Source organism: Pseudomonas sp. CFII64, from assembly GCF_000416235.1.
Classification (GTDB): domain Bacteria; phylum Pseudomonadota; class Gammaproteobacteria; order Pseudomonadales; family Pseudomonadaceae; genus Aquipseudomonas.
In genome coordinates, this window is record NZ_ATLO01000010.1 from 1 (window position 1) to 113,809 (window position 113,809).

The 113,809-nt window shown below is 60.1% G+C and carries 105 protein-coding genes and 1 pseudogene (1 of these 106 cut by a window edge); 67 read left to right on the forward strand and 39 right to left on the reverse strand.

What is annotated here, in order from left to right:
* The first annotated feature begins 385 nt into the window (after positions 1-385).
* The 11 genes from CFII64_RS04915 to CFII64_RS04965 all read left to right on the forward strand — a co-directional run bounded on the left by CFII64_RS04915 (position 386) and on the right by CFII64_RS04965 (position 12,994).
* Positions 386-1,399, forward strand: a complete 1,014-nt coding sequence (locus tag CFII64_RS04915) for an isopenicillin N synthase family oxygenase (RefSeq protein ID WP_020289663.1) — start codon at positions 386-388, stop codon at positions 1,397-1,399.
* On the forward strand, positions 1,399-1,785 hold the full coding sequence (locus CFII64_RS04920) for a glyoxalase/bleomycin resistance/dioxygenase family protein (RefSeq protein ID WP_020289664.1): 387 nt from the start codon (positions 1,399-1,401) through the stop codon (positions 1,783-1,785). Before CFII64_RS04915 ends, CFII64_RS04920 begins: the two co-directional genes overlap by 1 nt.
* Before the next feature lie 44 nt (positions 1,786-1,829).
* Positions 1,830-2,921, forward strand: coding sequence for a BMP family ABC transporter substrate-binding protein (locus tag CFII64_RS04925; protein WP_020289665.1), 1,092 nt, complete (start codon positions 1,830-1,832; stop codon positions 2,919-2,921).
* Positions 2,918-4,432 (forward strand): ABC transporter ATP-binding protein, encoded by a 1,515-nt coding sequence (locus tag CFII64_RS04930; RefSeq protein ID WP_020289666.1) that lies wholly within the window; start codon positions 2,918-2,920, stop codon positions 4,430-4,432. The genes CFII64_RS04925 and CFII64_RS04930 overlap by 4 nt, the downstream gene beginning before the upstream one ends.
* A 16-nt stretch (positions 4,433-4,448) precedes the next feature.
* Positions 4,449-5,567: an ABC transporter permease gene (locus CFII64_RS04935; protein ID WP_020289667.1), complete on the forward strand. Its 1,119-nt coding sequence runs from the start codon at positions 4,449-4,451 to the stop codon at positions 5,565-5,567.
* The gene (locus CFII64_RS04940) at positions 5,567-6,505 is read left to right on the forward strand and encodes an ABC transporter permease (RefSeq protein ID WP_020289668.1); all 939 of its coding nucleotides are present in this window, start codon (positions 5,567-5,569) and stop codon (positions 6,503-6,505) included. Before CFII64_RS04935 ends, CFII64_RS04940 begins: the two co-directional genes overlap by 1 nt.
* A 230-nt stretch (positions 6,506-6,735) precedes the next feature.
* Positions 6,736-7,869 (forward strand): C45 family peptidase, encoded by a 1,134-nt coding sequence (locus tag CFII64_RS04945; RefSeq protein ID WP_020289669.1) that lies wholly within the window; start codon positions 6,736-6,738, stop codon positions 7,867-7,869.
* Between the two features lie 40 nt (positions 7,870-7,909).
* Positions 7,910-8,851 (forward strand): ABC transporter permease, encoded by a 942-nt coding sequence (locus CFII64_RS04950; protein WP_020289670.1) that lies wholly within the window; start codon positions 7,910-7,912, stop codon positions 8,849-8,851.
* Entirely contained in the window at positions 8,848-9,720 is an 873-nt protein-coding gene (locus CFII64_RS04955; protein WP_020289671.1) for an ABC transporter permease, read from the forward strand. The genes CFII64_RS04950 and CFII64_RS04955 overlap by 4 nt, the downstream gene beginning before the upstream one ends.
* The gene (locus tag CFII64_RS04960) at positions 9,720-11,351 is read left to right on the forward strand and encodes an ABC transporter ATP-binding protein (RefSeq protein WP_020289672.1); all 1,632 of its coding nucleotides are present in this window, start codon (positions 9,720-9,722) and stop codon (positions 11,349-11,351) included. The genes CFII64_RS04955 and CFII64_RS04960 overlap by 1 nt, the downstream gene beginning before the upstream one ends.
* Positions 11,352-11,440: 89 nt before the next feature.
* Positions 11,441-12,994: an ABC transporter substrate-binding protein gene (locus CFII64_RS04965; RefSeq protein ID WP_020289673.1), complete on the forward strand. Its 1,554-nt coding sequence runs from the start codon at positions 11,441-11,443 to the stop codon at positions 12,992-12,994.
* 3 nt (positions 12,995-12,997) lie between these two features.
* Here CFII64_RS04965 and CFII64_RS04970 read toward each other — a convergent pair whose 3' ends face one another.
* A complete protein-coding gene (locus tag CFII64_RS04970) occupies positions 12,998-13,663 on the reverse strand; it encodes a GntR family transcriptional regulator (protein ID WP_020289674.1) in 666 nt (221 codons plus the stop codon).
* 77 nt (positions 13,664-13,740) lie between these two features.
* On the opposite strand from CFII64_RS04970, the gene CFII64_RS04975 reads away from it, so the two are divergent.
* Entirely contained in the window at positions 13,741-14,580 is an 840-nt protein-coding gene (locus CFII64_RS04975) for an alpha/beta fold hydrolase (protein WP_154232493.1), read from the forward strand.
* Positions 14,581-14,845: 265 nt separating this feature from the next.
* On the opposite strand, the gene CFII64_RS04980 is transcribed toward CFII64_RS04975, so the two are convergent.
* The gene (locus CFII64_RS04980) at positions 14,846-15,748 is read right to left on the reverse strand and encodes a LysR substrate-binding domain-containing protein (protein ID WP_020289676.1); all 903 of its coding nucleotides are present in this window, start codon (positions 15,746-15,748) and stop codon (positions 14,846-14,848) included.
* 206 nt (positions 15,749-15,954) lie between these two features.
* On the opposite strand from CFII64_RS04980, the gene CFII64_RS04985 reads away from it, so the two are divergent.
* Genes CFII64_RS04985 through CFII64_RS05005 form a run of 5 tightly spaced genes read left to right on the forward strand, consistent with a single transcriptional unit; the run spans position 15,955 to position 20,411 of the window.
* Complete coding sequence (locus tag CFII64_RS04985) at positions 15,955-16,800, forward strand: transporter substrate-binding domain-containing protein (protein WP_020289677.1); 846 nt, start codon at positions 15,955-15,957, stop codon at positions 16,798-16,800.
* 12 nt (positions 16,801-16,812) lie between these two features.
* Positions 16,813-17,475 (forward strand): amino acid ABC transporter permease, encoded by a 663-nt coding sequence (locus tag CFII64_RS04990; RefSeq protein ID WP_020289678.1) that lies wholly within the window; start codon positions 16,813-16,815, stop codon positions 17,473-17,475.
* Positions 17,476-17,482: 7 nt separating this feature from the next.
* Positions 17,483-18,169, forward strand: coding sequence for an amino acid ABC transporter permease (locus CFII64_RS04995; protein WP_020289679.1), 687 nt, complete (start codon positions 17,483-17,485; stop codon positions 18,167-18,169).
* 2 nt (positions 18,170-18,171) lie between these two features.
* Positions 18,172-19,674 carry an argininosuccinate lyase gene (gene argH / locus CFII64_RS05000; RefSeq protein WP_020289680.1) on the forward strand — a complete coding sequence of 501 codons (1,503 nt, stop codon included), beginning with the start codon at positions 18,172-18,174 and terminating at the stop codon, positions 19,672-19,674.
* Entirely contained in the window at positions 19,671-20,411 is a 741-nt protein-coding gene (locus tag CFII64_RS05005) for an amino acid ABC transporter ATP-binding protein (protein ID WP_020289681.1), read from the forward strand. The genes argH and CFII64_RS05005 overlap by 4 nt, the downstream gene beginning before the upstream one ends.
* 16 nt (positions 20,412-20,427) lie before the next feature.
* On the opposite strand, the gene CFII64_RS05010 is transcribed toward CFII64_RS05005, so the two are convergent.
* Positions 20,428-21,357 (reverse strand): LysR substrate-binding domain-containing protein, encoded by a 930-nt coding sequence (locus CFII64_RS05010; protein ID WP_020289682.1) that lies wholly within the window; start codon positions 21,355-21,357, stop codon positions 20,428-20,430.
* A 141-nt stretch (positions 21,358-21,498) separates the two neighbouring features.
* On the opposite strand from CFII64_RS05010, the gene CFII64_RS05015 reads away from it, so the two are divergent.
* Positions 21,499-22,758 (forward strand): cation:dicarboxylate symporter family transporter, encoded by a 1,260-nt coding sequence (locus CFII64_RS05015; RefSeq protein WP_020289683.1) that lies wholly within the window; start codon positions 21,499-21,501, stop codon positions 22,756-22,758.
* A gap of 274 nt (positions 22,759-23,032) precedes the next feature.
* Here CFII64_RS05015 and CFII64_RS05020 read toward each other — a convergent pair whose 3' ends face one another.
* From CFII64_RS05020 to CFII64_RS05035, 4 genes are all read right to left on the reverse strand, one after another.
* Positions 23,033-24,631: an argininosuccinate lyase gene (locus CFII64_RS05020; protein ID WP_020289684.1), complete on the reverse strand. Its 1,599-nt coding sequence runs from the start codon at positions 24,629-24,631 to the stop codon at positions 23,033-23,035.
* A gap of 60 nt (positions 24,632-24,691) precedes the next feature.
* Positions 24,692-25,939, reverse strand: a complete 1,248-nt coding sequence (locus CFII64_RS05025) for an OprD family porin (RefSeq protein WP_020289685.1) — start codon at positions 25,937-25,939, stop codon at positions 24,692-24,694.
* Between the two features lie 158 nt (positions 25,940-26,097).
* Entirely contained in the window at positions 26,098-27,024 is a 927-nt protein-coding gene (locus tag CFII64_RS05030) for a glyoxylate/hydroxypyruvate reductase A (protein ID WP_020289686.1), read from the reverse strand.
* Between the two features lie 98 nt (positions 27,025-27,122).
* Complete coding sequence (locus CFII64_RS05035) at positions 27,123-28,208, reverse strand: tartrate dehydrogenase (RefSeq protein WP_020289687.1); 1,086 nt, start codon at positions 28,206-28,208, stop codon at positions 27,123-27,125.
* 111 nt (positions 28,209-28,319) lie between these two features.
* Between CFII64_RS05035 and CFII64_RS05040 the strand changes: the two genes are divergently transcribed.
* The 3 genes from CFII64_RS05040 (at position 28,320) to CFII64_RS05050 (ending at position 32,369) form a co-directional block, all read left to right on the forward strand.
* Positions 28,320-29,234, forward strand: coding sequence for a LysR substrate-binding domain-containing protein (locus CFII64_RS05040; protein WP_020289688.1), 915 nt, complete (start codon positions 28,320-28,322; stop codon positions 29,232-29,234).
* A 372-nt stretch (positions 29,235-29,606) separates the two neighbouring features.
* Positions 29,607-30,644, forward strand: coding sequence for an ABC transporter substrate-binding protein (locus CFII64_RS05045; protein WP_020289689.1), 1,038 nt, complete (start codon positions 29,607-29,609; stop codon positions 30,642-30,644).
* 15 nt (positions 30,645-30,659) lie between these two features.
* Positions 30,660-32,369 (forward strand): GMC family oxidoreductase, encoded by a 1,710-nt coding sequence (locus CFII64_RS05050; RefSeq protein ID WP_020289690.1) that lies wholly within the window; start codon positions 30,660-30,662, stop codon positions 32,367-32,369.
* 33 nt (positions 32,370-32,402) lie between these two features.
* Here the strand turns inward: CFII64_RS05050 and CFII64_RS05055 are convergent, their stop codons facing one another.
* Positions 32,403-33,830, reverse strand: coding sequence for an aldehyde dehydrogenase family protein (locus CFII64_RS05055; RefSeq protein ID WP_020289691.1), 1,428 nt, complete (start codon positions 33,828-33,830; stop codon positions 32,403-32,405).
* 147 nt (positions 33,831-33,977) lie between these two features.
* Between CFII64_RS05055 and CFII64_RS05060 the strand changes: the two genes are divergently transcribed.
* From CFII64_RS05060 to CFII64_RS05075, 4 genes are all read left to right on the forward strand, one after another.
* A complete protein-coding gene (locus tag CFII64_RS05060) occupies positions 33,978-34,925 on the forward strand; it encodes a LysR family transcriptional regulator (RefSeq protein WP_020289692.1) in 948 nt (315 codons plus the stop codon).
* A gap of 140 nt (positions 34,926-35,065) precedes the next feature.
* The gene (locus tag CFII64_RS05065; RefSeq protein ID WP_020289693.1) at positions 35,066-35,770 is read left to right on the forward strand and encodes an HAD-IA family hydrolase; all 705 of its coding nucleotides are present in this window, start codon (positions 35,066-35,068) and stop codon (positions 35,768-35,770) included.
* A gap of 185 nt (positions 35,771-35,955) precedes the next feature.
* A complete protein-coding gene (locus CFII64_RS05070; protein ID WP_084488236.1) occupies positions 35,956-37,239 on the forward strand; it encodes an FAD-binding oxidoreductase in 1,284 nt (427 codons plus the stop codon).
* 20 nt (positions 37,240-37,259) lie between these two features.
* Positions 37,260-37,970 carry a cupin domain-containing protein gene (locus CFII64_RS05075; protein WP_044901195.1) on the forward strand — a complete coding sequence of 237 codons (711 nt, stop codon included), beginning with the start codon at positions 37,260-37,262 and terminating at the stop codon, positions 37,968-37,970.
* 96 nt (positions 37,971-38,066) lie between these two features.
* Here CFII64_RS05075 and CFII64_RS05080 read toward each other — a convergent pair whose 3' ends face one another.
* From CFII64_RS05080 to CFII64_RS05115, 8 genes are all read right to left on the reverse strand, one after another.
* Positions 38,067-38,558 (reverse strand): Lrp/AsnC family transcriptional regulator, encoded by a 492-nt coding sequence (locus tag CFII64_RS05080; RefSeq protein ID WP_020289696.1) that lies wholly within the window; start codon positions 38,556-38,558, stop codon positions 38,067-38,069.
* Between the two features lie 38 nt (positions 38,559-38,596).
* A complete protein-coding gene (locus CFII64_RS05085; RefSeq protein ID WP_020289697.1) occupies positions 38,597-39,283 on the reverse strand; it encodes a 2-haloalkanoic acid dehalogenase in 687 nt (228 codons plus the stop codon).
* 73 nt (positions 39,284-39,356) lie between these two features.
* Positions 39,357-40,649, reverse strand: a complete 1,293-nt coding sequence (gabT, locus tag CFII64_RS05090; RefSeq protein ID WP_020289698.1) for a 4-aminobutyrate--2-oxoglutarate transaminase — start codon at positions 40,647-40,649, stop codon at positions 39,357-39,359.
* A gap of 234 nt (positions 40,650-40,883) precedes the next feature.
* Positions 40,884-41,972: an ABC transporter ATP-binding protein gene (locus CFII64_RS05095; protein WP_020289699.1), complete on the reverse strand. Its 1,089-nt coding sequence runs from the start codon at positions 41,970-41,972 to the stop codon at positions 40,884-40,886.
* 93 nt (positions 41,973-42,065) lie between these two features.
* Entirely contained in the window at positions 42,066-43,526 is a 1,461-nt protein-coding gene (locus tag CFII64_RS05100; RefSeq protein WP_020289700.1) for an NAD-dependent succinate-semialdehyde dehydrogenase, read from the reverse strand.
* A 137-nt stretch (positions 43,527-43,663) separates the two neighbouring features.
* On the reverse strand, positions 43,664-44,458 hold the full coding sequence (locus tag CFII64_RS05105; protein ID WP_020289701.1) for an ABC transporter permease: 795 nt from the start codon (positions 44,456-44,458) through the stop codon (positions 43,664-43,666).
* The gene (locus CFII64_RS05110; RefSeq protein ID WP_020289702.1) at positions 44,459-45,385 is read right to left on the reverse strand and encodes an ABC transporter permease; all 927 of its coding nucleotides are present in this window, start codon (positions 45,383-45,385) and stop codon (positions 44,459-44,461) included. It lies immediately after the preceding gene.
* A gap of 393 nt (positions 45,386-45,778) precedes the next feature.
* Entirely contained in the window at positions 45,779-46,831 is a 1,053-nt protein-coding gene (locus CFII64_RS05115; protein ID WP_020289703.1) for an ABC transporter substrate-binding protein, read from the reverse strand.
* 304 nt (positions 46,832-47,135) lie between these two features.
* Between CFII64_RS05115 and CFII64_RS05120 the strand changes: the two genes are divergently transcribed.
* A complete protein-coding gene (locus CFII64_RS05120; protein ID WP_020289704.1) occupies positions 47,136-47,825 on the forward strand; it encodes a dihydrofolate reductase family protein in 690 nt (229 codons plus the stop codon).
* A gap of 276 nt (positions 47,826-48,101) precedes the next feature.
* Here CFII64_RS05120 and pobA read toward each other — a convergent pair whose 3' ends face one another.
* On the reverse strand, positions 48,102-49,286 hold the full coding sequence (pobA, locus tag CFII64_RS05125; protein WP_020289705.1) for a 4-hydroxybenzoate 3-monooxygenase: 1,185 nt from the start codon (positions 49,284-49,286) through the stop codon (positions 48,102-48,104).
* Between the two features lie 125 nt (positions 49,287-49,411).
* Between pobA and CFII64_RS05130 the strand changes: the two genes are divergently transcribed.
* The 9 genes from CFII64_RS05130 to CFII64_RS05170 all read left to right on the forward strand — a co-directional run bounded on the left by CFII64_RS05130 (position 49,412) and on the right by CFII64_RS05170 (position 59,437).
* Positions 49,412-50,284 (forward strand): helix-turn-helix domain-containing protein, encoded by an 873-nt coding sequence (locus CFII64_RS05130; protein ID WP_020289706.1) that lies wholly within the window; start codon positions 49,412-49,414, stop codon positions 50,282-50,284.
* 32 nt (positions 50,285-50,316) lie between these two features.
* Entirely contained in the window at positions 50,317-51,246 is a 930-nt protein-coding gene (gene pcaQ / locus CFII64_RS05135; RefSeq protein ID WP_020289707.1) for a pca operon transcription factor PcaQ, read from the forward strand.
* A gap of 138 nt (positions 51,247-51,384) precedes the next feature.
* Positions 51,385-52,104, forward strand: a complete 720-nt coding sequence (gene pcaH / locus CFII64_RS05140; RefSeq protein ID WP_020289708.1) for a protocatechuate 3,4-dioxygenase subunit beta — start codon at positions 51,385-51,387, stop codon at positions 52,102-52,104.
* Between the two features lie 12 nt (positions 52,105-52,116).
* Complete coding sequence (gene pcaG, locus CFII64_RS05145; protein ID WP_020289709.1) at positions 52,117-52,719, forward strand: protocatechuate 3,4-dioxygenase subunit alpha; 603 nt, start codon at positions 52,117-52,119, stop codon at positions 52,717-52,719.
* An 81-nt stretch (positions 52,720-52,800) separates the two neighbouring features.
* A complete protein-coding gene (locus CFII64_RS05150; RefSeq protein ID WP_020289710.1) occupies positions 52,801-54,150 on the forward strand; it encodes an MFS transporter in 1,350 nt (449 codons plus the stop codon).
* Positions 54,140-55,519, forward strand: a complete 1,380-nt coding sequence (locus CFII64_RS05155) for a 3-carboxy-cis,cis-muconate cycloisomerase (protein ID WP_044901174.1) — start codon at positions 54,140-54,142, stop codon at positions 55,517-55,519. The genes CFII64_RS05150 and CFII64_RS05155 overlap by 11 nt, the downstream gene beginning before the upstream one ends.
* Positions 55,520-55,610: 91 nt before the next feature.
* Positions 55,611-56,399 carry a 3-oxoadipate enol-lactonase gene (gene pcaD / locus CFII64_RS05160; protein WP_020289712.1) on the forward strand — a complete coding sequence of 263 codons (789 nt, stop codon included), beginning with the start codon at positions 55,611-55,613 and terminating at the stop codon, positions 56,397-56,399.
* A gap of 14 nt (positions 56,400-56,413) precedes the next feature.
* Positions 56,414-56,815 carry a 4-carboxymuconolactone decarboxylase gene (gene pcaC, locus CFII64_RS05165; RefSeq protein WP_020289713.1) on the forward strand — a complete coding sequence of 134 codons (402 nt, stop codon included), beginning with the start codon at positions 56,414-56,416 and terminating at the stop codon, positions 56,813-56,815.
* Positions 56,816-57,157: 342 nt separating this feature from the next.
* Positions 57,158-59,437, forward strand: a complete 2,280-nt coding sequence (locus CFII64_RS05170; protein WP_020289714.1) for an EAL domain-containing protein — start codon at positions 57,158-57,160, stop codon at positions 59,435-59,437.
* Positions 59,438-59,446: 9 nt separating this feature from the next.
* Here CFII64_RS05170 and CFII64_RS05175 read toward each other — a convergent pair whose 3' ends face one another.
* Together CFII64_RS05175 and CFII64_RS05180 are read right to left on the reverse strand one after the other, a co-directional pair.
* Positions 59,447-60,712, reverse strand: a complete 1,266-nt coding sequence (locus CFII64_RS05175; RefSeq protein ID WP_020289715.1) for an arsenic transporter — start codon at positions 60,710-60,712, stop codon at positions 59,447-59,449.
* A 48-nt stretch (positions 60,713-60,760) separates the two neighbouring features.
* Positions 60,761-62,014 (reverse strand): MFS transporter, encoded by a 1,254-nt coding sequence (locus CFII64_RS05180; protein ID WP_052026587.1) that lies wholly within the window; start codon positions 62,012-62,014, stop codon positions 60,761-60,763.
* A 217-nt stretch (positions 62,015-62,231) separates the two neighbouring features.
* Between CFII64_RS05180 and CFII64_RS05185 the strand changes: the two genes are divergently transcribed.
* The gene (locus CFII64_RS05185) at positions 62,232-63,716 is read left to right on the forward strand and encodes a PAS domain S-box protein (RefSeq protein ID WP_020289717.1); all 1,485 of its coding nucleotides are present in this window, start codon (positions 62,232-62,234) and stop codon (positions 63,714-63,716) included.
* A gap of 153 nt (positions 63,717-63,869) precedes the next feature.
* The gene (locus CFII64_RS05190; RefSeq protein WP_020289718.1) at positions 63,870-64,130 is read left to right on the forward strand and encodes a DUF1652 domain-containing protein; all 261 of its coding nucleotides are present in this window, start codon (positions 63,870-63,872) and stop codon (positions 64,128-64,130) included.
* On the opposite strand, the gene CFII64_RS05195 is transcribed toward CFII64_RS05190, so the two are convergent.
* Entirely contained in the window at positions 64,119-64,424 is a 306-nt protein-coding gene (locus tag CFII64_RS05195) for a DUF6482 family protein (RefSeq protein WP_020289719.1), read from the reverse strand. The two genes, CFII64_RS05190 and CFII64_RS05195, sit on opposite strands and share 12 nt — an antisense overlap.
* 207 nt (positions 64,425-64,631) lie before the next feature.
* Between CFII64_RS05195 and CFII64_RS05200 the strand changes: the two genes are divergently transcribed.
* Positions 64,632-65,369: an SDR family oxidoreductase gene (locus CFII64_RS05200; protein ID WP_020289720.1), complete on the forward strand. Its 738-nt coding sequence runs from the start codon at positions 64,632-64,634 to the stop codon at positions 65,367-65,369.
* Between the two features lie 72 nt (positions 65,370-65,441).
* Here CFII64_RS05200 and CFII64_RS05205 read toward each other — a convergent pair whose 3' ends face one another.
* Complete coding sequence (locus CFII64_RS05205) at positions 65,442-67,025, reverse strand: aldehyde dehydrogenase (NADP(+)) (protein WP_020289721.1); 1,584 nt, start codon at positions 67,023-67,025, stop codon at positions 65,442-65,444.
* Between the two features lie 211 nt (positions 67,026-67,236).
* The gene (pseH, locus tag CFII64_RS05210) at positions 67,237-67,785 is read right to left on the reverse strand and encodes a UDP-4-amino-4,6-dideoxy-N-acetyl-beta-L-altrosamine N-acetyltransferase (RefSeq protein ID WP_020289722.1); all 549 of its coding nucleotides are present in this window, start codon (positions 67,783-67,785) and stop codon (positions 67,237-67,239) included.
* 379 nt (positions 67,786-68,164) lie between these two features.
* Here pseH and CFII64_RS05215 point away from each other — a divergent pair, with 379 nt between their 5' ends.
* The 4 genes from CFII64_RS05215 (at position 68,165) to CFII64_RS05230 (ending at position 71,843) form a co-directional block, all read left to right on the forward strand.
* The gene (locus tag CFII64_RS05215; RefSeq protein ID WP_020289723.1) at positions 68,165-68,701 is read left to right on the forward strand and encodes a GNAT family N-acetyltransferase; all 537 of its coding nucleotides are present in this window, start codon (positions 68,165-68,167) and stop codon (positions 68,699-68,701) included.
* Positions 68,702-68,996: 295 nt separating this feature from the next.
* Positions 68,997-70,070 (forward strand): ABC transporter substrate-binding protein, encoded by a 1,074-nt coding sequence (locus CFII64_RS05220; protein WP_020289724.1) that lies wholly within the window; start codon positions 68,997-68,999, stop codon positions 70,068-70,070.
* Entirely contained in the window at positions 70,057-71,055 is a 999-nt protein-coding gene (locus CFII64_RS05225) for an ABC transporter permease (protein ID WP_020289725.1), read from the forward strand. The genes CFII64_RS05220 and CFII64_RS05225 overlap by 14 nt, the downstream gene beginning before the upstream one ends.
* Entirely contained in the window at positions 71,049-71,843 is a 795-nt protein-coding gene (locus CFII64_RS05230) for an ABC transporter ATP-binding protein (protein ID WP_020289726.1), read from the forward strand. The genes CFII64_RS05225 and CFII64_RS05230 overlap by 7 nt, the downstream gene beginning before the upstream one ends.
* 12 nt (positions 71,844-71,855) lie before the next feature.
* On the opposite strand, the gene CFII64_RS05235 is transcribed toward CFII64_RS05230, so the two are convergent.
* Entirely contained in the window at positions 71,856-72,101 is a 246-nt protein-coding gene (locus tag CFII64_RS05235; protein ID WP_020289727.1) for a hypothetical protein, read from the reverse strand.
* A 272-nt stretch (positions 72,102-72,373) separates the two neighbouring features.
* Between CFII64_RS05235 and CFII64_RS05240 the strand changes: the two genes are divergently transcribed.
* Positions 72,374-73,027, forward strand: coding sequence for a TetR/AcrR family transcriptional regulator (locus tag CFII64_RS05240; RefSeq protein WP_020289728.1), 654 nt, complete (start codon positions 72,374-72,376; stop codon positions 73,025-73,027).
* A 27-nt stretch (positions 73,028-73,054) separates the two neighbouring features.
* On the opposite strand, the gene CFII64_RS05245 is transcribed toward CFII64_RS05240, so the two are convergent.
* Positions 73,055-75,829 (reverse strand): glycoside hydrolase family 3 protein, encoded by a 2,775-nt coding sequence (locus CFII64_RS05245; RefSeq protein WP_044901175.1) that lies wholly within the window; start codon positions 75,827-75,829, stop codon positions 73,055-73,057.
* Positions 75,830-76,318: 489 nt separating this feature from the next.
* Here CFII64_RS05245 and CFII64_RS05250 point away from each other — a divergent pair, with 489 nt between their 5' ends.
* The 13 genes from CFII64_RS05250 to CFII64_RS05310 all read left to right on the forward strand — a co-directional run bounded on the left by CFII64_RS05250 (position 76,319) and on the right by CFII64_RS05310 (position 87,479).
* Positions 76,319-76,552, forward strand: coding sequence for a hypothetical protein (locus CFII64_RS05250; RefSeq protein WP_020289730.1), 234 nt, complete (start codon positions 76,319-76,321; stop codon positions 76,550-76,552).
* A gap of 105 nt (positions 76,553-76,657) precedes the next feature.
* The gene (gene gspE, locus CFII64_RS05255; RefSeq protein WP_044901176.1) at positions 76,658-78,382 is read left to right on the forward strand and encodes a type II secretion system ATPase GspE; all 1,725 of its coding nucleotides are present in this window, start codon (positions 76,658-76,660) and stop codon (positions 78,380-78,382) included.
* Positions 78,379-79,581 carry a type II secretion system inner membrane protein GspF gene (gene gspF, locus CFII64_RS05260; RefSeq protein WP_020289732.1) on the forward strand — a complete coding sequence of 401 codons (1,203 nt, stop codon included), beginning with the start codon at positions 78,379-78,381 and terminating at the stop codon, positions 79,579-79,581. The genes gspE and gspF overlap by 4 nt, the downstream gene beginning before the upstream one ends.
* Positions 79,582-79,607: 26 nt before the next feature.
* Positions 79,608-80,039, forward strand: coding sequence for a type II secretion system major pseudopilin GspG (gene gspG, locus CFII64_RS05265; protein ID WP_020289733.1), 432 nt, complete (start codon positions 79,608-79,610; stop codon positions 80,037-80,039).
* 8 nt (positions 80,040-80,047) lie between these two features.
* Positions 80,048-80,485, forward strand: coding sequence for a GspH/FimT family pseudopilin (locus tag CFII64_RS05270; RefSeq protein ID WP_080290677.1), 438 nt, complete (start codon positions 80,048-80,050; stop codon positions 80,483-80,485).
* On the forward strand, positions 80,482-80,859 hold the full coding sequence (locus tag CFII64_RS05275) for a type II secretion system protein J (protein WP_020289735.1): 378 nt from the start codon (positions 80,482-80,484) through the stop codon (positions 80,857-80,859). Before CFII64_RS05270 ends, CFII64_RS05275 begins: the two co-directional genes overlap by 4 nt.
* On the forward strand, positions 80,856-81,476 hold the full coding sequence (locus CFII64_RS05280) for a prepilin-type N-terminal cleavage/methylation domain-containing protein (protein WP_020289736.1): 621 nt from the start codon (positions 80,856-80,858) through the stop codon (positions 81,474-81,476). Before CFII64_RS05275 ends, CFII64_RS05280 begins: the two co-directional genes overlap by 4 nt.
* Positions 81,473-82,195 (forward strand): type II secretion system protein GspK, encoded by a 723-nt coding sequence (locus tag CFII64_RS05285; protein WP_020289737.1) that lies wholly within the window; start codon positions 81,473-81,475, stop codon positions 82,193-82,195. The genes CFII64_RS05280 and CFII64_RS05285 overlap by 4 nt, the downstream gene beginning before the upstream one ends.
* Positions 82,192-83,265, forward strand: coding sequence for a PilN domain-containing protein (locus CFII64_RS05290; RefSeq protein WP_020289738.1), 1,074 nt, complete (start codon positions 82,192-82,194; stop codon positions 83,263-83,265). The genes CFII64_RS05285 and CFII64_RS05290 overlap by 4 nt, the downstream gene beginning before the upstream one ends.
* Complete coding sequence (gene gspM, locus CFII64_RS05295) at positions 83,240-83,851, forward strand: type II secretion system protein GspM (RefSeq protein WP_044901177.1); 612 nt, start codon at positions 83,240-83,242, stop codon at positions 83,849-83,851. The genes CFII64_RS05290 and gspM overlap by 26 nt, the downstream gene beginning before the upstream one ends.
* Positions 83,848-84,372, forward strand: a complete 525-nt coding sequence (locus tag CFII64_RS05300) for a general secretion pathway protein GspN (RefSeq protein WP_020289740.1) — start codon at positions 83,848-83,850, stop codon at positions 84,370-84,372. Before gspM ends, CFII64_RS05300 begins: the two co-directional genes overlap by 4 nt.
* Entirely contained in the window at positions 84,372-86,675 is a 2,304-nt protein-coding gene (gspD, locus tag CFII64_RS05305; RefSeq protein WP_044901200.1) for a type II secretion system secretin GspD, read from the forward strand. Before CFII64_RS05300 ends, gspD begins: the two co-directional genes overlap by 1 nt.
* Positions 86,676-86,747: 72 nt before the next feature.
* A complete protein-coding gene (locus CFII64_RS05310; protein WP_020289742.1) occupies positions 86,748-87,479 on the forward strand; it encodes an alpha/beta hydrolase in 732 nt (243 codons plus the stop codon).
* A 215-nt stretch (positions 87,480-87,694) separates the two neighbouring features.
* On the opposite strand, the gene CFII64_RS05315 is transcribed toward CFII64_RS05310, so the two are convergent.
* Positions 87,695-88,699 (reverse strand): DUF4917 family protein, encoded by a 1,005-nt coding sequence (locus tag CFII64_RS05315; protein WP_044901178.1) that lies wholly within the window; start codon positions 88,697-88,699, stop codon positions 87,695-87,697.
* 169 nt (positions 88,700-88,868) lie between these two features.
* Here CFII64_RS05315 and CFII64_RS05320 point away from each other — a divergent pair, with 169 nt between their 5' ends.
* The 3 genes from CFII64_RS05320 to CFII64_RS05330 are packed head-to-tail and all read left to right on the forward strand — an operon-like array spanning position 88,869 to position 91,841.
* Entirely contained in the window at positions 88,869-89,600 is a 732-nt protein-coding gene (locus CFII64_RS05320; RefSeq protein WP_020289744.1) for a GntR family transcriptional regulator, read from the forward strand.
* Between the two features lie 27 nt (positions 89,601-89,627).
* Positions 89,628-90,914 carry an MFS transporter gene (locus CFII64_RS05325; protein ID WP_020289745.1) on the forward strand — a complete coding sequence of 429 codons (1,287 nt, stop codon included), beginning with the start codon at positions 89,628-89,630 and terminating at the stop codon, positions 90,912-90,914.
* Between the two features lie 57 nt (positions 90,915-90,971).
* Complete coding sequence (locus CFII64_RS05330; protein ID WP_020289746.1) at positions 90,972-91,841, forward strand: amidohydrolase; 870 nt, start codon at positions 90,972-90,974, stop codon at positions 91,839-91,841.
* Here the strand turns inward: CFII64_RS05330 and CFII64_RS05335 are convergent.
* The 3 genes from CFII64_RS05335 to CFII64_RS05345 form a co-directional block, all read right to left on the reverse strand.
* Entirely contained in the window at positions 91,825-93,216 is a 1,392-nt protein-coding gene (locus tag CFII64_RS05335) for a HAMP domain-containing sensor histidine kinase (protein WP_020289747.1), read from the reverse strand. The two genes, CFII64_RS05330 and CFII64_RS05335, sit on opposite strands and share 17 nt — an antisense overlap.
* On the reverse strand, positions 93,194-93,877 hold the full coding sequence (locus CFII64_RS05340; protein ID WP_020289748.1) for a response regulator transcription factor: 684 nt from the start codon (positions 93,875-93,877) through the stop codon (positions 93,194-93,196). Before CFII64_RS05340 ends, CFII64_RS05335 begins: the two co-directional genes overlap by 23 nt.
* Positions 93,878-93,981: 104 nt before the next feature.
* Complete coding sequence (locus tag CFII64_RS05345) at positions 93,982-94,893, reverse strand: formate/nitrite transporter family protein (protein WP_020289749.1); 912 nt, start codon at positions 94,891-94,893, stop codon at positions 93,982-93,984.
* Between the two features lie 142 nt (positions 94,894-95,035).
* Between CFII64_RS05345 and CFII64_RS05350 the strand changes: the two genes are divergently transcribed.
* A complete protein-coding gene (locus CFII64_RS05350; protein ID WP_020289750.1) occupies positions 95,036-95,515 on the forward strand; it encodes a GNAT family N-acetyltransferase in 480 nt (159 codons plus the stop codon).
* A 69-nt stretch (positions 95,516-95,584) separates the two neighbouring features.
* Here the strand turns inward: CFII64_RS05350 and pncA are convergent, their stop codons facing one another.
* The 5 genes from pncA to CFII64_RS05375 all read right to left on the reverse strand — a co-directional run bounded on the left by pncA (position 95,585) and on the right by CFII64_RS05375 (position 100,999).
* Complete coding sequence (gene pncA, locus CFII64_RS05355) at positions 95,585-96,223, reverse strand: bifunctional nicotinamidase/pyrazinamidase (protein ID WP_020289751.1); 639 nt, start codon at positions 96,221-96,223, stop codon at positions 95,585-95,587.
* Positions 96,224-96,362: 139 nt separating this feature from the next.
* Positions 96,363-97,328 carry a D-2-hydroxyacid dehydrogenase family protein gene (locus tag CFII64_RS05360; protein WP_020289752.1) on the reverse strand — a complete coding sequence of 322 codons (966 nt, stop codon included), beginning with the start codon at positions 97,326-97,328 and terminating at the stop codon, positions 96,363-96,365.
* A gap of 105 nt (positions 97,329-97,433) precedes the next feature.
* Positions 97,434-98,087: a DUF1345 domain-containing protein gene (locus tag CFII64_RS05365; protein ID WP_020289753.1), complete on the reverse strand. Its 654-nt coding sequence runs from the start codon at positions 98,085-98,087 to the stop codon at positions 97,434-97,436.
* Between the two features lie 179 nt (positions 98,088-98,266).
* Positions 98,267-99,619, reverse strand: a complete 1,353-nt coding sequence (gudD, locus tag CFII64_RS05370) for a glucarate dehydratase (RefSeq protein ID WP_020289754.1) — start codon at positions 99,617-99,619, stop codon at positions 98,267-98,269.
* Positions 99,620-99,649: 30 nt separating this feature from the next.
* On the reverse strand, positions 99,650-100,999 hold the full coding sequence (locus tag CFII64_RS05375; RefSeq protein ID WP_020289755.1) for an MFS transporter: 1,350 nt from the start codon (positions 100,997-100,999) through the stop codon (positions 99,650-99,652).
* Between the two features lie 398 nt (positions 101,000-101,397).
* Here CFII64_RS05375 and CFII64_RS05380 point away from each other — a divergent pair, with 398 nt between their 5' ends.
* A complete protein-coding gene (locus CFII64_RS05380; RefSeq protein WP_020289756.1) occupies positions 101,398-102,111 on the forward strand; it encodes a FadR/GntR family transcriptional regulator in 714 nt (237 codons plus the stop codon).
* Positions 102,112-102,230: 119 nt separating this feature from the next.
* Here the strand turns inward: CFII64_RS05380 and CFII64_RS05385 are convergent, their stop codons facing one another.
* Positions 102,231-103,334 carry an alpha/beta fold hydrolase gene (locus CFII64_RS05385; protein WP_020289757.1) on the reverse strand — a complete coding sequence of 368 codons (1,104 nt, stop codon included), beginning with the start codon at positions 103,332-103,334 and terminating at the stop codon, positions 102,231-102,233.
* 256 nt (positions 103,335-103,590) lie between these two features.
* Between CFII64_RS05385 and CFII64_RS05390 the strand changes: the two genes are divergently transcribed.
* Positions 103,591-104,700 (forward strand): sugar diacid recognition domain-containing protein, encoded by a 1,110-nt coding sequence (locus tag CFII64_RS05390; protein ID WP_020289758.1) that lies wholly within the window; start codon positions 103,591-103,593, stop codon positions 104,698-104,700.
* 87 nt (positions 104,701-104,787) lie between these two features.
* Complete coding sequence (locus tag CFII64_RS05395) at positions 104,788-105,924, forward strand: glycerate kinase (protein WP_020289759.1); 1,137 nt, start codon at positions 104,788-104,790, stop codon at positions 105,922-105,924.
* A gap of 10 nt (positions 105,925-105,934) precedes the next feature.
* Here CFII64_RS05395 and CFII64_RS05400 read toward each other — a convergent pair whose 3' ends face one another.
* The 3 genes from CFII64_RS05400 to CFII64_RS05410 form a co-directional block, all read right to left on the reverse strand.
* A complete protein-coding gene (locus CFII64_RS05400; protein ID WP_020289760.1) occupies positions 105,935-106,192 on the reverse strand; it encodes a DUF2790 domain-containing protein in 258 nt (85 codons plus the stop codon).
* A gap of 93 nt (positions 106,193-106,285) precedes the next feature.
* The gene (locus CFII64_RS05405; RefSeq protein WP_084488242.1) at positions 106,286-107,815 is read right to left on the reverse strand and encodes an MFS transporter; all 1,530 of its coding nucleotides are present in this window, start codon (positions 107,813-107,815) and stop codon (positions 106,286-106,288) included.
* Between the two features lie 19 nt (positions 107,816-107,834).
* Positions 107,835-108,335, reverse strand: a complete 501-nt coding sequence (locus tag CFII64_RS05410; protein WP_044901180.1) for a heme-binding protein — start codon at positions 108,333-108,335, stop codon at positions 107,835-107,837.
* Positions 108,336-108,437: 102 nt separating this feature from the next.
* Here CFII64_RS05410 and CFII64_RS05415 point away from each other — a divergent pair, with 102 nt between their 5' ends.
* The gene (locus CFII64_RS05415) at positions 108,438-109,313 is read left to right on the forward strand and encodes a LysR family transcriptional regulator (protein WP_020289763.1); all 876 of its coding nucleotides are present in this window, start codon (positions 108,438-108,440) and stop codon (positions 109,311-109,313) included.
* 166 nt (positions 109,314-109,479) lie between these two features.
* Positions 109,480-109,857 carry a VOC family protein gene (locus CFII64_RS05420; protein WP_020289764.1) on the forward strand — a complete coding sequence of 126 codons (378 nt, stop codon included), beginning with the start codon at positions 109,480-109,482 and terminating at the stop codon, positions 109,855-109,857.
* 126 nt (positions 109,858-109,983) lie between these two features.
* Here CFII64_RS05420 and CFII64_RS05425 read toward each other — a convergent pair whose 3' ends face one another.
* The gene (locus CFII64_RS05425) at positions 109,984-111,513 is read right to left on the reverse strand and encodes an FAD-dependent oxidoreductase (protein ID WP_020289765.1); all 1,530 of its coding nucleotides are present in this window, start codon (positions 111,511-111,513) and stop codon (positions 109,984-109,986) included.
* A gap of 76 nt (positions 111,514-111,589) precedes the next feature.
* Positions 111,590-112,072, reverse strand: coding sequence for a GFA family protein (locus tag CFII64_RS05430; protein WP_020289766.1), 483 nt, complete (start codon positions 112,070-112,072; stop codon positions 111,590-111,592).
* Between the two features lie 249 nt (positions 112,073-112,321).
* On the opposite strand from CFII64_RS05430, the pseudogene CFII64_RS30455 reads away from it, so the two are divergent.
* Both CFII64_RS30455 and CFII64_RS30460 read left to right on the forward strand, forming a co-directional pair.
* Positions 112,322-113,089 (forward strand): annotated as a pseudogene (locus CFII64_RS30455) (MCP four helix bundle domain-containing protein); the annotation flags it as partial.
* Positions 113,090-113,107: 18 nt separating this feature from the next.
* Positions 113,108-113,809 carry the 5' portion of a methyl-accepting chemotaxis protein gene (locus CFII64_RS30460; protein ID WP_371106422.1) on the forward strand. 138 nt of this gene lie beyond the right edge of the window, so only the first 702 of its 840 coding nucleotides appear in the window; its start codon is at positions 113,108-113,110; its stop codon lies beyond the right edge, outside the window.

The following is a 113,809-nucleotide window of genomic DNA, read 5'->3' on the forward strand; positions in this document are numbered from 1 at the left end:
TTATTTCGCTGATGGCACCGACGTCCTCCCGAATAAATCCGGTCCTACACGATCTTCCGGGATGATCCTGTCCCACCAGATCGCGCCGATTTCGAAAACGTAGGAGCGAATTCATTCGCGAAGGCGTCAGTCCTGCCGACGCAATCCTGTGGGGCCGAATTTACCAATGACCCAAATCAACACCCATGCCCGCTTTTCGTGCCATCGCGCACAAACCAAGTGCTCTGCTTCGGACCATTTGATCTGAATTATTCGTCATTAATAACTAACTATCTGAAAAGCAAAGCTATTTAAAGACTGGCACAGTTACTGCTTTTCTCCCTCGCACATTCAGGCCGGGCAACCGGTGCATCTTCAATGTTGTGTCGCGAGAGGCGTTAGTCGCATGACCTTGCAATCCGTCCCCATTATCGATCTTGCACCGTATTTTTCCGGCAGCGCAGAAGGCAAGGCCGCCGTCGCCAGGGCCGTCAATCAGGCCTGTCGAGACATCGGTTTCCTGGTGATCACTCATCACCAGATCCCCGTCGAGTTGGTGCAACGCGTGTCCGCGCTGACTCGCCAGTTCTTCGATTTACCCCTGGCCGAGAAGCGCAAAGTGGATCGGCCCAGCCCGGAGATGGTGCGCGGTTACAGCGCAGTGGCTGAGGAAAGCCTGTCCTATTCGCTGGAAGAAAGTGCGCCGGGAGATTTGAAAGAGTCGTTCTCCATCGGCCCCAGCAACGTGCCGGACGAGGACTATTATCACAACGCCGTTGCCGGCTCGCACTTCGCGCCCAATGTCTGGCCGCCGGAAAACCTGCTGCCGGGTTTTCAGGATGCCTATCGCGAATATTTTGCCGCCATGAGCGAGCTGGCTTGCTCAATGATGCGCTTGTTCGCGCTGGCGCTGGAGCTGGACGAGCACTTCTTCGACGACCGCATCGACCGCCACATCAGCATGTTCCGTACCTTGAGTTATCCGGACATCAAGGCCGAGGTGGAAGCGGGGCAGATGCGTGCCAGCGCGCATACCGATTACGGCAGCATGACCATCGTGCGTCCGGACAGCGCGCTGGGCGGATTGCAGGTGCGCAATCAGCTGGGCGAGTGGGTCGACGTGCCGTATGTCGAGGACGGCTTCGTGGTCAATATCGGCGACCTGATGATGCTCTGGACCAACGACCGCTGGATCTCCACCTTGCACCGCGTGGTCAATCCGCCGGCGGACAGTGAATCCGATAATCGCCGCCAGTCCCTCGTGTTTTTCCATCAGCCCAACTACGACGCCTTGATCGAATGCCTGCCCGGCTGCCTCGCCGAAGGTCAGCAAGCACGCCACGCGCCGGTTACTTCCGGCGACCATCTGCTGTCGAAATTCGTCAAGCAGACCACGTTCGGCGGCAGCAAGGTGGCCTGATGAATAACCTTTCCTACGTCAACGTATTTGCCCGGGACATCGTGGCCCTGAGCGGATTCTATTCGGCGCTGTTCGGCTTCAGTGAAATCGACGCGATCCGCTCGCCGATTTTTCGTGGCCTGGACACTGGCAAATCCTGCATTGGTTTCAACGCGCCAGAAGCTTACGAACTGCTCGGCCTCGGCGAGTACGCCGGGAGCAGCGGCGTGAAGTTTCTGCTCAATATCGACGTGTCCGAACAAGCTGAAGTCGACCGCCTGGTGCCACTGGCGCTGGTCAGCGGCGCGACGCTGATCAAGGCACCGTACCTGACTTACTACAACTGGTATCAGGCAGTGCTGCTCGACCCCGAACAGAATGTGTTTCGCATCAATTTCATGCTGTGAAGTCGCTCACTGCCTTTCGCTTGCCCATCATCAGGAAGATCAAAATGCTCAACAGATTTCTCAAGCACACCTTGGGTGCGGCGGTACTGCTCGGCTTGGCCAATGGCGCCATGGCTGAAGGCTTGACCCTGGAAAAGCCAGCGAAGATCGCCATGGTGTATATCAGCCCGCGCAACGACGGCGGCTGGACGCAGGCGTTCGATGAGTCGCGGGTCAAGCTGGAGAAAGAACTGGGCAGCAAAATCCAGTACGTCGAAAGCGTTCCGGAAAACGCCGCCGCGATCACTCCGGTAGTGGACCGGCTGATTTCCCGGGGTGCCAACGTGATCATTGGCACCGCGTTCGGCTATTCCGACACCTTCCTGGAACTGGCGAAGAAGTACCCGAAAGTCGCCTTCCTCAACGGCTCCGGCACCACCAATGCGCCGAACCTGGAATCGTTCTACGGTCGCACCTACGAAAGCCAATACCTGTGCGGCATGGCCGCGGGCGCTGCATCGAAGACCGGCAAGCTCGGTTTCGTCGCCGCCAACCCCTTTGGCCAGGTGAACTGGACCGTCAATGCGTTTGAGTTGGGCGCGCAACAGATCAATCCCAATGCCACGGTCAACGTGATCTATACCGGCGCCTGGAACGATCCGGTCAAGGAACGCGCTGCCGCCATGGCGCTGATCGATAACGGCGCTGATGTCATCGGTCAGCACGTCGACAGCCCGACGCCGCAGATTGTCGCCCAGGAACGCGGCGTGCTCGGCACCGGCCACCATCGCGACTTGAGCGAGTTCGCGCCCAAAGCCACGGTGTGTTCCTCGGCCTGGGTCTGGGATCGTTTCCTGGCGCCTGAGCTGAAAAAAGTCATGGCCGGCAACTGGGTGCCCAATCCCAATGGCGCGCTGTTGTCCATGGAACAGGGCGGCACGGACATCACGCTGACTGCGGGCGAGCACATCTCGGCAGAGAACAAGAAGAAAATCGAGCTGGCCCGCGAAGCCCTGATGAACGGCGAGAAGATTATCTACAGCGGCCCGATGAGCGACCGCGACGGCAAGGAACGTATTGCTGCCGGCACCGCCATGTCCGATGCCGATCTGTGGAAAATGGACTGGTTCGTCAAAGGTGTGGCTTCCCAGCAATGAGCCAGGCGAACGCGCTCCAACTCACCGGTATCAGCAAGACCTTTGATGGCTTCAAGGCCCTCAGCGATGCGCACTTCATCGCCAGATGGGGTGAAGTGCACGGGCTGCTTGGGGAGAACGGGGCGGGCAAATCGTCGCTGATGAATATCGCTGCGGGTTTGTACGCGCCGGAGAGTGGATCGCTGTTCATCGATGACAACCCGGTGCGGCTCAATGGTCCCAAGGACGCCAGCCGTCATCGGATTGGCATGGTGCATCAACATTTCAAGCTGGTGCGGCCGTTCACGGTCGCCCAGAACATTTTGCTCGGCCTGCCGCCTGAACCGGGGCAGGGCAGCTATACCAGACGCTTGCAAACTCTTGAACAGCAAATCAGCGCCAAGGCTCAGGAGCTGGGCTTTGCCATTGATCCACGGCAGACCATCGAGACCTTGTCGATTGCCGAGCAGCAGCGGGTGGAAATCCTCAAGGTGCTGCTGGCCGGGGCGCGCATTCTGATTCTCGATGAGCCGACAGCGGTGCTCACTGACAAGGAAGCAGAAGGGTTGCTGAGCACGGTGCAGTCGTTTGCCCGGCAAGGCGCGGCGGTGATTCTGGTGACGCACAAGATGTCCGACGTCAAACGCTACGCCGACCGGGTCACGGTGATGCGCGGCGGACGCACCGTGGAAACCCTTGATCCGCACAGCGTCAGTGTCGAACAGTTGGTGCGCCTCACGGTGGGTGAATCGGAGCCGACCCGGGAACACCCGATGGCGGTTGCGGGTGAGGCACGCCTGATTGTGAACAACCTCCGCTCGGTAGCCGGTCAAGGCCCGTTGGCTGGCGTCAACATGACCCTGCACGCCGGGCAGATTTACGGCATTGCTGGCGTGGGCGGCAATGGCCAGAGCGAACTGGCCAATGCCTTGATGGGGCTGCCGCAGCCGACCCAGGGCGAAATGCTCCTGCAAGGGTTTGGCGACTTGCGCCTGGCCTCACCCGAGCGCCGTCGCGACTTGCGCATCGCGTCGATTCCCGCCGACCGCTACGGCGCGGCGTTGGCCGGCTCGCTGTCGGTGGCGGAAAACTTCGGCATCGGCCAGATTCACAGCGGACGCTACGGCTCGTTCCTGCGCCTGCGCGGCAAGCAACTGGAACAGGACGCCGCTGAGGCGATCAGCGCCTTCGATGTACAAGGCGTGCGTTCGTTGCAACAGAAAGCCGCATTGCTCTCCGGCGGCAACGCGCAAAAACTGGTGATCGCCCGGGAATTCAGCCGCGACCCGCAATTGGTATTGGTGCATAGCCCGAGTCGCGGTCTGGATGCGCGGGCCAGGGCGGCCGTGCACACTCGCTTGCGCGCGGCTCGCGACGCTGGCGCAGCGGTGTTGGTGATCAGCGAAGACCTTGATGAAGTGTTGGCGCTGGCCGACCGCATCGGCGTCATGAACAGCGGCCGTATCGTCGCGCAATTCGAGCGTCCTGCCGATCGCCAGGCGATAGGCAAGGCCATGGTGAGTCATGACTGAAGTTATTCCTGAATCTATGTTGCATGCCACGCCGTCGCCAAAGCCACGCGGTCAGCCGTTATTGGCGCGGCGTTATGCCCTGGAAATTCGCCAGCAACTGGCCTGGTATTGGCAGGCGCTGATCATCGCGCTGGCGCTGGTGGCTGGCCTGGGGATTTCCGCTGCGATTCTGGTCGGTGCCGGGGTGCCCGCCGAGGAACTGCTCAACGAGTTCGTGGTGCTGACGGTGCTCGATCCGCAAAACTTCAAGTCGGTATTGTTTCAAGCCGCGCCGATGATTCTGGTGGGGCTGGCGGGCTGCATGGCGTTTCGCGCGCGGTTCTGGAATCTCGGCCTGGAAGGTCAGATGATCTGGGGCGGCATCGGCGCAACCGCCATTTCATTGTTTGAAGTGGGCCCGCCGGCCATTCGTTTGCCGCTGATGCTGGCGGCTGCGATGATCTGCGGGGTGTTGTGGACGCTGGCACCGGTGCTGCTCAAGCTGCGCCTCAAGGTCAATGAGATCATCTCGACGCTGATGCTCAATTACATCGCCGCCAATTTTCTTCTGCATCTGCTGTACGGCAGCTGGAAAGATCCCCGAGACAATTTTCCGTATTCACCGGCGTTTCGCAGTTTCGAGCGTCTGCCGGATCTGTTCGACGGCTACAACGCGGCCATCCTGCTCGCCGGGTTGGTCACCTTGTTTACCCTGTGGTTCATTGGCATTTCCCGCGCCGGCCTGTACCTGCGCTTCGTCGATGCCAACCCGCGCGTGGCCAGCGCGGTCGGCGTGCCGGTGCGCAAGATGATCATCGGCACGGTGCTGTTATCCGGCGCGCTGGCAGGCATTGCCGGTTTTATCGTCACGGCGGGGCAGGAAGGGCGCCTGACTCAGGCGTTCTATCAAGGCTACGGTTTTTCCGGAATTCTCATCGCGTTTCTGGCGCGCACTAACCCGCTGGCGGCGACCATTGTGGCCTTGCTGGTGGCGATGCTGTTTGTGGCCGGACGCAGCTTGCAGGTGTTCTACCAGATACCGTTTTCCATGGTCCAGCTGATCCAGGCCATTCTGGTGATCTGCGTGGCTTCATCAGACTTTTTCATCCGCCATCGCATGCGGCGTATCCAGGTTGTTCAAGGCGGAGAATCCTGATGGACATGATCGCCAACTGGTTGGGCAACTCACCCGACTTCGCGGTACCGTTCGCCCTCGCAGCGCTGGGCCTGATTCTTACCGAACGGGCAGGGGTGCTGGCGCTGGGTGCCGAGGGCTTGATGCTGGTGGGCGCGCTGGCGGCCATCGGTGCGCAGCTGAGCTTCAGTACGCCACTGATTTCGTTACTCGCGGCAATGCTGGCGGGCAGCGTGGTTTCGCTGCTGTTCGCGCTGATGGTGCTGGTGATGCGCATCAACCAGGTCATCGCCGGTCTCGCGCTGGTGTTCTTCTGCCAGGGCTTGACCGGGTTACTCGGCACCTTGCTGGAATGGACCAACCACCCGGTTACCGGGTTGTCCGCCATAGCGCTTTGGCCGTTCTCCGAGCTGCCTCTGATCGGCAAGGTGTTCGTGCAAAATCCTCTGGTCTATCTCACGCCGATCATCTTCATTGCCGTGGTCTGGTTTCTCAATCGCAGCAATCACGGCCTGCGCCTGCGTGCCGTCGGGGAGAACCCTCAGGCTGCGGATGCCGCCGGTATTTCGGTGTTGGGTTACCGGCTGGCGGCGATCATGGCCGGTGCGGCGTTGATCGGTCTGGCGGGCGGTTACATCTCCGTGCTCAGTACCAAGATGTGGATTGCCGACATGACCGGCGGGCGGGGCTGGATTGCTGTTTCCCTGGTGATCTTCGCGCGCTGGTCGCCATGGCGGGCGCTAGCGGGAGCCGTGTTGTTCGGCTGCATCGAAGCCTTGATCCCCCAACTGGCGACCACAGGCGTACGCCTGCCGCAATATTTCGTGCTGATGACGCCCTACGCGGTCACGCTGCTGGTGATGATCTGGGTCGCCATGGCCCAGCGCGACTCGACGGCCAGCTCGGGCAGCCAACCGGGTGCCTTGGGTGAACCATTCATTCGAGAGGAACGACGCTGATTGCAGCGGTCGATCAGGTGCTACGGCCTGATCGGCCGGCAATTGGATCTGTCACTAATCTGCACGTTTGTGGAACATCTACCCAGCCTATCCCCATATTTGCGCACCAAAAACCGACGAAACAGGCCGGTATTTTTTTAAAAACCTAAATTGGCGCCAATATTTTCTGGGTTTTATGATTTTTGGCGCGGGTCTTGCTCAGGTAACCACCAAACAACTGAGGTGGTGACATGAGTCGTCTGTTCCCTTGCATCGAAATCAGCGGCACGCCATTTGAGCGCGGCGTCCAATACGGCAAAGCCTGCCCGCTGATCATTGCCCGCAGCATCGAAGTCTACAGTCAGCAATTGTTGGACATGGGTTACGACTGGGCGGGCATTCGGCGTCTGGTCAATCAGTTCGTGCCCAACATAGAAGCCTTCGAACCGCAGTACCTGGAAGAAATGCGCGGCATCGCTCAGGGTTGCGGTCAGGATTTCGAGGCCATCGTGTTGATCAACGCACGGACCGAGATTATCCATCTGGGCCGGCGCAACATGCTCGACAGGCCCGAGCTGGATGGCTGCACCGGGGCGATCATCCTGCCCGGCGCCACCTTGCACAACGAATTGCTGCACGGCCAGAACTGGGACTGGCGCGCCGAGTGCGCTGAAACCGGCGTGGTTCTGCATATCCGCCGGGAAGACGGCCCGGATCTGCTGACCTTTACCGAAGCCGGAGGCTTGGGCCGGGCAGGGCTGAACTCCATCGGCACCGCCATCACCGGCAATAACCTTGAATCGGACCGCGACTATCAAACCCTGGGCGTGCCTTTGCCGCTGATTCGGCGCAAGGCGCTGGAAGCCAATCATTTCGCGTTGGCGATGAAGGTCGTGGCGGTGACGCCCAAGTCCGGCTCCAACAACATGATGCTCAGCCATGCCGGTGGTTTTGGCATCAATTACGAGTGCGCGCCCGATGAAGTCTTCCCGTTGTTTGAAGACAACGGTTTGCTGGTGCATGCCAACCATTGGCGCAGCCCGGTGGCACAGGTCAAGTTGAAAAATACCGGCATCGGCGGCGCGCCGGAGAGTTTCTACCGCGACATCCGCGTCGAGAAAATTCTTCGTCAGCGCCAGGGTGACCTGACCCTGGAACATATGAAAACTGCGTTCTTCGATGACTTCGGCACGCCCTTCGCCGTGTGCCGTCCGCCGCGACCAAGCTCCAGCGGTGAAGACAATCTGTCGGCAACCGTCGCGATGATCGTCATGCGCCCGGCCAGCGGTTACATGGAAATCGCACCGCTGCCGGCGATCAGCCGGCTGTTCGGCAAGTACCAGCTGGAGATGGAGTCCGATTACGCACGTTACGCAGTATGGTAGCGGATTGCCCAACGGCCAGTTACAGCACCGAGGAAGATAGATGCTTCGTTTGATCATTGCGCGTCTGGCCATGGCGGTTCCGACGCTGCTGCTGATTTCCATCGCGGTGTTCGCGATGATTCGCCTGATTCCCGGCGATCCGGCATTGCTGATGCTGGGCGACATGGCCGACCCGGCCAATCTGAGCGCGCTGCGTCAGTCTCTGGGCCTGGATCAGCCGATGTGGATTCAGTACCTGATCTGGATCAAAGCGGTGCTGAGCGGTGATCTAGGGCATTCCATCACCAGCCAGCAAGCGGTATTGCCGCTGGTCCTGGAGCGCTTCAGTGTCAGCCTGACCATTGTGCTGAGCGCAGTGTTTCTCGCCGCGCTGATTGCCGTGCCGTTGGGCATGTTGGCGGCCTGGAAGCAGAACAGCCTGGTGGATCTCGGCCTTGTCACAGCAGCGACCTTGCTGTTGTCGATCCCCGGTTTCTGGATGGGCCTGTTGCTGCTTTATGCCTTTGGCCTGGCGCTGGGCTGGCTGCCGGTGGTGGGTTATGTGCCGTTTGGCGAAGACTTCGGCAAAGCGCTGACTTACGTGATTCTGCCGATTGCCACACTGGTGCTGCATGAAAGCGGGGTGATCATTCGCATGGCCAGGGCCAGCACCATCGAAGTGCTGCGTCTGGATTACATCGCCCATGCCAGAGCGAAAGGCTTATCGGAGCGCGCGGTGCTCTGGCGGCACACGCTGCGCAACGCCTTCGCGCCAACCTGGACCCTGATCGGCCTGATTCTCGGCAACCTGCTCGGCGGCATCGCGGTGATCGAAACGGTATTCACTATTCCGGGTATCGGCCGGCTGATGGTCGACTCCATTTATGCCCGGGACTATCCGGTGCTGCAGGGCAGCCTGCTGCTGATCACCTTTGTTTATGTGCTGGTCAATCTGGTCGTCGACCTGATGTATCCGCTGTTCGATCCTCGGGTGAAAGTATGAAGACGCTGAATGAGTCGCTGCCGCTGGCCGTGCCCGCTGCGGCACCCGCACGCAAAATGCGCATGCCTTCCTTCAATGCCCTGATCGGCGGTCTGCTGGTGGCGGTGCTGCTGGCGATGGCCCTGATCGGCGTGTTCTGGACCCCTTACGATCCCCTGAAACTGGACCTGATTCATCGCTTTCAGCCGCCGTCCTGGGCGCATGTGCTGGGCACCGACGAATTTGGCCGCGACGTGCTCAGCCGGATCATCATCGGTGCGCGCACCAGCCTGTGGATCAGCCTGCTGACGGTTTCCCTGGCGATTACCGTCGGCACGTTGTTCGGCCTGTTGGCCGGTTACCTGCGTGGCTGGACGGACCGCTTGCTGATGATGGTCAACGACGCGTTGCTGGCGTTCCCCGGCATGTTGCTGGCGCTGGGCTTGCTGGCGATTGTCGGCGCCAGTCAGTACGGCATCGTGTTGGCATTGGGCATCGCTTACATCCCGACAGTGGTGCGCGTGGTGCGCAGCACGGTGCTGTCTCTGCGTGAGCGCGAGTTCATCGAGGCGTCGCGGGTGATCGGCAATTCCGAGCTGTACACCATGTGGAAGCACATCGCGCCCAACTGCGTGGCGCCGTTGATTGTCCTGGCCACCAGCATGTTCGGCTGGGCAATCCTGTCGGAAAGCGCCCTGAGTTTTCTTGGCCTCGGCGTTCCGCCGCCAGCGGCGACCTGGGGCAACATGCTTGCCGCCAGCCGTCCGCACCTGGCCACTGCGCCATGGCTGGGCTTCTTCCCGGGCTTGATGATCGCCATCGCCTTGATCGGCATTAATCTCTTCGGCGATGCATTGCGTGATCGCCTCGACCCAAGGATGAACCGCTAATGATCAGCGTGAAGCCATTGCTGCGCGTCAGCAATCTGAGCATCCAGGTCGGCGTCGATGGGGCGCTTGCCGTAGATCGCTTGAGCTTTGATATGGCGCCGGGTGAGATTGTCGCCCTGGTGGGCGAATCCGGTAGCGGCAAGACCATGGCGGCCCGCGCAGTCATCGGCCTGCTGCCGCCACCCATGCGGGTCTCGTCCGGGCAGTTGCTGCTCGACGAGGTTGACCTCTGCACGCTCGATCACGAGCAACTGCGCCAGGTGCGTGGCGCGCGGATCGGCATGGTCTTCCAGGAACCCATGGTTTCGCTGAATCCAACGCTGACTATCGGCCAGCAAATGGCTGAAGGTTTGCGCCTGCACACCGATCAGGACGAGAAAACCATTCGCGCCCGGTCGCTGGAAATGCTGCGCCGCATCGGCATCGACGACCCGGAGCGCTGTTTGAGCGCGTTCCCCCACGAATTTTCCGGCGGCATGCGCCAGCGCATCATGCTTGCCTCGGTGATGCTGCTGCGCCCGACGTTGCTGATTGCCGACGAACCGACCACGGCGCTGGACACCCTGGCGCAAGCCGACGTCATCGAACTGATGCTGGAATTGACTCGGGAATACGGCACCGCCGTGCTGTTCATCAGCCACGATTTGTCGCTGGTAGTGCGCCATGCCCACAAGGTCGTGGTGATGCGCCACGGCAAGGCGGTCGAAATAGGACCGACCCGGGAAATTCTGCTCGGCCCCAAGGCTGACTACACGCGCCAGTTGCTGGAGGCGTTGCCGAGCCGTGGCGAACTGGCGCCGCCTTCGACGTCTTCGACGCTGGTGGACATTCGTAACGTGACCATCGATCACCCCGGCCGCAAGCGTTTCATGCGCCGCACCGAAGCCAAGCGCGCGGTGGATGGCGTCAACCTGACAATTGCCGCCGGGGAAACCGTGGCGCTGGTGGGCGCCAGCGGTTCGGGCAAGACCACCCTGGGCCGCTCGGTGGTCGGCCTGATCACGCCCAGCGCCGGGGAAATATTTTTTGACGGCGTGGACATTCTCAAACGCGGCAACCGCGAACACCGCCTGCAATGCCAGATGATTTTCCAGGACCCGGTGTCCTCACTCGACCCGCGCGCCAGGATCGCTGACATTCTCGCCGAACCCTTGCGCCACGTGCCCGGCCTGAGCCGCGCACAGTGCGCCGAGCGGGTGCGCATCATCCTCAAGGACGTTGGCCTGGACGAGCAATTCGCTACGCGCTTTCCCCATCAGCTGTCGGGCGGGCAACGCCAGCGGGTGGCGATTGGTCGGGCGCTGGTTCGCCATCCGAAACTGGTCATCGCCGATGAGCCGATCTCGGCGCTGGACATGACCATTCAAAAACAGATTCTCGAATTGTTCGAGCGCTTGCAGGCGCAGTACGGCTTTGCCTGTCTGTTCATTTCCCATGATCTGGCGGCCGTGGAGCGCATCGCCCATCGGGTCGCGGTCATGCAGCACGGTTGCCTGGTTGAAGTGGGCAGCATCGCGCAAGTATTCGATCACCCGCAGCACCCGTTTACCCGACGTCTGCTGGCGGCCGCCAATCCGCTGCTGCGCTTGCCCGACGGCAGCTATCAGCTGCGCAGCGGGGCCGGGCCGTAGATCCGCTTTCTCAGTATCAACTGGATTTTCTCTGAATGCCGTGGCTTGGGCGACGGCGCGAATGTGTTGGTTTTACCAAGGAATCGCTGATGAAAAGCTCTGTGAACAAGGCTCTGGCCTGTGGTCTGGTCGCCATGCTCGGCGCCGGTGTCGTGCAAGCCCAGCCGTTGCGTCTGGCGCTGAACTCGGATGTTCGCGGTCTGGACCCCGGCGTCAACCGCGATGACCGCACCGATCAGGTTGTGCTGCATATGGTCGAGGGGCTGGTGGCCTACGGCGAGAAAGGTGAAGTCAAACCCTTGCTCGCCGAGAAAGTCGACGTTTCCACCGACGGTCTGAGCTACACCTTCACGCTGCGCAAAGGTGTGATCTTTCACAACGGCGACACGCTGACCTCCGCGGACGTGCTGTGGAGCTGGAAACGCGACATGGACCCCAAGACGCAATGGCGTTGTCTGTCGGAGTTCGATGGCAGCGGCTTGACCAAAGTGGTCGACATTCAGGCGCCTGACGAGCACACCGTCGTGATGCGTCTGGAAAAACCCAGCGGCATGTTTCTCGCGACAATGGCGCGCACCGACTGCGGCGGCACCGGCGTCTTGAACAAGGCTTCGCTCAACGCCCAGGGCGAGTTCGTCAAACCGGTGGGCACCGGCCCGTATCAGCTGGGCGAGTGGAAGCGCGGGCAATACGTCAGCCTGACAAAATTCGACAAATATCAATCGTTGCCCGGCCCCCGTGACGGTTACACCGGCGGCAAGCAGGCGCTGGCCGATGAGGTGCGTTTCGTGATCATTCCCGATCAGGCAACCGTCAAGGCCGCGCTGTTTTCCGGCGACCTGGACATGGCCGAAGTCACCGAAACCGATCTGCCGGAAATCAAGAGCCACGCCAATCTGAAAGTCTCGACATCGCCCAGCGCGACCATGAACGTATTGATGTTCCAGACCCGCGATCCACTGCTCAAGGACAAGCGCATTCGTCAGGCGATTGCGGCGGCCATCGATGTCAATCAACTGGTGGCGACCACCAGCAACGGCTTTGGGGTTGCCAACAATTCCATTGTCAGCGTGGCGTCCAATTACTACGGCGCTGCCGAAAAAGCCGGTTTCAGCTACGACCCGCAAAAGGCCGCTGCGCTGTTGCAACAGGCCGGCTACCACGGCCAGCCGCTGACCATCGTCGCCAACCGCCGCTCGATGGTGCCCAGTTATGACCTGGCGATCATTACCCAGGCCATGCTGCAAGCCGTGGGCATGAATGTTCAGGTTGAAGTGCTGGAGTGGGGCACGCAGCTGGAGCGCTACCAGACCGGTCGCTACCAGGCCATGTCGTTCACCTACTCGGCGCGTTTCGACCCGGCCTTGAGCTTTGAACAGGTCACCGGCAACAAGGACAAGGAACCCCGCAAAGGCTGGGAAGATCCGGTCGCCATCGACCTGCTGGCGCAATCGCTGAAAGAAGGCGACGTGAGCAAGCGCCAGGCGCTGTTCGACCAATTGCATGAGCGCTTCATCGACCAGGTGCCGATGATCGTCATGTACAACGGGCTGGACATCATGGCGCTGAACCAGAAAGTCGAGGGTTACAACTCGTGGATCGGCCAGAAGCCGCGCCTCTGGGGCGTCAGCGTCAAGCCTTGAGGGTCATTGCTCCAGCGGGATCTGGCGGATATGCGCGGCAATCAGTTGTTTGAGTCGTTCACGGTCGTTGTTGCGCAGGGCATCGACCATCTGGAAATGCTCCCGGCTCGATTGCTCGGCCCGCACATGGGTGCGCCAGGTTCCGCCGGGAGATGACGGGGGTCGACTGCGCATGTCTTCAATGAATTCGATGAGCAGTTGGTTGCTGCACAGCTCATAGAGGGTGCGATGGAAATCCAGATTTGCGTTGTAGCGCTCCAGCAACGTGCCTTCCTGCACCAGCGTATTGAAACGTTCGGCGAGGGCGTCGAGCTGTTCCAGGTCGGCGTCGCTGACGACCATCTGGTTGACCGCCGCGCATTCCAGCGCGACGCGTATCTCCCGGGCATCGGAGACCTGCGCGAGGTCCGGCGTATGCACGTAGTAACCGCGATTGGGAAGGTGTTCGACCATGCGCTTGACCACCAGTTGGTCCAGCGCCCGGCGCACGTCGAGGCGGGAGCTGCCGTAGCGCTCCTCCAGATCGATCTGCTTGAGCCAGCTGCCCGCCGGGAGGATGCCCGCGTTGATGTCTTTGGAGATCAGCACCACCAGTTGGCTGCGATCAGTAACGGTTTTCTTCAATGGAAACGTCCACACATAGCTTGATACCGGGCGAAAAAATTTCATGCAGCGGGGGCCACGACTCAGTCACCGACCCACCGCCAATAATGGCTGCCAATAATGGCACAAAACGCCGAGGTTTAATGATGTTAGCCAACCCTGAAGACAGCCCGGAAGCACGCAGTCGCAAGCTTTACTACCGGGGCGCCACGACGATTTTTTCCTGCCGCATGGATCCACGGTTCGCGTACTGCCTGTATGTGCCGCAAAGTTTCGATCAATGCCCGCAAGAACACCGCTTGCTGGTCGCCGTGCATGGCACCGGGCGCACGATGGTCGAGTACCGCGACGCCTTTGCCGAATTCGGGCGTTTCAACAAATACGTGATCCTCGCGCCGCTGTTTCCGGTAGGACCGCTGGGCGACGGAAATCCGCATGGCTTCAAGTATCTGGTCGAAGGGGACATTCGTTATGACCAGGTTTTGCTGGCCATGGTTGATGAAGTTGCGCAGGTTCTGAACACCACGTTCGAGCGCTTTTCGCTGTTTGGTTACTCCGGCGGCGGGCACTTCGCCAACCGGTTTTATTATTTGCACCCGGAACGCCTGCGCTCGGTGTCCATCGGCGCACCCGGTTCGGTGACCCTGATCGACGACCACCGCGACTGGTGGGTCGGCACCGGTGGCATCGAGAAAATCTTCGGCAAAAACCTGAACCTGCCTGCGCTGCGCGAAGTGGACGTGCAATTGTTGGTGGGCGCAGCGGATCTGGAAACCTGGGAGATCCACTACGCCCCGGGTTCAGTGCAGTTCAAGGAAGGCATCAACGACGCGGGCAGCACCCGTGTCGAGCGCAACGCCACACTCGCCCGCAACCTGCAGGCCCACGATATTCGTGTGCAGCAGGACATCGTGCCCAACGTCGCGCACGCCGGTATTTCAGTGGTGCCTTACGTGCAGGACTTTCTGCTGGGATTGGGCTGAAAGGTGATATTCCAGATTGGCCACGGCCCGTTGAAATGCGGTCACCCCGTAGGAGCGGATTTATCCGCGAGGTGTTAGGTGCTGACGACATAGATATGCGCTATTCATACCGTCCTCTTCGCGGGCAAGCCTCGCTCTAACGGTTGAAATGCGGTCACCCCGTAGGAGCGGATTTATCCGCGAGGTGTTAGGTGCTGACGACATAGATTTGCGCTATTCATACCGTCCTCTTCGCGGGCAAGCCTCGCTTCAACGGGATCAACATTCACTGCCAATCCTTGGCCGCTTCGGTGAGCATTTCGCTGATCAGCGCGCCAAAGCGCTGTGACAGCAGGCTTTGCGGGCGATCCGCTGGCAACAGCAAGTAAGTCGAAAAGCGGATCTGCGGGCGGAAAGGGCGGACCTCGATGCCCATGTGGCGGTATTCCAGGGCCACCATCGGGCTGACGATACTCACGCCCAACCCCAGGCCGACCAGCGAACAGATGGTCGCGGCAAAGGGCGTTTCCAGGCTCAGTTTGCGTCTGTCCAATGGCATGGCGAACGCGCGGTCGATGCGCGCCCGCGTGCCATCGTTGTGCAGCAGCGACACGAATTCCTCGTCGCGTAGATCCTCGGGGCCGATGGTTTCCAGGGCTGCCAACCGATGCCCTTTGGGAAAGATGCAGATCCCTGGCACGTCGCAAATCAGCGTCGGCTTCACCCCCGGCGTTTCTTCGCCAATGTAAGACGCCAGGCCTAGATCGCAGTATTGCGAAGCGGTCCAGTGCGTGGCAGTGGGCGAGTCGCTGGTATGGATGGAAATTGCCACATCCGGGTTTTGCTGGCGAAACCGCTGGATGACCTTGGGCAGTACCGTCAGCGATAGCGACGGCACTGAAGCAATGCGCAGTTTTCCCGTACCCGCCCGGCGAATGTTCTGCGCCGAATCCTCGATGCTTTGCAAACCGATGAAGGCCCGCTCCACATCGGCGAATAGCGCTGCGCCTTCATCGGTTGGCAACAGCCGGCCACTCACGCGCTCGAACAGTTTGAAACCACTGCTGCGTTCCAGTTGGGCGATCAAGCGGCTGACATTGGGTTGCGAGGTGTGCAGGGCTTCGGCCGCTGCCGTCATCGAACCACTGAGCATCACTGCGCGAAACGTTTCGACTTGTTTGAAGTTCATGGCCGGCCATATCAATTACGTATGGATGGCTACTGTATTGGCATTTGTTGGCATGAGCCAGAGGCTTTATAACTGTTCTGGACACCGAGGCCGTCCAGAGAGACCGGCCCAGTCTGCACAGGCCCCACCTTCTCAGTTCTGCCCTTGAATCCGTTACATGAGTCCGCCGGTGGGTGGACCTCATGGTTAATTCACCAGGAGGCATTATGTCGTTTTCGCTCAAGTTCCTTGGCAATGCAGTGGCACTCTCTTGTCTGGCTCTGGCAGGGCTGACGCAAGTTCATGCTGCCGAGCTTCCCGCAGTCCCCGCTGAAATCAAAGAGGCCGGTCAGCTGCGCGCCGGGGTGCGCTGTGACCAACCGCCATATGGCTTCCAGGACAACAACGGTGAATTCGCCGGCATCGAAGTCGAGATGTCGCGCACCGTTGCCCTCTGGGCGCTGGGTTCCAAAGACAAGGTCACCTTCACTTGTGTGACCGCCGAAAACCGCGTGCCGCAGCTGCTGGGGCGCAAAGTGGACTTCCTGATCGCAACCCTGGGCGTCACCCCCGAGCGTCAACGGGTGATCGACTTCACCACGCCGTATCGCTGGGGCGCCAGTGACGTCATCGTTGCCAAGGACAGCCCGATCAAGAAGATCGCCGACCTGGACGGCAAAACCTTGGCGACCCTCAAAGGCTCGGTGCAGGCCAAGTGGTTTGAAGACCACATGCCCCGCGTCAAGACCCTGCGCATGAACAGCGCCGCTGATGCCTTGCAGACTTTCCGTCAGGGCCGCGCCGACGCTTACACCCACGATGCGGCAACATTGGTGGTGGTGACGGCCAACGACGCCAACGCCCGACTGATCGGCGAACCCTTCCAGATCTCCGACGCCGCCATCGGCGTGCGCAAGAACGACGAGCAATGGCGCGACTATCTGAGTGCGGCGATTGCCCGCATGCACGAAGAAAAACTGTTCCGTGGCTGGGTTGTGCAATACGTGCCGGAGAACATTCGCAGCTATTACCTGAGCGTGTTCGAGCAAGCCAAACCTGCTGAAAAAATCTGATCGGGCGACGCTATGGACTTCGATCTCAATTACCTGGTCGCGCAATGGCCTGCGTTGCTCGACGGCGTCCTGATGACCCTGCGCGTGTCGTTGATCGCCATTGCCTGCTCGCTGCTGATCGGCGTTTTCGGCGGCGCACTGCGCGTCCTGAAAGTGCCGGTGCTGTCCCATCTGGTGGTGGCGTACGTGGAGTTGATCCGCAATACGCCGATCCTGGTGCAGCTGTTTTTCATCTTCTACGGGCTGCCCGCCGTGGGCATGGAGTTGTCGCTGTTCTGGTCGGGCGTGTTGTGCCTGTCGTTGTGGGCCGGTGCTTATCAGGTGGAAAACATTCGCGGCGGGCTGGCCACGGTAGAGCACGGTTTGCATGAAGCAAGCCAGGCGTTGTGCCTTAAACCGAGCCAGTACTTTTATCTGGTGGCCTTGCCGATTGCCTTTCGGACCTGCCTGCCTGCGGTGCTCAACACGGCGATTTCGCTGATCAAGAACTCGTCTTACCTGCAGGCCATCGGCCTGGCGGAGCTGACGTTCGTGGCGGTGGATCGCATCGCCACGGATTTCCGCGCCATTGAGATGTTCAGCGCGATCTGCGTGATGTACCTGGTGCTGGTTGCGATTCTGGCGTTATTGACCAGCCGCCTCTCGGCGCATTTGCAACGTCCTTTCCGGCAGTGAGTTGCTCATGAATTTTGTGATCGAAAACTGGGGGTTCATCTCCAAAGGCTTGTGGATGACCTTGCGTCTGGCGCTGGTCATCCTGCTGTTCACCTCTGTCATTTCAGCGGTGTTCGGCGTGCTGGCGACGCTGCGCAGCCCGCTGTTGCGCCTGGTGATCCATGCCTATGTCGAGCTGTTCCGTTCGATTCCGCTGATCGTCAACGTGTTCTTCATCTTCTTCGGTGCGCCGATGATGGGCCTGGACCTCAGCCCGTTTGCGGCGGTGGTTACCGGCCTGACACTTTGGGGCAGCGCCAACGGCATCGAAATCGTGCGTGGCGGTCTGGAATCGGTGGCCCGTCACCAGTGGAAAAGCGCCTGGGCGCTGGGGCTGCGGCCTTGGCACATCTATCTGTACATCATCGCGCCGCAATCGATGCGGGCGATTCTACCGGCCTTCACCGGCCTGCTGACCATGCTCGTGCAAGCCACTTCACTGGGAGCGCTGGTGGGTGTCGGCGAGTTTCTCAAGGTCGGCCAAATCATTATCGAGCGCTCCACGGTCATGACCGGCGTCAGTCCGGCGTTCACGGTCTATGGCGTGGTGCTGCTGGTTTATTTCGTTATCTGTTCGGCGCTGACCTGGCTCAGTCGTTATCTCGAACGTCGCCTGGGTCGCCCGGTGACGCGTCCAACTCATTCAGAGGTTTGATCATGCAGGAATCCAAAGTCAGTCGTCGCTTGAAAGAAACCACCGCGCCAGAGGTCAACGAATACATTTATCAGCCGCGCCTGGAAGGCTTTGCCCAAGGGTTTGTCAACCTGGGTAACGTCAACAAGGCGCACATTGTGATGCTCGCCGAACAGGGCCTGATTCGCCATGAACATGCCGCCGTGCTGGCCAAAGGCGTACTCGACATGGAAGCCGCTGGCCCTGACGCGGTGACGCTGGACCCGTCCCGGGAAGACGCGTATTTCAACTACGAAGCGCATTTGATCGAGCAGATCGGCACTGATATTGGCGGTCGTCTGCACACCGGGCGCAGTCGCAACGATATCCTTGCCACCCTTGACCGGCTGCGTTGCCGGGAAGTGCTGCTCAATCTGGTGGACTTGCTGCATCAGGTGCGCCAGACCGCGCTGAGCAATGCCCGCCGGTATGCCGAAATCGTCATGCCGGGCTACACCCATCTGCAACCGGCGCAACCCATTACTTACGGTTACTACCTGTCTGCGGTGGAGCAGGCCTTGCAGCGCGACACCCAGCGCTTGACGCAAACCCTGGACGCCATGAATCAGAGCCCGCTGGGTGCCGCGGCATTCGCCGGCACGCCATTCGCCATCGACCGCACGCGCACGGCCGAACTGCTGGGTTTCGACGGCTATCTGGACAACGCGCTGGACGCGGTGGGTTCCCGGGATTTCATTCTGGAAAGCTTGTCGCACTTGAGTTTGCTGTCAGTGTTCTGGAGTCGGGTAGCTCAGGATTATTTTGTCTGGAGCACCCATGAATTCAGCCTCATCGAGTTCCCGGACAGCGTTGCGGCGACTTCCAGCATCATGCCGCAGAAGAAAAATCCGACGGTGCTCGAATACCTCAAAGGCCGCACCGGGCATATCGTCGGCCTGTTGATGGGCGCGAGCATCACGGTCAAGGGCAGCAATTTCTCCCACACAGGGGACGCCAATCGCGAGGGCACGCGAGGTTTCTGGGAAGCCGCCGAGGAAGTGCAGCGTTGCCTGAAGCTGCTGGATCTGGTGCTGCGCACGGCGACGCCCAACACGCAACTGGCCGCGCGCCGTGCCGGTGAAGATTTTTCCACGGCGACCGGGCTGGCCGACCTGATCGTGCGCGAAGCCGACCTGTCGTTTCGCGAGGCGCACCATGTGGTGGGCGCGGCGGTGCGCATGGCCATGGATGCCGGGCTCTCGGCGCATCAGGTCGACACGACCATGGTGGACATGTGCGCGGTTGAACAACTGGGACATCCGCTGAAATTGTCCGCCGACAAGGTGCGCGAATGCCTGGATCCTGCCGCCAATGTGCAATCCCGTGCTTCGGCGGGCGGGCCGTCGCTGGTTGCGCTGGTGCCGAGCCTGGACAAAGCCGACGCGCGGATTGCCCGCGAACGCCAGGCCAATCAAGCGCGTCGCGACCGGTTTGCCGCCGCCGATGATCGTTTGCAGGCCGCAACGCGCCTTCAGGCTGGCCTATGAGCGCAATGCTGACAGTGCGCGATCTGCGCAAACGTTTCGGTGAACATGAAGTGGTCAAGGGCGTCGACCTCGATGTGGAGGAGGGCGAAGTGGTGGTGGTGATCGGGCCGAGCGGCTCGGGCAAGTCGACCTTCATTCGCTGCCTCAACAGCCTGGAAGAGCCTTCGGGCGGCACCGTGGTCATCGATGGCGGCGCGGCAACGCAGGCCGGGGACCGCAAGGCGCTGGCGAAATTGCGTGAAGAAGTCGGCATGGTCTTTCAGGACTACACGCTGTTTCCGCACATGACCGTGCTGGCCAACATGACCCTGGCGCCGGTCAAGCTCAAGCGGATGTCCAAGGCCGAGGCCCGGGAAAGTGCGTTGCAGCTGCTCGACCGCGTCGGCTTGCGCCACAAAGCCAACGGTTATCCGTCGGAATTGTCCGGCGGTCAGCAGCAACGCGTGGCCATTGTGCGCGCCCTGGCGATGCGTCCGCGCCTGTTGCTGTTCGACGAGCCCACTTCCGCCCTGGACCCGGAGACCGTCGGCGATGTGCTCAACGTCATGAAGGGGCTGGCCAAGGAAGGCATGACCATGATCGTCGTCACCCACGAAATGGGTTTTGCGCGGGAAGTGGCGGATCGCGTGGTGTTCTTCGACAGCGGGCGCATCATCGAGCAAGGTCCGCCGGAGCAGATTTTCTCCGCGCCACGGGAAGAGCGCACCCGGCAATTCCTGAGTTCGGTGCTGCGCTGACCCTCAGCCTTTGCGCTTATCCCTTGCGATAGGTGGTACTCAGCTTGCGCGCCAGCTGGATGAAATTTTCCAGCGGCGCGGGCGGGTTGAAGGTGCGACACACCAGCGTCAGCGGCGCGAGCAAGCGTGGCCGGGCGTCGAGAATCCGGCAGTACACGACGCTTTCCCGGTGCACATCCTTCATGGACGCCGGAACAATCGACACCCCGGCGCCAGCGGCCACCAGGCTGACGTTGGTCAGCATGCGCTCGACCTCGAAAGCGATATGCGGATCGAAACCGGCGTTCCGGCAGGCCTTGATCAGATTCGCGTACATGCCCGGTGCGCCGGGGCGACGTACCAGGATGAATTTTTCGTCCTTGAGGGCGTTGATGGAAATTTCCGGCATCTGCGTCGAGGCGTCCACCTGAGCGAGCAGTGGGTGGCGCACCGGCAAAGTCAGAAGCATTTCTTCGTTATGCAGACGATGAAACTGGATGCTCTGATGCTGTCCTACAGGTGCGCGCAGGATGCCTACATCGAGACGGCCTTCGATGGCTTCTTCAGTCAGCTCTCGGGCACTGCCTTCCTTCAACGCCACTTCGACGCCGGGATAACGCTCGCGATAGGCACGGATGATTTGCGGGATCAGCGGATGCGTGGCGGCTGAGCTGGTGAAGCCGATGATCAGCGTGCCTTCGATGCCATTGGCAACCCGCGAAGCCTTGAGCGCACCTTGCTCGACACGGGTCAGAATGTCCTGGGCTTCGGCAAGAAATACCAGCCCGCCCGCCGTCAGATCGACGCCCTTGGGATGGCGTTTGAACAACTCGAAGCCCAGTTCCTGTTCCAGCGCGCGGATCTGCTGGCTCAGCGGCGGTTGCTGCATATTCAGGCGCACCGCTGCACGGGTGAAATGTCGTTCTTCGGCCACCATGACGAAATAACGCAGATGTCGAAGTTCCATGTTGGTATATCCTGTGCCAAGACTTATTATTGCGGGCCGGCCAAAAACAGATTATGCCGAGGTTCATTCCACGCGTGGCTACTATGGCTGAAGCCGAGACATTGCGACAATAACAATAATATTTTTTGTGGCGGAGCCTCGATGCCTGTCAAGCTTCTCAAGAATGCGACCCTGCAAATCCTGCTCGCCATTAGTTGTGGCGTCCTGTTGGGATTGCTGCGTCCGGATCTGGCCGTCTACATGAAACCGCTGAGCGATGGTTTCGTGAAGTTGATCGGCTTGCTGATGCCTTTCATCATGTTCCTGCTGGTGTGTTCCGGAGTGGCGAGTCTGCACCAGCAAGTCAAACATGTGCGACTGGTGCGTAAGGTATTTGTTTATTTTCAGATGATGTCGATTGTTGCGTTGTTGTTGGGGATGGCCACAGCGCTGTTGTTCAGTTTGGATACAACGACGGCGCAGCTCTTTCCCGCGCGTTTTGTCGAAGCGGCGGCGGCACTTGCCAACCCGGCGACACCGGCAAGCGAGTTGTTTGGCGAATTCTCCCTGGCAGAGGTTTGGTCCAGTATTTACCGGGCTTTGGCGCAGAATCTGGTCCTGCAGGTCATGCTGCTGGCGGTGATTTCGGGGCTGCTGTTGCCTCGGGTCGGGCCGGTGGGGAAAGTCTTGCAGGGCCGTCTGGAAGTCGCGATCAGTCTGTTGTTTCGAGTATTACGCCTGATCTTGAAGTTTGCCCCGGCTGCTGCATTTGGTGCCATGGCATTTACTGTCGGTAAATATGGCGTGGTGTCAATTCTTCCCTTATTTAAATTCGTGCTGGTCATGTATCTGGTGTGCGCGCTATTTGTCGTGTTTATTCTGGCAAGTATGGCCCGAGCAGTCGGAATAAGTTTGTGGCGCTTGACCGTTTATATCAAGGAAGAACTGTTGCTGGTGACGTTCACTGGCGCATCGGTGGCGGCAATTCCGGGGCTGATCAGCAAGCTGGAACACTTGGGTTGTGATCGACAAGTTGTGCGTCTGGTGTTGACCACTGGCTACACCTTTAACTTGAGCGGATCAAATATTTATGTCACCACCTCGGTGATGTTTCTTGCCCATCTGGCAGGACTGGAGCTGAGCAGTGTGCAATTGATCGGTGTGTTGCTGATCTGCATGCTGACGTCATTGGGTTCGACCAGCGTCGCCGGCTCGGCGTTTTTTACCCTGATCGCCACCTTGAATATGCTGCATGTCATTCCTCTGGAAAGCGTGGGTCTGCTGCTAGGGGTTGAGCGCCTGATGAAATGTCGATCCCTGACCAACGTGCTGGGCAACTGCGTCGCGTGTCTGGTCATCTGCTGCTGGCAGCGCTCCATTGATCGGGTGGCGTTGCGCCAAGGGTTGGCGGCTGGCTCCTGAATATCCATCGACCGGTACAGACTGTGTGAAAACTACTGCGCTCGGCAATACTGCGTTAAAAACAGGCGGAAAATGCTCATTTAGAACACCTAGACTCCGCTTTTCCGCCTGTTTTTGCCTTGTCTTGCCTTCGCTCGTGACGTTTTCACACAGTCTGGGTAGGAGGGGACTTGTCCCCGAATGCGATGGTCCTGACAACGAAAATCCGCAAGGTTAACGCTGCCTGTGCTACCGCCTTTCGGGGACAAGTTCCCTCCTGCGAAACCGTATTTAACTAGTTCTTCGAATCCAGCAGCTTCTCGAACGCGCGGTCCAGATCGCCGTCGGCCTGGGTGATTTTCTGGCGGCGTTCCTGCAACCAGCCCTGGTCTGCGGACAGCGTCTTACGCGCTTCGTTGAGCATGCGTTGCACTTCCTGTGGCTGCGGGCCGCCCGTGCCTTTGCGGGTCTTGACCATGTTTTCCGGCGACAGCGCGGCGCGGAATTCGGCTTCGTCCAGAGGCAGCGTGTTGGGCGTCCAGCTGTATTTGTCAGCGGCCTTTGCGTAGAGCTTCTGTGCATCGGCAAACGGGAAGGTCTTGGGTGTCGTGCCGTTGTCGCGAGCTTCGGTGACGATCAGCGACGCAAAGCTGTGACCGATGCGGAAAGGCACTTTGTGCTGGCGTTCCAGGGTGTCGGCCAGTTCCATGGAAGTGGTCCACTCCGATTCAAGCTCTTCCAGCGCTCGTTGCGGGTTGACCTGCAAGGCGTCCAGCACACTGTTCATACCGTCGAACATGTCCTTGGTCGAGGTGAACAACCCCAGGGAATCGAAGGCGAATTTGTAGTCGGTCATGCCGGTGGTGACGTTGTGCGCGCGCAAGGTCACGGTTTGCGCGAGGCCGACCACATCCGAAGCCGATTCACGGGCGCGCATCAACAGGCCGGGGTTGCGTTTCTGCGGCATGGCGCTGCTGGTGTAAGTCGAACCTTCATCAAGCAGCAGCCAAGGGCGGATCTGGTGATATTGCGTGTGGATGTCACCGATCATGGCGCCGACCCGGATCGCCGAGGACGACGCGATATTTGCCGCTTCCAGCGGGATGTCGTAGGTCGAGACCTGGCTGGAGTCCAGGGAGTTTTCCCGCACACTATCAAAGCCGAGCAGCTGCGCCAGACGTTCGCGGTTCAGCGGGTAAGCCGAGTTCGCCAGCACCGCCGTGCCCATCGGGCTCTGATTCAGACGTGTGTACAGCTCGCGGATGCGTTGGCCGTCACGGTCGAAAGCGGCTTCAAAGGCCAGCAGATAGTGGGCGTAGCTGATGGGCATGGCCTGCACACCGTTGGTGTACGCCGGGACCAGGGTGTCGACGTTTTTCGCGGCCAGGTCCAGCACACGCTGACGCGTCGAGTTCAAGGCATCGGCATAGGCCAGCACCTGAAAGCGCAACTTCGCCAGGCGGTAAGTGGCGAGCATGTCCTGACGGCTGCGGCCGGAGTGAATCAGTGACGCTTCAGGGCCGATCTTGTCGGTCATGATCTGTTCAAGCTGCAACACATCGCTGGGCTGCTTGCCACCCGGTTTGTCCGCCTGATCAATGGCGAAGCGCACACCACCGGCAATCTTGCGGCCCATTTCCGGCTTGACGATGCCTTCCTCGGTGAGCATCACGATTGAGGCTTTGTTGATGCGGTTCAGCCAGGAAAACTGGCTTTCGGATTTATCGCCTTTGGCCTGGGATTTTTCCACCGAGGCGCCGATTTTTTTGGCCTGGGCGGCGCATTGTTCGGTGGTGCTGCAAGGAACATCGGCCGTGTTCGCGGCATAGGCGCCGTAACTGGCGCTCAGGACATAAGCCACGGCCAGGTGGATCAGGGTTTTTTTTGTGTTCATTCGGGGCTCCGTTCCCGACGAATGTCGGGAATTTCAAGGCGTGTTAGCGATTGATTGGGGTCACAACAGCGGCAGCGTGTAACTGACAATGAAGCGGTTCTGGTCGATGTCATTGCCGCTACCATTGCTGCGATAACTGCCGTTACGCCATGTCACTTCGAGGTTCTTCAACGGCGAGCTCTGGAACGCGTAGCTGATATCGGTATTGCGCTCCCACTCGGTGCCTTCCAGGGTCTTGGTGCGGGCGAAGTTGTCGCCCTTGAGGTAGCGGGTCATGAAGGTCAGGCCGGGAATGCCGACGCTGGCGAAGTCGAAGTCATAACGCGCCTGCCAGGATTTCTCGTCGGGGTTGGCGAAGTCCGGGGAGATCATCACGTAGTTGACGAGGTACGAATCGGTGCCGTCCAGGTGCGGGAATCCGGTTTCACCTTTCATGCTTTGCCAGGCCGCGCCGAACGAATGCCCGCTGATGCGATAGGTGAAACGCGCGCCGAGTGCCTGGTTATCGATGTTGGTATTGCCGTCCTTGCTGGAGTCGGCGTAACGCAGGTCAGTCTTAAACGACTGGGATTCGCCGATGGGCAAGGTGTGGACGATATTGAAGATATGTTGCTTGTAGTTCTTCTCCAGTCCGCCGTAGTGGTAACTGGTGGTGAGGGTTTTGTCCCAGGCATAACTGGCGCTGGCGAAGTTGAATTGATCGCTGGGCACCGCGCCTTTGACGCCCTTGGCCGATACCTCGATATCGTCATGGCCGCTGACATTGCGCAGGGTATTGCTGGTCAGCTGTCCGGCATTGAGGGTCATGCGGTCGATGTCGGTGGACGTCACTTGTGCGCCGCGAAAGGTCTGCGGCAACAGACGACCGTCGTTGGGCAACACGGTGGGCAGCTTGGGGATCAAGGTGCCGACGCGCAGCACGGTTTTGGAAATCCGCGCCTTGCCGGTCACGCCGCTGCGGCCATAATTATCCGGGGCTTTTTCGTCGCCCACTGGCAGCAGGCCCGAGTTCTGGCGGTCCGGTCCGGAGTCCAGCTTCAGCCCAAACAAGCCCATGGCATCGACGCCAAAACCCACCGGGCCTTCGGTGAAACCCGATTCGTATTTGAGGATCAGGCCCTGAGCCCACTCGTCGCGCTTGGACTGGGCGGCGCCGTCCTGACGATAATCGCTGTTGAAGTAGAAGTTGCGCAGTTCGAGTTCGGCTTTGCTGTCTTCCAGAAAATCCGCTTCGGCCATGTTCGGCAGGGCGAGAGACAGACCGAGTACAGCAGTCGTGAAACCTAGAGCAGAAGGGGATTTGTGCATTGTTATTCCCGGCGTGTAGCCTTTATTTTTAGAATTATTGCCGCGCGTCCACTCATCACAGCGCGCGGTTTCCAAAGGCTAATGCTTGCAATCGGGAATTAAAAATATATAGAAAGTTGCTGTTCGAGACGTTTTAGATATGGTCTTGGGTTTGCCCCTCAATATCCCTCGCTACGGTCAATGGTGCCTGGCATGAACTCGCCGCGTTGATGGCGGCGGATATTGGCCAGCAGCACTTCGAATGCCGTCTGCGGTGAGGTCATCGCGCCAATGTGCGGGGTCAGCCAGATGCGTGGGTGTTGCCAGTAAGGATGGTCAGCTGCCGGTGGTTCGTCGTTGAGCACGTCGAGAATCGCCCGATCAACCTGGCCTGACGCCAGCGCATCGAGCAGATCGGCTTCCACCAGATGCCCGCCGCGCCCCAGATTGATCAGCTTTGCGCCTTGGGGCAGGGCAGCCAGCAGCTCGGCATTGATGATGCCCCGCGTGTCATCGGTCAGCGGCAACAGGCAGATCAGCACATCGCATTGATTGAGAAACGGCTTGAGCTGCGCCTGTCCGGCAAAGCACTGCACGCCGTCGATGGTTTTGGCCGAGCGTGCCCAGCCGCTCAGGGCGAAGCCGAACGCCTGCAGGCTTTGCAGCACCGCAACGCCCAGATTGCCCAGACCCATCACGCCAACGCGGCGTTGACTGGCCGGCAGCAGCGGCCGGTTTTGCCATTGCTGCTGGCGTTGCTGATCCAGGTACAACGGGATCTCGCGGTGCAGGCTCAACACGGCAAAACAGGCGTATTCGATGATGCCTTGGGCAATGCCGGGGTCGAGCATGCGCACCACGTCGATATGCGGCGGCAGTTCGCTCAGGTCGAACTGATCGACGCCCGCCGAGGTGGCGAACACCACTTGCAGGTTGGGATAAGTGCTGTGCAGCGCCTTGGGCGCGATCCACGAGGCGAAATAACGCACGTCCGCCGGATCACCGTCATCGGATTCCAGACGCACGTCGATGTCTGGCGCATGGTGCTGGAACAGGGATTTCCAGACTTGGCCGCGTGCATCGTCGATCTTGAACAGCAGGGTCATGGTGGTTCTCACAGCGCTGAAGTGAGCCATGAAGATGCCTGATTCGAGCGCAACAATCCCCCGTTTCTCGTTTGGCAAACGGGAGATTGCGCTTTATTTCAGCGCTCGCAGGCCGCTGCGATGGCCTTGCCCAAGGATTCGGTGTTGCCGGTGCCGCCGATGTCGGCAGTCAGCGGCGCGTTTTCCGGGCCCATGGCCAGGACTGTTTCGATGGCGGCCAACACTTCGGCGCCCGCTTCGGGATGGCCCAGGTGTTCGAGCATCATCGCGCCGCACCAGATTTGCCCGATGGGATTGGCAATGCCTTTGCCGGCGATGTCGGGCGCTGAGCCGTGGACCGGTTCAAACAGGCTCGGGAAGTGCCGCTCCGGGTTGATATTCGCCGAAGGCGCAATGCCAATGGTGCCGGTGCAGGCCGGACCGAGGTCGGAAAGGATATCGCCGAACAGGTTGCTGGCCACCACCACATCGAACCAGTCCGGGTGCAGGACGAAGTTCGCGGTGAGGATATCGATGTGGTACTTGTCCACCTTGACTTCAGGGTATTTCTTGCCCATTTCCACGACGCGTTCATCCCAGTACGGCATGGTGATAGCGATGCCGTTGGACTTGGTGGCCGAGGTCAGGTGCTTCTTCGGCCGGCTCTGCGCCAGCTCGTAGGCGAACTTCAGGATGCGATCGACGCCGATGCGGGTCATCACGGTTTCCTGGAGGACGATTTCCCGTTCGGTGCCGGGGAACATCTTGCCGCCAACGCTGGAATACTCGCCTTCGGTGTTCTCGCGCACCACCCAGAAATCGATGTCACCGGGCTCGCGATTGGCCAGCGGTGCCTTGACGCCGGGCATCAGGCGGCACGGCCGCAGGTTGACGTACTGATCGAACTCGCGACGGAACTGCAACAGCGAATCCCACAGGGAAATGTGGTCCGGCACCACATCCGGCCAGCCCACCGCACCGAAATAAATCGCGTCATAGCCCTTGAGAATTTCGAACCAGTCGTCGGGCATCATCTTGCCGTGGGCCAGGTAATAGTCGGCGCTGGCGAAATCGAACCAGTCCCATTGCAGCTGCAGATTGTGGTTTTTGGCGACCACATCCAGCACGCGGACGCCTTCGGGCATCACTTCCTTGCCAATACCGTCGCCGGGGATCACTGCAATTTTGTAGTGGGGCTTGCTCATGTGTTCGTCTCCAGGGGATTGATCAGCGGATGCGACTCAGTGTATGCAGTGTTTCTGAATTAATAATTGGCCTTGAACGAAAGCCATTCTTAGATTTAAGGAAACAATCCCTTGAGCATGATCGACGACCTGGCGTTCTTTCAGCAGGTGGCGACGCGCGGCAGCCTGACGGAGGTCGCGCGCCATATGGGCTTGTCGCTGCCGGCAGTGAGCAAACGCTTGAGCCTGCTTGAGCAGCGATTGGGCGTGCAATTGCTGCAACGCACCACCCGCCGCTTGTCGCTGACGCCCGAAGGCACGCTGTATCTGGACGGCGGCCGACCGATCCTGCGCCAGCTCGAAGAACTGGAGAGCGCGCTGAGCAGTCGTCAACCGACGCTGCATGGGCGCTTGCGCATCAATGGCACGCTGGGATTTGGCCGTCGGCATCTGGCGCCCGTGGTGTCGAGCTTTGCCCGATTGCATCCCGAGCTGGAGATTTCCCTGGAATTGACCAGCCAGCCGGTGAGTCTGCTGGATGATCAATTCGACATCGGCGTGGGCATGGGCGAGCCGCCTGATTCAAGGCTGATCGGTATTCGGCTGCTGGAAAATCCGCGCATTCTCTGCGCCGCGCCGCGCTATCTGGAAAGCATGTCCACGCCGCAACAGGTTGCGGACCTGGTCCGGCACAACTGCATCGTCCTGCGTCAGTTCGGCAGCGACTATGCCATCTGGCGTTTCCACAAGGACGGCGTTGACTACGCGCACAAGGTCAGCGGCACTTTGTCGAGCAACGACGGCGAGGTCACGGTCGGTCTGGCGCTGGAGGGTCACGGCCTGATTCTGCGTTCGCGTTGGGATGTTCAGGAGCATCTGGAAAGCGGTCGCTTGCAAGCGCTGTTGGAGGATCATCAGGCACCCAATGGCGATATCTATGCGGTTTACCAGCAACGTCGCCATTTGCCGCAGCGGATTTCGGTGTTCACTCATTACCTGGCACAAGCATTGGCCAAGCGCCTGCCGTTCGCTGCGCCGATACGGTAGAAGCTGCTTTCTGGCGAGGTAAATATGCGCGTTTGTACTTGCTGGGTGAGTGCATCATTCAAAGCAAGCCCAGGATCGTTGGAGCGTGGCGTGCCCGCGAAGCGATATTCAGCTATGCCGCTTCGCGAGCAAGCTCGCTCCCACACAAGTTCGCGCCGACGTGGAGAGGTCGTTCCCGAGATTTGTTTTATAACCTGAAGTTATGCTCTGTCTGACTATTCGTTCATTGTCGACTCGGGATCAGCTCTTGTAACGTCCTGCCGTCCCGCTCGGTAAAACAAAAAAATCAGACCTGAGCACGCAAGCCATTGCCAGGATTCAGTCGAGGTTTTTTGAAGCTGCCGAATTAATCTACGTTCAGGATGATTTGCCATGAAAACCTTGTCCCGTGGTTCAGTCTTATCCCTGTTGTGTCTGTCGGTAGCCTGCTCGATCCCCGCGATGGCGGCCGAGATTACCTTCGTTTCCCAAGGCGGGACTTATCAGGAGGCGCAGACCAAGGCGATCCTTGATCCGGCTGCGAAACGCCTGAACATCACCGTCAAACAGGACAGCGTTCCAGACGCATGGCCGATGGTCAAAGCCCAGGGCGAGACGAAAAAACCCTTGTGGGACGTGATCGACACGCCAACCTCCAACTGCATTCGCGGCGGCAAGGAAGGTTTGATCGAGCCCCTGGACCTGAGCAAGATGCCCAACGCTCAAGGCATGCCCGCGGCCTACCGCACACCCTGGTCGGTTGCCTACGAGTTCTATTCGTCGGTACTCGGCTACAACAAGAAAACCCTGAAAAAAGTGCCGCAGAGCTGGGCTGATTTCTGGAACGTCAAAGAATTCCCCGGCACCCGCGCCTTGCGCAATGACCCGATGGGCACGCTCGAAGCGGCTTTGCTGTCTGACGGCGTGCCTCGCGACAAGCTTTATCCGCTGGATGTGGATCGCGCTTATAAACGCCTGCAACAGATCAAGCCGGATATCGCTGTGTGGTGGAGTTCCGGCGGCCAGTCGGCGCAGCTGCTCAATGACGGCGAAGTCGACATGCTGATGATCTGGAACGGACGCGCCAGCGCCGTGCGCAAGGATAACGCCGACGTGGAGTTCACCTACAACGATGGTCTGTTGCAGAACACCCAGTTATGCATCCTCAAGAATGCGCCCAACTATGCAACGGCCGTGAAGTTCGTCAACGAAGCGGTGTCGCCGGATCTGCAGGCCAATCTGCCGCTGTATATCGACTACGGTCCGGGTAACCCGGCGGCGTTTGCCACTGGCAAGATCACCGCTGAACGGGCCAAGGAACTGCCAAGTTCGCCAGAGAATGCCGCGAAGCAGGCGCTGCTTTCCGAAGAATGGTGGTCGTCGCCGGCCGGCATCGCCGCCAAGGATCGTTGGTTGCAGTTCGTTCAATAAAAGACTGGGCGGCCCATGATCGACTACCTGATTCTCGGCGGCGGCAGCGCCGGTTGCGTGCTGGCCGCGCGGCTCTCGGAAAACCCCGACCACAAGGTATGCCTGGTGGAAGCCGGGCGCGATATTTCTGCCGGGGACATGCCGGCAGCGATTCGCAGCCGTTATCCGGGCCGGGCTTATCTGGACGTCAACAACATCTGGAAACGGCTGGTCGCCAGAATGGCTGGCCAGCCGCTGGCCACGCGGCGCTATGAGCAGGCGCGGATTCTCGGTGGCGGTTCGGCAATCAACGCACTGATGACCAATCGCGGCGCTCCGGCTGACTATGACGAATGGCAGCAACTGGGCGCCGACGGCTGGAACTGGCAAAGCGTGCTGCCGTATTTTCGCAAGCTGGAAACAGACTGCGATTTCAGTGGCCCGCTGCACGGTTCACACGGCCCCGTCAGAATTCGGCGCACGCCCGAGGCCGCGCTGTCACCTTTCGTTAACGCGGTAATCAATGCCCTGGCCGAACGCGGCCTGGTCCGCAAGGCGGATCAGAATGGCGTGTGGGAGGAGGGCGTGTACGCCGGGGCCGTCGGCGTCAGCGAACAGGGCGAGCGCATCCCGACATCGGTCTGCTACCTGACCGATGAAGTGCGTCAGCGGCCCAATCTAACCTTGTTGACCGACACCGTTGTCGATCGAGTGCTGATTGAAGCGGGCCGGGCCACGGGTGCGCGGCTGCTCCGCCAGGGCGGCGCGGTCGAGCAGGTCATGGCCCGGGAAGTGATTGTCTGCGCGGGTGCGATCCATAGCCCGGCAGTGCTGATGCGCAGTGGAATAGGCCCGGTTAATGAACTGCTCAATCTGGGCATTCGTCTGGTGGTGGATCGTCCGGGTGTCGGCGGTAATCTGATGGAGCATCCGTCGATTGCCGTGTCCGCGCTGCTGGAAAAAGCCGGACGCACGCCATTCAAGGACGAGCATCACGAACAGGCCATCGTGCGCTTTTCGTCCGGGCTGGATGACACCGTTGCCTGCGACATGCATGGCGCGATCCTGTCACGCTCGGGCTGGCATTCGGTGGGCTATCGACTGGGGACGATGTTCTTCTGGGTCAATAAATCCTATTCCCGGGGCCGGCTGCGCCTGGTTTCGAACAATCCTCTGGACGAACCTGAAGTGAGTTTCGAGATGCTCTCGGACCCGCGCGATCTGGAGCGTCTCAAGCAGGCATTGCGTTTGGGGGCCAACACCTTGCGGGCACCTTCAATGCGCAGCGTGCGCAGCGTGGTATTTCCTTCCAGCTACTCGCCTCGGGTGGCGAAAATCGCCATGCCGGGCTTGTTCAATGCCGTGCAGCGCGGGTTGTTGAGTGTGTTGCTGGACATCGCCGGCCCGCTGCGCAAGGCGTTGATTCACGGCCTGGTGACTCAGGGCGTAACCCTGGACAAGCTCCTGGCCGACGATGTGGTGCTGACCGAGTTCGTGCGCAAGAACGTCGGCGGCACCTGGCATCCTTCCGGCACCTGCCGCATGGGGCGCAGCGATGATCCGACAGCGGTCACCCTGGGTGACGGGCGGGTGATCGGCGTCGGCAATCTGCGGGTGTGCGATGCGTCACTGATGCCATCGATTCCCTGTGCCAATACCAACGTGCCGACCATCATGATCGCCGAGCGTATTGCCGATCTGATCAAGGCCGAAGCTATGAGCAGTGCAACGCAAAAGACCGCCTGATCAGGGCGGTCTTTTGCTTGACGGGCCATCAGCTCAAGGCTGGTAGCCGATGATGCCCTTGACTTCCAGAAACGCTTCGAGCCCCCATTCTGCATATTCGCGACCATTGCCGGACTGTTTGTAGCCGCCGAATGGCGCGCCCGCGTCCCAGGCCGGATGGTTGATAGAGACGCTGCCGGCCCGCAGTTGCAGGGCAATGGCTCGTGCCCGCTCGATACTTGCCGATTGCACGTAAGCCGCGAGGCCGAACACGCTGTCATTGGCCATGGCGACCGCCTGCTGTTCGTCGGCATACGGCTGGATGCACAGCACCGGTCCGAAGATTTCATCCCGGGAAATAGTCATGTGCGGCGCAACCCCGGCAAAGATCGTCGGCTGCACGTAATAGCCTTGATCAAGATGTTCGGGGCGGCCCAATCCGCCGCAGACCAGCCGCGCGCCTTCATCAATGCCAATGGCGATCATGCGTTGAATCGCCTGGTACTGCCGCTCGCTGATCACCGGGCCCATGGTGGTCTGCGGATCTTCTGGCGGGCCGAGACGACAAGCGCTGGCGGCGCGATGCGCGATCTCTACCGCCTGATCATGCAAGGACGCTGGCACCAGCATGCGGGTCGGCGCATTGCAGGATTGACCGCTGTTGCCGAAGCAGGAATTGACCCCGGAGGTTACCGCGCTTTCCAGATCTGCGTCATCCAGCAGGATATTGGCCGACTTGCCGCCCAGTTCCTGATGCACGCGCTTCACGGTCGGCGCCGCAAGACGGGCGACTTCGACTCCGGCGCGGGTCGAGCCAGTGAAGGACACCATGTCGACATCCGGGTGACCGGCCAGCGCCGCCCCCACAGTCGGGCCGTCGCCGTTGATTAAATTGAACACCCCGGCAGGCACGCCTGCGTCGTGCATCACTTCGGCGAATAACAGCGCGTTCAGCGGCGCGATTTCGCTGGGCTTGAGCACCATGGTGCAGCCGGCGGCCAAGGCCGGTGCGACCTTGCAGACGATCTGGTTGATCGGCCAGTTCCACGGCGTGATCAACGCCACCACGCCCACCGGCTCGAAATTGATCAGGGTCGAGCCGCGCATTTTCTGAAAGGCGAAGCCGTCCAGGGTGCGCAACAGTTCCTGGAGATGGCGCTTGCCGATCCCGGCTTGCCAGTCGTGAGCGAGACTTTTCGGCGCGCCGACTTCGAGCATGATTGCTTCGGCAATGTCGTCGTAGCGCTTCATGAACGAGGCCAGAATCGCTTCGATCAGCTCTTTGCGCTCAGGTATTGAAGTCCGCGCGAACCCCGCAAATACGCGTTTCGCAGCGGACACGGCGGCGTCCACGTCAGCCTGATTGCCCAAGGCAATCTCGCCGAACGGTTGCTCGGTCGCCGGGTTGATCACCGGCATGCGACTGCTGGAATGCGGTTCGACCCAGCCACCATCGATATAGAACTTGAGCGCGTTGTGCATGGGGAAAGTGCTCTTGTGCAGGCGAATTAAAAGGAGCGGCACGCAAGCTTGTTCAAGCAAAAAGCATGGCCGTTTCCTCGCAAGAATAAGCCGGTATTTTTCATTCCGGCAATTTACTAATAGTTGTGTCAGGCATAAACTCAGATTATGTCTAACCTGCGCCGCAAGCTCCCCAGTTCCAGCTCATTATTCGTCTTCGAGGCGGCCGCTCGCTGTGGCAGCTTCACTCGGGCGGCGGATGAACTGTGCGTCAGCCAGCCTGCGGTCAGCCGCATGTTGTCGCGGCTCGAAGAACACCTTGGCGTGCAGCTGTTCGAACGGGTGCGCGGCGGCGCCAGACTGACCGAAAGCGGCAGCATCTTGTATCGCCGGGTGCAGGAAGGCTTCAGTACCATCGAGTCGGCGATCAGCGAAATCGAGTCCCGGGCCACGGGCATTGAAACCGTTACGCTGTCGGTTTCCACGGCATTCACCACGCACTGGCTGATGCCGCGCATGAGCCGCTTCAACGAACGCTTTCCGACCGTGGACATGCGTTACCAGTTGATGTCGGGGCGCATCGGCGGACCTCTGGTGGATGTCGATCTGGGCATGCGTTATCTGGACGCCGGCAGCGTCAAAGACGCGGATTTGCTGCTTGTTCCGGAAATCACCCTGCCGGTGTGCAACGCTTCCTACCTCAAGAACGTGGTGAACGGCAGCAGCCAGAAATGTCCGCCAACGCTGATCAATATGGACAACCAGGACCGCAGTTGGGCCGAGGACTTCGCGGCTCCCGGCCGCAGTGACAACGCCCTGGTATTTTCCGATTACGCCGTGGTGGTGCAAGCGGCCTTGCTCGGGCAGGGCGTTGCATTGGGCTGGTTGAACGTGGTTTCCCACTGCCTGGTGAAGGGCGAATTGCTACCGGCTGCCGAGCATGTGCGGGTTGCCTCGCGGCGCTGCTGTCTGGTGTCGCCGAGCAACCGTCCGGTGCGCCCGGTGGTGGAAAATGTCCGCGACTGGATCGCCGAAGAAATGCGCGATGACCTCATTAAAATTGACGCTCTGTATCCGCATCTTGGCCTGGCGGCATTGGTCGATTTAGGCGAATGAGAGCAGGTGTGCCGCGAACAGTAAAAAAACAGTAGGTTATGCCCTGAGGTCAGGTCAAAACAGAATATTTCGTGGGAAGACGGGGTCGATAATTGAGCCCAGACAGCTTCACCCTCATGACCTATCTTGCGGAGCGCCTTATGTCATTCAAGCAGTTCAAAGCCCTGACGTTCGACGTCGTCGGTACCCTGATCGATTTCGAAGCCGGAATCCTGAACCATGTGCGTGAAGTGGCGGGCGATGCCGGCAAGGCGTGCAGCGATGACGACCTCCTCAAGGCCTATCGCGAAGCCCGCGCCAACCCGGATTCGGGCTGGTGGCCAGACGATCTGGAACGTTGCTACCACTTGATGGCCGCCAAACTCGGCCTGCCGGATAACGACGAGTACGCCAAAGGCCTGAGCCTAGCGGTGAAAAACTTCCCGGCGTTCCCGGATTCGGTCGAAGCCCTCAAGCGTCTGCACAAGCATTTCAAGCTGGTCGCGACCACCAACTCGCGGATCTGGGCGCTGGACTACATGGCCAAGACGCTGGAAGAACCTTTCGACGTGCGCGTGACGGTCGATGACGTGCGTTTCGAAAAACCTGATCCGCAGTTCTTCGCCTACACCCGTGGCGTGCTTGCGACCCAAGGCATCCTGTTCGAAAACATCCTTCACGTTGCCCAGAGCCAGTATCACGACATCGGCGTGGCCATGCGTCTGGGTTATCAGACCTGCTGGATCGAACGCCGCTTTGCCCAGAAAGGCTCCGGCGGCACGCTGGAGTCCGAACACACCAAACCGCACTACCACTTCACGTCCCTGGCGCAACTGGCCGACGCGGTCGAGAAAGAACTGGGCTGAAGCAGTCCGGTAGGAGGGGACTTGTCCCCGAAAATCAAACAACATACAGCCATCGAATTGAGATGTTCGTTGGAGCGAGGCTTGCCCGCGAACCCGGCAACGCGGTGGGCCAGATCCACCGCGTTATCGTTCTTCGCGGGCAAGCCTTGCTCCAACGAATTGCATTCCATGACATGAGGCCGGCGATGACTCCTGACAGTTTGTGGGCGGCAACCGCCCGACCCGCGCCCGCGCTGCAATCCTTGGAGGGAGAGCGGCGTTGTGACGTGGTGATCATCGGCGCGGGCTACACCGGTTTGAGCGCTGCGCACCATATCGCGCTCAGCGGGCGCGAACCGTTGATCGTCGAGGCCAATACCCTGGCCTGGGGCGCCAGCGGGCGTAACGGCGGGGTGGTTTCACCGAAATTCCGGGTCGGCTTCTCGACGCTGATGCAGCGCTTTGGCCGTGATACGGCCTTGCAGATGTATCACACCGGTTATGCCGCCGTGGACAGCCTGGTGGAAATGGTCGACAGCCTGGGGCTCACTCATGCGCAGTTGCACATGGGCGGGCACATTGCTGCGGCGCACAATGCCCACGCGTTGGCCGGGCTTGAATCCACTGCAAACTGGATCAAGCGCGAAACCGGCGGCAGTTCGTCAGTGATGATCAGCGCCGAACAAGTCCGGGAAATGACCGGCTCGACGATCTTCAGCGGTGGACTGTTGACGCCCAAAGCGGGTGGCATTCATCCGCTGAACTACGCCCGAGGCATCGCCCAGAGCCTGCATGATCGCGGGGTCAAGCTCTACATCAACAGCCCCGCGCAACAGGTGCGCAGGGAAGGCGAGCACGTTGTCGTGCAGACGCCGCAAGGTCGGGTCATTGCCAAACAGGTGATCTACGCCACCAACGGCTATTCCGATCAGACCAAGGCCACCGACACTCTGCATCGCCGGTTGATTCCGTTTCGCAGCGCAATTATCGCCACCGAACCGCTGCCGGCGCATATCCTCGCCGGCATCATGCCGGGCGGTCAGGTGTGCGGCGACACCAAACGCATGCTGCGCTGGTTCCGGGTCATCGGCGATCGGCTGATTTTCGGCGGGCGCGGTGCTTTCGGCAAAGGTGACTCGGACAGCGCCTTCAACGATTTGCAGCGCAGCATGGGCGTGGTTTTCCCGACGTTGCGTGAGCAGAAAATTGCCTATCGCTGGTCGGGCCTGGTGGCCATGACCCTGGATTACCTGCCCCATGCCGGCCAGCTTGACGAACGCAGCTTCTACGCCATCGGTTACAACGGCGGCGGCGTAGCCATGTCGACCTGGATGGGTAAACAACTGGCAGCCATGACGGCTGGCGAAAAAGTCGAGCTGGGTTTGCTGGCCGGCGATCATTTCAACCCTATTCCATTGCATGCTTTTCGCGCACCAGGCGTTCGTCTGGCGGCCGGTTGGCAGCAATTTCTGGACATCATCGGCCGATGAGCCGTGGCGAGCGCAATTCCATGCCTGAGATTCTGCATTACCCGATCCCCCACACCCGTCGCCAGTTGCCCCGTGCCGCTTTTGCCCTGCACAACGATCCGCTGGCGGCCGGGCGCACCGTGCATTATCACGATTCGAAGCAAGGCTATGCCGTGGGCGAAAGCGTCAGTGTCGGCGCCAATCTGCTGATTGAAGATTTCCCCTGGGTCGAACTGGGGATCGTCGAAGCGGGCGAGCTGAGCCTGCGCGGTGACGGCTTTGATCTTGAACTCAAGGCCGGGGACTGCTTTGTGGTGCCGCGCGGGGTCAAGGTCCGTTGGCAGCATCGGGGTTTGTTACGTCGGGTATTCATGGCGTTTCCGGGTCTGGCACCCGGCAATGACATGCCGGCGCGTCCGGTGAAAATCGATCTGCTGTCGACCTTGCAGAGCTGCAGTCCTCCGGCGGCCAGCGTGCTGCTGACGCCGGCCCCGCAAGCCTGGAGCGCCGAAGCGTTCAGCACCTCAAACTTGCGCATCGGCCTTTGGCAGTGCGAGCCGTATGCCCGTAAACAGGTCGAACCGGGTTACAGCGAGTTGATGTACATCCTGGAAGGCAGCGTCACCCTGACATCGGAGCGCGGACTGGCCAATCGTGTGAAAGCGGGGGAAGTCGTCGTGGTGCCAGCGGGTGCGACCAACGCCTGGAGCAGCGAAGAGACCGTGCGCAAGGTGTATTGCATTCTAGGTTGAAGCGCGATTCGCTATTTTGCACGACGGCCGTAGGACCGGCTTCAGCCGGGAGAGCGCTCTCCCGGCTGAAGCCGGTCCTACGGTTGTCTCCAGCGGTTAAACCGCTCTGACCAGACTGCGCAACGGCACGGTACTTTTGATCACCGGCGACTTGATCACGATGTAACTGAAGTATTTCTCGATGCCGATGTTCTTGTCGAGGATCGATTCCATCAGTTCCTGATAATGCTGAATGCTGCTGCACAGGAAGCGCACCAGATAATCGTAGCCGCCGCTGATCAGGTGGCATTCCAGCACTTCGTCGATATTGCGGATGCTCGACTCGAATTTCACGAAGTCCGAGCGCTTGTGATCGGAAAGGGTGACTTCGGTGAACACGGTCACCGAGTTGGCGAATTTGGCCAGGTTGACGTGAGCTTCGTAACCGCTGATGTAACCGGCCGACTCAAGACGTTTGACCCGTTGCAGGCAAGGACTGGGGGACAGGCCCACGGCTTCGGCGAGGCTGACATTGGTCATGCGTCCGTCTTTCTGCAATTGGACCAGGATGTTGATGTCGATACGATCAAGCTTGGTTGCAGCGTCCATAGTTCAGTCCTCGCAATTTCGAATCTGGGCTCGTGTCGTCAGGCGTGCAAAGCCTTCTGATGCGCGTGGACCAGGTCGGCAAGGCTGGCGTATTCACAGCGTTTGCCGTCCAGCGCCTGAGGTGAGTTGTTCCAGGGCTGGCCATGATCGCGGCGCAAGGTACAAACCGGAAAGTCCACACGTTCATTCCACGGATCATCTGTTTCGGTACTGCGCACCGGTAACATCTGCATGCGCTCCAGCCCCAACCCTTGCAACGCCGTGTCGAGGCTGGCGTGCCAGTCATCGCTCTGTGGCTCGATGATCGCATCGAAAACCACCGGCAAGCGGCGCAGCAGCGAGCCCACGTCAGTGCCGTGGGGTGGGGCGATGAGTATCAACCGGTAGAACTTGCTCAGGTACTGCAAGGCTCCCGGCGCGTCTTCAAAAATCGGCCACTGGGATGAGGAGCTACTAAACGCAACACTCTCGTCCCAGCCGGGAGTGACATGCAATTGATGCGCCAGACGTTGATAGAGTTGCCCCTGAAACGCACTCGGGCTGATATCAGAACCAGCGGCCGTCAGTTCGTCGGCCATGTGTCGATAAGCCATCAGCAACTGATCGTCGCTGGTGGTCGTAGCGCTCTGCACTGCCAAGGGTCGCAGGCCGTCGAGGATGCCCCGTTCCCGATCAACCAGAGTGCCGAAGGAAAACCCCAGCGCCTGATATTGGGTGACTTTCATGGTTCGCTCCTGAGTGATTCGTGGCGGTCCTTCACGTGCAAACGCCCGACGTTCAGGTCGGGCGAACGGCGGGTCAGGCTCCGGCGGCGGCCAGTGCGCTGTCGAGCATCTGCAAGGCTTCTGCCACTTGCGCGGGGCTGGTCACCAACGGCGCGAGAAAGCGCACCACGTTGCGATGCACGCCGCACTTGATCACCAGCAGGCCAGCATCGCGGGCGTGGTCGATGACGGTTTGCGCCAGAGCCGCGTCCGGGCTTTGCCGGGCGTCGTCGGCGACCATTTCCATGGCCTGCATGAAGCCCAGACCGCGCACGTTGCCGATTCGTGGATAGCGTTTCTGCAAGGCCAGCAAGCCTTCGTGCAGCTGCGCGCCAAGGGCTTCGCCTTTGGCCAGCAGGTCTTCTTCTTCAAAAATCTTCATCACCGCGAGCGCTGCTGCACACGCCACGGCGTTACCGCCATAAGTGCCGCCCAGGCCACCCGGAGTGGGCGCGTCCATCATTTCTGCACGCCCGACCACGCCGGACAACGGCATGCCGCCAGCCAGGCTTTTCGCGACCGTCACCAGGTCGGGTTTGATGCCGGCATGCTGGAAGCCGAACATCGTGCCGGTACGCCCGAAACCGGTCTGGATTTCGTCGAGAATCAGCACGATGCCGTGTCTGGTGCAGCGTTCGCGCAGGGCCTGGAGAAATTCCTTTGGCGCAGCGAGAAAGCCGCCATCGCCTTGCACCGGCTCGATGAGGATCGCTGCCACGCGGTCTGGCGCAACGTCGGTGGCGAACAGTTCGTCGAGTTCCGCCAGGGCGTCGTCGCTGCTGATGCCGCGATAGGCGTTGGGGTACGTGGCGTGATAGATCTCGGCGGGGAAGGGCCCGAAATTCTGTTTGTACGGCTGGCTCATGCCGGTCAGGGTCACGCCCAGCAAGGTGCGGCCGTGGAAGCCGCCACGAAAGGAAATCACCCCCGTACGATTGGTGTAGCCCCGGGCGATCTTGATCGCATTTTCCACGGCTTCGGCGCCAGAGGTAAACAGCACGCTTTTGTAGTGCTCGTCACCGCCGATCATGGCGTTGAGGCGTGCGGCCACTTCGATATAGGTTTCGTAGGCAACCACCTGAAAACTGGCGTGGGAGATGTCCCCGACCTGGCTGCGTACCGCTTCAACGACGCGCGGATGGCTATGACCGACGTTGAGCACGCCGATGCCGCCGACGAAATCCAGGTAACGCTTGCCGTCCACGTCCCACAGTTCTGCGCCTTGGGCACGGGCGGCGACCACCGGGTGAGCGGTGACGATACCGCGCGGAATGTGCCGTTCGCGCAGGGCAAGCAGGCGTTGGTTTTCAGTCAGTGCAGAATTCATCTCGATCTCCATGTGCGCCGGGCTCGGCAAGTGATGTGCTCAGGATAAGGATTGGTCGCGGGTGACAAGCGCTGAACTTGGCGCAGGCAGTGCTGTGATCGACTGTTTTGCAGGCGGGTTACGAAATATTTCGCTGTTGGTAATTGGACAGGGCAAACGCGAACCGTAGGAGCGGCTTCAGCCGCGAGAACGTCCTCCCGGCTAAAGCCGGTCCTACGGTTTGGGATTGCGGATCTAAACCACCGCCCTCGGCACCACGATGGTGTCTTCCGGGTGCAGACGCATGGACATCAGCGCGCCAATCGGCGGCAGGCTGAGGTTGCCTTCGTGGTGGCTGGGCTGGCGCAGGCTGACGGTAGGACCGCCTTCCAGGTCAACGAACACCTTGAGGCTTTCGCCCTGAAACACGATGTCCGAAATCCGCCCGCGCAGGCGGTTCCACTCGGGGCCGGCGGCGTCGCTGTCAAGCATGAGTTTTTCCGATTGCAACGCCAGGAACAGGTCGCCGGAGGCCGGAACCGGGCGCGTAGTGCGCAGTGCCGTGCTGCCCAGCGACAGGCCATTGCCGGCGCTGCGTTGCAGCGGCACGAGGGTACTTTCGCCGATGAAGCTGGCAACGAAGTCATCGCTGGGATGATCGTGCAGGCGACGCGGCGTATCGACCTGCACCAATTGGCCGCCGCGCATGATCGCGATGCGGTCGCTCATGGTCAGGGCTTCGCGTTGATCGTGGGTCACGTAGATCATGGTCGCGCCCAGGCGCTTGTGCAGGGCGCGCAGTTCGATCTGCATGGTTTCACGCAGTTGTTTGTCCAGCGCTGAAAGCGGTTCATCCATGAGGATCAGCTTGGGTTCGAAAACTATCGCCCGGGCCAGGGCGACGCGCTGGCGCTGGCCACCGGAAAGCGCGGCAATCGAGCGTTCTTCGTAGCCCGACAGTTCTACCGTCGCCAATGCCTGTTTGACCCGGTCGCGGCTTTTGCTGGCGCTTTCGCCCCGGGCGCGCAACGGGAAGGCGACGTTTTCGCCAACCGTCATGTGCGGAAACAGCGCGTAGTTCTGGAACACCACGCCGATTTCGCGCTTGTGCGGCGGCATCAACGTGACGTCGCGCTCACCGAAATAAATGCTCCCGGAGCTGACCCGAATGAAGCCGCCGAGAATACTCAGCAGCGTGGTCTTGCCCGAGCCCGACGGGCCGAGCAGCGACATGAACTCGCCAGCCTCGACCTTGAGGCTGACATTGTTCAGGGCCTTGAGGCTGCCGTAGTCCTTGCAGACCTGATTGACGCTGACCGATTCAAAACCTTCAGTGAAATTCATGAAGCGTCTCCTTTGCAGGGCACCGAAGCTGTCGGCGTTGCTGCTTGCAATGTGAACACAGCCCTGAGGCGTGCAAGGTTCAAGCAAATGTGTTCAGCCCAAACCGCCGATGTGCCAGGCCTTGATCTCAAGGAACTCGTCCAGACCGTACTTGGAGCCTTCGCGGCCGGTGCCGGATTGCTTCATGCCGCCAAACGGCGCGACTTCCATGGAGATGACTCCGGTATTGAGGCCGACCATGCCGAACTCCAGACGCTCGCCGACGCGAAAGGCGCGGCGGATGTCCTGGGTGAAGTAATAGGCGCCCAAGCCGTAAGGCGTGGCGTTGGCCATGGCCAGCGCTTCGGCTTCGTCCTTGAAGCGGAACAGCGGGGCGACCGGGCCAAAGGTTTCTTCGCTGGCCAGCAGCATGTCCGGCGTGGCGTCGATCAATACCGTGGGTTGCACGTACAGACCGGTGCCTTGGGGCATGCCGCCGATGGCGATGCTCGCGCCTTTTTCCAGGGCGTCGCCGATGTGATGACCGACCTTTTCCACCGCAGCAGCGTTGATCAGCGGGCCGATGGTCACGCCTTCGGCCAGGCCGTCGCCGACTTTCAATTGCGCGACTGCCTGACTCAGGCGCTCGGCGAACCGGTCGTAAATGCCGTCCTGCACCAGAATGCGGTTGGCACAGACGCAGGTTTGCCCGGCATTGCGGAACTTGCTGACCATGACGCCGGCAATCGCCAGATCCAGGTCAGCGTCGTCGAACACGATAAACGGCGCGTTGCCGCCCAGCTCCAGGCTCAGGCGCTTCATGGTGTCGGCACACTGGCTCATGAGCAACTTGCCAATCCTGGTCGAACCGGTGAATGACAGCTTGCGTACTGCTGGATTGCTGGTCATCTCGCCACCGACACCGGCCGGCATGCCGGTCAGCACGCTGAACACTCCGGCCGGAATGCCTGCCCGTTCCGCCAATACCGCCAGGGCAAGGGCTGACAGCGGGGTCATTTCCGATGGTTTGACCAATACGGTGCAGCCCGCAGCCAACGCCGGGGCGCATTTGCGGGTGATCATTGCATTGGGGAAATTCCACGGCGTGATCGCCGCGACTACGCCAATCGGTTGTTTGAGGACCACGATCCGCCGATCAGAAGTGGGCGCCGGAATGGTGTCGCCGTAGATGCGTCGGGCTTCTTCGGCGAACCATTTGACGAAGCTGGCGCCGTAGCCGATTTCGCCACGGGATTCGCTCAACGGCTTGCCCTGTTCGGCAGTCATGATCAAGGCCAGGTCTTCCTGGTTTTCCAGGATCAGCGCATACCAGGCTTCCAGATAACGCGCGCGCTCGGCGGCCGGCACTTCGCGCCAGGTGACGAAACGGCTCTCGGCGGCTTCGATGGCGCGGCGGGTTTCAGCCGCCTGCAAGGCCGGGACATGGGCGATAACGCTGCCATCGGCGGGATTGGTCACGGCGATGGTGGCGCCATCGTCGGCCTCGATCCAGCTGCCGTTGACATAGGCGCGCTCGACGAGCAGAGAAGGGTCACGCAGTGTGCTTTTCAACATGATCAGAATGCCTTGAAGGTCCGGACGATGGACTCATTGTAAAAATGTCCAGCCAGCGCCCGATGCCGAGATAGGCGCTGGAATGATGTGCAAATGCCGAATTCGTTGCGTCGGCGGCACAATTGACCGGCTCTGGTTTATGACTTGTTGCGCCCGGCAATCACCACCAGCAGCAACGACGCCAGAATCAGCAGCGAACTGATTGCCGCAATCGTCGGGTCGATTTCATCGCGCAGCGCGGTGAACATGCGCTTGGTCAGGGTCTGGTTGTCGCCACCGGAAATGAACAGCGCCACCACGGTTTCATCCAGCGAAGTGATGAACGCAAACAGCGTGGCCGACACCAGGCTCGGCTTGATCTGCGGCAAGGTCACGGCCATGAACGCGCGAAAGCGATTCATGCCCAGGCTGCGGGCGACCATTTCCTGGGACATGTCAAAGTTACGCAGCCCGGCCAGCAAGGCGATGATCACGTAGGGCAGGGCGAGCATGATGTGCGCCAGCACCAGTCCGGTCAGCGTGCTGATCAGCCCGACCCGCGCATAAACGAAGAACACCCCGGCGGCGATCAGGATGATCGGCACCATCATCGGCAGCAGCAGAATGATCTGCAGGGTGCGAATCACCCGCAGGCTTGAACTGTTGATGGCATAGGCCGCCGCCATGCCCACCGGCAGGCTGACGACCATGGTCGCCGTCGCGGTGATCAGGCTGACTTTGGCCGCAGACATCCATTCGGCGCTGTTGAAGAACGCTTCGTACCAGCGAAACGACCACTGCTTGGGCGGGAATTGCAGGAACCGCGCTTCAGAAAACGACATCGGCACCACGATCAGCACCGGGATGATCAGGTACAACAGGATCGCGGCGACCAGCAGCGTGAACAGCACCTGGGAAAGCTTCACATGACGCAGGTTGGCAAGGAGTTTCATTTAGCGCGCTCCCAGAATGCGTTCGATAGGAATGAAGCGGTTGATGCCCCAGAAAATCAGGAACACCACAAACAGCAGCACCAGACCGACCGCACTCGCGGCGCCCCAGGCGTGGTACAGCTCGACGTTGCGCTGCACCAGCATCGACACCAGAATCGTGCGGCCGCCACCGAGCAACTCAGGCGTGATGAAAAAGCCCAGGCAGATCACGAACACCAGAATCGAACCGGCCATGATGCCCGGCGCGGCCATGGGCAGGAAAACCCGGCGGAAGGTGTAGAACGGCTTGGCGCCGAGGCTTTCCGAGGCCTGCAGCAAGTCTTGCGGGATCTTTTTCATCACTGAGTACAGCGGCAGAACCATGAACGGCAGCATCACGTGCAGCGTGCCGATCACGGTGCCGGTGGTGTTGTGCATCAGGTTCAGCGGCTGATCGATGATGCCCAGATCCATCAGCGTCTGGTTGACCAGGCCGCGTCGTTGCAGCAGCACCAGCCATGCATAGGAACGTACCAGCACGCTGGTCCAGAACGGGATGATCACGCAGACCAGAATCAGGTTGGCCCAGAAACCGTGCAGCCGGGAGGCGGCGTAGGCGATGGGGAAGCCCAGCACGATGGAAAGGATGGTCACCATGAAGCTGATCTTGAACGTCAGGGCAAAGGTGTCCCAGTAAATGCGCTCCTGAAAGATCCGCACGTAGTTGGCCAGCGAGAAACCTTCTTCGGTCTGTACGGACTGAAATGCCAGCCAGCACATCGGCAGGATCAGCAGCACCACGACCATGAACAATGCGGGTGCCAGCAAAAGTAGCATCGAGGTGTTTTCTTTGCGTTCTTCCCGGGCCAGCGCCTGAGTGGTGGTCATGGGCGGCTGCTGAGGGTTGCCAGAGCCAGGCAGGGTTTTAGCGAGGTAGGCATTGGACATATCGGCCTCCGTCCTGAAGTGCGCAGTGCTTGGGTGTTGTCATGTGGAGGACTCCCGAGGAAGGGGCAGATTCTGAAAGCGGGCATGTTGTTTTCGGTCGCTCTGCGGGACCATGCAGCCTGTAATGTACCGAGATGACGGCGGATGAAGCGGCCACAAATCCCCGGTGGCGAAGCGCTTTATTGCGTAATAGGGTCGGCTGACGGCATGTCCTGCGTTGGGCTGTCTACACCGCGGCTTGCGGCCAAACAAAGCCCGTTGGAGCGAGGCTTGCTGTAGGACCGGCTTTAGCCGGGAGGAGGTCAATCCATTCGAGGCAGGTCCGTCGTCAGGACCATTGCCCTCCCGGCTAAAGCCGGTCCTACCGTTCAATTGTGAGCGGGTGCGCTGCTGTTATTTCTTCTGCACAAACGCCAACCAGCGCTCTTCGGCCTTCACGCCATCCTGGGAAGCCCACCATTTGGCCGAGAGCAGGGCCTGGCGCGACATGTTTTCCGGGGCCGACGGCAGCTTCGCCGCGCGCTCGGCGGGGATGGTGCCGGTCTTGAAGGCTTCCGGGTTGAGCGGGCCGTAATCGATGATCATCGGCAGCGCAGCCTGCAACTTCGCATCAATGGCTTCATTGACGAACTTCATGGCGGCGGTTTTGTGTGGCGAACCCTTGAGCACGCACAGCGAGTTGGTTTCCAGCACGCCCTGGTTGTAATCGAAGGCAACCGGTGCGCCATCAGCCTGCACCGCAGTGATGCGGCCGTTCCAGGCCTGGATCATGTCCACTTCGCCGTCGCTGATCAGCTGCGCCGACTGGCCGCCGGAGGTCCACCAGGTGGAAATATGCGGTTTGATTTCTTCCAGCTTCTTGAACGCGCGTTCAACGTCCAGTGGATACAGTTTGTCCGGCGCTACGCCATCGGCCATCAGGGCGATTTCCAGGGTAGGGCGCGGCAGATTGCGCAGCGAGCGTTGCCCGGGGAATTTCTTGGTGTCCCAGAAATCGGCCCAGGTCTTGGGGGCTGGTTTGCCCTTGAAGGCGTCGGTGCGGTACGCCAGAACCGTGGAATAGCTGATATAGCCGACGCTGTAGTCGTCTTTCACGTCCGCCGGCAATTGCGCGGCATTGGGGATCAGTGCCATATCGAGTTTTTCGAACAGGCCTTCTTCTTCGCCGCGAATACAGTCGCCGGTCGGCAGGTCGACGACATCCCAGGTGACTTTGCCGCTTTGAACCTGGGTCTTGATGATCGGGTAGGCCTTGGGCGAGCTGTCCTGCTTCAAGGTCAAGCCGAGCTTTTTCGCCGCAGGTTCGAGGATCGCCTTGCTTTGCGCTTCCTGATACGCCCCGCCTTGGGAAACAAAGGTGATGTCTTCGGCGAAGGCCAGGGTTGCACTGCTGGTCAATAGCGCCAGGCCAGCGAGTTTGAATGCACGGATACCAGATGTTGTCATGAAGGACTCCCAGTGGTTGGCAGGTGTTGGAGGCGATTTTTTGCTTGTTCTCAGGTCGCTCTGCGGCACCCTGCAACGTTAATGTACTGGCATCGGCCTAACCAAAGCGGGCTCGAATTCACTGCAAATAAGCGCAATATGTCGAAATCAGCGGGACGCGCAGCATCTCCTGCGCTGGCTTGGGGCGAACCGGCAGGGGCGCGCCGCTCAGCCTTGAACGCTGCGAACTATCGGTTGCCAGATCGGGTCGGTATTACAGCGTCGCCGTTTGGCGAATCACTGAATAACGCCCGGAGCCTGAACCATGAAGCCCTATGTCATCTGCCACATGATGTCGTCCATCGACGGCCACGCCCTGACTGACGGCTGGGAACGTCCGTTCAAGAAAGCCGCTGGCGACCTTTATGAAGAGTTGGCGAAAACCTTCAACTTCGATACCTGGATCTGCGGTCGTGTGACCATGCAGGAAATCGCCCATGGCGATGATTACCCTCGTGGCTTGAACCTCTCGCCCATTCCCCGCACGGATCACTTCGCGGACCGCAATGCTTCCAGCTACGCCGTGTCCATTGATCCCCATGGCAAAGTCGCCTGGAAAACCAATCAGGCGCTGGGTTCCCATGTGGTCGAAGTGGTGGCCGAAACCGTTTCCGATGATTACCTGGGGTATCTGCAAAGCATTCAGGTGTCCTACATGTTTGGCGGCAAGATCGACATCGATCTGGCCTACGTCGTCGAAACGCTTTCCCGGGAACTGGGCAGCAAACGCCTGATCGTCGAAGGCGGTCCGCACGTCAGCGGTGCCTTCGTCAATTCGGGGTTGGTGGATGAGGTCAGTGTGCTGATCCTGCCGCTGATCGACGGTCGCGGCGAGCATCCGGCCTCCTTCGAGGTGGGTACTGAAGCATGGACCCAGCCGACCTACCTGAAACTGGTTTCGGCAGAGGTACAGGACGGCGGTGGCGTCTGGTTGCGTTACAGCCGCCCGGATTGATCGGCGGTGAAATGAGTCAGGTCAAGCATTTCCCTCGAAAGAGGGTCGGCATCACTCGTTTGCAGCAATGTCCTTGACAGGGCTGGCAAATCTTTTGTTGAACGAGTGAATAAAGTTGTCCACGGAAAGTGGGGGTATGTCTGTGGATAAGAATGTGAAAGCCCGGCGGGCCGGGCGTTTCGGGCGATGGTCAGGAAATGAGCAGCGACAAATTTCGCGATTTTTGCTTGATTTTCAATGTGGTTTTGTAGCAGTCGCCAAGCGATACATCGAACCTCAGTCGATCTCTTCGTAGGGAAGGCCGACGTAATTTTCCGCAATCGTCCTGCGCCCGGCTTCCGAGCCCACGAAGTAATCCAGTTCGGTTTGCGCAATGCGCTGACTGAAGGCGTCGTGGTCGGGGAACCTGTGCAGCATGGACGTCATCCACCAGGAAAAGCGCTCGGCTTTCCAGACGCGGCGCAAACAGATCTGCGAATAGCGCTCCAGCAAGTCGGTGCGGTTTTCCCGGTAGACCTTGAGCAGGATGCGGTACAGCGTACTGACGTCGCTGGCCGCCAGGTTCAGGCCTTTGGCGCCGGTGGGCGGCACGATATGCGCCGCGTCGCCGAGCAGAAACAGACGTCCGTATTGCATGGGTTCGACGACAAAACTGCGCAGCGGCGCGATGCTTTTTTCTATCGACGGCCCGGTGATCAGGCGTTCTGCAACAGGCGCAGGTAGACGGCTCTTGAGCTCTTGCCAAAAACGCTCGTCGGACCAGTCTTCGACTTTTTCCCCGGCATCCACCTGCACGTAATAACGGGTGCGGGTGGGCGAACGCATGCTGCACAGGGCGAAGCCGCGTGCGTGACGTGCGTAAATCAATTCGTGATCGACCGGCGGGGTGTCGGCGAGTATGCCGAGCCAGCCGAAGGGATAAACCCGCTCGAAAATCTCCAGGCTCTCGGCGGGGATCTTCTGCCGGGAAACCCCATGGAAACCGTCGCAACCGGCGATGTAATCGCAGTCCAGGCGCAGGCTTTGCCCGTCGTGCTCGAAGGTCAGGAACGGCGAGTCGGTTTGCATGCCGTGGGGCTGGACGTTTTCTGCACCGTAGAAGGTGACGGCCCCGGATTCGGCGCGAGCGTCCATCAGGTCGCGGGTCACTTCGGTCTGGCCATAGACCATGACGGTTTTGCCGCCGGTCAGGTGCTTGAGATCGATGCGTTCGCAGCGATCACCCAAAGCCAACTGGAAACCTTCGTGAACCATGCCGTGCTGATCCATGCGTGCAGCAACGCCGGCCTCGCGCAGCAGGTCGACCATGCCTTGTTCCAGCACCCCGGCGCGAATTCTCGACAGGATGTAATCGGGGTTCTTGCGCTCGACGATGACGTTGTCGATACCGGCACGTTGCAGCAGTTGTCCGAGCAGCAGGCCGGACGGCCCGCCGCCAATAATGGCGACTTGAGTTTTCATTGGAGTGGTCCTTGCGCGACGCTGTTATTTTTGTGTCCTGTATTTTTGGTGGCTAAAGATCGGGATTGAAGACATTATTCGCTGCTTTTCATGGACTTTTCATAGCGCTTTTCAACGGAGGCGGCATGAGCAAACCGTCCGCAACGGCCGTTCCGGTCTTCAAGCTTTACGGCGAAACCAGCGCCTGGCCCACACCGGACCTGATTCATTGCGAGTCGATTCCGGAGCGCAGCAAGCTGCATGACTGGGAAATCCGTTCCCATGCCCACAGCGATCTGGTGCAGCTGCTTTACGTGCAGTCCGGGTCGGCGACGTTGTATGTGGAAGATGTCGTTCGCTACGTGGAGTCGGCTGCGCTGCAAGTCATCCCGGCGTTGAGCGTGCACCGCTTCAGTTTTTCCGCAGACATTCAGGGCTATATTCTCAGCCTGGCGCAACCGTTGGCTGATCAGCTGAACGCAGCGCTGGATGCTGCGGTACTGGGCGTCGCAGCCTGCCATGCCGTTGACAGCCAACAGCGGCAACCACTGGATACACTGTTTGCCGCGATCATCGATGAGTATGCTCAGCACAAGCCCGGGCGCGATTCGATGCTGCAATCGCTGATCACGATGTTGTCCATCTGGCTGGGTCGCCGCAGCCTTGAGCATGCGCCCCAGGACCTGCGATCCCGGGAGCGCGGCCGGGAGCATTTGCAGGCGTTCACTCGCGCCGTCGGTGTGCACTTTCGTGAGCACTGGCCTATCGAGCGTTACGCCGAACAACTGGGTATCAGCGCCGCGTATCTGAATGCCTTGTGTCGGCGACTGACTGAGCAGTCGGCCTTGCAGATCATCAATCAGCGCTTGCTGCTGGAAGCCAAGCGCGACCTGGTCTACACCACGTTGACCATCAATCAGGTATCCGACCGGCTGGGTTTTTCCGAACCGGCTTATTTTTCGCGGTTTTTCAAACGTTGTACCGGCCAGTCACCCAAGCACTTTCGCATCCAGCGTTGAGCGGATGCTTTCTCTCGAAGGCGAATACTGCGTTGAATATTGATACTCGAATCAAGTTTCGCCATCTGGTGTGTTTTCTTGAAGTTGCCCGCCAAGGCAGTCTGGCCCGGGCTTCCGACCAACTGGCGATCAGTCAGCCAGCGCTGTCCAAAACCCTCAAGGAGCTGGAAACTCTGCTGGCGACGCAGTTGTTTGTGCGCAGTAAAAGTGGCGCGGCGTTGACCGAGGCGGGCGTGGCGTTTCTGCGCTTCGCCGGTCCGAGCGTGCAGTCCTTGCGCGAAGGGGTGAACAGCCTGCGATCCGGCGAACATGAACCGGTGACCGCGCGCCTTGGCGTGCTGTCGACCGTCGAAAGCCAGCTGGTGCCGGAAGTGGTGTGTCGCCTGCATGCCCGGCATCCGGCGCTGATCGTCAGCGTGATGACCGGGCCCAGCGCTTATCTGCTGTCCCAATTACGGGTTGGCGAGCTGGATCTGGTGGTCGGGCGCATGACCGACAGTCCGTTGATTCAGGGCCTGACCTTCGAGCACTTGTACAGCGAGTCGATGACCTTGGTGGTACGCCGCGACCATCCGTTGCTGCAAGGTGTGGTGCAGCGCGAAAGCCTGGAACATTTCCCCATGGTGCTGCCATTGGCCGGGACCACCATTCGCAAATTCGCCGACAGCCTGTTCGTGCAATATGGCATCAGCCCGCCGCGCCAGCGTCTGGAAACCTTGTCGCTGACCTTGAGCCGTCGCTATGTGCAGTGCAGCGATGCCATCTGGATCGCGCCGTTTGACGCGGTGCAGCTGGACTTGAACAGCGGCGAGCTGAGCGAGCTGGAACTGGGCATTCGTGAACCCGGCGGCTCGGTGGGCATTTGCAGCAATCCGGCGTTACCACTTTCCAAGGCTGCGCAGTGGTGCGTGGATGTGCTGCGGGAAGTGGGCGACGACTACGGCAAAGACCCTCATCCATAACCATATGGATATGGATCGCGTCATTTTATTCAATTTCGGTTTGGTTCAAGGCAAGTGACACTGGGCTACAGCCTGGTGCATCGTCCTCAGCGGTCATGTCGCCACTTAAAACTCCTCATAAAAACCAGGGAGAAGCCGATGTCTGAAGCAGACAGCAGCCGTTTTGTCATTCGTGACCGAAACTGGCACCCCAAAGCCTTGACCCCCGATTACAAGACCTCGATCCTGCGCTCGCCAAAACAAGCGCTGGTGAGCATTCCGCAATCCGTTTCCGAAGCCACCGGTCCTGATTTTTCCCACCTGAATTTTGGCGTGCATGACAACGATCTGCTGCTGAACTTCAACCGTGGCGGCTTGCCGATTGGCGAGCGCATCATCGTTGCCGGTCGGGTCTGCGACCAATACGGCAAACCCGTCCCGCATACGCTGGTGGAGATCTGGCAGGCCAACGCGGGCGGGCGTTATCGTCACAAGCGTGATGCTTATCTGGCGCCCATCGATCCTAACTTCGGCGGCGTCGGTCGCGCCCTGACGGATCGTGACGGCAACTACAGTTTTCGCACCGTCAAACCGGGCCCGTATCCGTGGCGCAACGGCCCCAATGACTGGCGGCCGGCGCATATCCACGTCTCGGTCAGCGGCCCGTCGATTGCCACACGTTTGATCACCCAGCTGTATTTCGAAGGCGATCCGCTGATCCCGCTTTGCCCGATTGTGAAGTCCATCGTCAACCCGGAAGCCGTGCAAAGCCTGATCGCCCGGCTTGACATGGGCATGGCTAATCCCATGGATTGCCTGGCGTACCGCTTTGACATCGTCCTGCGCGGCCAGCGCAGCACGCACTTCGAAAACCGCTGAGGAGGCACGAGCATGCCCGTTCAACTTTTGCCTGAAACCCCTTCGCAAACCGCCGGCCCGTACGTGCATATCGGCCTGGCCCTGGAAGCGGCGGGCAACCCGCCCCGGGATCTGGAAATCGCCCATGAAATGGCCACGGCCGACGCGCCGGGGGAACATATCGTGCTGGTAGGCAATGTCTACGATGGCAACGGCCACTTGATTCGCGATGCCTTCCTGGAGTTCTGGCAGGCCGATCACCAGGGTGTTTACGACCCGATTTATGATCCGCAAAAGCCCTTCAACTGTTTTGGTCGTACCGCCACGGGCGAGGATGGCCAGTGGCTGCTGAATACCATCAAGCCAGGTATCGTGCTCAATGCCGCCGGTACGCCGATGGCCGCGCACATCAACCTGTCGCTGTTTGCCCGAGGGATCAACATCCATTTGCAAACCCGGTTGTACTTCGACGATGAAGCCCAGGCCAACGCGATTGATCCGGTATTGAACCTGATCGAGCAACCGGCGCGCCGGGAAACGCTGATCGCCAAGCGGTGCAGCATCGACGGCAAGTTGGCCTATCAGTTTGATATTCGGGTACAGGGCGAGGATGAAACGGTGTTCTTCGACTTCTGATCTGGGCAAGTTGTGTAGCAAACGCGTGCATAAGGGGGGCCGCTGCAGCGGACCACCCCAATAATAATAAAAGGAACAACCATGACACTTTCGGCTCGCTTCCCGGAGGCCGGCACCCTCGATGTGCAGGCTTTCATCAATGCCCAACCCTTGTCCCGCTACCAATGGCGGGTGGTCGCGCTGTGTTTTCTGATTGTTTTTCTCGACGGCCTGGACACTGCGGCCATGGGCTTTATCGCGCCCGCATTGAGCGTCGACTGGGGCATCAATCGCGCGAGCCTGGGCCCGGTGATGAGTGCTGCGCTGATCGGCATGGTCTTTGGCGCCTTGGGCTCCGGGCCATTGGCGGATCGCTTCGGCCGCAAGGTCGTGCTGGTCGTTGCGGTGTTTATATTCGGCGTCTTCAGCCTGTTGTCGGCTTACAGCAGCAACATCGACCAATTGCTGATCCTGCGCCTGTTGACCGGCGTCGGCCTGGGCGCTGCCATGCCCAATGCGACGACGCTGCTCTCGGAGTACACCCCGGAACGACTCAAGTCGCTGCTGGTGACCAGCATGTTCTGCGGCTTCAATCTGGGCATGGCTTGCGGCGGCTTCATCTCCGCCAAAATGATCCCGGCCCTGGGCTGGCACAGCCTGCTGATGCTCGGCGGGATTCTGCCGCTGCTGCTGAGTGTGGTGCTGTTGTTCTGGCTGCCGGAATCGGCGCGGTTCCTGGTGGTACGCAATCGCGGCGTGGAGCGCATTCGCAAGGTGCTGGCGCCGATCTCGCCACTGGAAGTGGCCAACGCCAAGGATTTCAGCGTGCCGGAACAGAAAACCGTGCGCAGCCGCAATGTCCTGAAAGTGGTGTTCTCCGGTACTTACAGCGCTGGCACCTTGCTGCTGTGGCTGACCTATTTCATGGGGCTGGTGATTGTCTACTTGCTCACCAGCTGGCTGCCGACCCTGATGCGCGACAGCGGCGCGAGCATGGAACAATCGGCATTCATCGGCGCGCTGTTTCAGTTCGGCGGTGTGCTGAGCGCGGTTGGCGTGGGCTGGGCGATGGACAAATACAACCCCCACAAAGTGATTGGTATCGCTTATTTTCTGGCCGGGATATTTGCCTGGCTGGTGGGTCAAAGCCTGGGCAACGTCGCGGTGTTGGCAACCTTGGTGCTGTTGGCCGGGATGTGCGTCAACGGCGCGCAATCGGCCATGCCTTCCCTGGCGGCGCGTTTCTACCCGACACAAGGCCGCGCCACCGGTGTTTCGTGGATGCTCGGTATCGGACGCTTCGGCGCGATTCTTGGCGCGTGGGCCGGGGCAACCTTGTTGGGCCTGGGCTGGAATTTCGAACAGGTACTGACTGCGCTGGTCGTGCCTGCGGCGGTCGCGGCAATTGCTGTGGTAATCAAAGGCTGGGTCAGCCACTCGGATGCCACCTGACATAAGGACGACAGACGTGAATCAGCTTTTCGACGCGTACTTCACGCAACCGGCTATGCGCGAGGTGTTCTCCGATCACGGTCGGGTGCAGGGCATGCTCGACTTCGAAGCCGCGCTTGCCCGGGCCGAGGCCAGCATCGGATTGATCCCGGCTGAAGTGGTCGCGGACATCGAAGCCGCCTGCCGCGCCGAGCTGTTCGATTTTGATGAGTTGGCGATTGCCGTGGTCAATGCCGGCAACTCGGCAATCCCGTTGGTCAAGGCGCTGGGCAAGCAGATCGCCGCGCGCAATCGCGTCGCCGAACGTTACGTGCACATGGGCGCCACCAGTCAGGACGCCATGGACAGCGGTCTGATCCTGCAACTGCGCCAGGCGGTGCAACTGCTGGAAATCGATCTGGGCAACCTGGCGGATTCTCTGGCGCAACAGGCCCGACGCTATGCGTTGACGCCGCTGGCCGGGCGCACCTGGTTGCAGCAGGCAACGCCGGTAACCCTAGGCATGAAAATCGCCGGTTGGCTGGGCGCCGTAACCCGGCACCGCCAGCGTTTGATGGACATCAAACCGCGCCTGCTGAGCCTGCAATTTGGCGGCGCATCCGGCACTCTCGCGGCGCTGGGCGACCAGGGTTTTGCGGTGGCCGAAGCCTTGGCGCGGGACCTGCAATTGACGCTGCCCGAGCAACCCTGGCACACCCATCGCGACCGGCTGGTGGAGTTCGCCAGCCTGCTGGGCATGATCGCTGGCAGCTTGGGCAAGGTCGGTCGGGATATCAGCCTGTTGATGCAAACCGAAGTCGGCGAGCTGTTCGAACCCGCAGCGGCGGGCAAGGGCGGTTCCTCGACCATGCCGCACAAACGCAATCCCGTTGGCGCAGCGGTGATGATCGGTGCCTCGGTGCGTGCCCCGGGACTGGTCGCCACGATGTTCGCCGCCATGGCCCAGGAGCACGAGCGCAGCCTGGGCCTGTGGCATGCCGAATGGGAAACCCTGCCGGACCTGTGCTGTCTGGTGTCCGGCTCGTTGCAGCAGGCTTTGCAGGTCATTCCGGAACTGGAAGTCGACACCGCGCGGATGCTGGAAAACCTCGATTCGACCAAAGGCCTGGTGCTGGCCGAAGCGGTGAGCATAGCGCTGGCCAAACGTCTGGGTCGCGATGCCGCCCATCATCTGATCGAACAATGCTGTCGCAGCGCGGTGGAGCAGGGCAGCCATCTGCGGCAGGTGCTGGGTCAACATCCGCAGGTCAGCGCCGAACTGTCCACTGCTGAGCTGGATCAGCTGCTCGACCCCGCCAACTACCTGGGGCAGGCCGGACGTTGGGTGGAACGGGCGATGGCGGAGCATGAAGCACTGAAACCTCTGTAGGAGCCAACTTGTTGGCCAGGCAATCCAAAGCTCGCCAACAAGTTGGCTCCTACAGCACCTTTATTCCATTTGAAATCTGAAGGAGCCTCCAATGCCTTTCATTCACCTCTCCGACGGCGATCTGCATTACCAGCTCGACGGTCCACAAGGCGCGCCGGTACTGCTGCTTTCCAATTCGCTGGGCACCGATCTGCATATGTGGGACGCACAGATTCCGGCGTTCATCGGGCATTTCCAGGTCTTGCGTTACGACACGCGCGGGCATGGCCGGTCGCTGGTGAGCGAAGGTCCGTATAGCATCGAGCAGAATGGCCATGACGTATTGGCACTGCTGGATGCACTGCAACTGGAGCAGGTTTCGTTCTGCGGTCTGTCCATGGGCGGGCTGATTGGCCAATGGCTGGCGATCAACGCAACTGAACGATTCAAGCGTGTGGTGCTGTGCAACACCGCCGCGAAAATCGGCAGCCCACAGATCTGGAATCCGCGCATAGAAGGCGTATTGCGCGACGGTGTCGCCGGGATGCAGGCGCTGCGCGAAGCGACGATTGCACGCTGGTTTACCCCGGAATTTATCGCGGCGCAGCCGCAACAGGTGGAGGCCTTGGTGAACATGCTTGCGCAGACCTCGCCCCAGGGTTACGCGGCCAACTGTGCGGCGGTGCGTGACGCGGATTTCCGTGCGCAGCTGGGCGCGATCTCGCTGCCGGTGCTGGTGGTCAGTGGCGCTCAGGATCCAGTCACCACGCCCGCCGACGGGCGCTATCTGGTCGAGCAGGTTACCGATGCGCACTATGTCGAGTTGAATGCGGCGCACCTTTCCAGTGTCGAAGCCGCCGCTGCGTTCAATGAGCGCGTGCTGGCCTTTCTAACAGCTTGAAACCGGAGGACAGGATGGACGAGAAGCAACGTTACGAAGCGGGCATGCAAGTGCGTCGCGCAGTGTTGGGCGATACCCACGTCGACAACAGCCTGAAGAAACTCACGCCATTCAATGAAGAGTTTCAGGAAATGATCACCCGGCATGCCTGGGGTGATATCTGGACCCGGCCGGGCTTGCCACGGCATACCCGAAGCCTGGTGACCATCGCCATGTTGATCGGCATGAACCGCGAGGGCGAACTGCGCCTGCACCTGAAGGCAGCGAAGAACAATGGCGTGACCCGCGACGAGATCAAGGAAGTGCTGATGCAAAGCGCGATCTACTGCGGCATTCCAGCGGCCAATGCCACGTTTCATCTGGCCGAAGAAGTCTGGGACGAAATGGGCGTGGAGTCGCTGAATCCGGCGCAGTAAAGCGAATCGCTGCAGCGACAGGACGCAGTGTGCCCGTCGCTCAGAACGCCAGAGGCTGTTTCGTTAAAGCCATCGGCTTGCGTTGAAAAGTTTACTGCGGGCTATCTGTTTGAAGGTATCAGGCGTTATACAACGCTTATTACCTGATTTAATTAAGCTTGTTACCTGTGGATCGTGGTTTAACAAGACTTTATGTCTTGTATTAGAACCAGACCTCAATACATTCTGAATAAGTGCTGGTGTGGCTGGCAAACTGGCATCATGATGCGCAAGGCATTATTTGACGTCTGCCTGGATACATACCGCTTGTCCTATTCGCTGTGTATCAAGAGGTCGGTCGTCATGCGTGCCATAGCCCTATCCGATAGCAAAAAACTGAGCGAACTTGAGCGGTTGGTACAAGCAGCCGCCTATTCGGCAGTTTGCGCCAGTGCCATGTTGTTGGTTCATGCCGACAATGAGTGGGAGTTGCTGGCCCACTTTGGTCCGGATTATCCACGGCGTGTCGATACTGTTTTCATCAACGCGGTTGCTGCCGCCGTCACAGAAGAAGATCTATTGATTCTCGACACGCAGCAGCCACGTTCCAGCCCGACGTTGACGCTTGCGGGGCTGGGCAATCCGGCCTTGCAGTTCATGGCTTGCGTAGCAGTGCGCGGTGATGCAGGCGCGCTGTTGGGGCTGTTGCTGGTGACGAACACGGGAGCCCAGGATTCGCTGAGCCCGGCGCAGATTTACACCTTGCATACTCACGCCGCTCAGTTGGCCTGTCGGCTGGAAATCAGCAATAACGCCGGCGCCATGCAGAACAACAACGCGGTTATCGAGCGCTTGCGACTCCTGGAATCCGTCGTGGTGAATGCCAAGGATGCGATCCTTATTTCAGAGGCTGAACCGATTGATGAACCCGGCCCGCGTATTGTTTATTGCAATCCTGCGTTTCTTTCCACTACCGGTTTTAGTGAAAGCGAAGTTCTGGGCAAAACCCCGCGCATTCTTCAATGCGAAGAAACCTGTCGCAAGACCCTGGATAAGATCCGCGCGTCACTGCAGCGTTGGGAGCCGATTGAAGTAGAGCTGCTCAATACGCGCCGCGATGGCAGTAAGTTCTGGGTGCAACTAAGTATTGTGCCGGTCGCCAACGAAAAGGGCTGGTTTACGCACTGGGTTTCGGTTCAGCGTGATATCAGCGAACGCAAGGCCGTCGAAGATCTGGCCGCTCAAGCGCAGATCGCCAAGGCTGAAAGAGTCTTGCTCGAAACCCGCTTGATCGAGCGCGAACGCATCGGTCAGGAACTTGCTTATGCCGTTTTTCATGACGGCCTGACGCAGCTGTACAACCGCTCGTTCATCATGGACCGACTGGCTGAAGTGTTCAGTCAGAACGAGCCGGGAGCGTTACCGCAAGCCACGCTGTTATTTCTCGATCTGGACCGCTTCAAGATGGTCAACGACAGCCTGGGACACCGGGCAGGTGATCTTTTGCTCACGCTCACTGCCCGTCGGCTGGAAAGTTGCCTGAGAGCGCAGGACGTATTGGCGCGATTAGGCGGCGATGAGTTTGCGATTTTATTGACCGGTGATGTGCGGCAATCGTACGCCGTCGAGATGGCCGAACGGATCATTCAGCAGTTGCAGGCGCCTGTATCCATCGAAGGACAGGCATTATTTACCTCATGCAGCATCGGTATCGTCACGGTCGGCCATAACCATTGCACGCCCGAGGACCTTTTACGTGACGCCGACGTTGCCATGTATGCGGCAAAAAGAAAGGGCAGCGGGCGCTGGGCGATATTCGACAGTTCAATGCGCGACGAAGCCGTCGAGTCATTGTTATTGCAGAACGCGCTGCGTCAGGCACTGGCACGAGCAGAGTTTGCCGTGTACTACCAGCCCATTTATGACGTCGCCAGCGGGCAGATAAAAGGCGTTGAAGCTCTGGCCCGCTGGACGCATCCATTGCGCGGCATCGTGCCGCCCGAGGTGTTCATCTCGGTCGCAGAGGATATCGGACTCATTCACGAGCTGGGACAGTGGGTCATGCAGCGCGCATGCCGTGACTTGCAGGGCTGGAAACAGCGCTTCCCGGCCTTGAATCTGCGTTTGAATGTCAATGTGTCCGGTCGGGAATTGAAGCAGCCGGGGTACCTTGATCAACTTCGGCAGATTTTGCAGGTTTCAGGATTCAGTGCGCACGCATTGCAGATCGAAATCACTGAAACAGTGTTCCTGCATGAACCTGAGGTGGTCGGTGAAATACTGGAGCAACTGCGCGCTCTGGGTGTACAGGTGGCACTGGATGACTTTGGCACCGGCTACAGTTCGCTGGGCTACATTGATCGCTACCCCATTGATGCGATCAAGATTGATCGCTCGTTTGTTTCGCGGATGATGTCCTCCGAACGCACGGTCGCCATTGTCCAGAGCATTCTGGGTCTGGGCCAGACCCTGAAACTGGACATTACCGCTGAAGGCATCGAAACCACCGCGCAATTGCACATGCTGCAAAGCATGCAGTGCCCATCGGTGCAGGGTTATCTGCTGAGTCCACCGCTGGTAGCGGAGCAACTGACTAGTTTGCTGGAAAGCCTCAACCAGTCGGCTGAACACCTGCTCAAATAGGCCGACGTATCATCCGCCCGCCGTAATCGACAACGCCGCCAGCGCGCCAATCAAGGCGGGCGGCATCACCAGAATACCCAGGCGCAGAAAAGTGAAAGCGCTGACATTCTCGCCCTCACGGCGCACCGCGACCAGCCAGAGCAAGGTGGCCAGCGAACCGGTGATCGACAGATTGGGGCCCAGATCCACGCCGATCAGCAACGCGCTGGTGACTTCCGTGGGCAGCTGCGCGATGTGGCCCATGGACCCGGCAATCAATCCGGCTGGCAGGTTGTTGATCAGGTTGCTGGCAATCGCCACCAACACCCCGGCGCCCCAGATGGCCTGGCCGCTGGAGCGTTCCGCCAGAGTTTGCAGCGCGTGGGCCAGTTGATTGATCAGCCCGGTCTGCGCAAGTGCTTCCACCAGCACAAATAACCCGGCCACCAAGGGCAGCACGCCCCACGACACACCCTTGAGCACCGGCAGCGGGCTCAGTCGCTGACGCAGGTGAATCAGGCCCGCTGTGGCGATACCGGCGCAGAAGGTCGGCAAACCCAGCTGCACGCCAAGCGCCGATGCGCTGAGCAGCACAATGGCGGTCAACACGATGCCAAACGCAGTCAGGCGCGCGCCGCTGGACAGCGGTTGCAGGGTGATGGTGGTTTCCAGCGGTTGACGCAGATTGGCGCGCTGGGTGAAACGCAGCACCAGATACGTCAGGCCGATGGCGGCAATCGACGGCAAGGTGAAATGCCAGAGCCAGGTCAGCAAGGGCGGCATATGGCTGCCGAAGATCACCAGATTGGCCGGATTGGAGATTGGCAGGACGAAGCTCGCCGCGTTGGCGATGAACGCGCAGACGAACAGATAGGGCAAGGGTTCGGCTTTGGCCGCTCGCGCCGCCGCGTACACCGCAGGCGTCAAGACCACCGCTGTCGCGTCGTTGGAGAGAAACACCGTCACCAGCGTGCCCACCAGAAACACCAGGTCGAACAGGCGCTGCCCCGAACCGCGCGCATGTTGCGCCGCATACATCGCCAGCCAGTCGAAAAGCCCCTGTTGGCGGGCCAGTTCGGCCAGCACCATCATGCCGATCAGGAACAGGTAAACATCCAGGCCCTCGCCGATTGCGTGCAAAGCGACGTGCGGCGGGATCAGTCCGGATACCGTCAGCACAATGGCTCCGCCCATGGCCCAGACAAATTCCGGCACGCGCCACGGACGCAGAATGACGCCACAGGTGGCCAGGGCGGCCACGATCCAGATGGCCGTTGACGGGTCGAATGCAGGCATTGAATCTACTCAGGTGTGAAAGGGATAACAGCGGCGAGACAATCGATTTCAGGTACTCGGCAGCGTGGCTTCCACAGGCTTGTCGCTGTGTCTGACGGGGGTGTCCAGGGTTTCGGGCATCATCAGCAACAAGGCAAATGCCATCGCCGCGATTGCCGCAAGGGTCAGGAATGCCGCACTGTAACCGGCGGCCTGCACCACAAATCCCGCCAGGCTGTTGCTCAGCGCCGCGCCCAGGCCAAAGATCGTGGAGATTACACCAAGGCTCACGTTGAAGCGTCCGGTGCCTTGCGTCAGGTCTTTGACCACCAGCGGGAACAGGGCGCCGAACAGCCCGGCACCGATGCCGTCGAGCAACTGCACCGCGACCAGCCAATAAGGATCGTCGGACAGCACATACAACACGCCACGAATCGGCAGGATCAGGAACCCGGCCAGCAATAACGGTTTGCGTCCCCAGACGTCAGCCCTGGCGCCGACCAGCAAGGCGACCGGGACCATCACCAGTTGCGCGGCAACGATGCACGCCGAGGTCAGCGGCGTCGCCAGTTGCAGATTGACCTGGGCGAGTTTCTGACTGACCAGCGGCAGCATCGCCGCATTGGCCAGATGGAAAAGCCCGCAACAAATGGCGAACAGCAGCAGCGTCTTGTTGCCGAGCACGACCTTGAGCCCTGACGGCTGGTCGCCGTGCTGCACATGATCGGCATCCAGGCCACGGGCCAGGTCGTGATCGATGGCCTTGGCAGACACGCAACTCACCGCGATCACACTGGCGACCGCCATGGCCGCCATGAGGTAGAACACCGCCACCGGGCCGAACAGCCAGGCGAAGCCGCCCGCCAGCAGCGCCGCGCAGGCATTGCCCGCATGGTTGAAGGTTTCATTGCGACCCGTGCGGCGAGTGAACGCCTTCGGCCCGGTGATGCCCAGGGAAATCGCGGCAATCGCCGGGGCGAACACCGAGGCCGCAACACCGCTGAGCGCCTGGGTCAGGGCCACCAGAGTGAATGAAGACATGAAGGGCAACACCACGCAGCTCAACGTCACCAGCAAGGCGGCGCCTGCCACCACGGCGCGTTTGCTGCGGGTGCGGTCAATCAAGGCTCCGGCTGGCGCCTGGGTGATCAGCCCGGCGATGGCCGCCACGGTCATGACCACGCCGATGCTGGCCGGGTCCCAGTGGTGCACCGCCAGCAGATAAATCGCGAGGTAGGGTCCGAGTCCGTCACGGACATCGGCGAGGAAAAAATTCAACCCGTCCAGGGACAGGTTATTGCGACGTAGCCCCTGAGCGTCCATGTGATTCCCCTGACGGTCGATACCGATGAAGCGATGCATGCAGTCGTTTGCGCATTCGCAGGGTTTGACCGCGCCGCTTGCCAAGTGTCCACCGCGCTTACAGTTTTTTTGCGCCGGGATGTGGGTCTCGTGGAATTCGCGCCGGGGCCCGCAGGTCCAAGCGTGGCAGAGGCTGGCTGGCTGCCAGCCACGAACGATGATTTTTCAAGGAGTAGCAATGAGTCAGGCCGTCCTGGAGAGCGAAACCAATCGTCGACAGTTGCAGGAGATCATCACGGGTCTGTCCGATGGTGTGCTGTTGATCGAGATGGACAAGACCATCATCTGGGCTAATGAAGCAGCCTTGGCGATGCATGGCGTCGCCAAGGTTGCGCAGTTGGGCACCGACGCCAGCGATTACGCGTCGCGTTTTGCCCTGCGTTATCGCGACAGCAAGACGCTGGTTCAAAAGCACTATCCCATCAACCGGGTCGCTGCCGGCGAGACGTTCAGTGACATGGTGGTTGAAGTGCGGCCCAGGGACGACGACGAAAAATACTGGGTGCACCGGGTGCGCAGCATGATTCTCAACGGCGGCACCGGGAAGCCTGAGTTGCTGGCGCTGATCATGACCGATGCCACCGAATGGGCCAGCGCGGAGCAGCGCTTTGAAAGGACGTTCAATGCCAATCCGGCGCCTGCGGTGATCTGCCGCCTCAGTGATCTGCGTTACATCAAGGTCAACCAGGGCTTTCTGGAAATGACCGGGTACAGTCGCGAGCAAGTGATCGGTCGTTCAGTCTATGAAGTGGATGTGCTGGAAAACGCTGAGCGCAAGGATCTCGCCATCCAGCGCCTCAACGACGGCCTCACCATCCCGCAAATGCAGGCCGACCTGAAGTTGCCGGACGGCGGCAACAAGCTGGTAATCGTTGCTGGCCAACCGCTGGATATCAACGAAGAGGAGTGCATGCTGTTTTCGTTCATGGACCTGGAGCCAAGGCGCAAGATCGAAATCGCCCTGCGCCAGAGCGAAGAGCGCTTCGCCAAGGCGTTTCGCCTGAGCCCGGTGCCGACCCTGGTGTGCAGCGCTGACGATCAACAGGTGGTTGAAGTCAACGATGCCTTTCTTAAAACCACCGGCTTCAGTGACGAGGAAGTCACCGGACGGTCGCTCAAGGAAATCGATTTCCTGGACGGCAAGACCACCTGCGCACAGCTGTTTCAGGCTCTGGAAAAGTCCGGGCACATTGAGGGTATGGACCTGAAGGTGCGCAGGAAAGACGGCGAAATGATCGACTGCGTCGCTTCGGCGGACACGGTCAGCATTCAGGACGCCACCTGCTACCTGCTGGTGCTGATGGACATTACCGAACGCAAGCGCTCGGAAACTGAACTGGTCAGCGCGATTGAAGAGGTCATGCAGGACGCGTCGTGGTTTACCCGCACGCTGATCGACAAGCTGGCCAGCGCCAAAAGCGTCAAACGGCCCGAGCTGCCGGGCACATCGCTGGTTGACCTGACCGCCAGGGAAAAGGACGTGCTGGGATTGATCTGCGAAGGCCTCGCCGACAAGGAAATCGCCTTGCGACTCAAGCTAGCGCCCAATACTGTGCGAAATCATGTCGCCACCATGTACTCGAAACTGGGGCTGCACAGTCGCTCCGAGGCGATTATCTGGGCGCGCAAGCGGGCACTGTTTTCGTCGGATAAACGCAAATAATTCCGCGATGTTGGTGCGAATGCACTAGCGTGACAGGTGCAAATTCGTCTGTTTAATTCATTGCATTGTTTATAACCTGACGGTCCCTTTTCGTACCACCGCTGGGAAAAACTTGCAGATGCTCAGAGGCATGACCAACGCAGGCCGCCGCTCGTGACTTACCTGGCCCAGATGCGCCAACTGATCGAACACAGTTTCGAGCCCATGGCGTGCGACTGCACTGTCAGCCCGGACGGCTCACTGATGGTGCGCATCTATGATCGCGACAGTGGTCGGGTCGATCTGGTCGTAACGGGTATTGCCGTCGACAACCTCAAGAGCCATGACGCCGTACTGACGCTCATCGAAGAGTTACGCGACGAGCTCACCAGTGTCGGCATGAGCTCCGTGCTGGGGCAGCCGTCACAGGCTTGAGCGAAACGGAATCGGCTCGCGGGTCGGCACGGCGTCACTGTCGGCCTGACCCACCATCTCGTCGTAAACAGTCGGATGCACCAGATACAGCGGCACTTCCGGCACGCCCGCCAGATATTTACGCGCCTCGTCCACCGATGCGACATGCAACGTGTCGCCGTGGCCGTCCTTTACCGGATGGGAACTGCCGCGCATGACGGCGTGAATCACATACGAACCGCCTTCCATGGTCACCAGCTGAATTTCCTGGATTTCGCCGGCTTTGACGTGTGTGGCAAGTTTTTTCAAGTCCATGACGCTACCTCTTGGGGAGGGAAGGGCGAATGCCTGCCTCTCAGATTCGAGGAAGCGGTCTGGCATGAGTTCAATCCGCTTTTTGGCGCAGCGGACAGAATCGGGCAAGAACTGCGGAGAATTCGTCTAACCGCCCAACTGCCATGCGCCTAACCTGATCCTGCAGCGATGCTCGTCCTGGGCATCCCCATTTTCAGGTGGGCTGACATGTCGACTATTCAAGACAAAATCGTAGTGATTACCGGCGCCAGCAGCGGCATTGGCGAAGCAACGGCGCGGCTGCTTGCCGAGCGCGGCGCGCATGTCGTGCTAGGCGCGCGTCGCACTGAGCGTCTGCAGCGTCTGTGTGCCGAAATCGAGGAAGCGGGCGGCAGCGCTGAATATCACGCGCTGGATGTAACCGACCTGCAGAGCGTGCAGGCACTGGTTGAACAGACCGTTGCCCGTCACGGGCGCCTGGACGTGATGCTCAACAACGCCGGGGTCATGCCGCTTTCGAAACTGGAAGCACTCAAGGTTCAGGAGTGGAACCAGATGATCGACGTCAACATACGTGGCGTGCTGCATGGCATCGCTGCTGCCTTGCCGGTCATGCAGCAGCAACGTTCCGGTCAGTTCATCAATATCGCCTCGATTGGTGCCTACGCGGTCTCGCCCACGGCGGCGGTGTATTGCGCGACCAAGTATGCGGTACGGGCGATTTCCGAAGGCTTGCGCCAGGAGGTGGGCGGCGATATCCGCGTGACCCTGGTGTCGCCTGGGGTTACCGAATCGGAACTGGCGGAAAGTATCTCCGATGAAGGTGGGCGGGCCGAGATGCGTGAATTTCGCAAGATATCGATTCCGGCCGAGGCGATTGCCCGCGCCATTGCTTACGCCATCGAACAGCCCGCTGATGTGGACGTCAGCGAAATTATCGTGCGGCCTACCGCAAGCCCATTCTGACGGGTTTGTGCCGGGCATAAAAAAACGGCGCAGCTTGAAGGCCGCGCCGTTTTACCTGACCGGAGTCAGTACTCAAGCGATGGGCTGATCGCTCCACTCGCTGTTCACCAGGCGCTTGAGGCCCAGTGGGTTGGCGTTTTGCAACGCTGCCGGAAGCAGGGCGTCCGGGTAGTTCTGATAGCAGACCGGACGCAGGAAGCGATCGATCGCCAGGGTGCCGACCGAAGTGCCGCGCGAATCGGACGTTGCCGGGTATGGGCCGCCGTGGACCATGGCCTCGCAGACTTCAACGCCAGTCGGGTAGCCGTTGACCAGGATACGGCCAACTTTTTCTTCCAGCACCGGCACCAGCCATTGGTACTGCTCAAGATCAGCCGGTTCGCCGATCAGCGTGGCAGTGAGCTGGCCGCGCAAGGCTTGCAGCGCGCTTTTGAGCTGGGCATCGTCAGCCGCTTCAATCACCAGCGTGGTGGGGCCGAACACTTCTTCCTGCAACAGTTCGTCGCCATTGAGCAGCAGGCTGATATCAGCCTTGAACAGTTGCGCCTGAGCCTGTTTACCTTCCTGCGGCTTGCCGGCCAAGTGGGTAATGCCAGGGTGCGACAACAGATGCTCAACGCCCTTGCTGTAGCTGCGCAGACCGCCAGCATTGAGCATGGTTTGCGCTGGCTGGCCGCCCATTTGTTCCTTGAGCTGTTCCAGGAACGCGGTGAAGGCAGGCGAGCTGACGCCGATCACGACGCCAGGATTGGTGCAGAACTGACCTGCGCCCATGACCACCGAAGCAGCAAGTTCCTTGGCCACGGTTTCGCCGCGAGCGGACAGCGCTTGCGGCAGCAGAACCACCGGGTTGATGCTGGACATTTCCGCGAACACTGGAATCGGTTGCGGACGTTCCGCTGCCATTTTGCACAGCGCGTTGCCGCCGCCCAGGGATCCGGTGAAGCCGACAGCCTGAATGGCCGGATGCTTGACCAGACCTTCGCCGACGCCGTTGCCGAAAATCATGTTGAACACGCCTTTAGGCATGTTGGTTTTTTCGGCAGCGCGGATGATTGCGCAGCCCACCAGGTCAGCAGTCGCCATGTGGCCGCTGTGCGCCTTGAACACTACCGGGCAACCGGCGGCCAGCGCCGAAGCGGTGTCGCCGCCAGCAGTGGAGAACGCCAGCGGGAAGTTGCTGGCGCCGAACACGGCAACCGGGCCCACGCCAATGCGGTACTGACGCAGATCGGTACGCGGCAACGGCTTGCGATCCGGCAGGGCCAGGTCGATGCGCGCACCCAGGTAGTCACCGCGACGCAGCACTTTGGCGAACAGGCGCATCTGGCCGCTGGTGCGACCGCGCTCGCCCTGGATACGCCCTGCTGGCAGCGCGGTTTCCTGGCAAACGATGGCCACGAAGTCATCACCGAGCGCATCCAGCTCATCAGCGATGGCTTCAAGAAATTCTGCGCGACGGGCCGGGCTCAGCTGACGGTATTCAGGAAACGCAGCTTGCGCAGCCAAGGCTGCCGCATCGATTTCCGCGTCGGTGGCTTGATAAAAACTGAATGGCAGCGCTTCGCCAGTGGTGGCGTCGAGACTTTTGTGTTGCGGCTCGCCAAGGGCGCTGCGGGCACCTGCGATGAAGTTGTGGCCGAGAACATTAGGCATCTGTGTCTCCTGTTGTTATAGGTAATAGAGTTGTTTGGTAGAAATATCGGCAGGTTTAATCAGGCGTGTAGCCTGTCTTAGAGCTCTGCTGACCGCGCTGCGCCGTATAACCAGGCGCCAGCACGGTGGATGAAGCGAAAAAGTTGACAGTCATCGTACAACTAGCAGCCGGAGTGCGCAACCCACGGTGTTCGCGAGGGCAGGGTAAACCTTAGCGCATCAACCTTTGCATCACATCGAGCATTTTGGGTCGCTGGGCAGCCCATTCGTCGCGGGTGATGCCCAGCAATACCACATCAACACGCTCGCCGTTTTTGATGACGTTCTGACGACGCACGCCTTCGATAGTGAAACCGAATTTCTGGTGCAGGCGGATCACCGCCTGATTGGTCGCCAGCACTTCGCAGTTCAGCTTTTCCAGACCTGCGGTATTAAAGGCATGATCCAGCAACCAGAACTCGACCCGACTGCCAACACCTTTGCCTTGCAGCGCGCTGTCCAGATAAAACGCCCAGTCGGCGCTGCGATGGGGGGCGTTGATGGCATTCAACGCCACAACCCCGCAGGCAAGACCATCGATCAGCACTGCAAATACCGACTGGCGCGGACTGCCTTCAAGCGATTGCAGCCACGCAGCGTGCTCCGTTTCGCTGATTTCATGATCGCTGTACATGAAACTGCGCACCGCAAGCTGATTGCGCAGGCTACGCACCTGGGTCTTGATGGATGGTGAAGCGTCCAGTAACGGCAGGAACTGCATGTGGATGTCCTACAGGGATCAGGGAAGCAGATTACTTCCCGGCGGCTGGCTCGGCAATCAACTCAACGGTGAAGATGCTCTGCTCCGTGTTGGAGGCTTGCCCGCGAATCGTTGCAGGACCGGCTTTAGCCGGGAGCCAATTTAGCGGCTCGCGACTGAAGTCGCTCCTACGGTCGCCCCTACGGTCGATCCTACGGCCTATTCGCGGGAAAGCCTCGCTCCAACGGAATCGGCGTTCAGCCTCTGCCCCCGTGCACAAAATTCGCCTGACCGAAGCCTCGGTGCATCCGGCACAGATTCAGCGCCTGAGCCATTACTTCGCCCACAGGTTGGTTCCGACAGATAGAATTCGATTTTTCGGCCCTGATGAGACCTGACCATGAATCCAGCCCTGACCTTGCGCGATGCGCGTGAGGATGACATGCCTGCCGTCCAGGCTATTTATGCGCAACACGTGCTCACCGGCCTTGCCAGCTTTGAACTGCAAGCGCCCAGTCTGGAAGAAATGCTGCGCCGCCGTGCCGAGATCCTGGATCGCCGGTTGCCTTATATGATTGCAGAGCTGGCCGGCGAAGTCGTCGGTTATGGCTATGCGACCTTGTACAGGCCGCGACCGGGCTATCGTTTTACCGCCGAAGACTCGGTTTATATCAAGGACGGTATGGGCGGGCAGGGCATTGGTCAGGCGTTGCTGGCCCAAGTTATCGAGCATTGTGCGCGCGGCGGCTGGCGGCAAATGATCGCGGTGATTGGCAATAGCGAGAACATTGCTTCGATTCGCCTGCACGAACGGCTGGGTTTTCGCCGGGTCGGCGTGTTCGAAGCGGTGGGTTTCAAGCATGGCCGTTGGGTAGACACGGTCCTCATGCAGCGCGCCCTGGGCGACGGCTCGCTCGGCATACCCGACGATCAATAGACTATTTGCATATTAGTTTAGAATTTAAATGCATTTTCGATATTATGTTGCCAGTGATAGGGTTTTAACCAGTCACTGGAACCTTGCAGACAGTGGGAAAACTACTGCGCTCGACAATACTGCGTTAAAAACAGGCGAAAAATGCTCATTTAGAACGCCTAGAATCCGCTTTTTCGCCTGTTTTTGCCTTGTCTTGTCTTCACTCGTGACGTTTTCCCACGGTCTGATTGAGAAAAGTTATTAAAAGGATTTTCAGATGACGGCCTGACCTCATCACTTCTCAAGGAAACACCGCATGACAGCATTTGATCATTTGACCCGTCGGCGTCTGCTGGGCCTGGCCAGTGTTGCATTGGCCAGCCCGCTGCTGGCTTCCCTGCCGCGTTCCGCCTGGGCCGTGGACGAGCATGCCGGTCATCAGGCTGCCATCGGCGCCGAGCCAACCGGAACCGGCGAATTCATCAAGCTTGCCGAACCGCGCAAGCTCAAGCTGGCGATCAACCTCAATGCGGTGTGTCTGGCACCGGTGGTGATTGCTCACGGTCAGGGGTTCTTCACAAGGCACAATCTTGACGTCGAGCTGGTCAATTTCGGCAACTCCACCGAGGTGCTGCTCGAAGCCATCGCCACCGGCAAGGCCGATGCGGGTATTGGCATGGCGTTACGCTGGCTCAAGGCGCTGGAGCAGGGCTTCGATGTCAAGCTCACGGCCGGCACCCACGGCGGCTGCCTGCGTTTGCTCAGCGCTGCCAACGGTTCGGTCAACAAGCTCGAAGACCTCAAGGGCAAGGCGATCGGTGTGACTGACATGGCCAGCCCGGATCGCAACTTCTTCTCCATCCTGCTGAAAAAGCACGGCGTCGATCCGGTGCGTGACGTCGAGTGGCGGCTGTTTCCGGCGGATTTGCTCGGCACCGCGCTGGAGCGTGGCGAAGTCCAGGCCGTCAGCGGCAGTGACCCGTTCATGTATCGCCTGATCAAGTCCGGCAAGGCGCGGGAGCTGTCGACCAATCTGGTCGAGGAATACGCCAACCTCAGCTGCTGCGTGGTCGGCGTGACCGGCAAACTGGTGCGTGAAGACAAGCGCGTGGCCGCCGCGCTGACCCAGGCGATTCTCGAAGCCCATGACTATTCGGTGAAAAATCCAGCGGTGGTCGCCAAAGGCTTCCAGGCCTATGCGCTGAACACGTCCACCGAAGAAGTCGAAGCGATCCTGCATGATCACACCCACGGCCACCACGCGGTTGGCGCGGCCTTGACTCAGGAAATCGTCACTTACGTCACCGACTTGCAGACGGTTGAAGTCATTCGCCAAAGCACCGACGCCAAGGCGTTTGCCAAGGAGATCACCGCCGATGTCTTCAGCTGAAGCACTATCCCGGGTCGATTCCCCCGTGCGTGCTCCGGCACGTATCTGGGTTCAGGGGGCCGTGGCCGTCGCGGCGTGGATCGCGGTCGCGGCGCTGATCGTCTACGTGCCCAATGCCACACGCAATTGGCCGATGACCCAAGGCCTGGCGAATCTGTGTCTGGCGGTCGCCGCGTTGATCGGCCTGGCGGGAATTGTCGGGCGCTGGTTGCCGGCCGTTTCGCGTCGGGTCCGGCCCGCCGGGGCCTGGCTGATTGCCTTGCCGATTCTGCTGGGCATCTGGGAATTGCTCACCGCCAAGCTGGGCGTGTTGCCGGTGCCTTTTTTTGCGCCGCCGCAAGCGCTGCTTGATGTGTATGTCGAGGATTGGCCGCGACTGGGCGACAGCCTACTGCACTCAGCGGTATTGCTCGGCACGGGTGTTGCGCTCGGTGCGGCAACCGGTTTTGTCGCTGGCGTTGCCATCGGTTGGTCCACCAGCATTGGCTACTGGTTGCATCCGGTGCTGCGGATTCTCGGCCCGGTGCCGTCCACCGCATTGCTGCCGCTGTGTTTCTTTTTATTCCCGACCAGCTGGAGCGCCAGTGTGTTTCTGATTGCGCTGGCCACCTGGTTTCCGGTCACGGTGCTGACCTGGTCCGGCGTCGCCAGTGTCGACAAGGCTTACTACGACGTGGCGCGGACCCTGGGCGCCAAGCCCGGTTTCCTGATTTTCAACGTGGCGATTCCCGCAGCGCTGCCCCACGTGTTCGTCGGCTTGTTCATGGGCCTGGGCGCATCGTTCTCGACACTGGTGGTGGCGGAGATGATGGGCGTCAAGTCCGGTATCGGCTGGTATCTGCAATGGGCGCAAGGCTGGGCGGCTTACGCCAACATGTATGCCGCGCTGCTGATCATGGCGCTGGCCTGTTCGGGGCTGATTTCCGGGCTGTTCCTGATTCGTGATCGCCTGTTGGCCTGGCAGCAAGGAGCCATGAAATGGTAGCGGCAGCTTTGAATACATCGGCTACACAAACGGCCGGATTGGCCCTGCGCATTGAACACCTCAGCCACGGTTTCGCCCTGGACGGTCAACGTCTGCCTGTGCTGGAGAACGTTTCCATCGACGTTGCGCCTGGTGAGTTTGTCGCCTTGCTGGGGCCCTCCGGCTGCGGCAAGTCGACCTTGCTGCGTCTGGTCGCCGGGCTGGAACCTGCTGATTCCGGCGCGCTGCTGGCGGATGGCGCGCCAATCACCGGGCCTGACCCGAGTCGGGTGGTGGTGTTTCAGGACCCGACGCTCTATCCGTGGCGGCGCGTCTGGGACAACGTCGCGTTGGGCTTGCAGGCTCAGGGGTTGCTCAAGACGCATCGGGCCAAAGTCGATGCCGCGCTGGCCAAAGTCGGTTTGAGTGAGTTCGGCCGCGCTTATCCCCGGCAATTGTCCGGTGGCATGGCCCAGCGGGTGGCGTTGGCGCGGGCGTTGGTCAACGAACCGCGTCTGCTGATTCTCGACGAGCCTTTGGGCAAGCTGGATTCACTGACCCGCATCACCATGCAGAAGGAGCTGATCGACCTGTGGCAACGTCAGGGCTACACGGCGTTGCTGGTCACCCATGACGTGGAAGAGGCGTTGCTGCTGGCCAATCGAGTGATCGTGTTCAGCGACCGCCCGGCCAGTATCAAGGCGCAACTGACTATCGAGCGCCCGTATCCACGCCATCGGGATGACCCTTATCTGGTCGATCTGCGTAAACAGATTCTTGGCCTGCTGGGTCTGGGTGAAAGCTGGTAATTGAACCTGGGCCTAAAGCCTGGAATAGCCGACGTAATCCGGCATTTCCGTGAAACAGGCCAGGTCTACCAGCAGCAAGTCCCATTCGACGCCATCGACGAAGTCGTCCAGATGAGCGCTGCTGGCGTCAGCCATGGCAATGTTCATCAGTGGTTCTGCGGGTTGGTGGCCGGTCACCTCGGCGTCGAGCGCGGTTTGCTCCGGGCTCGCCTCGCGGCGTGGGAACCAGGATTCTTTGAGCTGCGATAGCGTGAACATAAGCAGAAGCTCCTTTTCGATGGCAAGGCCTGCGGGCCGTTTATCGTCTCTTTGCACTATTAATGGACGGCACGGGGTTAAGTGTCTGTCATTAGTGCGTGCTGCCTGCGTGTCAGCAGCGGATTTGCTGGCCCGACACTGCACAACAGTGAATCCCCTGAAAATAGCGTGCCAATGAGCAGACTGACGGGCGTCCGTTTTCGCGCACGTCACTGATTGCGACAATTTGTCTTTGTCGGTAGGGTACGCGGCTGCCCAAGAAGGAGCTTGAAATGACTCAGTCAACCGCGCCTGGAATAGCAGCGGAACTGCCAGTTACCCCGAAACATCGACGTGCGCCCAAGGGCGAAAAGCGTCGCGAAGAATTGCTCGATGCTGCATTGCAGGTGTTTTCCCTGGAAGGCTACAGCGGCGCGTCCATGGCCCAGGTCGCCGGTATCGTAGGGATTTCCGTGGCCGGATTGCTGCACCACTTCCCGAGCAAGATTTCCCTGCTGATGGGGGTTTTGCAGCGCCGTGATGAGGTCAACCAGCGCATCGCCGATGAAGTCCGGGCGGAAAAATCCTTGTCGGGCCTGTTGGGCAGCCTGCGGGCGATCAACCGTTCCAACGCGACGGCGCCCGGTGTGGTGCGCGCATTCACGATCCTCAATGCCGAAAGTCTGGTGGAGAACCAGCCAGCCTGGCAGTGGTTTCAGGAGCGTTATCAGGGGATTTACGGGCGTCTATATAGCCAGTTCGCCGATCTGGTGGACATGGGGGAAGTCCGCGGGGATGTAGATCTTGCGGGCTTGATCCAGGAAATCCTGGCAATGATGGACGGTTTGCAGATCCAGTGGCTGCGGTTTCCCGATCAACTCGATCTGGTGGAGCGATTCGACAGCTACATCGCGCGGGTCGATACAGCGATAAGAGCTCGTCCCTGAGCCTTGATCTATCCCTGAGTCAACCGATCAATTGTCTTCGGTGGTGTCCATCTCATCGTTGGTGTTCTGGTTCAGAACGCCACCGGTCTTGACCGCTGGCAGTTCACGCAGCGTCGAGTTCAACGCCGAACGTGGCAGCGGGTTGCTGGTGGTGGTCGACAGTTCCTGACGGAACGGGTTGACCAGCCTGGCGTTCAGGCGAATATCCTGCGACGAAGCGCCCACCGACAGATTGAAGCTGTCTGCGTCCACGACCCATTGCTTGCTGGTCACATCGTAGTAGGCCAACGAACGGTCGTTGAGCTCGATGGTCACGTGCTTGCTCTCGCCCGGATTCAGGAACACTTTCTTGTAGCCCTTGAGTTCCTTGAGTGCGCGCTCGACTTTCGGATTCTGCTGACCGACATACAGCTCGGCCACTTCCGAACCACCGACCTTGCCGGTGTTGGTCAGATCGAACGACACCTTGATCGGCGTGTTGCCCACTGCGACACCTGGCGTCACGCTGATGTTGCTGTAGCCGAACGTGGTGTACGACAGGCCGTAACCGAACGGGTAGAGCGGCTTGGTGCCGTTCTTCTCGTAACCGCGATAGCCCAGGAACAAGTCGTCCTTGTAGCTCATCTCGGAAAGGGTTTCGGCATTGTCGAATTTCGGGAAAGTCGCGTAGGTCGGGTTGTCTTCGATTTTGCGTTCGATGCTGATCGGCAGCTTGCCCGACGGGTTGACCTTGCCGAACAGAATCTCGGCCAGAGCCTGGCCGCCGTTCTGACCTGGATAGAATGCGTGCAGGGCAGCCGGAACCTGATCGATCCAGTCGCTCATCTTCAGACCAGTACCGCCGTGCATAGTCACCACGGTATTGGGGTTGACCTTGGCGATGCTCTGAATCAGCTCACCCTGGAATTCCGGCAGATCGAAGCTGTGGTCGAAACCTTCACCTTCGTACTCATTGTTGTTGCCCACGGCGACCAATACTGCGTCGTACTTGGACAGATCCTGCGGCGCAGCCAGGGATGCCCAGCTCATCTGCACGCCTACCATGCCGCCCATTGTCGAGAGGTAGCCCGGACGACGGGAGTATTCCAGCTTGATGTCGTAGGCCTTGCCGGCTTCCAGATTGACCTTGGCGAACTGCGGAATGGTCGGCGGAATGCTGTTGTTGATCAGCGGCTTGCCATCACCATTGTTGATGATCTGCTTGCCATTGACCCACAGGCGAATCGCGCCGTCGGCACGCACCTTGAACACCTGGTCGCCGCTGACGGCCGGAGTGAACTGGCCGCTGTAACGGATCGAGGTGTTGGAATCATCGCCAGTGATATCGCCGCTGGTCTGACCGTTGTAATCGGTGGAGGTATTGCCGGTGCTGTACGCGTCATCGGCGCTTGGCAGCTTGCCGTCGGACCAGTCGAGATTGACGCGGGTGTCGGTGCGGGTAACCGATGGGTCACCGGACCAGTTGGCGTTGCTGAAGAACTCGGCTTTCAGACCTTTTACGCGCTTACCGTTGGTGTCGGTGCTGGTCCAGTTCGTCGTGGTCGGGTCCAGGGACAGGCCGTCGATGAACTCAACCTTGGCGCCTTTGGCGATCTGTTGCAGGCCGCTCAGCTCGCTGATGTAGTTGGCGGCCATGACGTTGGCGCTACCAAAACCGGTTGGCGGCGCATATTTGGCCAGGCTGCCGACCACCGCGATGGTTTTGACTTTCTTGGCGTCCAGCGGCAGCAGGCTGTCCTGGTTTTTCAGCAGCACGATGCCTTCACGTGCCGCGTTCAGGGCGACACGGTTGCTGGTGGCGCTGTTCATGTTGTGGGTGGTCAACGGCGCTTTGCTGTCGAACTTGTACAGGTAGATCTGCTTGAGAATGCGACGGACCTTGTCATCGATGGTCGCGCTGGTCAGTTCACCGCTGTCCAGGAATGGCTTGAGAATGGTGCTATTCATCTGATAGCCCATCATGTCCAGATCGGTACCCGCCTGGGCGGCGTTCAAGCCGTTGACCACAGCGTTGTAATCGCTCTGGACGAAGCCTGGATAGCCCCATTCGGTCTTGAGGATCTCGCGCATCACGTGCTGGTTTTCACAGGCGAATTCGCCGTTGATCTTCTGGAACGCGCACATCATCATCGCCACTTTGCTGTTCTTCGAGACGGACTCGAAAGCAGGCAGCGTCATCTCGCGCAAGACGCGCTCGGGGATGATTTCATTCAGGTGAAAGCGATTGCTTTCCTGGTCATTGGCCGCGAAGTGCTTGGCGTTGGCCCAGACACCACGGGACTGAATGCCGTTGATGACCGCAGGACCCAGGCTGGCGCCGAGGAACGGATCTTCACCGGAAAGGTATTCGAAGGCACGGCCGCTGTACGGCATGCGGTACAGGTTGACGCCAGGGCCGGTAATGAACTGGTAGCCACCGGAAGCAGTGTCATAACCCAAAGCGCGGCCCAGGTCGATGGCGCGACGCGGGTTCCAGGTTGCGGCCAGGTTCGGGCCGGACGGGTAAACCACGCCCTGATCATTGCCTTCACTGGTGTAACGCACACCGACGCCGCCGTCGGCGCCGTGAATCTGCGGAACGCCGTACTGGGTCAGTGGCTTGACGTCCCAGCCGCCGGTGCCGCCGATATAGGCCAGTTTTTCTTCCATGGTCATTTTGGCCAGGGTCTTGTCAGCGGCTTTTTCCGCTCGCGTGACCATGCCTTCGTTCAGCGCAGGGCTGGTCGCCGCATAGACTTGCGACACCGCCAACGCCAGCAGGGCCAAGGCCGACTGGGCGCCAATCATTTTCCGTTTGTTCATGTGTATCTCCGACAACAGCTCATTCAAATTCATGGCCGGGAAGTAGTTATCCCGACAAAGTGTGTTACGTTTCTACAGGCAATAGTTGGCCACTGTCGCAACTTTGAGCATGATGGCTCATTGCAATAAGTGGTTAATTTCGACGATTTAATATTATAAGAATTGTCTAAGTTGCACTTCTTGCGCGCTATCAAAGTGCCATCATAAAAATGGGTTTGGCAGGGCGCTAGCGGCATAATTAAGACAATTCTTGTCATAAAAAGTCAAACAAAAGCTCATTCAGATCGCTTTTGAATGGTTTTTGGAATTTTTTGCTTACAAATTTGAACTCTCGCTAAACCTACTGGTCGATTGGTTTAAGAATTTTCAGCGCAGGCCGGCTCATCTGATGGCCTTGTGCCGGAGTTCTAGTTAAGTTGCAGGGAAATGTCCTGAGTTGCTCAGGATGTTCTTGTGCCTATTCAATATATTTGTGTGTGGAGATTGTTTATGAAGTTGCCCTTGATCGGTGCAGGTGTTGTTTTGGGTTTTGCGCTTTGTGGTGCTGCCATGGCCGCTGATGCAACCGACGCCGATGCAAAGTCCGGTGCTACCGACTCCACCGTGCTGACCCAGACTCACGACGCCAAAGCCGTGCAGAAGCAGAAGACCCAAACCACCAAAGGCGGTCGCCCAACCAGCAGCACCACCAAGACCACCACGACTCAAAAAGCGCCGAATTGATAGCGCTTTGAGATTCCTGCTCGCAGGCTCCCTTGATTCACGCTCGATTGTTTCAAGGGCGCGCTGCGAACACTGCTCCTTCGATTTACACAGATGTCCGTGCCCATGCCGCTAGTCCCCGTCGATGCTTCCCGATTGCTGATTCCCGATGCCGAGCAGGTCTGTGCCTGGCTGATGGAAAATGCCGGTCTGAAAACCGTGGATCTGGAGCGCGCCCGCCGTCTGGCCCAGGAGTCCGATGGCACCGAACTGCTCGGGCTGTTGACGCGCCTGGGGCTGGTTTCCGAATTCGAATTGGCTCGAGCCTGGTCGGCGTTGCTGGATGCGCCGCTGCTGCTCGCCGATTCCGCGCCACCCTTGCTGGATCCGCTGCCAGCCCTGACCGAACGCTTCATGCGCCAGTACCAACTGGTGCCGGTGGGCTGGAGTCAGGGCGGGCTGCGCGTATTGGCGGCCAATCCCAGCGTTGTGTATCCGTTTCAGGCCATCGCTTATGCCTGTGGCGTGCCGGTGTGGCTGTCCATCGGGCCGCGTAATGAAGTGGAAACGCTGATCGAGCGTTACTACGGCCAGGGTCGTTCGGCGATGGGCACCTTGATCGAGAACCTCGACGAAGAGGGCGGTGCCCTTGAGGACATCGAGCACCTTAAAGACATGGCGTCCGAAGCGCCGGTGATCCGCCTGGTCAACCTGATCATGCAGCGTGCGGTGGAAAATCGCGCTTCGGACATTCACATCGAACCCTTTGAAAGCCAGCTCAAGGTGCGCTATCGCATCGATGGCGTGCTGCACGAAGCCGAAGCGCCGCCGTCGAGTTCCTCCGCGGCGGTGATTTCCCGAGTGAAAATCATGGCGCGGCTGGACATTGCCGAACGCCGGTTGCCGCAGGATGGCCGGATCATGCTGCGCATCCAGGGTAAAGAGCTGGATTTGCGGGTGTCCACGGTGCCCACCAGCTTCGGCGAGTCGGTGGTGATGCGGCTGCTGGATCGGCAGACCATCAACTTCGACTTTCCAAGCCTGGGTTTCGATGGCGAGCGTCTCGATGAATTTCTCGAAGTGCTGGAACGTCCCCACGGTATTTTGCTGGTCACTGGCCCGACCGGTTCCGGCAAGACCACCACGCTGTATACCGCGCTGTCGCGGCTCAACACCGCCGAGCGCAAGATCATCACCGTTGAAGACCCGGTGGAATACCAGCTCGAAGGCATCAACCAGATTCAGGTCAAACCGGCCATCGGCCTGGACTTCGCCGGCGCGCTGCGCTCCATCGTGCGTCAGGACCCGGACGTGATCATGATCGGCGAGATGCGCGACCTGGAAACCTGCCGCATCGCCATTCAATCGTCGCTGACCGGTCACCTGGTGCTGTCGACCCTGCACACCAACAGCGCGGCGGCGAGTATCACCCGCTTGCTGGACATGGGCGTTGAAAGCTACCTGATTGCCTCCACCGTGAATGGCATCCTCGCCCAGCGTCTGGTGCGCCGCCTTGATCCGGCCACGCGTGAATCGTTCGAAGCGCCGCCTGAATTGATTGAAGAACACGGGCTTGATCGTTATACCGACGAACGCCCGATCCTGTTGTACCGGCCGCGCGCCGATGCGCCGGGCGGCGGTTATCACGGCCGCAGCGCGATCACCGAATTGCTGGTCATGAATGAAGAACTGCGCAGCCTGTTGATGCGCCACGCCGACGCGGCGACCCTGGAACAGGCCGCGCGACGCGGCGGCTTGCGTACTCTGCACGAAGAAGGCTTGCGCCAGGCGGTTGCCGGCGTGACGTCCCTTGAAGAAGTGCTGCGCGTGACGCGGGGTGAAGGCAATTGAGCCTGTTCAAATACCGCGCCCTCGACAGCCAGGGCGCTGCGCAGAACGGCAACCTCGATGCCAAGGATCAGGCCGCAGCGGTAGCGGCGCTGCAAAAACGCGGCCTGATGGTCCTGCATATAGAAGCAGCGGGCATCGGCGGTTTGCGCAACGCCTTTGGCGGCGGGCTGTTGAATGGCGCGGCGCTGGTCAGTTTCACCCAGCAACTGGCGACCTTGCTCGGCGCCGGTCAACCGCTGGAGCGCTCGCTGGGCATTCTGCTCAAGCAACCCGGCCAGCCGCAAACCCGCGCCCTCATTGAACGTATTCGCGAACAAGTCAAAGCCGGTAAGCCGTTGTCGGTGGCGCTGGAAGAGGAGGGCAACCAGTTTTCCGCCTTGTACATCAGCATGGTCCGCGCCGGTGAAGCTGGCGGCGCGCTGGAAAGCACCCTGCGCCAGCTCAGCGAATACCTGGAGCGCAGCCAGTTGCTGCGCGGCGAAGTGATCAATGCGCTGATCTATCCGGCGTTTCTGGTGGTCGGCGTGCTCGGTTCGCTGGCCTTGCTGCTGGCCTATGTCGTGCCGCAGTTTGTGCCGATCTTCAAGGATCTGGGCGTGCCGATCCCGATGATCACCGAAGTGATCCTGGCCCTCGGCCAGTTCCTCAGTGCGTATGGTCTAGCAGTGCTGGTCGGCCTGATTGGCTCGATCTGGGCGTTGCGAATCCGCATGCGCGACCCGCAACGCCGCGAGCGCAACGACCGGCGCTTGCTGGGCATCCGCATCATTGGTCCGTTGTTGCAGCGCATTGAAGCGGCGCGTCTGGCGCGAACCCTCGGCACGCTGCTGCATAACGGCGTGGCCTTGCTGCAAGCGTTGGTGATCGCCCGCCAGGTCTGCACCAATCGCGCGTTGCAGGCGCAAGTCGCGCAGGCCGCGGAATCGGTCAAAGGCGGCGGCACCCTGGCCAGCGCGTTCGGTGCGCAACCGCTGCTGCCGGACCTGGCGCTGCAAATGATTGAAGTCGGCGAACAGGCCGGTGAACTGGACAGCATGCTGCTCAAGGTTGCCGATGTGTTCGACGTCGAGGCCAAGCGCGGCATCGACCGCATGCTCGCGACGCTGGTGCCGACCCTGACCGTGGTCATGGCTGCGATGGTGGCGGTGATCATGCTCGCCATCATGCTGCCGCTGATGAGCCTGACCAGCAATATCTGAATTGGAAAACTTGAGGATTCAACGCAATGAGCCGTACCCGATTCAACGCTGTATCCAGCCGCAAACAAGGCGGTTTCACCCTGCTGGAAATGCTTGCGGTCATCGTCCTGCTGGGCATCGTGGCGACGATTGTCGTGCGCCAGGTGGGCGGTAACGTCGACAAGGGCAAATACGGCGCGGGCAAGGCGCAATTGGCCAGCCTGGGCATGAAAATCGAAAGCTACGGCCTGGACGTCGGGTCGCCGCCGAAAAGCCTGCAACAGCTGGTGGAAAAATCCGGCAATGCTGCTGGCTGGGCGGGCCCGTATGCCAAGCCATCGGACCTGAAAGACCCGTTCGGTCACGCCTTCGGTTATCGCTTCCCCGGCCAGCACGGCACTTTTGATCTGATTTTCTATGGTCAGGACGGCCAGCCGGGCGGCGAAGGTTACAGCGCTGACCTGGGCAACTGGGAATAACCCGTTTTATGCGAATGCCTGCTGCGAGCCGTGGTTTCACGCTGATGGAAATGCTGGTGGTCATCGTCTTGATGAGCATCGCCGTTGGCCTGGTGGGTTTTGGCTTGCAACAGGGCTTGCACGCGGCCCGGGAACGTCAGGCCGTCGGGCAGATGGTTGATGCGCTCCGTGCAACCCGGGTCAACGCGATTGTCACCGGGCAACCGGCCAGAACCGTGTTTGATCTGCGTAAAAAAGCCTTTCAGGCGCCCGGACAACCGATGCGCCAGTGGCCTGCGCAGCTGAAGGTCACCTTGCAGACTGCTGCCGAGATGGGTTCGACCGTGGAGTTTTATCCCGATGGTGGTTCGACCGGCGGCAATGTGATGCTGGCCAATGGAGATCGTCGTTGGCGCATCGATATCGGTTGGTTGACGGGCAGTGTGCAGTCCAAGGCGTTGCAATGAAACGCAACGCCCAGACAGGTTTTACCTTACTGGAAATGCTGGCTGCACTGACCGTCATGGCGGTGTGCAGCAGCGTGTTGCTGGTTGCCTTCGGTCAGAGCGCGCGCTCGTTGCAACAGGTTTCGCGCAGCGATCGACTCAGTCACGCGGCGCGCACGGTGTTCGATCAGGAAGCCGCCGGGCCGTTGCGTAGTGGTACGCGCAACGGCGTCCTCGACGGCGACATCAACTGGCAGCTGGAGATCAGTCAGCAGCCCACCAAGGCTGGTCAGGCGCGTTTGTTTCGCCTGGACCTGACCGTCAGTGAAGCGCGTCGCAAGGCGACTTTCAGCACGCTGAAGCTGCGCGGGCTGACTGACAAGGCGGGCGCGTGAAGCAGCGCCAGCGCGGCTTCACGCTGCTGGAAATCCTGCTGGTGCTGAGCCTGATGGGCGTGCTGCTGACCTTGGTCGGCGGCGCATTGCTGGGTGCCAATCGCGCGGTGCTCAAGGCGCAGCGTTACACCACCAGTCTGGACGAAATGCGCGCGGCGCAGCGCTTTTTGCGCAGTTCCATCGGCCAGGCGTTGCCGCTGGACAGTTCGGAAGACGACAGCGAAAGCAGCGGTTTTTTTGTCGGCTCGGCGCAACGTTTGCAGTTCGTGGCCACCTTGCCGGGCACCTTGGGCGGCGGGATTCAGCTGCATACCCTGGAGCTCAAGGGCGGTGATCTGCAAGTGGCGTTCGCTCAGGTTCAGTCCAGCGCCGACGGCACCGTCGCCAAACCCTGGGGCGACCCGCAAGTGCTGGTGCATGACGTTGAAGAGCTGCAACTCAGCTATCGCGGCGTGTCACCCAAAGGTGAAGCGACCGGCTGGATCAGTGATTGGCCGTGGCCGACGCGTCTGCCCCGCGCTGTGCGGATCGACGCCAAGGTCAACGGCCCGGTGCCGTGGCTGGCGGAAGTGGTGGCCTTGCGTCTGGATCTGTCCGGCGGGGCGGGCGGCCAATGAAGCACGAACGGGGCGTCGCATTGTTGCTGGTGCTGTGGGCGCTGGCCTTGCTCAGTTTGTTGCTGGGCGGGTTGGCAGGTTGGGTGCAGCTGGAAACCCGTCAGGCGCTGTTCGCCCGTCAGCACACTCAAGCGCTGTTGGCCGCCGAAGCGGGTTTGGCGCTGGCGGTGCAAGGGCTGGCCGATCCGGCCCAGCGCAAGCGCTGGATCGCCGATGGCCGGGACATCGCCCTGCGTTTCGATGACGCGCAGCTGCTGGTCAGCGTGCGCAGCGAACGCGGCAAGCTGGATTTGAACAGCGCGGTGGTGGGCGATATCGCGCGAGTGGCGCAGGCGTGCGGGGCAGGTAAAGACCAGGCCGCGGCCATGGCTCAGGCACTGAACGGTCGACGGGGCAATGGCTCGCCGCCGTTGCGGGTGATTGAAGAAGTGCGTCAGCTGCCGGGTATGACTCAGGCGCTTTACCTGCGCCTGCTGCCGGAAGTGACCTTATGGAGCGGGATGGATCGGCCCGATCCGGCCTTTGCTTCGGGGTTGGTGCGCCGGGCGTTGAACCTGCCCAATCAGAGCGCGGTTGGCGCTGATGCGGGACAAGTGTTGATGATCGATAGTCGGGCACAACGCACGGGCGGCTTTGCGGCCCGTTTGCAAACCACTGTTTTATTGAGCCCATCGGAGGGAAGCGCACAGCCTTATCGGGTGCTGCGTTGGCAAGAATGAATCGATTTATTTCAGCGCGGCTGACGACGCTGCCAGCGCCGGTATTGGCCCTGGTCGAACGCATCGCCCAGGAGTGGCGCGGCAGTCTGCTGCAACGCGGCTGGCACTTGTGGCTGGTCGAGTTGCGTGCCTGCCTGCCGCAGAAACTGCAACGGTTGTTGATCCACGACACGCCGCAGCAGCTGCACGCTTGGCCGTTGACCGCGCCGTTGCCGGTGCTGCCTGCCGAAGTGCAGCAGATTCTTCTCCTGCCACCCTCGGCGGTGCTAATACAAACCCTGCAACTGCCCCTGGCAGCCGCGCGCAATCTGGCCACGGTGGTCGGTTATGAGCTGGATCGCTTTACCCCGTTCGACGCTGCGCAACTGTATTTCGTGGCGCGTCAGGAACGCCGCAACGCCGCTTCGATTCAGGTCACGCTGGTGGCCATTTTGCGCGAGCGGCTGGATCAGATCCTCGCCGAATGCGCGACCTTCGGCCTGCAACCCCATGCCGTGGATGTCGGCGGGGGTGATGGCCAGCGCATGGGCATCGACTTGCTGCCGATTCCGCTGCGCCCGCGTCAGCGCCGCAGCGGTCTGGGCCTGCAACGCAAACTCGCCTGGCTGTGCGGCGGCTTGCTGATCGCCGCCATGCTGCTGTGGCTCGACGACCGTCAGCGGCTATTGACCGAGATGGAAAACACGGTCCGGGCGCAGAAATCCCAAGTCGCCGAAGTGCAGAAAATCCGTCAGCAACTGACCAACACCCGTGGCGCCGCCAATTACCTGATCCGCCGCAAAGCCGCCCAGCCGCCGCTGGCCGCGCTGCTCAACGAGCTGACCGCTTGCCTGCCGCGCGACACCTGGATCGACCAACTGGAAATCAATGACAGCGCCGAAGTGTCCTTCTCCGGGCAGAGCGCCAAGGCCAGTGCCTTGATCGCGCGCATCAAGGATTGCCACAGCCTGGAGAACGCGCAGTTCCAGGGCGTGATTCAACCCGACGCGCAAACCGGCAAGGATCATTTTTCCTTGCGCGCCCACCTGCATCAGGAGGCCGCCGATGCGCCGACCACTGACACCCCGTGAACGTCGCGGCGCGGCGTTGATCGTGCTGGCACTGCTGCTCGGCGCCGGCTACTGGCTGTTCGTTGACAGCTGGTTTGCCGGACCGCTGCGGAATATGAACGAGCAGGCCGAGCAGTTGCGTGAACAGCAGCAACGTTATGGCGGTCTGCTGCGCCAGGGCGATTCGCTGAAACAACAACTGGAGCAAGCCCGCAACGATCCGGCGAGCAGCACCAGCCTGTTGCCCGGTGAAGATCCCAGCGCCGTCGCCGCCGACCTGATGCAGCGCATTGCCGACCTGATCAACCGCCACGCCAGCACCGGCGCCGGTTGCAGCCTGACCCAGCGCATGCCGATCACCCCGGAACAGGATGGCGCCGAGCCGTATCGACAGGTCAAAGTCAGCCTTACCCTGGAATGCGGCATCGAGCCGCTGACGGCGATTCTGCACGAGCTGGAATACCAGCGGCCGTTCCTGTTCGTCGATGAAATGAGCGTGCGCCGCGATGCCAACGCCCCGGCCAAAGGCGGCGCCGGCAAGCTGGTGGCGCATCTCTTGGTGCGCGGTTATCTGCAACCGGCCGCCATTGTGGAGACCGCCCCATGATCGGTTCATTACGGGCTGCTGAAATGAGCCTGCTGGGCGTCGCGCTGATTCTGGCTTTGCTGATCGCCGGCATTCTTGGCGGCGTGGCAGATTCTCCCGGCTGGTTGCCGGAAAGAGCACCGCGCAATCTGATTGACGACGCGGGCAAAACCCATGTCGCGCCCGACGCCAGCCTGCAAAGCCTGTCGGCCACCTGGCAAGCGCCGTTGTTCAGCACGGATCGCAGCCCCGACCGTTCCACCCAGCAGACTCAGGTTTCCAATCTGGCCGGTCTGACCTTGACTGGCGTGATGATCGACGGCGAGCTGCGCGTGGCGCTGATCAAGCGCGCCGATGGCCCGCCCCTGAAAATACACCAGGGCCAGGCGCTGCCCAACGGCTGGAAGCTCGACAAGCTGACCCCGACGCAAGCCGAATTTTTTTCCGACGGCCGCACCCAGACCCTGAGCCTGCGCGCGCCGCGTTTGCCGCCGCCGTCCAATACACCCCCGATTTCTCTTCCCCGTGAGTCCACCCCGTGATCGCTACTTTTCCAGGAGTTCGTAACATAGCCACCTTGCGCACCCCCATGCTTTGCCTTGCCACCGCTGTCGCCCTTGGCGGCTGCGCGTCTACCCCCAGCTCTGTCGATCAGGATGACGGCCTGATGCGCGAGGCCCTGCAAGGCACCGGTTCGCAACGTGCCCCGGTAGACCCGCGCAGCGAATTGCCGCCAGCCGATACCCAGCAACCGCAGGCCGCTACCGCGCCTTCGCGGCAGTTGATCCGTGGCAATCAACAGTTCGTGCGTAAACCGGCAGCGGCACCGGCGGCGCGGGCCGGGGAAAGCGGCGATATCGTCTTCAACTTCACCAATCAGCCGATTGAAGCGGTGATCAACAGCGTCATGGGCGACCTGCTGCACGAGAATTACAGCATCGCCCAGGGCGTGAAGGGCGACGTGAGTTTTTCGACCTCCAAACCGGTGAACAAGAAGCAGGCGCTGTCGATTCTGGAAACCCTGCTGTCCTGGACCGACAACGCCATGATCAAACAGGGTGATCGCTACGTGATCCTGCCCGCCAGCCAGGCGGTGGCTGGCAAGCTGGTGCCGGAAATGGCCGTGGCGCAGCCCTCCAACGGCATGTCCGCGCGGCTGTTTCCGCTGCGCTACATCTCGGCCACGGAAATGCAGAAGCTGCTCAAGCCGTTCGCCCGGGAAAACGCCTTCCTGCTGGTGGACCCGGCGCGCAATGTGTTGAGCCTGGCCGGTACGCCGGACGAATTGGCCAACTATCAGGAAACCATCGACACCTTCGACGTGGACTGGCTCAAAGGTATGTCGGTGGGCGTGTACGGCCTGCAACGTGCGTCGGTGGGCGAGCTGATGCCCGAGCTGCAGAAAATGTTCGGTCCCGACAGCGGCATGCCCTTGGCGGGCATGGTGCGTTTCCTGCCGGTGGAGCGGACCAACTCGATTGTGGCGATCTCGTCGCAGCCCGAGTACCTGCGCGAAGTGGGCGAGTGGATTCACACCATCGACGAAGGCGGCGGCAACGAGCCGCAAATGTACGTCTACGACGTGCGCAACATGAAAGCTTCCGACCTGGCCAAGTACCTGCGGCAGATCTACGGCAATGGCGCGATCAAGGACGACGCGGCAGCGAAAGTTGCGCCGGGCCTGCGCACCAAAACCATGGCTTCGCTCAACTCCGGCAGCAGCGCTGGCGGCATGGGCAGCGGCGGCATGAACAGCAGCGGCGGCCTGGGCAACAGCAGCGGGATGGGCATGGGCAACACGCAAAATTCCAATGCCGAAGCAGAGCAGGATGCGGACGCCGAAACCGATGACGAAAGCCAGGACAGCGCAGCCGACAGCAGCGCAGAGCAGGGCGGCGAGTCCGGCACAGCAGCAAAAACCCTTGATTCCAGCACCCGGATCACCGCGCAAAAGAGCAGCAACCAGTTGCTGGTACGCACGCGTCCGGCGCAGTGGAAGGAGATTGAAGTCGCGATCAAGCGCCTGGACAATCCGCCCCTGCAAGTGCAGATCGAGACGCGCATTCTTGAAGTGAAACTCAGCGGCTCCCTGGAACTCGGGGTGCAATGGTACCTCGGGCGGCTGGCGGGTAATTCCAGCAGCACCACCGTCGCCAACGCGGCCGGTAGCCAGGGCGCATTGGGCGCTGGTGGCGCGGGGCTCGGCGCGGACTCGCTGTTCTACTCGTTCGTCAGCACCAATTTGCAGATCGCCTTGCACGCGCTGGAAACCAATGGTCGCACGCAAGTGCTGTCGGCGCCGTCGTTGGTGGTGATGAACAATCAGTCGGCGCAGATCCAGGTCGGCGACAACATCCCCATCAGCCAGACCACCGTCAACACCACTAACTCCGACACCACGTTGAGCAGCGTCGAGTACATTCAGACCGGGGTGATCCTCGATGTCGTGCCGCGAATCAATCCGGGCGGACTGGTGTACATGGACATTCAACAGCAAGTCAGCGATGCGGGCGCGACCACGGACACCCAGACCAATCCGCGCATCTCGACCCGTTCGGTTTCCACGCAAGTGGCGGTGCAAAGTGGCCAGACCGTATTACTTGGCGGTTTGATCAAGCAGGACAACAGCGACAGCGGCACCGCCGTGCCTTATCTGGGGAAAATCCCCGGCCTGAAATGGCTGTTCGGCAGCACCACGAAAACCAAGGACCGCACCGAGCTGATCGTCCTGATCACCCCGCGCGTTATTACCAGCAGCAGCCAGTCGCGGCAGGTGACCGACGATTATCGTCAGCAAATGCAATTGCTGCGTCCGGAAAAAGCCCGCCAGAGCCTCGACGATTAACCGCGTATGATGGCGGCCGACACCCGCATCGCGCCGCCTGATCCGGCGGCGCCCTTATGAGGTCATGACGATATGCTGAAGTTTTTTGCTGCACTGCTGTTGGTGTGTTCGGGGCTGGTTCAGGCGCAGGACGCGCTGCAGACCGACTTGCCCTTGAGTTATCTGGCCCAGGCCAGCACTGATTCCAGGGACAAGCCACTGGTCATCTTCATGCATGGCTACGGCAGCAACGAGAAAGACTTGTTCGGCATCAAGGACGTGCTCGCGGCCGATTACAACTACCTGTCAGTGCGCGCCCCGGTGCAGCTGCAACCCGGCAGCTATCAGTGGTTCAGCAAAAAACCAAAGACAGAAGAATATGACGGCGTGACTGTGGATCTGAAAAACAGTGGCGAGTTGTTAAGCCGCTTCATCAAGGCCGCTACCGAGAAATACCACACGCAGCCCGGCAAAGTTTTCCTGGTGGGCTTCAGCCAGGGCGCGATGATGAGTTACGAAGTCGGGCTGCGCCATCCGGAGCAGGTCGGTGGTATCGCGGCGTTGAGTGGCCGGCTGTTGCCGGTACTGCGCGCCGAATTGCAGGCCAAGGCAAAGCCTGATGCGCAGCTCAAGAACCTGGCCGTGTTCATCGGTCATGGCACTGCCGATTCGCGTGTGTCGTACAGCGGTGCGAAAGAAGCAGATGCCTATGTGAAAACCCTCGGGATAACGCCTGAGTTTCACAGCTATTCCGGCGTCGGCCATACCATCAGCGAAGCGGAAGTCAATGATCTGCAGGCGTGGCTGAAGAAAGTCGCTGGCTGATAGCTGTTGGGACTCGGTATCTCAGGTACGCCGCTGGCGACGCCATCGGGGACGAGTCCCCTCCTACCGGTTTCGCGCAGGGCAGGTAGGACCGGACTTGTCCGGGAAGAGGGTGGCGCAGACACTGGGTGGGTCAGGCGAAATGATGCTGGCCCGTTCCCTCCCACAGGCCTGAAAAAATGGAACCTTCGCGGGCCGTACAAATACCTACCGCGCTACGGTTTTGCCGCAACCAGCAAATCCGGGCTGCCCAGCGGGTGGCTCTTGGCGTCGAAAAAGCTCAGTTGCGTCTGCATGTCGCTGAACAGCTCAAGGTAATGACGCTTCTGAAACTCAACGAATGCAGCGCTGCGCGGCAGCACTGAAATCGCAATGTGTTGCGGTTTGGCCTGGCGGATTGCGGCGAGGATGTGTGCGTCCTGTTTGCCCAGCGCGTGGCCGAAGATACACAGTGCATCAGCGTGCTTTGCCAGTTGTGCGTGGCAGAACGACAGGTAATCCGAGGTGCGGATCATCTTCATTTTTTCCGCGCTGGTTCCTTCACAGACAAACAGCGGCACGTCGTCCAGCGCGTTGATGGCGAAGCTGCCCAGCAGGGTACTTTCCGAAGACAGCAGCTTGCGCACCGTGCCATCGAGGTTTTTCACCAGATGCATGCCGCCGTGCAAATACAGCACGCGGGTGGCTTTGGCCTGCGCTGCATGCAGATTGAACGTTGCCTCATCGTTGAACAGATCGTCGAAGTGCTCAGGCGCATGCATCACCGCCCAATACGCGAGCAGATCGTAGTTGCTGGAGTACACGCTGGAATACTGCTGCAACGCACTATTCAGATGCGCGAGGGTTTTGGCCTCGATCAGTTTCCACGGAATGTGCACCGAGCGGATCGCGTGAATCAGCGCTTCCTTGATCGCAAAGTAACGGTTACGCGGCGAAGAGGAGCTGATGGTCAGGGCGGCGTTGACACGCATTGCCGATTTCAGTGCGGCCAGCACCGGCTCGAAATTACTCGTTTCCATGGCGCTGAACACGGCCAGCTCGGTACGGCTCATGGGATTGTTGCGGGTGGTCTGGGACAGGTCGAACAGCGATTCATAGGCGAAATTCTTCCACACGGCCAGGCTCGCGCCGTTACCCAGCAGCAGGCCCCAGCTTGGGCTGGTGGGTTGCAGATCGTTCCAGTTCGCCAGTTCGGCATCAATATCGGTCAATTGCATCATCTCACTCGGTGCCGGGTTCAATATCGCCGCCGACGGTAGCTCGGTGGCAAATGCCTGCCATCTTATAGAAAAAGGATCTATGAGAATTGCTTGTCTTGGCCTTGACGGGCATTTAGAACGAGACAATACTTCCGCTCAAATTCATATAGATGACTAGACCAATAACAATATGAACAGACTCTCCAGCGACGAACGTCTCCCGCTTTACCAACGCCTGCGTGACCAACTGGCCGAGCAGATCGCCAATAACCGCTGGCGTCCGGGCGAAGCGATTCCCACTGAAGCGGCGCTGTCCAGCGAGTATTGCCTGTCCACCGGCACGGTGCGCAAGGCCATCGACATGCTGGTCGCCGACAATATTCTCGAACGGCAGCAGGGGCGGGGCACTTACATTCGCCGTCCGCAGTTCCAGTCTTCGCTGTTTCGTTTTTTCCGCTTCCAGACCGCTGCCGGCGAACGCCAGGTTCCCGAGAGCCGGATTCTGTCCATTGAACCGATGATTGCGCCTTCCGCTGTCAGCCAGGCCCTGGGCCTGATTCCCGATGCGCCGGTGATTCGCCTGGTGCGGCTGCGGCTGCTGGATGCGCAACCGGTGCTCGCTGAAGAAATCTGGTTGCCGCGCGTGCTGTTCCAGGCGCTGCTGGATACCGATCTGCAGCTGCACGGTCCGTTGCTTTATCCGATCTACGAAACCCTGTGCGGCCAGGTCGTGGCCTACGCCGAAGAAACCCTGACCGCCGAGTCCGTCAGTGATGTGCATGCGCGATTGCTGCACATTCCGCAAAACAGCCCGGTGGTGGTGATCGAACGTCTGGCCCGCAATTACGCTGGCCAGCCTCTGGAATGGCGTCGCTCACGCGGCCACGCCAGCCACTTCCGCTACAGCGTCGAGATCCGCTGACAGCACGTACAACATAAGGATAAAAACATGTTCAGTTGGTATCGCCAAGTCACTCCTCGTGAGCGCAAAACGTTTTGGGCCTGCTTCGGCGGCTGGTCGCTGGATGCCCTCGAAGTGCAAATGTTCGGCCTGGCGATCCCAGCGCTGATTGCCGCCTTTGCCCTGACCAAAGGTGACGCAGGCTTGATCAGCGGTGTGACGCTGGTCACTTCGGCATTGGGTGGCTGGGTCGGTGGCACGTTGTCGGACCGTTACGGCCGAGTGCGCACGCTGCAATGGATGATTCTCTGGTTTTCGGTGTTCACCTTCCTTTCGGCGTTCGTGACCGGCTTCCATCAACTGCTGATCGTCAAGGCGCTGCAAGGCTTCGGTATCGGCGGCGAGTGGGCGGCGGGCGCGGTGCTGATGGCGGAAACCATCCAGTCGAAATATCGCGGCAAAGTCATGGGCACCGTGCAGAGCGCATGGGCCGTGGGCTGGGGTCTGGCGGTCGGCGTGTTTACCCTGATTTATTCTTTTGTCCCGCAAGACATGGCCTGGCGCGTGATGTTCCTGGTTGGTCTGTTGCCGTCGCTGATGATCATCTGGGTGCGTCGCAATGTCGAAGAGCCCGACAGCTTCCAGCGCCTGCAAAAAGCCAAGACCAAACCGGCGAGCTTCTTCAAGTCCATGGCCGGCATTTTTCGTCCTGAACTGATCCGCGTCACCTTGCTCGGTGGCCTGCTGGGCCTTGGTGCGCACGGTGGTTATCACGCGGTCATGACCTGGCTGCCGACTTTTCTCAAGACTGAACGCAACCTGTCGGTGCTGAACTCCGGCGGTTACCTGGCGGTGATCATCTTCGCCTTCTGGTGTGGGTGTGTGGCCAGCGGCTTTTTGATCGACCGTATCGGCCGCCGCATGAATATTCTGCTGTTCGCCCTGTGCTGCGTCGTCACTGTGCAGTGCTACGTATTCCTGCCGCTGAGCAATACGCAGATGCTGTTTCTCGGTTTCCCGCTGGGCTTTTTCGCAGCCGGTATTCCAGCCAGCCTCGGCGCGTTCTTCAACGAGCTGTATCCCGCCGACGTGCGCGGCGCCGGGGTTGGTTTTTGCTACAACTTCGGTCGTGTGTTGTCAGCGGTATTTCCGTTCATGGTCGGGCACATGAGTGAATCCATGTCACTGGGTTCGGCGATTGGTATCGACGCCGGGATCGCTTACGGCGTTGCCGTCCTCGCCGCGCTTTGCCTGCCGGAAACCCGTGGCCGCAGTCTCGATGCAGCGGCGACCGCAACCGATACCCAACACGACCAAGCCCCGCAGCAAGCCTGACGTTTTGCCCCCGGCGCGATGTCCAACATCGCGCCTTTCTTTCCCAAGATGAGTTCCATGCCTGATTCCCTTACCTCGCCGATCCTCGGCATCGATGGCCACGCCCATGTCTTCAACCGCGAGCTGACGCTCACGTCGGGCCGACGCTACACACCCGATTACGATGCGCCGCTGGATGCGTACCTGACGCAATTACGCCTTCACGGGTTGAGTCACGGCGTATTGGTGCAACCGAGCTTTCTGGGCACCGATAACCGCTACCTGTTGGCAGCGCTGCAACAAGCCCCTGAGCAGTTGCGCGGTGTCGCCGTGGTGGATATCGACACCCGTCGTGAGCAACTGGCGCAGATGGCCGGGCAGGGTATCGTCGGTATTCGCCTGAACCTGATGGGCAAGCCGCTGCCGGACTTTACCACCCCTCAGTGGCAGCGCCTGTTGGGCCATGTCGCTGATCTGGGCTGGCACGTGGAACTGCATCGCGGCGTTGTTGATTTGCCACAGGTGATTCGCGGGCTGTTGCCTTTCGGTTGCAAGATCGTGATTGATCACTTCGGCCGTCCGGACGCGCTGTCGGGCGTTGAACACCCGGCATTCCAGGCGTTGCTGGAGACCGGTGCTACTGGCCAGGTGTGGGTAAAAGTCTCGGCCATCTACCGCCTCGGCGGCAGCAATCAGCAGAACATGACGTTCGCCCAGGCGGCCTTGCCGTTACTGGTCAAGCATTTCGGCCTGGAGCGACTGGTCTGGGGCAGCGATTGGCCACATACCCAGCATGAGCAGGACGTGAGTTTCGATACCGTGATTCAGCAACTGCACGCATTAGGCTGCGCGGATAACGTGCGACGGGCGCTGTTGATCGACGCGCCCCAGGCGTTGTTTGGTTTTTCGGTGGTTAATAGTCTCCTGCAACTCAAACCAACGCCTTAACCTGCCGACACTCCAGACTCAAACTCGCGCCGCCCAACGAACTGGTGCCGATGTGCAGCGTGAAGCCGTGCAGGTTGACGATGGCCGCGACGATGGACAAGCCCAGGCCGAAGCCGCTCTGCTGATTGCCGTTTTCGCTGCGATAGAAACGTCGGAATACCGCTTTGCGTTCCGCTTCAGGAATGCCGGGGCCGGAGTCTTCTACGGTGATGCAGGTGCTGGCACCTTCGGCGCGGGCGCCAAGCATCACGCTGCCGCCCGGCGGTGTGAACTTGATCGAGTTGCTCAGCAAATTGGCCAGCGCTTCGAACAGCAGGGCGTGATCACCGAGCAACGGCGGCAGCTCGTCGTCCACCTGTAAATGCAGGCTGACTCCGCCTTCTTCGGCCAGTGGTAAGTAGAAGTCATGCACTTCCTGGAGCAGTGCCTTGGGCTCCAGCTCGACAAATGCCGAGCGGCGCTGATGATCTTCCAGCTCGGAAATTCGCAGCAAGCCACGAAAGCGCGCCATCAGCGTGTCGGCTTCGGCGATCACTTGATCCATTTGCGTGGCGACCAGCGAGTCTTCCGGCGACTGCTGCTGAATGCGATACAGCTGCGCCCGCAAGCGGGTCAACGGCGTGCGCAGATCGTGAGCGATGTTGTCGCAAACGCCCTTGACCTCGTTCATCAGTTTTTCGATGCGGTCGAGCATGGCGTTGACGATCACCGCCAGCATGTCCAGTTCGTCGCGACGAGTTGAAACTGGCAGGCGGCGAGTCAAGTCTCCGGCGACGATGGCCTCGGCGCTGGCCTGAATGCCGCGAATGCGCCGCAACGGGCGCCGCCGCAGCAAATGCCAGCCGGCAATGCCGGGAATAATCGTCAGCGACAAACCCCAGAGCAAGGCATGCAATATCAGCGTGGTGACCGCGAACAGCGAGCCGTTGTCGCGCACCAGCACCAGCCAGTGGCCATCCAGGGTTCGGCTGGCCACTGCATCGCAGCTGTCGCGCGGCATGTCGGGGTCATCGGAGTCGACGCAGTTGTTGAGCTCGTGAATCGTGCCATCCAGCGGCAGATTGGCCGGGAGGGTGCGGATCGGCCCGGCCAACGGCTGCAACCGCGCGTCGAACAGGCCGTAGGCGTCCACGGCGCGCATGTCGAAGGTCATGCTGGTGGCCAGCGCTTCGACCAGCTGTTCGCCCTGAAAGCGGGCGAACAATTGTTGGCGTTGCATGAGGGAGTGGCGGGCCAGGTTATCCAGATAACTGGTGACTTCCCAGTACACCACGCCGATCAGGGTGCAGCTCCAGGCCACGAACAGAAAACTGTACAGCGCCAGCAAGCGGCTGCTGGAAGAACGCCAGCCGTTAGACGGGTTCAGCAATGACATAGCCCGAGCCTCGCACGGTTCGAATCAGCGGGGTCATGCCGGGTGGATCGAGTTTCTTGCGCAAGCGACCGATATGCACGTCGATCAGGTTGGTGCCGGGATCGAAGTGATAACCCCAGACTTCTTCGAAGATCATCATGCGGGTGATGATCTGCCCGCTGTTGCGCATCATGAATTCCAGCAGCTTGTATTCGGTCGGCAGCAACGTCAGCGGCTGTTTGCCGCGCGTGGCTTCGCGCTTGATCAGGTTCAGCTCAAGATCGGCAACCCGCAACAGGGTTTCCGCGGCCGCCACCGGATTACGTCGGCGCAGCAGGACTTCAACGCGCGCGGCCATTTCGTCGGAGGCAAAGGGTTTGGCCAGGTAATCATCGCCACCGGCACGCAGGCCGCGTACCCGTTCGTCCACATCGGAAAGGGCGCTAATCATCAGAATCGGGGTGTAAATGCCTTGGGCGCGCAAAGTGGTGACAATCGCCAGGCCGTCGACTTCCGGCAGCATGCGATCCAGGGTGATCAGGTCGTAGTCACCGCTGACCGCCCGCGCCAGGCCTTCACGGCCATTGTCGACCCAGTCGACGTCGAGTCCATGGCTGCTCAGTTCGGCAACGATTTCCTGTGCCGTGACGGCGTCGTCTTCGATGGTCAGAATTCGGGTCATGTTGCCTGCCTGAAAGGGTGACGGCCAAAGCCGTATTCTGCCTGCAAACCCGGGCCCGGTTTCTGAAAAGATTTTCATGTGCCGGGCCTGTCCCTGGCTGAACGTCAGCCGGCAGCCTGATCCTTCTCATCCTGCTGCTTCTTGGCCAGAACCCTGGCTTTGCGGTCGCGTTCCATTTTCGCGGTGGTGTCGTTCTCGCTGCGGATCTGCGCATGGCTGATCAGGGCGAAGATAAAGCTGCCGCCGATGATATTGCCCGCCAGGGTCGGTCCGGCAAAAACCAGCCAGAAGTCCTGCCAGGACAGCTCGCCGGCGAACACCAGATACCCGGCTTCAGCGGAACCGACGACGATGTGGGTGAAGTCGCCCAGTGCCATCAGGTAGGTGATGAGGATGATGATCCAGATCTTCGCTGCTTCCATGGACGCAATCATCCACACCATGGTGGCGATCATCCAGCCGGACACGATGCCTTTGGAAAACATGTGCGTGACGTCGTTTTCCATGACCTTGCGGCCGATTTCCAGAAAGGCTTCGTCGGTCTTGGTATCAAAAATCGGCAAATGCAGCATCACGTAGGCAACCAGCAGCGTGCCGCACAGATTGCCCACCAGCACCACGCCCCACAAGCGGAACAAGCGACCGAAATTGGTCAGCGTCGGCTTGCTCATCACCGGCAGTACAGCAGTGATGGTGTTTTCAGTGAACAGTTGCTGGCGGGCGAGAATGACCGCGAGGAACCCTGCCGAGTAACCCAGACTGGCGATCACATGACTGGCTTCGACATCCGCCAGGCGCGACTTGAACAAACCCATGGCCATCAACGACAGGCCCATGGTCAGGCCCGCAGCCAGCGCTGACCACCAGAGCGCCGCAACGCTGCGCTCCAGTTCATGATCGCCCTGAATGCGGATAGTCTCGTGGAGTACCGCCGCGCGTGGCGGCTGGTTTTTATCGACTTCACGCTCTTCTTCAGCGGATAGACCCGGGGTCTTGCCTTCTGTGTGCTCTTGCATACGACTTCCTTGGTGCTGGTTGGGGCTTGACGCGGGTAGGGCACAAACAGATGAATGCTGCGCCGGGCTGCTGGTTAAGACACAATCCACCGCCCATCGTTCGGCACGGAACGATGCCCAATTCATAAAAAGGAGAACTGTTTTGACCCTCGAAATCCGCGAAGCGACCCGGGCCGATGCCAAGGTCATTCTGGGCTTTATCACGGAACTGGCGATTTACGAAAAAGCCGAGCACGAAGTGCTGACCAGCGTGGCGGAGATCGAGCGCAGCCTGTTCGACGAGCCATCCCCGGCCAAGGCGTTGATCTGCCTCCTTGACGATGAACCCATCGGCTTTGCGGTGTATTTCCTCAGCTATTCCACTTGGCTGGGGCGCAAGGGGCTGTACCTGGAAGACCTGTTCGTCTCGGCGCAGCATCGGGGCGTTGGCGCAGGCAAGGCGCTGTTGCGGCGGCTGGCCAGAATCGCCTACGACAGCGGCTGCGGGCGCTTCGAATGGAGCGTGCTGGACTGGAACCAGCCGGCCATCGACTTCTACAAATCCATCGGCGCACAGCCGCAGGATGAGTGGGTGCGCTATCGCCTTGAAGGCGAGACGTTGAAAAGTTTTGCGTTGGGTTAAGAAGTTTGTAGGACCGGCTTCAGCCGGGAGGGGGTGCTCCCGGCTAAAGCCGGTCCTACAGGAAAATGGCTATCCGAGCAACTCGCTGCTATCTATTCGCGTCACACCCGCTGCGAGCATGTCCTGCCAGGCTTTGTCGAGAGAGCCATTCATATCGATGGCGCGGCAGGCGTTTTCAATCACCACTGTGGTGAAGCCCGCAGCCCTGGCGTCCAGCGCCGACCAGGCCACGCAGAAATCCAGGGCCAGGCCGACCACGAAGACATTCTGCACACCACGTTCCTTCAAGTAGCTGGCCAGGCCGGTCGGCGTGCTGCGGTCGGCTTCGAGGAAAGCTGAATAGCTGTCGATATGCCGATTGCAGCCCTTGCGCAAAATCAGTTGCGCATGGGGCAGATCCAGATCCGCGTGCAGCAGCGCGCCATGATTGCCCTGCACGCAATGGTCCGGCCACAAGGTTTGCGGACCGTAGGGCAGGATGGTGCTTTCGAACGGCAATCGGCCGGGGTGGCTGGACGCGAACGAAATGTGCCCGGACGGATGCCAGTCCTGAGTGATGACCACGCCGCGAAATTGTTCGCCCAGACGATTGATCAGCGGCACCAGCGCATCGCCATCGGCAACCGCCAGCGCGCCGCCGGGCATGAAGTCATATTGCATGTCGATGACCAGCAGGACGCTGTCGAGGTCGAATCGAGGCTGGATCATGGTGCAGCTCCTTGGTCGCAAGTTGAGAAATTCAGACGTCCGTGTCGGCAAACATTTTGGCAAAGGTCGTGACCTTTTCGGGGACAAGTCCCCTCCTACAGTGGAGGCCGTTGTAGGAGGGGATTTATCCCCGAGTGCCTCAGGCAAATACCCGAATCGGCTCGCCGGCATCCCAGGCCTGGATATCCTCGATCATCTGGCTGAAGAAGGTGCGGTAATTATTTTCGGTCACGTAGCCGATGTGCGGGGTGGCGAGCACATTGTCCAGCGTGCGAAACGGGTGCTCGGCGGGCAGCGGTTCAATGGCGAACACATCCAGCGCGGCGCCGGCGATGCGCCGTTGTTGCAGGGTTTCAATCAATGCCGCCTCGTCGACAATCGGCCCGCGCGCGGTGTTGATCAGGTAGGCGCTGGGCTTCATCCAGCTCAAGGCCTGCGCATTCACCAGCCCGCGACTGCGATCGCTGAGGACCAGATGCACCGAAAGCACGTCGGACTGTTCGAACAATTGCTGCTTGCTGACATAGGTCACGCCGGATTCGGCAGCCGCCTCGGCGGTGAGGTTTTCGCTCCAGGCAATGACATTCATGCCGAAGGCCTGGCCGTAGCGGGCGATCCATTTGCCGATGCTGCCCAGGCCGAGGATGCCCAGCGTTTTGCCATGCAGATCGCTGCCCAGGCCCATTTGCCATTGGCCGCTGCGCAGAGCATTGGCCTCATCCACCAGATTGCGGGTGATGCCCATGATCAACGCCCAGGTCAGTTCCGGGGCGGCATGTTTGTAGCTGTCGGTGCCGCACACCTGGATGCCAAGCTTGCCGGCGGCCTTTACGTCAATCGCCGCATTGCGCATACCGCCGGTAACCAGCAATTTCAGGTGCGGCAGCTGGCTGAGCAAGGCTTCATCGAAGCTGCTGCGTTCGCGCATCACGCAAATGACATCGAATGACTGCAGGCGCGCGGCCATGCTGTCCGTGTCGGCTGGAAATTCGTGGAGGAAGGTGACTTCGCCAATGCTGTTCAATACCGACCATTCCACGACGTCGCTGGCCACGGACTGCCAGTCGTCAAGCACCGCAATTCTCGCAGGAGAACGTTGAGTCATTTGAAGATCGCCTCGCTAAAGCAAAGGAAAGGTTTTTAGGGTTGTGCGCTTACCTTAACGCCAGACCATCGGCGCGGGAAACCAGATGTTGCGTCAAAAGCGCCGTCAGCCGAAAAGCCCGGCGGCAATGTTGATGGAAAAACCGAGAATGGCCGTATTGAAAACGAAGCCGATCAGGCATTGGGATAGAACAGTCTTGCGCAGCCCGTGGGTCGCCACGCCCACGTCTGAAGTCTGCACCGCGACGCTGAGGGTGAACGAGAAGTAGAGGAAGTCCCAGTAATCAGGGTGCAGTTCGCCGTCGGCGAAGCGCAGCGCCGGTTCCTTGCCTTTCCAGGTGTAAAACAGTCGCGCGTAATGCAGGCTGAAAATCACCCCGGTGACCAGCCACGAACCGACAATGGTCAGGCCGGTGAAGGCGTAATGCAGGGCTCGGGCGTCGCTGGTCATTGCCTTGGTGCCGGCCAGCTCCAACGTAATCGCCGCGAGGCTGGCCAAGGCGGCAATGCACACAGTGAACAGCACCTGGCTGGCGTTTTCGTCCTCGATCAGGGAAATCCGCTCGACGTCTTCGGCATTGGTGCGAAAGGTGCGCAGCATGATCAGCCCAAGGTAAATCCACACCCCGACGTTCCAGGCGATCAGGCATTTGGTGGTTAAAGAAATGTCCGGAGCGATGATCGCCGACGCGAAACCGCTGATCAGGCCCAGGCCTGCAGCGATGCTCAGGCGGGGGTGGGTGTGAGCGATATGGGACATGGCAGGGCATCGAGACAAAAGGTCCGCAAACCTTAGCACGGCCGTTGCGCGGGTAGAAAAAACGGCGCGCAAGGGGGTTGCGCGCCGTGTGCCAGCTTGGCAAATCTGTCGAAGTCTCAGTTAGAGCTCTGTCGCACGGCAAACACCGGTCTCGTTGGAGCGAGGGGGTATTTATGGAATCAACGCACCAGACACGGCTGTTTGTTGTTGAATTTCCAGTCCGGAATCAAAAACTGCATCGCCACGCTGTCGTCTCGTGCGCCAAGACCCATGCCTTTATAGAGTTCGTGGGCTTTTTGCACTTGATCCATGTCCAGCTCGACGCCCAGGCCGGGTTTTTTCGGCACCTGCACGCAACCGCCGACGATCTGCAATGGCGCTTTGGTCAGGCGCTGGCCGTCCTGCCAGATCCAGTGGGTGTCGATAGCCGTGATATTGCCCGGTGCCGCTGCCGCCACGTGGGTGAACATCGCCAGGGAAATATCGAAGTGATTGTTGGAATGCGAGCCCCAGGTCAGGCCCCATTCGTTGCACATCTGCGCGACACGCACCGAACCCTGCATGGTCCAGAAGTGCGGATCGGCCAGGGGGATATCCACCGATTGCAGCTGAATCGCGTGACCCATCTCCCGCCAGTCGGTGGCGATCATGTTGGTCGCGGTCTTGAGGCCCGTGGCTCGGCGGAATTCAGCCATGACTTCACGGCCCGAGTAGCCGTTTTCCGCGCCGCATGGGTCTTCGGCATAAGCCAGCACGTGATGCTGATCCCGGCACAGGCGAATGGCTTCTTTCAGTGACCATGCGCCATTCGGATCAAGGGTGATGCGCGCCTCGGGGAAGCGTTCGGCCAGTGCAGTCACCGCCTGGATTTCGTCGTCGCCGCTGAGCACGCCGCCCTTGAGCTTGAAGTCCTGGAAGCCATAGCGTTGATGCGCGGCTTCGGCCAGGCGCACCACGGCGTCGGCGGTCAGGGCTTTTTCGTGGCGCAGGCGGAACCAGTCGTTATCGGCATCAGGCTCGCCGCGATAGGCCAGATCCGTCTGGTTGCGATCGCCGACGTAGAACAGATAACCGAGCATTTTCACTTCGTCGCGCTGCTGACCTTCGCCCAGCAAGGCGGCGACCGGCACGTCCAGATATTGACCGAGCAGGTCGAGCAGGGCGGCTTCAATACCGGTGACTGCGTGAATCGTTACCCGCAGGTCGAACGTCTGCTGGCCGCGGCCGCCAGAGTCGCGCTCAGCGAAAGCCTGGCGCACCGAGTTGAGGATCTTCTGATAATTGCCGATGGCGCTGCCGACCACCAATTGTCGAGCGTCTTCCAGGGTCTGGCGAATGCGCTCGCCGCCGGGCACTTCGCCGACGCCGGTGTGTCCGGCGTTGTCCTTGAGAATCACGATATTGCGGGTGAAAAACGGCCCGTGCGCACCGCTCAGATTAAGCAGCATGTCATCGTGACCGGCCACCGGAATCACTTGCATGCTGGTGATGACAGGCGCTTTGTTGATGGTCTGGTTGTTCAGCGTATCCATGTTCTAGTCCTTATTAGTCGTGGCACACGATCAAGAGTGGGCGGCGGGTGCTGGAGTGATCACAGTTGCGGCGTTGGAAACCTTAGGCGTATTGCGGGCGGCGAAGACGATGATGGCGGCGATGATCGACGTAGCCGTCAAGCCGTAAAGCCCGCCTTGAATCGAGCCGGTATGTTGTTCCAGCAGCCCGAAGGTGGTCGGTGCAACGAAGCCACCCAGGTTACCCACCGAGTTGATCAAGGCAATGACGCCGGCGGCGATGCGGGCGTCCAGATAAGCCTGGGGAATCGGCCAGAACAGCGACGATGCGGACTTGAAGCCCAGCGCCGCAAAGCAGATCGCGACGAACGCGAAGATCGGGCTGCCGGTGGTGGACATGAACATCCCGGCGGCGGCAATCAGCAGTGCTACGGCGACCCACGCCTGTTGTTTCTTCCATTTCGCCGAGAGCGACGCGAAGGCGTACATGCCGATGATCGACGGCAACCAGGGGATCGAGTTGAACAAGCCGACTTGAATGTCGCTCAGGTCGCCCATTTTCTTGATGATGCTCGGCAGCCAGAACGTCGCGGCATAAATAGTCAGCTGAATGAAGAAGTAGATCAGGCAAAACAGGATGATCTGCCGATCCTTGAGCAGCTTGCCCAACGACGCCTTGATCGGATTGGCGGCTTCGCGAGCCCGTTGTTCGTCGTCGATGGCGTTGACCAGCGCGTCCTGTTCCTCACGGGTCAGCCATTTGGCATCGTGAGGTTTGGAGTCCAGCCAGAACCAGACGAAAGCACACAAACCCACCGAGAACATGCCTTCAATGAAGTACATCCATTGCCAGCCGTGCATGCCCAAGCCGTTGATTTGCAACAACAGGCCCGACAGCGGACCGGAAATCAGCGAGGCGATGGCCGAGCCGCTCAAAAAGATGGCGATGGCCTTGCCGCGCTCGACACCGGGCAGCCAGCGGGTGAAGTAATAGATCACGCCAGGGAAGAATCCGGCTTCAGCGACGCCGAGCAGGAAACGCAGGATATAGAAGTGGGTTTCGTTCTGGATGAACGCCATGCAGGCAGCGACGATGCCCCAGGTGAACATGATGCGCGTCAGCCAGATACGGGCGCCGACTTTTTGCAGGAGCATATTGGAAGGGACTTCGAACAGCGCGTAACCGATAAAGAACAGTCCGGCACCAAACCCGTAGGCGGCAGCACCGATGCCCAGATCGTGCTCCATGTGCGAACGCACGAAGCCGATGTTCACCCGGTCGATGTAATTGACGATAAACATGATGACGAACAGCGGCAGAACGTGACGCTTTACTTTCGATACCGCCGAAAGCAAAGCCGAATCCGCGCCGTCACTCACCCTGGTATTGGATGTGTTCACTGGTGTATCTCCCACTCGTTATTTTTATGCGGGTTTTGGGCAAACTAGCTTGCTTGCGTTGATAGACATCATACAAGTAACGACTTGTGACGCAAGAGGACATCGATTCGTTTTGTCAGATATTTTTTGCGGGCAGGGGAAGTGTGGGCGCAGACGGAACGCTGAAGTGGCCGTTATATGCCTTATTTTGTTGAGTTCAGGCGGGCTTACGGATTGATTGCCGACACCGCAAAAAAAATTATCAAACCGTTTCTTGGCGTTTTTGCTGCGGGTCGGTGTTTTTTACTTGTCATACAAGCTAGACAACTCAGCCTGCTCTGCTAGCTCGTCAGACAAGTGCGCAGTACTATGTCTTCCAAGCCCATTCCGCGATTTCCATGTTCAGGACACCTCTTTCCATGCAAGCGCCCATTCGGCCGATTCCCAAGCGTCGGCAACATAATCTGGCCACCGATCTGGTCACCGATCTGAGCCAGCGCATTCTGCTTGGCAAGATTGCGCCCGGCCACAAGCTGCCCTCGGAAAGCGAAATCGTCCGCGAGCATGGGGTCAGCCGCACCGTGGTGCGCGAAGCGATTTCAAAATTGCAGGCGTCCGGCCTGGTGGAAACTCATCACGGGGTCGGTACGTTCGTTCTGGAGCGCAGCGATCACACCGGGCTGCGCCTGAAGGTTGAAACCGCCGCGAGCGTGCGCGACATCATCGAACTGCGGATCGGCCTGGAAACCCAGGCGGTCGCCCTGGCAGCGTTGCGCCGCACGGACGAGCAACTGGCCGCCATGCGTCAGGCGCTGGATGATTATCAGGATCTGCTGGCCAAGGAAGACAGCTGTGTCGAGGCAGACAAACGCTTTCATATGCTGATCGCCGAAGCGACCGGCAATCCTTATTTCGCCGAGATCATGCAGCACCTGGGCAGCGCGATCATTCCCCGCAGCCGCATCGCCTCAAGTGAACGTGCTGGCGCCAATCTGGCGCGCCACGGTTATCTGGCCAATCTGGAACATGAAGCGCTGCTGAGCGCCATTCGCCGCCAGGATCCGGACGCCGCCCGCGCCGCCATGTGGACCCACCTGAGCAACAGCCGCGAAAGGCTCGCGCCGCTGGAGTGAGAGTGGACGCTGGAATGTGCGCTGCGTAATGGGATGGACTCGCCCAAGCCGATTACTCAGCGCTACAACCGGCCTCATCGGGAATGAATTCCGTCCTACAGGTCTCTGCAGCAGGCGCATTATTTTGCCAAAGTCCCGGCCGCCTCCAACACCTGCAGCATCACCCCCGATTGCCACTCGAAATACGGGTTGAACGTCAGTCGCGCATGCACCTTGCCAACTTCACGATAACCCCAATCGGAATACCAGACCTGGTCGCCGTTCAGGCACAACTGCATGTCAGCCGTGCTCTGGCCGTTCCAGCAGATACGCTGTTGGCCGTTTTCCCCGTACAACGGGTTGGCGGGGGAGAACATCAAACCCATGTGCGAGAAACGGCTGATCCGATAGTCGGGCAGGTAATCGGTACGGACCAGCACGCGCGGGGTTTTTGCCGACACGGCCGGGTCGTCGCCGTACCAGATGAGGCGGCTGGCCGGGTTGCTGAAACGCTGGTTGAAGTTGTCCAGCACATAACCGGTGTCCAGCACCGAGTCGTGCTGGGTGATGGCGATAAATACCGGCTTGTCATAGCTGCGCTGGCCCAGGCGTTTTTGCGCCAGGACACTGCTGCGATAAAACTGGGCGAAGCCATTGGTCGGCACGTTCAGGTAACGCACCGGCGTTTGCAGCGGCCGCCCGCCATCGTTGGGATTGGCCAGCCACGGGCGCGCCCAGCCGATCCATTGCGTCATCCATGCATACTTGCTGTCGGAGCGAAACGCCGGAGAGAACAGCACCAGTCCAGCAATTTCATCGTGATCGTAGGCGTAATCAAGGACCAGATTGGCGCCCGTGGAAAACCCGCCCAGATACACTTTCGGCACATCGCGACTGAGGATGTTCGCCTGTTGGCGAACCACGTCCTGCCATTGACCAAGGGTTACGTCGAGCATGTCCGAAGGCTTGGTGCCATGGCCGGGCAGCAGCACGGTACGCACCAGAAACCCTTGAGCCGCCAGTTTTTCCCCGATGTCATGGAACGACCAAGGCGAATCCCCCAGGCCATGCACCAGCAAAATGCCACCTTTGAGCGGACCTTGCGGCCGCCATTCCTGGGGCGCGTTCCATTGCAGTTCCGCTGGGTGATCAGTGGTCTGAAAACTGCGCTGCTGCTGCATCCATTCCAGGGTTTGCTGGCGATAAGCGGCGAAGCTGGCCGACGCTTCATCATCGCTGGCCATCGAGCCGCAGGCCTGAAGGGTCAGGGCCGAAAGCAACAGGGTAAGTCGATGCCTGGGCAAGATAAGGGATTCTCCGCTGAAGAAGGTGCATCGATAGAGCCGCGCTAGCCGTGACTGGTTCAATGAAATGCATAGGGTGCCAGCACTTTGCCACGTCAATCGCACTCGTATCCAGAATCAGGCAGACTCAAGCCTCAAATAAAAACCAGCGGCAGCCGTATGCACATCATCTTTGATTCTTCGTCTGGAGCCCGCCATGTTCGCCCTTGATCATTCGCTGGCGCAGGACATCGTCGACCGGGCCATGGCCATCCTGCCGTGCAACGTCAACGTCATGGATTATCTGGGCATCATCATCGGCAGCGGTGACGCCGAGCGTTTGTATACCCGGCATGAAGGTGCGCAACTGGTGCTGGCCAACCATCGCGTCGTGGAAATCGACGCCAGCACGGCGCAGCAACTGGATGGCGTGAAGCCGGGCGTGAACCTGCCATTGATGCTGGATCAGAAACTGGTGGGCGTGCTGGGTATCACCGGCGAGCCGGAGCAGGTCAGGGTCTACGCCGAATTGGTGAAAATGACCGCCGAGATGCTCATGGAGCATCGCCGCCAGCAGGCCGATCAGCAGTGGCGGCAGCAGCGCAGCGAGGATTTGCTTTCACGTTTGCTGCTGGCCGAGTGTCCGGACTATCTGGTGGACGAGGCGCAGCAATTGGGCCTGCAACCCGCTCTGCCGCGTCAGGCGGTGTTGCTCGAACTGGCCGGGCCCGCCACCGATGCCGCCAAAGTCGTGGCCTGGCTCAATGGCCGTTACGCCAACAGCTGGTGCCTGGCCCGCGAGCCGATGCTGGTCCATTGGTGTCGGGCCATGGGCAAGGACCGCGATGACGCGCTGCTGCTGGAGCAATTCGATGAGCAGGGCTGGCAGGTGTTGCGCATGGCGACGGTTGAGCAATCGCCCGACCTGCCGAGTTTGCGGCATGCGGTCGCCGCAGCCCGGGATTTGCTGGATTACGCCCGTGAGCTTCAGCCCCGGCAACGTTTGTTGCGCCTGGCAGCGTATCGCCTGCCGGTGTTGTTCTGGCGTTATCGGCATGACTGGCTGGCGGCGCAGGTCGCCGAGCCGATTGCGCGTTTGCACAACCACGCCCAATTGCTCGAAACCCTGCGCAGCTGGTTCGACTACAGCGGCGAAAGTCAGGCCTGCGCCGATGTGCTCGGCATCCACCGCAACAGCCTGCGCTACCGCCTGGAAAAAATCGCCGAGTTGAGTGGCTGCGATCCTTATCGCACCGATGATCTGTTGCGCCTGTACCTGGGCCTGCACATGACGCCGCGCGCTGCGCTTTGTTCAAATGACCAATAGGCTGGCGTTTGCGTCGTGCGCAGGGCGCGGGGCATATCCGCTCAAAGCTGAGAACATCGCGACATTGGGTTTACGGAGAACAACAACATGAAAATCGTCATCGCCCCCGATTCCTTCAAGGACAGCCTCAGTGCCCAGGGTGTCGCCGATGCCATTGCCACAGGACTGGCCGAAGTGTGGCCTGACGCCGAACTGATCAAGTGCCCGATGGCCGATGGCGGCGAGGGCACCATCGAAGCGCTCCTCGCTGCGTGTGACGGCGAGCTGATGAGCGCTGAAGTCAGCGGGCCGCTGGGGCAGCCGGTTGCCGCCCATTGGGGCTGGCTGGCTGCGAGCCGCACCGCAATCATCGAAATGGCCATGGCCAGCGGCCTGCAATTGTTGACCCTCGACCAGCGCGACGCGCGCATCACCAGCACCCATGGCACCGGCGAGTTGATCCTGGCTGCTTTGGAGGCCGGAGCGGTGCGGGTGATCCTGGCGATTGGCGGCAGCGCGACTAATGACGCGGGCAGCGGCATGCTGGCCGCACTCGGCGCACGGTTTCTCGATGTCGACGGCAAACCGGTTGCGCCGGGTGGGCTGGCATTGGCGCAGGTCGCGCGGATTGATGTGCAACAGCTGGATGCGCGTTTGCGCGACGTACAGTTTGAAGTCGCGGCCGATGTCGACAATCCACTGTGCGGGCTTAACGGCGCCTCGCACATTTTCGGTCCGCAGAAAGGCGCTTCGCCCGAGCAGGTTCTGCAACTGGATGACGCCCTTGGGCACTTCGCCGATCTGTCGGCCGGGGTTCTTGGCCACGATCTGCGTGACGAACCCGGTTGCGGCGCGGCGGGCGGCATGGGCTTTGCGGCCAAGGCCTACTTGAATGCGTCGTTCCGTCCGGGTGTCGAGGTGGTGGCTGATCTCACCGGTCTGGAGCAGGCGCTGCAAGGTGCGGATCTGGTGATTACCGGTGAAGGTCGCTTCGATGCCCAGACCTTGCGCGGCAAGACGCCGTTCGGCGTGGCGCGCGTCGCCAGGCGTGCTGGCGTGCCGGTCATTGTGCTGGCCGGCACCCTCGGCGAGGGTTACGCCAATTTGTACGAGCACGGCATCAGCGCGGCATTTGCCCTGGCCAGCGGACCGATGACCCTGGAGCAGGCCTGCCGCGACGCCCCGACGCTGTTGCACGACCGGGCACGGGATCTGGCGCGCCTCTGGCAACTGGCGGCGCGCTGATCAGTGCCGATCAATTGTCACCCAGGCAACCGGTGCCATTGACCTCGTAACGCAGGGTCTGGGTTTTGCCCATGTGGTCGACATAGGTCATTTCCACTGGCCGTACCCCACAGAAATTCAGCTGCGGGGTACTGACGACTTTGGCGATGTCCAGTTTTGTGCCGTAGGTGTAATCCTGGACATTGGCCTGCGGCTTGAGGCCGGCGTTGGCGACAGAAGCAACGCTGCCCAGGGCGAGCAAAGTGAAGGCAATCAGTGCGGTTTTCATGATGAGTGTCTCGTTCAGGTGAGTTCAACTTCTTGAGCCTGTACGACGAAGCTCATCGAGCTTTATTCCCGCGCCTGAAGAAAAAATGGTTGTTCACGCCGATTGCAGGTGCATTTGCGGGATCGGCTTGCGCATCAATGCGCCCACCACCGCAGCGCCAAGCAAGGCCAGGAGCCCGGCAACCCAGAGCAATGTCGCGAAGCCTTGCACGAAGGCCAGGTGCGCCAAGGGTTGAACGATCAGTCGGGCGCTTTCGGTCAATGGCGCCATGGCCGCGACCATGTCACCGGCAACCACCCGCGAGGCGATGCCGTCGGCCTGATTCAGCCAGTCAGCCGCCTGCGCCTGCATCGCGGCCTTCAGGCTTTGCTCGGTGTGGCTCGCCAATAACGCGCCGTAAACGCCGATCGCCAACATGATTGCGCTGAAACGCATGGTGGTGCTCAAGCCCGAGGCCATGCCTGCGCGGTCACGAGGCACGCAGGCCATGATGTTCTTTTGCGTGTCGCCGTTGAGCAGCCCGGCTCCGGCACCCGTCACCGCCATGGCGCAGGCAAACCCGAGATAGCCGCCGCCGGACACCGCCCAGGCGCTGAGCAAATTGCCGCAACCTACCAGCGTCAAACCCAACGCCATCAAGGTTGCCGGTGACCAGTGCCGCGCCAGCCTGGCACCGATCTTCGGGCAGACCAACATCGTCAGGGCAAAGGGCAGCATGCCCAGACCTGACGCGATGGCGCTGAAGCCCAGTCCGTTTTGCAGATAGAACGGCAGCAGCGTCATCATCACCTGAGCGCATCCGGCGTAGGCGAACATGCCCAGCAATGCGCCGATGAAGCGCGGGGATTTGAACAGCTGCAAATCCACCATGGGCTTGCTTTGCATACGTTCGACCAGCACGAACATCGCCAGCAGTGCCACGCCACCGAATATGCGCAAGAACGTGATCGAGCTGTCCCAGCCGACGCGATTGGCTTCGATCAAGCCCCAGATCAGGCACAACAAGGCCGCGCTGAACGTCAGGCTGCCCCAGGGATCAAGACGCGCGGACTGTTCGTTGCGCGATTCTTCGATGTTGCGCCGAACCATCGCAATCAGCAGCAGGCCAACGGGCAGATTCAGATAGAAAATCCAGCGCCAGCCCAGCAGTTCGGCGATCAGTCCGCCCACAGTGGGCGCGGCCGTCATCGCCACGCCCATGCACGCGCCCCAGAACGCCCAGGCTTTGGCGCGTTCGGTTTCGTCATGAAAGGCATGGCCAATGGTGGCCAGGGCCGACGTCAGCAGCAGCGCTGCGCCGACGCCTTTGAGCGCACGGGCGATGTCGAGGAACAGGATATTGGGCGCGGCGCCACAGCCCAGCGAAGCCGCGATGAACAGCACCAGCCCGCAGAGCAGCATTTTCTTGCGTCCGAAGCGGTCGGCGACACTGCCGGACGGCAGCAACAGCGCAGCGAACGCCAACATGTAAGCACTGACCACCCATTCGATGTCGGCAAAGTTGGCGCCCAGATCCCGAGCGATGCTGGGCAGCGTCACCGCAACAATATTGGTGTCGAGTACGATCAGCGAGCAAACGCCGGAAGCGGTCAGAAGGGTCATGCGTGGGCTGGGTGTGGTGATTTTCATGGCGGGCCTGCGACTACTGTTGTGATTGAGGCGCTTGCAATGACTGCAGCGCGGCGAGGGCGATTTCATCATCGTGGGCTGGCGTATCGGCACTGACGCCGATGGCACCCACAACCTGGCCTTCGACGCGAATCGGCTGGCCGCCCTTCATCATCAGCAGTCCGGCAGTGATCATCGCTGTGCGCCCGCCATTGATGCCTTTCTCCAGATCATCCGATGGGCGTTTGAACAGGGCCGATGTCCGCGCCTTGCCCTGAGCCAAGTCGATGCCTGCCACGACCGGGGCGCTGTCCATGCGAGCCGTCAGAATTGGCCATCCGCCATCGTCAACGACCGCGACTGCACAAGGCCATCCGTGCTGACTGGCGTAGGCTTGCGCCGCTTGCACCAATTGACTGGCGCCCCTTAGGTCCAATATTGCTTTGTGAGTAATGCTGGGGCGGGGCTCGGCTGCATTGGCTATTTGCAGGATTAGAGCACTGCAAAGCATGACTAGAACTGATTTGACGCGCATTGTTGATCTTCCTAAAGTACATGAGCAGCCAGCTTAGCCCGGCATTACCCTGGCGTTATTACCTGCGGCCCGTCACATGATTACCTGTGAGCTAATTAAAATATGGAAATCCGTCATTTTCGCTATTTCCTGGCAGTCGCCCGACACAAGAGTTTTGTGCGCGCTGCTGAACAGCTGGGTATCGCGCCGCCGACCTTGACCCGGCAGATTCAAGACCTGGAAAGCGAACTCGGCACGCGCTTGTTGCAACGCTCGCAACGGGACGTGAGCCTGACCGAAGCCGGGCGTGCCTTGCAGATCGAGGCCGAGGCGACGCTGCGCCAGTTCGAATCCGCGCAACTCAGCGCGCAGCGGGCCGGGCGCGGCGAAACCGGCCATATCCAGCTGGGCTACGTTGCGTCGGCGGTGTTCTCCGGTGTTCTGCAAAATCAGGTCAGCGAGTTTCGACATCGCTATGCGGATGTGGGCTTTACCATTACCGAACAGCTGATGCCGATCTTGCCGCGTTTGATTGAGGAAGGGCGGCTGGATATCGGCTACGTGCGCTCGCCGATGCCTTTGGGGGAGTCGGTGAGCCGCCTGGATTTGTTTGAAGAAGCATTTGTTCTGGCGCTGCCGGCCGGTTCCTGGCTCTGCAACCTGAAACAGATCGAAGCATCGCACCTGCAGAATGAAACCTTTATTCTGCCCGAGCAGATATCAGGCACTTTCGACGTTGCCGCCCAAGGCGGGTTCGCCCCGAAACTGGGCCCGCAACCCGGCGGACTGGTGTCAGTGGTGGCTCTGGTTTCCCTGGGGCAGGGCGTCGCCGTGGTGCCGCAATCGATGGTCGAGCGCATCCAGTTGCCCAATGTGCTGTACCGCCCAATCCACGATTGCCAGCCGCGCTCATGCCTGTCGCTGATCTACCGACGCCACGAAAAGGCTGCGGCCGTGGCGCGGTTTATTGAGCATGTGAAGCGGGGTGCGAGGGTTTGAATGATCACGTTGAATTTTGAAGTGGACGTGCGTGGTGACCGCACAATTAACAGCACAATTAACAGCACAAGTGACCGCACAAGTGGGGTAATTTGAGGCTGCATGGGTGCGTCACCGGCTGAAACCCCACGCCCACGCTGAGCCTGCTAAACAACGGAGCCAATCGATGATCGATCATCTGGACCACCTGGTACTCACCGCCGTCGATGGCGAAGCTACCAAGGATTTCTACACCCGCGTGCTGGGCATGCAGCTGGAAACCTTCGGCGCCGGGCGTATGGCGTTTCGGTTTGGCAATCAGAAAATAAATCTGCACATTCGCGGGCATGAGTTTGAGCCCAAGGCGCATGTGCCCGTGCCGGGTGCGCTGGACCTGTGCTTCATCGCGTCGATCCCGCTGGAGCAGGTCATCGGGCGTTTGAACGCGGCGCAGTGGCCGATTATCGAAGGCCCGATCCTGCGCACCGGCGCGACGGGGCCGATACGTTCGGTGTATGTGCGTGATCCGGATTTGAACCTGATCGAGATTTCAGAGTTGGTTTGAATTGGCCAGAACAGCGCGCCCGGAAACCCCGTAGGAGCGAGGCTTGCCCGCGAAGAACGATAACGCGGTGGCTCTGACTCACCGAGGCGCCTGATTCGCGGGCAAGCCACGGATCCATTTGGGTCATCACCGGCACGCTTCAATCAACTGCAATGCTTCCTGCACAGGCAATGGCTGTTTCATACGCTCGGCCAGCAACGCGACGGCTCGTTCGTATTTGCAGGCCACAATTGCCGCAACAATTCCGCTCCGGCAGAGCAGGGCGACGAACTCGAACTTTTCCGGTTCGCCGATATAGACAACGTCATCCCATTGCTCGGCGTGACCCAGGTAGTCGATGCGTTTGCCGAAGTGATATGTCCAGAAGAACGGCACGTCGACATAGCGTTCAGCGCCGCCCAGCATGTTGAGCGCGGCTATGCGGCCTTGTTGTTGTGCCAGACGCCAGTGCTCGATACGCAGCAGTTGGTCGGCCAGCGGGAAGGTGGCGATGTCGCCGACGGCCCACAGACCTTCCCTGAGTTGCATGCCGCCATCGACGCGAAGCGAGCCGTCCTCTTCGCGTTCGATATCTTCGACAAAATCGGTCACCGGGCTGACGCCGATTCCGACCAGTACCAAGTCTGCAGCCAGTTGCTCACTACTGTTGAGCCGCACGCTTTCCAGGCTTTGCTCACCCTCGAAATGAGTGGCCTCGACGTGAGTGCGAAACAGCACGCCATGCTGCTCATGTAAACCGCGTAACGCTTTACCGATACGGTCGCCGAACTGTTTCTGGAACGGTATTTCATGGCGCGCCAACACCGTGACTTCCAGACCGCGCTTGCGCAGTGCCGAGGCCGCCTCAAGCCCGATAAAACTGTCACCGATGATCACCACCTTCGCACCGGGTTGCGCTGCATACAGCAAGGTACGCGCATCGTCGCGGGAGCGGAGCAGCAGCACTTGAGGCAAATCCGAGCCGGGTAAATCAACGGGTTTGGGCTTGCCGCCGGTCGCGATCAGGGCAGCGTCGTAGCTCAGCGTTTGCCCGTCGTCCAGAATCACCTCCCTGATGTCGCTGTCGAGGCCTACGACCCGGGCATGGATGCGTTGTATGTGCTGCTCGCGATAGAAGCTTTCGTCACGCAGCGGTGGCACTTCATCGGGAGGCATATCCCCGGATATCACGAATTTGCTCAGGGCGGTGCGGTCGTAGCCGGGCTGCGCTTCTGCATCGATCAGGAGCAACGCCCCACGAAAACCCTTTTCCCGCAGGGCACTGGCGGCGGCAATGCCCGCAGCGCCTGCGCCGATGATCACAAAACTGCGCGGATCGGCGCAGCCGTCGCGAGCCGGTGCCGGCATCGGCTGATCATCGACGAGGATCATGCCATCCAGAATTTGCGCCGGATAACGCCGTAAGCCATCCAGTGCGGGAGGTTCACTCAGGCTGTCGTCCTCAAGCTCGAACATCGCCTTGTGCCACGGGCAAATCAGCCTGCCGTTACAGATCGCGCCTTTGGCCAATGGTGCGCCTGCGTGCGGGCATTTGCCTTGATAGGCGCGCACTTGATCACCCATGCGCACCAGGACGATGGTCTGTTCGCCGATCTTGATTTCGCTGCCGCGATCTTCGGCAAGATCAGCAAAGCGGGCGACGGTATGCAGGGCCATGGCGTTCTCCTGACAGGCTTTTGGTTGGGAGTCAGGCGCCGGGTGCAAGGTTCACTGCAACTAAAATCCACCCTCCTCAGCGGACCAGACCCAGGCGTTCGTGCCAGTCGGCAATGGATTCCTCGGGAAAGCCGTCGAACAGTTTGTCGCCCTCGTGGGCTTGCACCTCGACCCAGGAGGCCTTGGAATCAATCAATAGATGCGTGTGTTCCGGTGGCGTCGGCAGCGGTGTATCGATAGCTGACGCAAATGGATGGATCAGCTCGGGCCATTCCGGACTGAACAGCCATAAGCCGCTGCCGCACAGTTTGCAGAAATGCCGTTCGGCACTGCTGGTGTGCACATGATGATCCTCACGCATTTTGGCGTGATAAATCGCGATGTGTTCGCGGCCTTTGACTTTCAGGCTTTTGGCGTCGCCGCTGAGGTTGATCGAATAACCGCCACCGCCCTGTGTCTTGCGACAAATCGAGCAGTAGCAGCGTTGATAAGGATACGGATGGGCGCTGTTCAGGCTGAACTCGACCTCACCGCAATGGCAGGAACCTTCAAGATGCATGACGAAATCTCCTCAAGACATGCCTGAGCGCTGACAAAAAACTCCAGGCAGTTAGGTTCTAGACAAGCGGATATCAGATTGGGTGTCTGCGTTCGTCGGACAATTCTTACCAACATGAAAGAATTGTCACTGAGGAACGCTCAAGATGCGCGTCGCCAAGTCGATAGCGTCTGAAGTTGTCGGACAATTCAAGCCTGCCAAGTCCTGTTTCCTGATAACCCTTCTGTTTAATAACAAGAGCTCACGGCCATGAACCTACGCAATTTGACCATCGCCCGTCGCGCTGGCCTTGGCTTTACCCTGATTTCCCTGTTGGTTGCATTGCTGGGTTGGTTCGCGTTGGTGCAGATGTCGGCCATTCGCCAGAGCGAATTGGCGGTTGAAAGCAACTGGATGCCGAGCATGCGGGTGGTCAACGACATTCGCGAGAATATGCTGCGTATCCGCACGATCTCGCTGCGCATGGCGCTGGACCCTGATCCAAAGAACATTGCGACCTATCGCGGTCAGTTGGATGTACGCAATCAGGACCTGAATAAAAAACTGGATACGTTGAACGCCTTTGTCGATACCCCGGAAGAGAAGGTTCTCAACGATCAGTTCCGTGTCACGCTGGGTGACTATCAGAAAGGGCTTGAGCGCTCATTCGTCCTCGCTGCGCAGAACGACCGCGAGGCGCTGAACAAGCTGCTGCTGGTGGACATGAAGCCGATCGTCGACGGCTCCGGCAAACAACTCAGTGATTTTGGCGAGTTCTATGCCAAACAGGTCGATGCTGAAGGCCAGGCGGCCGAGGCGCAATACGGCAAATCGAAGACCATCGTCCTGATCTTCGTGATCATTGCCGGTCTGGGTACTATCGGTCTGGCCTTGTGGCTGACGCGCAGCATCGTGCGCCCGCTGCAAACCGCCGTGATCGCCGCTGAAAGTGTCGCCGCCGGTGACCTTACGCAAACCATTCATGTGGATGGCAACGACGAGGTCACGCGTCTGTTGGCCGCCCTGGAAAAAATGCAGGGCAACCTGCGTTCGGCCATGCGGCATATCGGCAGCTCGGCGACCCAGCTGGCGTCGGCGGCGACTGAGCTCAACTCGGTGACCGAAGACAGCTACCGAGGCTTGCATCAGCAAAATGCCGAAATCGATCAGGCGGCCACCGCCATCAATGAGATGACCTCGGCGGTGGAGGAAGTGGCGCGCAACGCTGTGTCGACCTCCGATGCTTCCAACCAGTCCAACGTTTCGGCCCAGGCCGGGCAGGCTCGGGTGGTAGACACCGTGCAGTCGATCCAGACCCTCACCGACAACGTTCAGGCAACCTCGAAACTGGTGCAGAACCTCGCCGATCAGTCCCAGGATATTGGCAAGGTACTGGACGTGATTCGCTCGATTGCCGAGCAGACCAACCTGCTGGCGCTCAATGCCGCCATCGAAGCGGCGCGGGCAGGGGAATCGGGACGCGGTTTCGCAGTGGTCGCCGATGAAGTCCGGGCCCTGGCGCACCGCACTCAGCAGTCGACGCTGGAAATCGACAAGATGGTCACGGCAATGCGCAGTGGTTCCGCCCAGGCCCTCGAATCCATGCAGACCAGCAGTCAGCGGGCGGGCGAGACCCTGTCGCTGGCACAAGGCGCGGGCGAATCCTTGACCGATATCACCGCGTCGATCAATCAGATCTCCGAGCGTAATCTGGTCATCGCCAGCGCGGCCGAAGAGCAGGCGCAGGTGGCGCGCGAA

Excerpts from the sequence above, each read along its gene's own strand:
- CFII64_RS04915 (WP_020289663.1), top strand. The coding sequence starts at position 386 with ATGACCTTGCAATCCGTCCCCATTATCGATCTTGCACCGTATTTTTCC.
- CFII64_RS04920 (WP_020289664.1), top strand. The coding sequence starts at position 1,399 with ATGAATAACCTTTCCTACGTCAACGTATTTGCCCGGGACATCGTGGCC.
- CFII64_RS04925 (WP_020289665.1), top strand. The coding sequence starts at position 1,830 with ATGCTCAACAGATTTCTCAAGCACACCTTGGGTGCGGCGGTACTGCTC.
- CFII64_RS04930 (WP_020289666.1), top strand. The coding sequence starts at position 2,918 with ATGAGCCAGGCGAACGCGCTCCAACTCACCGGTATCAGCAAGACCTTT.
- CFII64_RS04935 (WP_020289667.1), top strand. The coding sequence starts at position 4,449 with ATGTTGCATGCCACGCCGTCGCCAAAGCCACGCGGTCAGCCGTTATTG.
- CFII64_RS04940 (WP_020289668.1), top strand. The coding sequence starts at position 5,567 with ATGGACATGATCGCCAACTGGTTGGGCAACTCACCCGACTTCGCGGTA.
- CFII64_RS04945 (WP_020289669.1), top strand. The coding sequence starts at position 6,736 with ATGAGTCGTCTGTTCCCTTGCATCGAAATCAGCGGCACGCCATTTGAG.
- CFII64_RS04950 (WP_020289670.1), top strand. The coding sequence starts at position 7,910 with ATGCTTCGTTTGATCATTGCGCGTCTGGCCATGGCGGTTCCGACGCTG.
- CFII64_RS04955 (WP_020289671.1), top strand. The coding sequence starts at position 8,848 with ATGAAGACGCTGAATGAGTCGCTGCCGCTGGCCGTGCCCGCTGCGGCA.
- CFII64_RS04960 (WP_020289672.1), top strand. The coding sequence starts at position 9,720 with ATGATCAGCGTGAAGCCATTGCTGCGCGTCAGCAATCTGAGCATCCAG.
- CFII64_RS04965 (WP_020289673.1), top strand. The coding sequence starts at position 11,441 with ATGAAAAGCTCTGTGAACAAGGCTCTGGCCTGTGGTCTGGTCGCCATG.
- CFII64_RS04970 (WP_020289674.1), bottom strand. The coding sequence starts at position 13,663 with ATGAAATTTTTTCGCCCGGTATCAAGCTATGTGTGGACGTTTCCATTG.
- CFII64_RS04975 (WP_154232493.1), top strand. The coding sequence starts at position 13,741 with ATGATGTTAGCCAACCCTGAAGACAGCCCGGAAGCACGCAGTCGCAAG.
- CFII64_RS04980 (WP_020289676.1), bottom strand. The coding sequence starts at position 15,748 with ATGAACTTCAAACAAGTCGAAACGTTTCGCGCAGTGATGCTCAGTGGT.
- CFII64_RS04985 (WP_020289677.1), top strand. The coding sequence starts at position 15,955 with ATGTCGTTTTCGCTCAAGTTCCTTGGCAATGCAGTGGCACTCTCTTGT.
- CFII64_RS04990 (WP_020289678.1), top strand. The coding sequence starts at position 16,813 with ATGGACTTCGATCTCAATTACCTGGTCGCGCAATGGCCTGCGTTGCTC.
- CFII64_RS04995 (WP_020289679.1), top strand. The coding sequence starts at position 17,483 with ATGAATTTTGTGATCGAAAACTGGGGGTTCATCTCCAAAGGCTTGTGG.
- argH (WP_020289680.1), top strand. The coding sequence starts at position 18,172 with ATGCAGGAATCCAAAGTCAGTCGTCGCTTGAAAGAAACCACCGCGCCA.
- CFII64_RS05005 (WP_020289681.1), top strand. The coding sequence starts at position 19,671 with ATGAGCGCAATGCTGACAGTGCGCGATCTGCGCAAACGTTTCGGTGAA.
- CFII64_RS05010 (WP_020289682.1), bottom strand. The coding sequence starts at position 21,357 with ATGGAACTTCGACATCTGCGTTATTTCGTCATGGTGGCCGAAGAACGA.
- CFII64_RS05015 (WP_020289683.1), top strand. The coding sequence starts at position 21,499 with ATGCCTGTCAAGCTTCTCAAGAATGCGACCCTGCAAATCCTGCTCGCC.
- CFII64_RS05020 (WP_020289684.1), bottom strand. The coding sequence starts at position 24,631 with ATGAACACAAAAAAAACCCTGATCCACCTGGCCGTGGCTTATGTCCTG.
- CFII64_RS05025 (WP_020289685.1), bottom strand. The coding sequence starts at position 25,939 with ATGCACAAATCCCCTTCTGCTCTAGGTTTCACGACTGCTGTACTCGGT.
- CFII64_RS05030 (WP_020289686.1), bottom strand. The coding sequence starts at position 27,024 with ATGACCCTGCTGTTCAAGATCGACGATGCACGCGGCCAAGTCTGGAAA.
- CFII64_RS05035 (WP_020289687.1), bottom strand. The coding sequence starts at position 28,208 with ATGAGCAAGCCCCACTACAAAATTGCAGTGATCCCCGGCGACGGTATT.
- CFII64_RS05045 (WP_020289689.1), top strand. The coding sequence starts at position 29,607 with ATGAAAACCTTGTCCCGTGGTTCAGTCTTATCCCTGTTGTGTCTGTCG.
- CFII64_RS05050 (WP_020289690.1), top strand. The coding sequence starts at position 30,660 with ATGATCGACTACCTGATTCTCGGCGGCGGCAGCGCCGGTTGCGTGCTG.
- CFII64_RS05055 (WP_020289691.1), bottom strand. The coding sequence starts at position 33,830 with ATGCACAACGCGCTCAAGTTCTATATCGATGGTGGCTGGGTCGAACCG.
- CFII64_RS05060 (WP_020289692.1), top strand. The coding sequence starts at position 33,978 with ATGTCTAACCTGCGCCGCAAGCTCCCCAGTTCCAGCTCATTATTCGTC.
- CFII64_RS05065 (WP_020289693.1), top strand. The coding sequence starts at position 35,066 with ATGTCATTCAAGCAGTTCAAAGCCCTGACGTTCGACGTCGTCGGTACC.
- CFII64_RS05070 (WP_084488236.1), top strand. The coding sequence starts at position 35,956 with ATGACTCCTGACAGTTTGTGGGCGGCAACCGCCCGACCCGCGCCCGCG.
- CFII64_RS05075 (WP_044901195.1), top strand. The coding sequence starts at position 37,260 with ATGCCTGAGATTCTGCATTACCCGATCCCCCACACCCGTCGCCAGTTG.
- CFII64_RS05080 (WP_020289696.1), bottom strand. The coding sequence starts at position 38,558 with ATGGACGCTGCAACCAAGCTTGATCGTATCGACATCAACATCCTGGTC.
- CFII64_RS05085 (WP_020289697.1), bottom strand. The coding sequence starts at position 39,283 with ATGAAAGTCACCCAATATCAGGCGCTGGGGTTTTCCTTCGGCACTCTG.
- gabT (WP_020289698.1), bottom strand. The coding sequence starts at position 40,649 with ATGAATTCTGCACTGACTGAAAACCAACGCCTGCTTGCCCTGCGCGAA.
- CFII64_RS05095 (WP_020289699.1), bottom strand. The coding sequence starts at position 41,972 with ATGAATTTCACTGAAGGTTTTGAATCGGTCAGCGTCAATCAGGTCTGC.
- CFII64_RS05100 (WP_020289700.1), bottom strand. The coding sequence starts at position 43,526 with ATGTTGAAAAGCACACTGCGTGACCCTTCTCTGCTCGTCGAGCGCGCC.
- CFII64_RS05105 (WP_020289701.1), bottom strand. The coding sequence starts at position 44,458 with ATGAAACTCCTTGCCAACCTGCGTCATGTGAAGCTTTCCCAGGTGCTG.
- CFII64_RS05110 (WP_020289702.1), bottom strand. The coding sequence starts at position 45,385 with ATGTCCAATGCCTACCTCGCTAAAACCCTGCCTGGCTCTGGCAACCCT.
- CFII64_RS05115 (WP_020289703.1), bottom strand. The coding sequence starts at position 46,831 with ATGACAACATCTGGTATCCGTGCATTCAAACTCGCTGGCCTGGCGCTA.
- CFII64_RS05120 (WP_020289704.1), top strand. The coding sequence starts at position 47,136 with ATGAAGCCCTATGTCATCTGCCACATGATGTCGTCCATCGACGGCCAC.
- pobA (WP_020289705.1), bottom strand. The coding sequence starts at position 49,286 with ATGAAAACTCAAGTCGCCATTATTGGCGGCGGGCCGTCCGGCCTGCTG.
- CFII64_RS05130 (WP_020289706.1), top strand. The coding sequence starts at position 49,412 with ATGAGCAAACCGTCCGCAACGGCCGTTCCGGTCTTCAAGCTTTACGGC.
- pcaH (WP_020289708.1), top strand. The coding sequence starts at position 51,385 with ATGTCTGAAGCAGACAGCAGCCGTTTTGTCATTCGTGACCGAAACTGG.
- pcaG (WP_020289709.1), top strand. The coding sequence starts at position 52,117 with ATGCCCGTTCAACTTTTGCCTGAAACCCCTTCGCAAACCGCCGGCCCG.
- CFII64_RS05150 (WP_020289710.1), top strand. The coding sequence starts at position 52,801 with ATGACACTTTCGGCTCGCTTCCCGGAGGCCGGCACCCTCGATGTGCAG.
- CFII64_RS05155 (WP_044901174.1), top strand. The coding sequence starts at position 54,140 with ATGCCACCTGACATAAGGACGACAGACGTGAATCAGCTTTTCGACGCG.
- pcaD (WP_020289712.1), top strand. The coding sequence starts at position 55,611 with ATGCCTTTCATTCACCTCTCCGACGGCGATCTGCATTACCAGCTCGAC.
- pcaC (WP_020289713.1), top strand. The coding sequence starts at position 56,414 with ATGGACGAGAAGCAACGTTACGAAGCGGGCATGCAAGTGCGTCGCGCA.
- CFII64_RS05170 (WP_020289714.1), top strand. The coding sequence starts at position 57,158 with ATGCGTGCCATAGCCCTATCCGATAGCAAAAAACTGAGCGAACTTGAG.
- CFII64_RS05175 (WP_020289715.1), bottom strand. The coding sequence starts at position 60,712 with ATGCCTGCATTCGACCCGTCAACGGCCATCTGGATCGTGGCCGCCCTG.
- CFII64_RS05180 (WP_052026587.1), bottom strand. The coding sequence starts at position 62,014 with ATGGACGCTCAGGGGCTACGTCGCAATAACCTGTCCCTGGACGGGTTG.
- CFII64_RS05185 (WP_020289717.1), top strand. The coding sequence starts at position 62,232 with ATGAGTCAGGCCGTCCTGGAGAGCGAAACCAATCGTCGACAGTTGCAG.
- CFII64_RS05195 (WP_020289719.1), bottom strand. The coding sequence starts at position 64,424 with ATGGACTTGAAAAAACTTGCCACACACGTCAAAGCCGGCGAAATCCAG.
- CFII64_RS05200 (WP_020289720.1), top strand. The coding sequence starts at position 64,632 with ATGTCGACTATTCAAGACAAAATCGTAGTGATTACCGGCGCCAGCAGC.
- CFII64_RS05205 (WP_020289721.1), bottom strand. The coding sequence starts at position 67,025 with ATGCCTAATGTTCTCGGCCACAACTTCATCGCAGGTGCCCGCAGCGCC.
- pseH (WP_020289722.1), bottom strand. The coding sequence starts at position 67,785 with ATGCAGTTCCTGCCGTTACTGGACGCTTCACCATCCATCAAGACCCAG.
- CFII64_RS05215 (WP_020289723.1), top strand. The coding sequence starts at position 68,165 with ATGAATCCAGCCCTGACCTTGCGCGATGCGCGTGAGGATGACATGCCT.
- CFII64_RS05220 (WP_020289724.1), top strand. The coding sequence starts at position 68,997 with ATGACAGCATTTGATCATTTGACCCGTCGGCGTCTGCTGGGCCTGGCC.
- CFII64_RS05225 (WP_020289725.1), top strand. The coding sequence starts at position 70,057 with ATGTCTTCAGCTGAAGCACTATCCCGGGTCGATTCCCCCGTGCGTGCT.
- CFII64_RS05230 (WP_020289726.1), top strand. The coding sequence starts at position 71,049 with ATGGTAGCGGCAGCTTTGAATACATCGGCTACACAAACGGCCGGATTG.
- CFII64_RS05235 (WP_020289727.1), bottom strand. The coding sequence starts at position 72,101 with ATGTTCACGCTATCGCAGCTCAAAGAATCCTGGTTCCCACGCCGCGAG.
- CFII64_RS05240 (WP_020289728.1), top strand. The coding sequence starts at position 72,374 with ATGACTCAGTCAACCGCGCCTGGAATAGCAGCGGAACTGCCAGTTACC.
- CFII64_RS05245 (WP_044901175.1), bottom strand. The coding sequence starts at position 75,829 with ATGAACAAACGGAAAATGATTGGCGCCCAGTCGGCCTTGGCCCTGCTG.
- CFII64_RS05250 (WP_020289730.1), top strand. The coding sequence starts at position 76,319 with ATGAAGTTGCCCTTGATCGGTGCAGGTGTTGTTTTGGGTTTTGCGCTT.
- gspE (WP_044901176.1), top strand. The coding sequence starts at position 76,658 with ATGCCGCTAGTCCCCGTCGATGCTTCCCGATTGCTGATTCCCGATGCC.
- gspG (WP_020289733.1), top strand. The coding sequence starts at position 79,608 with ATGAGCCGTACCCGATTCAACGCTGTATCCAGCCGCAAACAAGGCGGT.
- CFII64_RS05270 (WP_080290677.1), top strand. The coding sequence starts at position 80,048 with ATGCGAATGCCTGCTGCGAGCCGTGGTTTCACGCTGATGGAAATGCTG.
- CFII64_RS05275 (WP_020289735.1), top strand. The coding sequence starts at position 80,482 with ATGAAACGCAACGCCCAGACAGGTTTTACCTTACTGGAAATGCTGGCT.
- CFII64_RS05285 (WP_020289737.1), top strand. The coding sequence starts at position 81,473 with ATGAAGCACGAACGGGGCGTCGCATTGTTGCTGGTGCTGTGGGCGCTG.
- CFII64_RS05290 (WP_020289738.1), top strand. The coding sequence starts at position 82,192 with ATGAATCGATTTATTTCAGCGCGGCTGACGACGCTGCCAGCGCCGGTA.
- gspM (WP_044901177.1), top strand. The coding sequence starts at position 83,240 with ATGCGCCGACCACTGACACCCCGTGAACGTCGCGGCGCGGCGTTGATC.
- CFII64_RS05300 (WP_020289740.1), top strand. The coding sequence starts at position 83,848 with ATGATCGGTTCATTACGGGCTGCTGAAATGAGCCTGCTGGGCGTCGCG.
- CFII64_RS05310 (WP_020289742.1), top strand. The coding sequence starts at position 86,748 with ATGCTGAAGTTTTTTGCTGCACTGCTGTTGGTGTGTTCGGGGCTGGTT.
- CFII64_RS05315 (WP_044901178.1), bottom strand. The coding sequence starts at position 88,699 with ATGATGCAATTGACCGATATTGATGCCGAACTGGCGAACTGGAACGAT.
- CFII64_RS05320 (WP_020289744.1), top strand. The coding sequence starts at position 88,869 with ATGAACAGACTCTCCAGCGACGAACGTCTCCCGCTTTACCAACGCCTG.
- CFII64_RS05325 (WP_020289745.1), top strand. The coding sequence starts at position 89,628 with ATGTTCAGTTGGTATCGCCAAGTCACTCCTCGTGAGCGCAAAACGTTT.
- CFII64_RS05330 (WP_020289746.1), top strand. The coding sequence starts at position 90,972 with ATGCCTGATTCCCTTACCTCGCCGATCCTCGGCATCGATGGCCACGCC.
- CFII64_RS05335 (WP_020289747.1), bottom strand. The coding sequence starts at position 93,216 with ATGTCATTGCTGAACCCGTCTAACGGCTGGCGTTCTTCCAGCAGCCGC.
- CFII64_RS05340 (WP_020289748.1), bottom strand. The coding sequence starts at position 93,877 with ATGACCCGAATTCTGACCATCGAAGACGACGCCGTCACGGCACAGGAA.
- CFII64_RS05345 (WP_020289749.1), bottom strand. The coding sequence starts at position 94,893 with ATGCAAGAGCACACAGAAGGCAAGACCCCGGGTCTATCCGCTGAAGAA.
- pncA (WP_020289751.1), bottom strand. The coding sequence starts at position 96,223 with ATGATCCAGCCTCGATTCGACCTCGACAGCGTCCTGCTGGTCATCGAC.
- CFII64_RS05360 (WP_020289752.1), bottom strand. The coding sequence starts at position 97,328 with ATGACTCAACGTTCTCCTGCGAGAATTGCGGTGCTTGACGACTGGCAG.
- CFII64_RS05365 (WP_020289753.1), bottom strand. The coding sequence starts at position 98,087 with ATGTCCCATATCGCTCACACCCACCCCCGCCTGAGCATCGCTGCAGGC.
- gudD (WP_020289754.1), bottom strand. The coding sequence starts at position 99,619 with ATGGATACGCTGAACAACCAGACCATCAACAAAGCGCCTGTCATCACC.
- CFII64_RS05380 (WP_020289756.1), top strand. The coding sequence starts at position 101,398 with ATGCAAGCGCCCATTCGGCCGATTCCCAAGCGTCGGCAACATAATCTG.
- CFII64_RS05385 (WP_020289757.1), bottom strand. The coding sequence starts at position 103,334 with ATGGCCAGCGATGATGAAGCGTCGGCCAGCTTCGCCGCTTATCGCCAG.
- CFII64_RS05390 (WP_020289758.1), top strand. The coding sequence starts at position 103,591 with ATGTTCGCCCTTGATCATTCGCTGGCGCAGGACATCGTCGACCGGGCC.
- CFII64_RS05395 (WP_020289759.1), top strand. The coding sequence starts at position 104,788 with ATGAAAATCGTCATCGCCCCCGATTCCTTCAAGGACAGCCTCAGTGCC.
- CFII64_RS05400 (WP_020289760.1), bottom strand. The coding sequence starts at position 106,192 with ATGAAAACCGCACTGATTGCCTTCACTTTGCTCGCCCTGGGCAGCGTT.
- CFII64_RS05410 (WP_044901180.1), bottom strand. The coding sequence starts at position 108,335 with ATGCGCGTCAAATCAGTTCTAGTCATGCTTTGCAGTGCTCTAATCCTG.
- CFII64_RS05415 (WP_020289763.1), top strand. The coding sequence starts at position 108,438 with ATGGAAATCCGTCATTTTCGCTATTTCCTGGCAGTCGCCCGACACAAG.
- CFII64_RS05420 (WP_020289764.1), top strand. The coding sequence starts at position 109,480 with ATGATCGATCATCTGGACCACCTGGTACTCACCGCCGTCGATGGCGAA.
- CFII64_RS05425 (WP_020289765.1), bottom strand. The coding sequence starts at position 111,513 with ATGGCCCTGCATACCGTCGCCCGCTTTGCTGATCTTGCCGAAGATCGC.
- CFII64_RS05430 (WP_020289766.1), bottom strand. The coding sequence starts at position 112,072 with ATGCATCTTGAAGGTTCCTGCCATTGCGGTGAGGTCGAGTTCAGCCTG.